At 67.8% G+C, this 115,343-nt stretch carries 100 protein-coding genes and 2 tRNA genes (2 of these 102 only partly in view); 38 read left to right on the top strand and 64 right to left on the bottom strand.

Annotated features, from left to right (window positions below; genetic code table 11):
* Window positions 1–1,632: the 5' portion of a pyruvate dehydrogenase (acetyl-transferring), homodimeric type gene (gene aceE, locus H5398_RS08330; RefSeq protein ID WP_182799685.1), read on the bottom strand. Its footprint begins 1,161 nt before the window's first position; the window shows 1,632 of its 2,793 coding nt (coding positions 1–1,632); it begins with the start codon at window positions 1,630–1,632; its stop codon lies off the left edge, out of view.
* A 190-nt stretch (window positions 1,633–1,822) separates the two neighbouring features.
* Between aceE and H5398_RS08325 the strand changes: the two genes are divergently transcribed.
* The gene (locus H5398_RS08325; RefSeq protein ID WP_255422247.1) at window positions 1,823–4,606 is read left to right on the top strand and encodes a LuxR family transcriptional regulator; all 2,784 of its coding nucleotides are present in this window, start codon (window positions 1,823–1,825) and stop codon (window positions 4,604–4,606) included.
* Window positions 4,607–4,789: 183 nt separating this feature from the next.
* Here H5398_RS08325 and H5398_RS08320 read toward each other — a convergent pair whose 3' ends face one another.
* From H5398_RS08320 to cobF, 3 genes are all read right to left on the bottom strand, one after another.
* Window positions 4,790–5,806: a PHP domain-containing protein gene (locus H5398_RS08320; RefSeq protein ID WP_370585738.1), complete on the bottom strand. Its 1,017-nt coding sequence runs from the start codon at window positions 5,804–5,806 to the stop codon at window positions 4,790–4,792.
* 5 nt (window positions 5,807–5,811) lie between these two features.
* A complete protein-coding gene (locus H5398_RS08315; RefSeq protein WP_182799684.1) occupies window positions 5,812–7,218 on the bottom strand; it encodes a sodium:alanine symporter family protein in 1,407 nt (468 codons plus the stop codon).
* Window positions 7,219–7,308: 90 nt separating this feature from the next.
* Window positions 7,309–8,046 (bottom strand): precorrin-6A synthase (deacetylating), encoded by a 738-nt coding sequence (gene cobF, locus H5398_RS08310; protein WP_182799683.1) that lies wholly within the window; start codon window positions 8,044–8,046, stop codon window positions 7,309–7,311.
* Between the two features lie 54 nt (window positions 8,047–8,100).
* Between cobF and H5398_RS08305 the strand changes: the two genes are divergently transcribed.
* The 5 genes from H5398_RS08305 (at window position 8,101) to H5398_RS08285 (ending at window position 12,936) form a co-directional block, all read left to right on the top strand.
* Window positions 8,101–9,285 (top strand): CdaR family transcriptional regulator, encoded by a 1,185-nt coding sequence (locus H5398_RS08305; RefSeq protein ID WP_182782901.1) that lies wholly within the window; start codon window positions 8,101–8,103, stop codon window positions 9,283–9,285.
* A gap of 100 nt (window positions 9,286–9,385) precedes the next feature.
* The gene (locus H5398_RS08300; protein WP_182799682.1) at window positions 9,386–10,321 is read left to right on the top strand and encodes an ACP S-malonyltransferase; all 936 of its coding nucleotides are present in this window, start codon (window positions 9,386–9,388) and stop codon (window positions 10,319–10,321) included.
* A gap of 7 nt (window positions 10,322–10,328) precedes the next feature.
* Window positions 10,329–11,318: a beta-ketoacyl-ACP synthase III gene (locus tag H5398_RS08295; RefSeq protein ID WP_182782903.1), complete on the top strand. Its 990-nt coding sequence runs from the start codon at window positions 10,329–10,331 to the stop codon at window positions 11,316–11,318.
* Window positions 11,319–11,362: 44 nt separating this feature from the next.
* Entirely contained in the window at window positions 11,363–11,608 is a 246-nt protein-coding gene (locus H5398_RS08290; protein WP_182782904.1) for an acyl carrier protein, read from the top strand.
* A 71-nt stretch (window positions 11,609–11,679) separates the two neighbouring features.
* Window positions 11,680–12,936, top strand: coding sequence for a beta-ketoacyl synthase (locus H5398_RS08285; RefSeq protein ID WP_182782905.1), 1,257 nt, complete (start codon window positions 11,680–11,682; stop codon window positions 12,934–12,936).
* Between the two features lie 13 nt (window positions 12,937–12,949).
* On the opposite strand, the gene H5398_RS08280 is transcribed toward H5398_RS08285, so the two are convergent.
* Window positions 12,950–13,474: a DUF3145 domain-containing protein gene (locus tag H5398_RS08280; RefSeq protein WP_182782906.1), complete on the bottom strand. Its 525-nt coding sequence runs from the start codon at window positions 13,472–13,474 to the stop codon at window positions 12,950–12,952.
* Window positions 13,475–13,608: 134 nt separating this feature from the next.
* Here H5398_RS08280 and H5398_RS08275 point away from each other — a divergent pair, with 134 nt between their 5' ends.
* The gene (locus H5398_RS08275; protein ID WP_182799681.1) at window positions 13,609–15,444 is read left to right on the top strand and encodes a S9 family peptidase; all 1,836 of its coding nucleotides are present in this window, start codon (window positions 13,609–13,611) and stop codon (window positions 15,442–15,444) included.
* Here H5398_RS08275 and H5398_RS08270 read toward each other — a convergent pair.
* From H5398_RS08270 to H5398_RS08250, 5 genes are read right to left on the bottom strand one after another with little or no spacing between them, the layout of a single operon-like run.
* Complete coding sequence (locus H5398_RS08270) at window positions 15,438–16,124, bottom strand: YggS family pyridoxal phosphate-dependent enzyme (RefSeq protein WP_182799680.1); 687 nt, start codon at window positions 16,122–16,124, stop codon at window positions 15,438–15,440. The two genes, H5398_RS08275 and H5398_RS08270, sit on opposite strands and share 7 nt — an antisense overlap.
* Entirely contained in the window at window positions 16,121–17,077 is a 957-nt protein-coding gene (locus H5398_RS08265) for a VWA domain-containing protein (protein ID WP_182799679.1), read from the bottom strand. The genes H5398_RS08270 and H5398_RS08265 overlap by 4 nt, the downstream gene beginning before the upstream one ends.
* Window positions 17,074–18,033 (bottom strand): VWA domain-containing protein, encoded by a 960-nt coding sequence (locus tag H5398_RS08260; protein ID WP_182782910.1) that lies wholly within the window; start codon window positions 18,031–18,033, stop codon window positions 17,074–17,076. The genes H5398_RS08265 and H5398_RS08260 overlap by 4 nt, the downstream gene beginning before the upstream one ends.
* Window positions 18,034–19,113, bottom strand: coding sequence for a DUF58 domain-containing protein (locus tag H5398_RS08255; RefSeq protein ID WP_182782911.1), 1,080 nt, complete (start codon window positions 19,111–19,113; stop codon window positions 18,034–18,036).
* A 9-nt stretch (window positions 19,114–19,122) separates the two neighbouring features.
* Window positions 19,123–20,187 carry a MoxR family ATPase gene (locus tag H5398_RS08250; RefSeq protein WP_182782912.1) on the bottom strand — a complete coding sequence of 355 codons (1,065 nt, stop codon included), beginning with the start codon at window positions 20,185–20,187 and terminating at the stop codon, window positions 19,123–19,125.
* 127 nt (window positions 20,188–20,314) lie between these two features.
* Between H5398_RS08250 and H5398_RS08245 the strand changes: the two genes are divergently transcribed.
* Window positions 20,315–21,193 (top strand): hypothetical protein, encoded by an 879-nt coding sequence (locus H5398_RS08245; protein ID WP_182799678.1) that lies wholly within the window; start codon window positions 20,315–20,317, stop codon window positions 21,191–21,193.
* Window positions 21,194–21,232: 39 nt separating this feature from the next.
* Window positions 21,233–21,306: transfer RNA gene (locus H5398_RS08240), tRNA-Ile, on the top strand.
* 22 nt (window positions 21,307–21,328) lie between these two features.
* On the opposite strand, the gene otsB is transcribed toward H5398_RS08240, so the two are convergent.
* The gene (gene otsB, locus H5398_RS08235) at window positions 21,329–22,156 is read right to left on the bottom strand and encodes a trehalose-phosphatase (RefSeq protein WP_182799677.1); all 828 of its coding nucleotides are present in this window, start codon (window positions 22,154–22,156) and stop codon (window positions 21,329–21,331) included.
* A 68-nt stretch (window positions 22,157–22,224) separates the two neighbouring features.
* Here otsB and H5398_RS08230 point away from each other — a divergent pair, with 68 nt between their 5' ends.
* The gene (locus tag H5398_RS08230) at window positions 22,225–23,619 is read left to right on the top strand and encodes a trehalose-6-phosphate synthase (RefSeq protein ID WP_182782915.1); all 1,395 of its coding nucleotides are present in this window, start codon (window positions 22,225–22,227) and stop codon (window positions 23,617–23,619) included.
* 99 nt (window positions 23,620–23,718) lie between these two features.
* Here the strand turns inward: H5398_RS08230 and H5398_RS08225 are convergent.
* A tRNA-Asn gene (locus H5398_RS08225) sits at window positions 23,719–23,794 on the bottom strand.
* 83 nt (window positions 23,795–23,877) lie between these two features.
* Window positions 23,878–24,369 (bottom strand): hypothetical protein, encoded by a 492-nt coding sequence (locus H5398_RS08220; RefSeq protein WP_182799676.1) that lies wholly within the window; start codon window positions 24,367–24,369, stop codon window positions 23,878–23,880.
* 105 nt (window positions 24,370–24,474) lie between these two features.
* On the opposite strand from H5398_RS08220, the gene H5398_RS08215 reads away from it, so the two are divergent.
* Window positions 24,475–25,374 (top strand): sigma-70 family RNA polymerase sigma factor, encoded by a 900-nt coding sequence (locus H5398_RS08215; protein WP_182799675.1) that lies wholly within the window; start codon window positions 24,475–24,477, stop codon window positions 25,372–25,374.
* Here H5398_RS08215 and H5398_RS08210 read toward each other — a convergent pair.
* The 13 genes from H5398_RS08210 to H5398_RS08150 form a co-directional block, all read right to left on the bottom strand.
* Window positions 25,280–26,905 carry a cation acetate symporter gene (locus H5398_RS08210; RefSeq protein WP_220489257.1) on the bottom strand — a complete coding sequence of 542 codons (1,626 nt, stop codon included), beginning with the start codon at window positions 26,903–26,905 and terminating at the stop codon, window positions 25,280–25,282. The two genes, H5398_RS08215 and H5398_RS08210, sit on opposite strands and share 95 nt — an antisense overlap.
* Window positions 26,902–27,264 (bottom strand): DUF485 domain-containing protein, encoded by a 363-nt coding sequence (locus tag H5398_RS08205; RefSeq protein WP_182782918.1) that lies wholly within the window; start codon window positions 27,262–27,264, stop codon window positions 26,902–26,904. Before H5398_RS08205 ends, H5398_RS08210 begins: the two co-directional genes overlap by 4 nt.
* A gap of 116 nt (window positions 27,265–27,380) precedes the next feature.
* Window positions 27,381–29,213, bottom strand: coding sequence for a DNA primase (dnaG, locus tag H5398_RS08200; protein ID WP_182782919.1), 1,833 nt, complete (start codon window positions 29,211–29,213; stop codon window positions 27,381–27,383).
* Between the two features lie 24 nt (window positions 29,214–29,237).
* On the bottom strand, window positions 29,238–30,302 hold the full coding sequence (locus tag H5398_RS08195; protein ID WP_182783111.1) for an HD domain-containing protein: 1,065 nt from the start codon (window positions 30,300–30,302) through the stop codon (window positions 29,238–29,240).
* A gap of 63 nt (window positions 30,303–30,365) precedes the next feature.
* Window positions 30,366–31,652 carry a citrate synthase gene (locus H5398_RS08190; protein WP_182782920.1) on the bottom strand — a complete coding sequence of 429 codons (1,287 nt, stop codon included), beginning with the start codon at window positions 31,650–31,652 and terminating at the stop codon, window positions 30,366–30,368.
* A gap of 85 nt (window positions 31,653–31,737) precedes the next feature.
* The gene (locus H5398_RS08185) at window positions 31,738–31,977 is read right to left on the bottom strand and encodes a hypothetical protein (RefSeq protein WP_182782921.1); all 240 of its coding nucleotides are present in this window, start codon (window positions 31,975–31,977) and stop codon (window positions 31,738–31,740) included.
* 2 nt (window positions 31,978–31,979) lie between these two features.
* Window positions 31,980–33,131: a tRNA dihydrouridine synthase DusB gene (gene dusB, locus H5398_RS08180; RefSeq protein WP_182799674.1), complete on the bottom strand. Its 1,152-nt coding sequence runs from the start codon at window positions 33,129–33,131 to the stop codon at window positions 31,980–31,982.
* A 37-nt stretch (window positions 33,132–33,168) separates the two neighbouring features.
* Complete coding sequence (locus tag H5398_RS08175; protein ID WP_182799673.1) at window positions 33,169–34,245, bottom strand: ROK family transcriptional regulator; 1,077 nt, start codon at window positions 34,243–34,245, stop codon at window positions 33,169–33,171.
* Window position 34,246: 1 nt separating this feature from the next.
* Complete coding sequence (locus tag H5398_RS08170; protein WP_182799672.1) at window positions 34,247–36,391, bottom strand: alpha-galactosidase; 2,145 nt, start codon at window positions 36,389–36,391, stop codon at window positions 34,247–34,249.
* Between the two features lie 37 nt (window positions 36,392–36,428).
* Window positions 36,429–36,731, bottom strand: coding sequence for an antibiotic biosynthesis monooxygenase family protein (locus H5398_RS08165; protein ID WP_182799671.1), 303 nt, complete (start codon window positions 36,729–36,731; stop codon window positions 36,429–36,431).
* Window positions 36,732–36,784: 53 nt separating this feature from the next.
* Complete coding sequence (locus tag H5398_RS08160) at window positions 36,785–37,690, bottom strand: carbohydrate ABC transporter permease (protein ID WP_182782926.1); 906 nt, start codon at window positions 37,688–37,690, stop codon at window positions 36,785–36,787.
* Entirely contained in the window at window positions 37,687–38,679 is a 993-nt protein-coding gene (locus H5398_RS08155) for a carbohydrate ABC transporter permease (RefSeq protein WP_182799670.1), read from the bottom strand. The genes H5398_RS08160 and H5398_RS08155 overlap by 4 nt, the downstream gene beginning before the upstream one ends.
* 75 nt (window positions 38,680–38,754) lie before the next feature.
* A complete protein-coding gene (locus H5398_RS08150; protein WP_182782928.1) occupies window positions 38,755–40,071 on the bottom strand; it encodes an ABC transporter substrate-binding protein in 1,317 nt (438 codons plus the stop codon).
* Between the two features lie 175 nt (window positions 40,072–40,246).
* Between H5398_RS08150 and H5398_RS08145 the strand changes: the two genes are divergently transcribed.
* Genes H5398_RS08145 through H5398_RS08130 form a run of 4 tightly spaced genes read left to right on the top strand, consistent with a single transcriptional unit; the run spans window position 40,247 to window position 43,301 of the window.
* A complete protein-coding gene (locus tag H5398_RS08145) occupies window positions 40,247–41,188 on the top strand; it encodes a metal ABC transporter substrate-binding protein (protein ID WP_255443620.1) in 942 nt (313 codons plus the stop codon).
* Window positions 41,175–41,927 (top strand): metal ABC transporter ATP-binding protein, encoded by a 753-nt coding sequence (locus H5398_RS08140; RefSeq protein WP_182782930.1) that lies wholly within the window; start codon window positions 41,175–41,177, stop codon window positions 41,925–41,927. The genes H5398_RS08145 and H5398_RS08140 overlap by 14 nt, the downstream gene beginning before the upstream one ends.
* Window positions 41,927–42,913: a metal ABC transporter permease gene (locus H5398_RS08135; protein WP_182799754.1), complete on the top strand. Its 987-nt coding sequence runs from the start codon at window positions 41,927–41,929 to the stop codon at window positions 42,911–42,913. Before H5398_RS08140 ends, H5398_RS08135 begins: the two co-directional genes overlap by 1 nt.
* Window positions 42,900–43,301 carry a transcriptional repressor gene (locus H5398_RS08130; RefSeq protein ID WP_182782931.1) on the top strand — a complete coding sequence of 134 codons (402 nt, stop codon included), beginning with the start codon at window positions 42,900–42,902 and terminating at the stop codon, window positions 43,299–43,301. The genes H5398_RS08135 and H5398_RS08130 overlap by 14 nt, the downstream gene beginning before the upstream one ends.
* On the opposite strand, the gene recO is transcribed toward H5398_RS08130, so the two are convergent.
* Window positions 43,298–44,020, bottom strand: coding sequence for a DNA repair protein RecO (gene recO / locus H5398_RS08125; protein WP_182782932.1), 723 nt, complete (start codon window positions 44,018–44,020; stop codon window positions 43,298–43,300). The two genes, H5398_RS08130 and recO, sit on opposite strands and share 4 nt — an antisense overlap.
* Before the next feature lie 37 nt (window positions 44,021–44,057).
* On the opposite strand from recO, the gene H5398_RS08120 reads away from it, so the two are divergent.
* The gene (locus H5398_RS08120) at window positions 44,058–44,816 is read left to right on the top strand and encodes an isoprenyl transferase (protein ID WP_182783113.1); all 759 of its coding nucleotides are present in this window, start codon (window positions 44,058–44,060) and stop codon (window positions 44,814–44,816) included.
* A gap of 5 nt (window positions 44,817–44,821) precedes the next feature.
* Here the strand turns inward: H5398_RS08120 and H5398_RS08115 are convergent, their stop codons facing one another.
* The 12 genes from H5398_RS08115 to H5398_RS08060 all read right to left on the bottom strand — a co-directional run bounded on the left by H5398_RS08115 (window position 44,822) and on the right by H5398_RS08060 (window position 59,280).
* A complete protein-coding gene (locus tag H5398_RS08115; protein ID WP_182782933.1) occupies window positions 44,822–45,781 on the bottom strand; it encodes an acyl-CoA thioesterase in 960 nt (319 codons plus the stop codon).
* A 70-nt stretch (window positions 45,782–45,851) separates the two neighbouring features.
* Window positions 45,852–48,401, bottom strand: coding sequence for an RNA helicase (locus H5398_RS08110; RefSeq protein ID WP_182782934.1), 2,550 nt, complete (start codon window positions 48,399–48,401; stop codon window positions 45,852–45,854).
* 11 nt (window positions 48,402–48,412) lie between these two features.
* Window positions 48,413–50,170 (bottom strand): 2-isopropylmalate synthase, encoded by a 1,758-nt coding sequence (gene leuA / locus H5398_RS08105; RefSeq protein WP_182782935.1) that lies wholly within the window; start codon window positions 50,168–50,170, stop codon window positions 48,413–48,415.
* Window positions 50,171–50,325: 155 nt separating this feature from the next.
* A complete protein-coding gene (locus H5398_RS08100; RefSeq protein WP_220489255.1) occupies window positions 50,326–51,192 on the bottom strand; it encodes a carbohydrate ABC transporter permease in 867 nt (288 codons plus the stop codon).
* 3 nt (window positions 51,193–51,195) lie between these two features.
* A complete protein-coding gene (locus H5398_RS08095) occupies window positions 51,196–52,152 on the bottom strand; it encodes a carbohydrate ABC transporter permease (RefSeq protein ID WP_220489254.1) in 957 nt (318 codons plus the stop codon).
* A 73-nt stretch (window positions 52,153–52,225) separates the two neighbouring features.
* Complete coding sequence (locus H5398_RS08090) at window positions 52,226–53,497, bottom strand: extracellular solute-binding protein (protein ID WP_182799668.1); 1,272 nt, start codon at window positions 53,495–53,497, stop codon at window positions 52,226–52,228.
* Between the two features lie 150 nt (window positions 53,498–53,647).
* Complete coding sequence (era, locus tag H5398_RS08085; RefSeq protein ID WP_182799667.1) at window positions 53,648–54,574, bottom strand: GTPase Era; 927 nt, start codon at window positions 54,572–54,574, stop codon at window positions 53,648–53,650.
* Complete coding sequence (locus H5398_RS08080; protein WP_182799666.1) at window positions 54,567–55,877, bottom strand: hemolysin family protein; 1,311 nt, start codon at window positions 55,875–55,877, stop codon at window positions 54,567–54,569. Before H5398_RS08080 ends, era begins: the two co-directional genes overlap by 8 nt.
* Window positions 55,878–55,924: 47 nt before the next feature.
* Entirely contained in the window at window positions 55,925–57,178 is a 1,254-nt protein-coding gene (locus tag H5398_RS08075; RefSeq protein ID WP_370586092.1) for an APC family permease, read from the bottom strand.
* Window positions 57,151–57,609: an rRNA maturation RNase YbeY gene (gene ybeY / locus H5398_RS08070; protein WP_182782939.1), complete on the bottom strand. Its 459-nt coding sequence runs from the start codon at window positions 57,607–57,609 to the stop codon at window positions 57,151–57,153. The genes H5398_RS08075 and ybeY overlap by 28 nt, the downstream gene beginning before the upstream one ends.
* The gene (locus H5398_RS08065; RefSeq protein WP_182782940.1) at window positions 57,606–58,625 is read right to left on the bottom strand and encodes a PhoH family protein; all 1,020 of its coding nucleotides are present in this window, start codon (window positions 58,623–58,625) and stop codon (window positions 57,606–57,608) included. The genes ybeY and H5398_RS08065 overlap by 4 nt, the downstream gene beginning before the upstream one ends.
* Window positions 58,626–58,845: 220 nt before the next feature.
* Window positions 58,846–59,280 (bottom strand): DUF5709 domain-containing protein, encoded by a 435-nt coding sequence (locus tag H5398_RS08060; protein ID WP_182799665.1) that lies wholly within the window; start codon window positions 59,278–59,280, stop codon window positions 58,846–58,848.
* Window positions 59,281–59,398: 118 nt separating this feature from the next.
* On the opposite strand from H5398_RS08060, the gene H5398_RS08055 reads away from it, so the two are divergent.
* Complete coding sequence (locus tag H5398_RS08055; RefSeq protein ID WP_370586091.1) at window positions 59,399–60,121, top strand: queuosine precursor transporter; 723 nt, start codon at window positions 59,399–59,401, stop codon at window positions 60,119–60,121.
* On the opposite strand, the gene tgt is transcribed toward H5398_RS08055, so the two are convergent.
* Genes tgt through hrcA form a run of 4 tightly spaced genes read right to left on the bottom strand, consistent with a single transcriptional unit; the run spans window position 60,103 to window position 64,250 of the window.
* Window positions 60,103–61,326 (bottom strand): tRNA guanosine(34) transglycosylase Tgt, encoded by a 1,224-nt coding sequence (tgt, locus tag H5398_RS08050; protein WP_182799664.1) that lies wholly within the window; start codon window positions 61,324–61,326, stop codon window positions 60,103–60,105. The genes H5398_RS08055 and tgt overlap by 19 nt on opposite strands.
* The gene (locus tag H5398_RS08045; protein ID WP_182782943.1) at window positions 61,323–62,057 is read right to left on the bottom strand and encodes a 16S rRNA (uracil(1498)-N(3))-methyltransferase; all 735 of its coding nucleotides are present in this window, start codon (window positions 62,055–62,057) and stop codon (window positions 61,323–61,325) included. The genes tgt and H5398_RS08045 overlap by 4 nt, the downstream gene beginning before the upstream one ends.
* Window positions 62,054–63,214 (bottom strand): molecular chaperone DnaJ, encoded by a 1,161-nt coding sequence (dnaJ, locus tag H5398_RS08040; protein ID WP_182782944.1) that lies wholly within the window; start codon window positions 63,212–63,214, stop codon window positions 62,054–62,056. Before dnaJ ends, H5398_RS08045 begins: the two co-directional genes overlap by 4 nt.
* 31 nt (window positions 63,215–63,245) lie before the next feature.
* Window positions 63,246–64,250, bottom strand: a complete 1,005-nt coding sequence (gene hrcA, locus H5398_RS08035) for a heat-inducible transcriptional repressor HrcA (protein ID WP_182799663.1) — start codon at window positions 64,248–64,250, stop codon at window positions 63,246–63,248.
* Between the two features lie 64 nt (window positions 64,251–64,314).
* Here hrcA and H5398_RS08030 point away from each other — a divergent pair, with 64 nt between their 5' ends.
* Entirely contained in the window at window positions 64,315–65,085 is a 771-nt protein-coding gene (locus tag H5398_RS08030; protein ID WP_182799662.1) for an MBL fold metallo-hydrolase, read from the top strand.
* A 13-nt stretch (window positions 65,086–65,098) separates the two neighbouring features.
* Here H5398_RS08030 and H5398_RS08025 read toward each other — a convergent pair whose 3' ends face one another.
* Genes H5398_RS08025 through H5398_RS08010 form a run of 4 tightly spaced genes read right to left on the bottom strand, consistent with a single transcriptional unit; the run spans window position 65,099 to window position 68,881 of the window.
* Complete coding sequence (locus tag H5398_RS08025) at window positions 65,099–65,878, bottom strand: inositol monophosphatase (protein ID WP_182799661.1); 780 nt, start codon at window positions 65,876–65,878, stop codon at window positions 65,099–65,101.
* A 28-nt stretch (window positions 65,879–65,906) separates the two neighbouring features.
* On the bottom strand, window positions 65,907–66,752 hold the full coding sequence (locus H5398_RS08020; protein ID WP_182799660.1) for a DUF3097 domain-containing protein: 846 nt from the start codon (window positions 66,750–66,752) through the stop codon (window positions 65,907–65,909).
* Window positions 66,753–66,808: 56 nt separating this feature from the next.
* Window positions 66,809–67,999: a radical SAM family heme chaperone HemW gene (gene hemW / locus H5398_RS08015; RefSeq protein WP_182799659.1), complete on the bottom strand. Its 1,191-nt coding sequence runs from the start codon at window positions 67,997–67,999 to the stop codon at window positions 66,809–66,811.
* A gap of 24 nt (window positions 68,000–68,023) precedes the next feature.
* Window positions 68,024–68,881, bottom strand: a complete 858-nt coding sequence (locus tag H5398_RS08010; protein WP_182799658.1) for an iron-containing alcohol dehydrogenase — start codon at window positions 68,879–68,881, stop codon at window positions 68,024–68,026.
* Between H5398_RS08010 and H5398_RS08005 the strand changes: the two genes are divergently transcribed.
* Genes H5398_RS08005 through H5398_RS07975 form a run of 7 tightly spaced genes read left to right on the top strand, consistent with a single transcriptional unit; the run spans window position 68,880 to window position 74,385 of the window.
* The gene (locus H5398_RS08005) at window positions 68,880–69,266 is read left to right on the top strand and encodes a PduL/EutD family phosphate acyltransferase (RefSeq protein ID WP_255443619.1); all 387 of its coding nucleotides are present in this window, start codon (window positions 68,880–68,882) and stop codon (window positions 69,264–69,266) included. The genes H5398_RS08010 and H5398_RS08005 overlap by 2 nt on opposite strands.
* 4 nt (window positions 69,267–69,270) lie before the next feature.
* Entirely contained in the window at window positions 69,271–70,092 is an 822-nt protein-coding gene (eutJ, locus tag H5398_RS08000) for an ethanolamine utilization protein EutJ (protein ID WP_182799657.1), read from the top strand.
* Window positions 70,089–70,826, top strand: a complete 738-nt coding sequence (locus H5398_RS07995; RefSeq protein ID WP_182799656.1) for a flavoprotein — start codon at window positions 70,089–70,091, stop codon at window positions 70,824–70,826. The genes eutJ and H5398_RS07995 overlap by 4 nt, the downstream gene beginning before the upstream one ends.
* 1 nt (window position 70,827) lies before the next feature.
* Window positions 70,828–71,100, top strand: a complete 273-nt coding sequence (locus tag H5398_RS07990) for a EutN/CcmL family microcompartment protein (RefSeq protein ID WP_182799655.1) — start codon at window positions 70,828–70,830, stop codon at window positions 71,098–71,100.
* Between the two features lie 2 nt (window positions 71,101–71,102).
* Window positions 71,103–72,017 (top strand): cob(I)yrinic acid a,c-diamide adenosyltransferase, encoded by a 915-nt coding sequence (locus H5398_RS07985; protein ID WP_182799654.1) that lies wholly within the window; start codon window positions 71,103–71,105, stop codon window positions 72,015–72,017.
* Window positions 72,014–73,405, top strand: coding sequence for an aldehyde dehydrogenase family protein (locus tag H5398_RS07980; protein ID WP_182799653.1), 1,392 nt, complete (start codon window positions 72,014–72,016; stop codon window positions 73,403–73,405). The genes H5398_RS07985 and H5398_RS07980 overlap by 4 nt, the downstream gene beginning before the upstream one ends.
* The gene (locus H5398_RS07975) at window positions 73,402–74,385 is read left to right on the top strand and encodes a malate dehydrogenase (protein WP_182799652.1); all 984 of its coding nucleotides are present in this window, start codon (window positions 73,402–73,404) and stop codon (window positions 74,383–74,385) included. Before H5398_RS07980 ends, H5398_RS07975 begins: the two co-directional genes overlap by 4 nt.
* A gap of 9 nt (window positions 74,386–74,394) precedes the next feature.
* Here the strand turns inward: H5398_RS07975 and lepA are convergent, their stop codons facing one another.
* Window positions 74,395–76,230 (bottom strand): translation elongation factor 4, encoded by a 1,836-nt coding sequence (gene lepA, locus H5398_RS07970; protein ID WP_182799651.1) that lies wholly within the window; start codon window positions 76,228–76,230, stop codon window positions 74,395–74,397.
* Window positions 76,231–76,404: 174 nt separating this feature from the next.
* Here lepA and rpsT point away from each other — a divergent pair, with 174 nt between their 5' ends.
* Window positions 76,405–76,665 (top strand): 30S ribosomal protein S20, encoded by a 261-nt coding sequence (rpsT, locus tag H5398_RS07965; RefSeq protein WP_182783118.1) that lies wholly within the window; start codon window positions 76,405–76,407, stop codon window positions 76,663–76,665.
* Between the two features lie 69 nt (window positions 76,666–76,734).
* Here rpsT and holA read toward each other — a convergent pair whose 3' ends face one another.
* From holA to H5398_RS07935, 6 genes are all read right to left on the bottom strand, one after another.
* The gene (gene holA, locus H5398_RS07960; RefSeq protein ID WP_182799650.1) at window positions 76,735–77,703 is read right to left on the bottom strand and encodes a DNA polymerase III subunit delta; all 969 of its coding nucleotides are present in this window, start codon (window positions 77,701–77,703) and stop codon (window positions 76,735–76,737) included.
* 55 nt (window positions 77,704–77,758) lie between these two features.
* Window positions 77,759–80,101, bottom strand: a complete 2,343-nt coding sequence (locus H5398_RS07955) for a ComEC/Rec2 family competence protein (RefSeq protein WP_182799649.1) — start codon at window positions 80,099–80,101, stop codon at window positions 77,759–77,761.
* A gap of 180 nt (window positions 80,102–80,281) precedes the next feature.
* On the bottom strand, window positions 80,282–81,058 hold the full coding sequence (locus tag H5398_RS07950) for a ComEA family DNA-binding protein (protein ID WP_182799648.1): 777 nt from the start codon (window positions 81,056–81,058) through the stop codon (window positions 80,282–80,284).
* Window positions 81,059–81,118: 60 nt separating this feature from the next.
* The gene (gene leuS, locus H5398_RS07945) at window positions 81,119–83,584 is read right to left on the bottom strand and encodes a leucine--tRNA ligase (RefSeq protein ID WP_370585741.1); all 2,466 of its coding nucleotides are present in this window, start codon (window positions 83,582–83,584) and stop codon (window positions 81,119–81,121) included.
* Window positions 83,585–83,689: 105 nt separating this feature from the next.
* The gene (locus H5398_RS07940; protein ID WP_182799647.1) at window positions 83,690–84,610 is read right to left on the bottom strand and encodes a carbohydrate kinase; all 921 of its coding nucleotides are present in this window, start codon (window positions 84,608–84,610) and stop codon (window positions 83,690–83,692) included.
* Window positions 84,611–84,655: 45 nt separating this feature from the next.
* Window positions 84,656–85,552 carry a DUF4192 family protein gene (locus H5398_RS07935; RefSeq protein ID WP_182782962.1) on the bottom strand — a complete coding sequence of 299 codons (897 nt, stop codon included), beginning with the start codon at window positions 85,550–85,552 and terminating at the stop codon, window positions 84,656–84,658.
* Window positions 85,553–85,636: 84 nt separating this feature from the next.
* Here H5398_RS07935 and H5398_RS07930 point away from each other — a divergent pair, with 84 nt between their 5' ends.
* Complete coding sequence (locus H5398_RS07930; RefSeq protein ID WP_182782963.1) at window positions 85,637–86,281, top strand: hypothetical protein; 645 nt, start codon at window positions 85,637–85,639, stop codon at window positions 86,279–86,281.
* Window positions 86,282–86,706: 425 nt separating this feature from the next.
* Here H5398_RS07930 and H5398_RS07925 read toward each other — a convergent pair whose 3' ends face one another.
* From H5398_RS07925 to H5398_RS07915, 3 genes are all read right to left on the bottom strand, one after another.
* A complete protein-coding gene (locus H5398_RS07925) occupies window positions 86,707–87,648 on the bottom strand; it encodes a hypothetical protein (RefSeq protein ID WP_182782964.1) in 942 nt (313 codons plus the stop codon).
* A gap of 101 nt (window positions 87,649–87,749) precedes the next feature.
* Window positions 87,750–88,895 carry a peptidoglycan-binding protein gene (locus H5398_RS07920; protein ID WP_370585742.1) on the bottom strand — a complete coding sequence of 382 codons (1,146 nt, stop codon included), beginning with the start codon at window positions 88,893–88,895 and terminating at the stop codon, window positions 87,750–87,752.
* Between the two features lie 169 nt (window positions 88,896–89,064).
* The gene (locus tag H5398_RS07915; protein ID WP_182782965.1) at window positions 89,065–89,760 is read right to left on the bottom strand and encodes a M48 family metallopeptidase; all 696 of its coding nucleotides are present in this window, start codon (window positions 89,758–89,760) and stop codon (window positions 89,065–89,067) included.
* 155 nt (window positions 89,761–89,915) lie between these two features.
* Here H5398_RS07915 and H5398_RS07910 point away from each other — a divergent pair, with 155 nt between their 5' ends.
* Window positions 89,916–91,160, top strand: a complete 1,245-nt coding sequence (locus tag H5398_RS07910; protein WP_182782966.1) for an inorganic phosphate transporter — start codon at window positions 89,916–89,918, stop codon at window positions 91,158–91,160.
* On the top strand, window positions 91,157–91,453 hold the full coding sequence (locus H5398_RS07905) for a hypothetical protein (protein ID WP_182782967.1): 297 nt from the start codon (window positions 91,157–91,159) through the stop codon (window positions 91,451–91,453). Before H5398_RS07910 ends, H5398_RS07905 begins: the two co-directional genes overlap by 4 nt.
* 11 nt (window positions 91,454–91,464) lie before the next feature.
* Here H5398_RS07905 and H5398_RS07900 read toward each other — a convergent pair whose 3' ends face one another.
* From H5398_RS07900 to H5398_RS07890, 3 genes are read right to left on the bottom strand one after another with little or no spacing between them, the layout of a single operon-like run.
* Window positions 91,465–92,469: a LacI family DNA-binding transcriptional regulator gene (locus tag H5398_RS07900; protein WP_220489250.1), complete on the bottom strand. Its 1,005-nt coding sequence runs from the start codon at window positions 92,467–92,469 to the stop codon at window positions 91,465–91,467.
* A gap of 11 nt (window positions 92,470–92,480) precedes the next feature.
* Window positions 92,481–93,233: an ATP-binding cassette domain-containing protein gene (locus tag H5398_RS07895; protein WP_220489249.1), complete on the bottom strand. Its 753-nt coding sequence runs from the start codon at window positions 93,231–93,233 to the stop codon at window positions 92,481–92,483.
* 5 nt (window positions 93,234–93,238) lie between these two features.
* Window positions 93,239–94,411 (bottom strand): ROK family transcriptional regulator, encoded by a 1,173-nt coding sequence (locus tag H5398_RS07890; protein WP_182799645.1) that lies wholly within the window; start codon window positions 94,409–94,411, stop codon window positions 93,239–93,241.
* Between the two features lie 258 nt (window positions 94,412–94,669).
* On the opposite strand from H5398_RS07890, the gene mmsA reads away from it, so the two are divergent.
* The 3 genes from mmsA (at window position 94,670) to H5398_RS07875 (ending at window position 98,802) form a co-directional block, all read left to right on the top strand.
* Window positions 94,670–96,226 (top strand): multiple monosaccharide ABC transporter ATP-binding protein, encoded by a 1,557-nt coding sequence (gene mmsA / locus H5398_RS07885; protein ID WP_182782970.1) that lies wholly within the window; start codon window positions 94,670–94,672, stop codon window positions 96,224–96,226.
* A 22-nt stretch (window positions 96,227–96,248) separates the two neighbouring features.
* Window positions 96,249–97,547 (top strand): sugar ABC transporter permease, encoded by a 1,299-nt coding sequence (locus tag H5398_RS07880; RefSeq protein ID WP_182782971.1) that lies wholly within the window; start codon window positions 96,249–96,251, stop codon window positions 97,545–97,547.
* 136 nt (window positions 97,548–97,683) lie between these two features.
* Window positions 97,684–98,802 (top strand): sugar-binding protein, encoded by a 1,119-nt coding sequence (locus tag H5398_RS07875; protein ID WP_182799644.1) that lies wholly within the window; start codon window positions 97,684–97,686, stop codon window positions 98,800–98,802.
* A 62-nt stretch (window positions 98,803–98,864) separates the two neighbouring features.
* On the opposite strand, the gene H5398_RS07870 is transcribed toward H5398_RS07875, so the two are convergent.
* Entirely contained in the window at window positions 98,865–99,278 is a 414-nt protein-coding gene (locus H5398_RS07870) for a thioesterase family protein (RefSeq protein WP_182799643.1), read from the bottom strand.
* 103 nt (window positions 99,279–99,381) lie between these two features.
* Between H5398_RS07870 and H5398_RS07865 the strand changes: the two genes are divergently transcribed.
* The 3 genes from H5398_RS07865 (at window position 99,382) to H5398_RS07855 (ending at window position 105,935) form a co-directional block, all read left to right on the top strand.
* A complete protein-coding gene (locus tag H5398_RS07865; protein WP_182799642.1) occupies window positions 99,382–100,065 on the top strand; it encodes a ferredoxin--NADP reductase in 684 nt (227 codons plus the stop codon).
* Window positions 100,066–100,260: 195 nt separating this feature from the next.
* Complete coding sequence (locus tag H5398_RS07860; RefSeq protein ID WP_182799641.1) at window positions 100,261–100,653, top strand: hypothetical protein; 393 nt, start codon at window positions 100,261–100,263, stop codon at window positions 100,651–100,653.
* Window positions 100,654–100,682: 29 nt separating this feature from the next.
* Entirely contained in the window at window positions 100,683–105,935 is a 5,253-nt protein-coding gene (locus H5398_RS07855) for a winged helix-turn-helix domain-containing protein (protein WP_182799640.1), read from the top strand.
* Window positions 105,936–105,992: 57 nt separating this feature from the next.
* Here H5398_RS07855 and H5398_RS07850 read toward each other — a convergent pair whose 3' ends face one another.
* Window positions 105,993–106,361, bottom strand: coding sequence for a sulfate permease (locus H5398_RS07850; RefSeq protein WP_182799639.1), 369 nt, complete (start codon window positions 106,359–106,361; stop codon window positions 105,993–105,995).
* Between the two features lie 483 nt (window positions 106,362–106,844).
* Here H5398_RS07850 and H5398_RS07845 point away from each other — a divergent pair, with 483 nt between their 5' ends.
* From H5398_RS07845 to H5398_RS07835, 3 genes are all read left to right on the top strand, one after another.
* Window positions 106,845–107,369: a hypothetical protein gene (locus tag H5398_RS07845; protein ID WP_182799638.1), complete on the top strand. Its 525-nt coding sequence runs from the start codon at window positions 106,845–106,847 to the stop codon at window positions 107,367–107,369.
* A 74-nt stretch (window positions 107,370–107,443) separates the two neighbouring features.
* Complete coding sequence (locus H5398_RS07840; protein WP_182799637.1) at window positions 107,444–108,667, top strand: hypothetical protein; 1,224 nt, start codon at window positions 107,444–107,446, stop codon at window positions 108,665–108,667.
* Entirely contained in the window at window positions 108,598–112,335 is a 3,738-nt protein-coding gene (locus tag H5398_RS07835) for a helicase-related protein (RefSeq protein WP_182799636.1), read from the top strand. Before H5398_RS07840 ends, H5398_RS07835 begins: the two co-directional genes overlap by 70 nt.
* Before the next feature lie 24 nt (window positions 112,336–112,359).
* Here H5398_RS07835 and H5398_RS16835 read toward each other — a convergent pair whose 3' ends face one another.
* Window positions 112,360–113,796, bottom strand: a complete 1,437-nt coding sequence (locus H5398_RS16835; RefSeq protein WP_220489248.1) for a TrwC relaxase — start codon at window positions 113,794–113,796, stop codon at window positions 112,360–112,362.
* Between the two features lie 42 nt (window positions 113,797–113,838).
* On the bottom strand, window positions 113,839–115,343 hold the 3' portion of the coding sequence (mobF, locus tag H5398_RS16830) for a MobF family relaxase (protein WP_220489247.1). The gene runs 574 nt beyond the window's last position; only the last 1,505 of its 2,079 coding nucleotides appear in the window; the start codon falls outside the window, past its right edge — the gene reads right to left on this strand; its stop codon occupies window positions 113,839–113,841.

Here is a 115,343-nt window from a genome sequence, read left to right as displayed (position 1 = left end):
AGCGAACTCCTTGTCCCGCATGAGGTCTTTGAGCAGTCTCACGAAGGCCATGGTGGTGGCCACCTGCTGGTTGCCGGAGCCCTTGCGCGACGAGACGTACGCCTTCTCCGCCGGCAGCGAGATGAACTTCTTGTCCCCACGGCGGTCCGGCAGATAGCCGCCGAGCTCACGGCGGCGGTCCTGCAGGTACTTGATCCGGGGATCCTCCTGCCCGGGATGGATGTAGGGCGGGCGGTAGGGGTCCGCCTCGAGCTGCTCGTCGGTGACCGGCACGTCCACACGGTCGCGGAAGGCCTTGAGGTCATCGAGGGCCAGCTTCTTCATCTGGTGCGTCGCGTTGCGACCCGCGAAGTGCTTGCCCAGGAAGTAGCCCTTGATGGTGTGCGCCAGGATCACGGTGGGTGCGCCGGTGAACTCAGCAGCCGACTTGTAGGCCGAGTACACCTTCGTGAAGTCGTGACCGCCGCGGGTGAGGCGCCAGATCTCCTCGTCCGACCAGTCCTTGACCATGGCCGCGGTGCGCGGATCCCGGCCGAAGAAGTGCTTGCGCACATATGCGCCGTCATTGGCCTTGAAGGTCTGGAAGTCGCCGTCGGTGGTGGCGTTCATCAGGTTGACGAGCGCGCCCTCCGAGTCGTTGGACAGCAGCGGGTCCCAGCCCCTGCCCCACACGACCTTGATCACGTTCCAGCCGGCCCCGCGGAAGAACGCCTCCAGCTCCTGCATGATCTTGCCGTTGCCACGCACCGGCCCGTCCAGGCGCTGCAGGTTGCAGTTGACGACGAAGGTGAGATTGTCCAGCTCGTCGTTGGCGGCCAACTGAAGAACACCGCGCGACTCGACCTCGTCCATCTCGCCGTCACCGAGGAACGCCCACACCCTCTGCTGGGAGGTGTCCTTGATGCCGCGGTTGTGGAGGTACCTGTTGAACTGGGCCTGATAGACGGCGTTGAGCGGGCCGAGCCCCATCGACACCGTGGGGAACTCCCAGAAGCTGTCAAACTGACGCGGGTGCGGATAACTGGGCAACGCCCTGAGCTCACCGTCGACGTAGTGTGAGCGTTCCTGGCGGAAGCCGTCCATGTCGTTCTCGTCCAGGCGGCCCTCGAGGAATGCGCGGGCATACATGCCGGGAGACGCGTGGCCCTGGAAGAAGATCTGGTCTCCGCCGCCCGGATGGTCCTTGCCTCGGAAGAAGTGGTTGAAGCCCACTTCGTAGAGTGTCGCGGACGAGGCGTAAGACGCGATGTGACCGCCAACGCCCACCCCGGGGCGTTGGGCCCTGTGCACCATCACGGCAGCGTTCCAACGCAGGAGCCGACGGATGCCTCGTTCCAGCGTCTCGTCCCCAGGAAAGGCCGGTTCGCTCACGGCCGGGATGGTGTTGACGTAATCGGTGCCCGTCAGTGACGGCACTCCAATGTGACGCTCACGCGCCCGCTCAAGCAACTTGAGCATCACGTAGCGGGCGCGGTTCCGGCCTCCGGCGTCGATCACCCCGTCCAGGGACTCGAGCCACTCCGCAGTCTCTGCGGGGTCGATGTCTGGCAGATTGGTGGGTAGACCGTTGAGGATCGGCCCGGCCTCGTTCTGGCTCACGAATGTTCCTCTCGATGAAAGAGTCGACGGCATGCGCTGATGGGCCCAATGCCGGATGCCCAACCCTAGCGCGACAATTGCACGCATTTCTCGGCTCCGGCCATCCCGGCTCGCAATCTGTTGATGCTGCCATTGCCGGGGTTTGTCCGCGCCGTAAGCCTCGCGTGCGGGAGAATCGTGGACAGTCACACGCAACGTAGAACGCGAGTCAGGGGGGTGAGTGATGGGGCCACTGGTGGGTCGCGTCGAGGAGCAGCGTCAGATCGCCGCCCTGGTGGCCGCTGTCCGCGAGGGCCGCACGCAGGTTCTCTTCCTCACGGGCCCGCCGGGGATCGGCAAGTCCCGCCTCGCGGGCACCATCGCCTCTGAAATGCCCACCTACACCCATCTCCTACTCGAGGCCGAACGCGATGTGCCTTTCGGTGCGATCGACCGGCTGATCGACGAGCAACTCCCTGAGACCGCCCCCGAGCTCATTGATCTGCGCAACCGCGCAGGGGTCCCCACCTTCGCCATCGGTGTGGTGAACCTCATCGAGCGGCTCGACGGTCCCTTCGCGATGATCATCGACGACCTGCATCACCTCGACGAGCCGTCCCAGGAGGCGTTCTGGCACGTGATCAGGAGGCTGGACACGGTGCCGGCGCTCTTCGTCGCCACCAGCAGGACCACGACGGGGTGGTTCGCGGAGCGCATGATCCAACACGTCACCGTCGGAAAGAGGGGGCGCCATCTCGAGCTTGGGCCGCTCAACGAGGACGGGGTGCAGGCCTTCTTCCGCAGCATCCTCTTCGCGCCCCTCAACCCGCGCCAGCTCCGCATCGTCATGGAGGCCACGGGGGGAAACCCCGGGCTGGTGGACGAACTGACGGCTCGCCTCCGCCGCGGAGGTGCCACCCTTGCCTCTGCCATCGCCGAGCTGGGAGACAGAGACAGCGCCGAGGTTGTGATGAGGATTTCCCGGTGGCTGCGAGAGGACCCGAGCCCGCACGACGTTGCCGCGGTGCTCGCCCTGGCCCTCGGCGGTCCGCTCCCCCCAGCCCAGCTGGACCGGGTCATGCGCGATCTTGGCCATGGACGCGCAGATCTCCAGGCCCTACGTGCTGCCCGCGTGCTGGCCGGCGATGATCAACGACCCAAGGTGCCCGCCGCCGTCGCGTCGTACGCGGCGCCAGCCACCATCCTGGCCACCCATCGGGCTCTCGCGGATGCGCTGCCCGGCGTCGAAGGACTCCGTCACCGCGTGTTGGCCCTCGGCGGTGCACGCGATGACGCCCTGCTCACCGAGTTGCTGGCCAGCGCCCGCGCAGCAGCCCAGGTCCGTGACCTCGAACTCGCTTCGCAGCTCATGATGTGGGCCTGCAGTCTCGATGACGCCCAGCTCCCGTTGGCGTGCCTCTACGCGCTGCGCGCACGCCGTGCGGGGGTCATCAACCAACTCGAACCCCGGATCAGGGCAATGCTCCCAGGAGTGGCGCGCTCGGTTCTCCAGTGCGCAGTAGACGCCACCGCTGTGGGCGTGCGGAGGCTACCCCTGGCCGATGGACTCCCCCTCGCAGACCTGGACGACACCCTGCTGCTGCTGCTCGCCCACTCGTTCGAGCTCCTGGGCCGCAGCCGCGCCTCCATCGGCGCGCGCGACATGCCCGCGGCAATGGCTTCCGTGCGTGACGAACTGGGGCGCCGGATCGAGGCGGGTCGTGGTCGGAGGGGGCTGTCGGACGCCGACCCATCGGAGGCGGCCGCCCTCCACGGGCTGCTGACGATGTGGCTGTCGTTCGCCGCGAAATGGGCCACACCCGTTGGGACGGAGCAGGTGCCGGGTCTGCAGGCTCCCTCGCTGACCGACCTGGCAGCGGACTCGGCAGCCCACACGGCTGCCCTGTCGGTGGCCGCCTCCCTGGATCTCAGCGCGATGCGCAACCTGGCTGCTCAGAACCAGCTTGATCGACTGCTCCGGATGGCGACGGCACCTCCCGGCTACGAACTGTGGCCCTCCTTGGTACGGCATCGGCTGGGCTTTCTCAGTGGCGAGTGGGATGCCGCTCAGTCCTCCATCGAGCCGGGACTGACGATTGCCCTCGAAGACCTCCGAGACGTGGGCGCTCTCCATGCGCAGGCGATTGCCGCGCTGATCCCTGTCTGTCGCGGCGAAGAGCAAGGATCACGGATGCTCGCTCATGTGGCCGAAGTGGCTGGCCCCCGCGGCTTCAACTCCGCCATGGGCGCGGTGATGGTCGTGCGTGCATTCGCCGCCACAGCCGAGGGCGACCCTTGGACCGTGGCCGAGACCCTCGGCCAGCTCTGGAGCAGTCCACTCACCGGTCAGTTCCCGGGGGCGGCCACCTCAGTCCTGCGGGTCCGTTCCCACGTTGCGATCGACGATCTCGCAGCGGCGAAGATGGCGAGGGACCAGGTGTCTGCGCTCGACGTCGCCCCGGGTGCATTGGCGTATCTCCATCACCACATGGACGCGTTGCTCGCCGTAGGGTCGCGAGACCATGCCTCTGCGTCGGCGTCGTTCGCTCTGGCCCATGCGGCGTTGCAGCGGCGACGGGAGGAAGATACGCCTCGCGGGCTCCAGTTGCTGGGTGCCGTCCTGGCTGAGGACTGGGCCCAGTTCCTCGTCGGCACCGGCGAGTGGGCTGACGACGCGGGCGTATGCCTGGGTGAGCTGGGCGCCGCCACCGCTCTTCTGGTGCAGGCGGGTGCGCGGTCGTGGGCTGAGCGACTGGAGGCGCTCCAGATGCGTCTCTCCTCACTGAGCCCCCCTCCCCGCGCCGCCCCGGTGACCGCATCCGAGACCTCTGCCCTCCTCGCCAGACTCACAGCGAGGGAGCGCGAGATCACCGGCCTGGTTCTGAGCGGCCGGACCAACAAGGAGATCGCACAGGAGCTGTTCGTCTCGGTCCGCACCGTCGAGTTCCACGTCCGCAACACGCTGGCCAAACTTGGGGCAGGGTCGCGTGTCGAGCTGCGTGCGCTCCTGCACTCTGCCCGGTCCTGACGCGACCAACGCACGTGGAACCCGTAGGAATGCCAGTACCGTCACCAGTCAGACCAGTACCGGACACTGGGGAATTCCGACCCTCAGCAGCCGCAGAATTGCTATCAGCAGATGGCCACGTCGTGATGGGTAGGTTGGGGGGACCAGTCACGACGGGGCCATAGCCTTGTCCCGGCCGCATCGTCAGCGGTGGCGCCGCGCATGTGCCAGCAGCCGGTCGACCGGCCACGTCGTGATAATCCGATCCGGATCGATCGCTACAGCGGCTGCCTTCGCCGCCCCGTAGGTGAGGAAGTCCAGTTGGCCCGGGGCGTGCGCATCCGAGTCGATGCTGAACAGGCACCCAGCTTCGACAGCCATCTCCAGGAGCTCCACGGGCGGGTCCTGGCGTTCCGGCCTCGAGTTGATCTCGACGGCCACTCCGAACATGGCGCAGGCCGCGAACACAAGTTCCGCGTCAAATCGTGACTGCTCGCGCCACGTCCCATCGGCGCGCAACTTCCGGCCGGTGCAGTGCCCCAGCACTGTGGTGTGCGGATTGGAGATCGCACCGATCATCCGCATCGTCATACTGGCCGGATCCGCCCGGAGGTCGGAATGAACAGAGGCCACGACGATGTCCAGCCCACCCAGCAGGTCGTCCGCCTGATCAAGCGAGCCGTCCTTGAGAACGTCGACTTCGATCCCACGCAGGAGTCGCATCGACAGCTGCCTCTGCACCCGCTCGATCTCGTCCCACTGGGCCAGCAGCCGTTCCCGGCTCAGTCCGTTGGCGACCCTCAGCCGCGGGGAATGGTCGGTGACAGCAAAGTAGGCGTGACCCAGTGACTCAGCAACCGCCGCCATCTCGGCGAGCGGGGAGCCACCGTCGGACCAGGAGGTGTGTGTGTGGAGGTCGCCCTGAAGTACTGCACGGAGAGTGTCACCTGCCGGATCCAGGGAGGCCCTCCCCTCCTCCCGGAGCCGCGCGAGGGCCTCCGGCAGATGACCGGACAGGGCGGCCGCCGCGACAGAGGCCGTCCTGGGACCGAATCCCGGCAACTCCCGCCAGCCTGCCTCCGTCACCGGGCGGTCGCGGGGGTCGATCGCCTCCGCGACGTCGGCGGCCTCACGGTAGGCGCGGATGCGGTACGTGTCCGCGAGTGCACGCTCCAGCCAGAACGCGCACTCGCGCAGCACCGCGACCGGGTCCACTGGCACCGAGATCAGCGGGGCTGATCCACCATGAACTTGTCGACTTCCTTGCGACCCGCCCGGAGCTTCGGATCGTTCTTGAGGTAATGGCTGGTCTCGCGCGCGATGAGGCCGGAGAGCAGGAGCAGGCCGATGAGGTTGGGCAGTGCCATGAGACCGTTCATCACGTCTGCGAACGCCCAGACCACGCCCAGCGGAACGGTGGCACCGATGTAGACCACGATGGTGAAGGCGATGCGGTAGGCCATCGTTGCCCGGGCACCGAACAGCCGCTCGACGCAGCGGTCACCGTAGTAGGACCACCCGATGATGGTGGAGAGGGCGAAGAGAATGACGCCGATGGACACGATGTAGCCGCCCCAGTCACCGGGCAGCCCGTGGCTGAAGGCCATCGAGGTGAGCACCGCGGGGCTGGCGTCGGCGTTCCACACACCCGTGGTGACCAGCACCAGTCCGGTGAACGACACGACCACGAGTGTGTCGATGAAGGTCTGGGTCATGGACACCAGGCCCTGACGCACGGGGTGGGTCGTCTGGGCGGCGGCGGCGGCGATGGCCGCCGAACCCATGCCGGACTCGTTGGAGAAGATGCCTCGCGCCACGCCCATCTGCACCGTGAGCAGGAGGCTGCCGAACATACCGCCGGCCACACCTTGGCCAGTGAACGCCTGCCCGAAGACAAGAGCCAACGCCCCCGGCAGATCGACGATGTTGACGATCAGGATGTAGAGGGCGCCCAGGATGTAGAAGACGATCATGAAGGGAACGAGGGCCGCCGTCACGTTGCCGATGGTCTTGATGCCCCCGATGATCACCACGCCCACGAAGACCGCCATCAGGATCGCGGTGATCTGCGGGTCCACTCCGAACGCATTCTGGGCGTTGGCCGCGACAGCATTGCCCTGCGTCATGTTGCCGATGCCAAAGCTTGCGAGGACGGCGAACACGGCGAAGATGATGCTGAGGGCCACCCCCCACGTTCCCGGCAGCGCTTTCTTCAGGTAGTACTGCGGGCCGCCGGAAGCCTCGCCCTTGGCGTCGACGGTGCGGAAGCGCACCGCCAGGAAGGCCTCCGAGTACTTCGACGCCATTCCCACCAGGCCAGTGACCCACATCCAGAACAGAGCTCCTGGGCCGCCGATCGAGATGGCGGTGGCCACGCCGACGATGTTTCCGACCCCGACAGTGGCCGCGAGGGCCGTGGTGAGGGCCTGGAACTGGGAGATGTCGCCACCCTCTGCGTCAGCGTCCTTGCGCTCCCACAGCGCCAACCGCAGGGCGGACCCAAGCGTGCGGAACTGGATGCCGCGCAGCTTGATGGTCAGCCACAGGCCGGTGAGCAGGAGCAGCGGAATGAGCAGGAACGGGCCCCACACGAATCCCGCGATTGTTTCGAGCACTGTGGTCAGTTCTTCCATGGCGATAGCCCTTCAATCTCGGCGAACGGCGTCAACCTAGCAACGATGGGGGTCGACGGTGAGACCCGGCCCGGCGTTTGTTACGCATTGTTAACGTGCGTCAGGAAAAGGCCGGAGGAGATACGTGTCGTGGATCCAGCCATGGTGGGCCTGGAGCCGCTGCCTCAGTTCGGCCAGGTCTCCGGCGATGGTGCGCAGGGGCCCGTTGGCCAGAACCTGATCTGGGGTGCCCAGGTAGGCGCCCCAGAACACTTCGGTGTCCGGGAATTCCCCGATCAGTCCTCGGCAGGCCAAGGCGGGGTCATTCATCACGACCACGTCGCCGAGCTCGGGCCGGTACTCCGCGAGCAACCGGGCCCCCGTGGTGATGTGCACGGAGGCGCCCGCGTTCAGGGCGATCTGATGCGCGGCGGCCAGCACCTGCAGGGCACTCACTCCCGGGATGACGGTGACTTCGAGCGCCAATCTGTCGCGGAGTGCGTCGACGACACGCAGGATCGAGTCGTAGAGCCCCGGATCGCCCCAGGCGAGAAACCCCACCGCGTCGTCGGTCGGCAGGCCGGAGAGGATGTGGCTGTAGGTGGCGAGCCGTCCCGTATCCACCGCCCCCGGGTGCTCCCGCTTGGGGTCCAGCACCGTGATCACGCGGTGCGGCCTGTTCACATGCCGGCGCAGCAGCTCGCTGCGGAGCCAGACGAGATCGGGCTGGTCCTCACTGTGATCCCCGACGAGAAAGACGTCCACCTGGTTCATGGCGTCGACGGCGTCCAGCGTCAGCTGCCCCAGCCCGCCGGGGCCGATGCCGATCACGAATACCTTGCGTCCCATGGCTGTCCAGCGTAGCCCCGGTGAAGCGACGGAGGACACCACTAGGCTGGCGGGATGGACTTTCGGCCAGGGACGGCGCCCGCGCTCATCTCGTCGGCCCGCGCTCGCGCCGGCCTCATCAAGCGGCTTCAGGCCTCCACCTCGGAGATGAACACCGCGACACTGGCCGCCCTCGTCGCCCGGCACGAGTGGTTCAGCCAGCTGGACGCCGAGTCACGCTCCTGGATCGGCATCCTGGCCCGCTCCGGCATCGACGGCTTCGTCACCTGGTTCGCGGGCGAGCCTTTCACCCCGGAGTCGATCTTCGACGCCGCCCCGCGGGCCATGGCGCGCCGGATCAGCCTCCAGCAGACCGTGGACCTCGTCCGCACCACCACCGAGGTGGTGGAGGAGCAGATCCAGCACCTTCTCCCCAGGGGTGACCGGCAGGCACTTCAACTGGGCATCGTGCACTACTCCCGCGAGATCGCGTTCGCCGCGGCCGCCATCTACGCCCGTGCCGCGGAGGCCCGCGGCGCCTGGGATTCGCGGATCGAGGCCACCATCGTCGACGCCGTGGTCCGCGCGGAGACAGACGAGTCCGTGCTGTCGCGGGCCTCGACTCTGGGCTGGAACACCGAGTCGAAGGTGGTGGTGGCCATCGGCGGAGCCCCGCAGGAGGCGTCCGTGCTCGACGGGCTGCGTCGCGCCGCGTCGAAGTTGTCGCTCGACGTGCTGGCGGCCCCGCAGGGCGATCGGCTCGTGGTTATCGCGGGCGGGGCAGGAGTCGGCGACCCCGTCGACACCTGCGAGCGGATCTCCAAGCTGCGGGACTTCTTCGCCGCTGGTCCCGTGGTCGTGGGGCCGACGGTGGACGGACTGGCGGGGGCTCCGAAGTCCGCGCGCGCTGCCGCGTCCGGTTTCAGGGCTGCGAAGGCCTGGCCGGAGGGGCCACAGACGCTGTTGTCGGTGGACCTCCTCCCCGAGCGCGCCCTCGCCGGCGACGGGCATGCGCGGCGCACCCTCGCGTCGGAGATCTTCCCGGCGCTGGCCGCCAACAAGGAGCTCCTGGAGACCTGCGTCGGGTTCCTGGACTGCGGCTCCTCGATGGAGGCCACCGCACGGGCCCTGTTCGTGCACCCCAACACGGTGCGCTATCGCCTGAAGCGGATCCAGGAGGCCACCGGCTACAACCCCACCGACGCCCGCGAGGCCTATGTGCTGCGGATGGCCATCACGTTGGGCAGGCTCAACGGCTGAGCGCGGATCGCCGGCTTGTGGGGTTCCCACAAAGGCCGGGTGGGCAAATTCGTGAGTCTCACGCCCGCAGCCGACTCTCCGCACGGGCACAGTGGTTGTCGTGCTCGTGATTGTTGCTCCTGGCCAAGGTGCCCAGACCCCCGGTTTTCTCCTTCCCTGGTTGGCGGAGCCCGCGTTCGCGGAGCGCCTTGCCCTCTACTCGACGGCGGTGGGTCTGGACCTGGCGCACTACGGCACCGAGGCGGATGCCGAGACCATCCGCGACACCGCCGTCGCGCAGCCGCTCCTGGTGGCCTCCGCCCTGGCTGTCGCGGCGGAGCTGCTCCCCTCTTTCGAGGGCGTCGGCATGGTTGCGGGGCACTCGGTGGGCGAGTTGGCCGCCGTTGCTCTCGCCGGTGTGATCTCCCCGACGGAGGCGCTCGCCCTCGTCCGCGAACGCGGCCTGGCCATGGCGGAGGCGTCCGCGGCCCGGCCCACGTCGATGACCGCCGTGATCGGCGGGGACCGCGACGAGGTCCTCGCGGCGATTGAGGCCGCGGGCCTGACCCCGGCCAACAACAACGGATCCGGGCAGATCGTCGCAGCCGGCACCGTCGAAGAGCTCGAGGTCCTGTCCGAGAACCCGCCGCGGCGGGCCCGCCTGATCCCGCTCAGCGTGGCCGGGGCGTTCCACACCGTCCACATGGCTCCCGCGGTGGACCGGCTGCGTGCCAAAGCAGAGGGAATGCGCGCCAGCGACCCCGTCACGCCGCTGCTCAGCAACGCCGACGGGGCGGCCGTCTCCAGCGGCAGTGAAGCGTTGGACCGGATCATCCTGCAGGTTGCCAACCCGGTGCGGTGGGACCTGTGCATGGACACGATGCGCGACATGGGCGTCACGGGCCTCCTCGAGCTGCCCCCGTCCGGTACTCTCACGGGCATTGCCAAGCGCAACCTCAAGGGGGTTGAGCTGTTCGCCCTCAACACCCCCGATCAGCTCGACGAGGCCCGCGAGTTCTGCCGCACCCACAGCCAGCCCACCCCCGAGTCCGAGTAGGTCAGACATGCCCCTCAAGTCCTCAACCGGCGCCGAGTATGCCCGCATCATGTCCGTCGGAGGTGCCCGCGGCAGTCGTGTCGTGACCAACGACGAGTTGTGCACCATGATCGACTCCACCGATGAGTGGATCACTCAGCGCACGGGAATCAAGGAGCGTCGCTGGGTCGCCGACGGCGAGGACGCTGAGACCCTCGGCCTGGAGGCGTCCCGAAAGGCGATCGAGCGCGCCGGGCTGCAGCCCGCGGACGTCGACGCCGTCATCGTGGCCACCATCTCGCACTTCATGCAGACCCCGGCGCTTGCCGCGATCCTCGCCAAGGACCTCGGTCTCCCGGCCCCGGCCGCCTTCGACATCTCGGCGGCTTGCGCCGGCTTCTGTTACGGCGTCAGCCTGGCCGAGTCCATGGTCCGCACCGGCTCCGCCAGACACGTACTGGTGCTGGGCGTGGAGGTGCTCTCCAGCTACACCGATACCACCGACCGCTCCACCGCCTTCCTCTTCTCCGACGGCGCTGGGGCCGTCATCGTCGGCCCCAGCGACGTGCCCGCGATCGGCCCCACCGTCTGGGGGTCCAAGCCCGAGGCTCACGAGGTGATCGAGGTCGACGACTGGCGCGGGGTCGAGCCCGGCGCCGGAGGTCCCTACATCCACATGGAGGGTCGCGAGGTGTTCAAGTGGGCCACCACGGCCATCGTCGAGAAGGCCGTCGAGACGCTTGAGGCTTCCGGCCTCACCGCCGATGAGCTGGACTGCTTCATCCCCCACCAGGCCAACAACCGGATCACGGATTCGATGTTGCGCCACCTCAAGCTGCCCGAGGATGTCGTGGTCGCCCGCGACATCATCCAGATGGGCAATTCGTCGGCGGCATCGGTTCCGCTGGCGATGGAGGCGCTGCTCGAATCCGGGCAGGCCAAAAGTGGTGACAGTGCACTGATCATCGGCTTCGGAGCGGGCCTCGTGTTCGCCGGCCAGACCGTGATCCTGCCCTGACCCCACGAGTGTCCAAAGAGAAGAACCTAGGAAGGAGCCACACCATGGCTAGCACTGAAGAAATCCGCTCAGATCTCTCCGAGATCGTCAACGACATCGCCGGCGTCGCAGTCGAGGATGTCCAGCTGGACAAGTCCTTCGTCGACGACCTGGGCGTCGACTCGCTGTCGATGGTCGAGATCATCTACGCCTGCGAGGACAAGTTCGGCGTTTCGATCCCCGACGAGGACGCCAAGAACCTCAAGACCGTCGGCGACGCTGTCGCCTACATCGAGCGCGCGTCCAACTGACGCATGCGAGGGGCGGCCCGCACACCCGGCCGCCCCCCATCGACCCCCCATGCAGTGACGAGGAGATCCCCATGTCCACCACAGTCGTGATCACCGGTCTCGGTGCGACCACACCACTCGGCGGAGACGTCGCCAGCACCTGGACTGCGATGCTCGCCGGACGTTCCGGCGTGGTGGCGCTGACCGAGGAGTGGGCTCAGCAGCTTCCCACTCGCATCGCTGCCAAGGCGGCCGTGGACCCGAGCGAGGTTCTGGACCGCGTCGAGGCGCGCAAACTCGACCGCTCCACCCAACTCATGCAGATCGCCGGCCTGGCCGCCTGGGCGGACGCCGGCTTCGGCCTCGGCGAGGATAATCCCGTCGACCCCGACAGGCTGGGCGTCGTGTCCGCCACCGGCATCGGTGGGCTGCACTCCCTGCTCTCCCAGTGGGACGTGATGAAGGACAAGGGCGTCCGCCGCGTCTCGCCGTTCACCATCCCGATGCTGATGGCCAATGCCCCCGCGGCCAACCTCGGCCTCAAAATCCACGCCCGTGCGGGCGTGCACACCCCTGTCTCGGCCTGCGCTTCCTCCAATGAGGCGATCTCGCTGGGTCTCGACATGATCCGCCTCGGCCGCGCCGATGTGGTCCTGGTCGGGGGCGGAGAGGCCGTCGTGCACCCGCTCCCCATCGGAGCCTTCGGTCAGATGCAGGCGCTGTCTCGGCGCAACGACGAGCCGGAGCGCGCCTCGCGCCCGTGGGACGTGGACCGCGACGGATTCGTGCTCGCCGAGGGCGCCGCCCTCATGGTGATCGAGACTCTGGAGCACGCCAAGGCCCGTGGCGCCCGGATCTACGGCACCCTCGCCGGCGCCGGCATCACGGCCGACAGCCACGACCTCGTCCAGCCGGACCCGGACGGCTACGGTCAGTCCCAGGCGATGATCAAGGCGCTTCGGGAAGCGGGTCTCACCGCCCGTGACATCGTGCACGTCAACGCGCACGGAACCTCGACGCCCCAAGGTGACGTCACCGAGGCCGGCTCCATCCGAACCGCGCTGGGTGCTGAGGCGGACCACGTGGTGGTGACCTCCACCAAGTCCATGACCGGGCATCTGCTCGGTGGCGCGGGAGCACTCGAGACGGTGGCCTCCGTGTTGGCGCTACGGGACCGGATGGTTCCGGGCACGATCAATGTGGAGAACATCGAACCAGACCTGGGCATCGACGTGGCCACCTCGAACCGAGCGCTGCCCTCCGGCCCGCTTGCGGCTATCAACAACAGCTTCGGCTTCGGAGGCCACAACGTGGCCGTGCTCGTCACCAACGAGAACGTCACCGACTGATCCTGGGCGGTGGCTATACCACCTGGTGGAGCCACCGCACGGGAGCGTCCTCGCCGGCGTGCCGGAACACGTCGAGTTCCTCGTCCCACGGGACGCCCAGCAGTGATTCGAGTGCCTTGAGCAAGGGCTCGCCCCCGAGTGCCTCCGTGGCCACGGCGTGTCGGAGACGATCCTCCGGCACCAGGATGTCCCCGTGTACGCCCACCACGGCACTGAAGGCGCCCAGGGTGGGCGTGAAGCAGTATCGCTGACCGTCGCTGCCGGGCGTGGGTTCCTCCGTCACCTCGAACCTGATCCGGGTGAGCCGGCTCAATGCGCTGGCGAGAGCCGCTCCGGTGCCGACTGGACCTGTCCAGGACAGCTCCGCACGGCGGCTTCCCGGCTCGGCTGGCTGCTCCGACCATTCGAGGTCCATGCGAGTGCCCAGGACGGCACCTCCGGCCCACTCGACATGCGGGCACAGCGCAGCCAACGCGGAGTGGATGAACACCATCCCCCGCGCGACGGGCTGACTGATCGTGTCGAAACGAGCAGACATGGTCGGTACCTCCTGGTTGGGCCGGATTGCCTTCCCCTGCGATCAGGCCCGCCCAGGTGTGGGCCTATTGTGCCCACGAATGGAGGCTGCGCGCAACGCCCGGTTGCTGCGGGGGGCATGGTAGACAAGGCCCCATGCGTGATCCCATGCCGCTTGAGGCCGTGCTGAATGTCCCCGACGCCATCTCGCAGGTGCAGGCCACCGCCGCAGGCATCTACTGGCTGGCGACCATCGCCGCCGAGGACGGCCGGGTGACGGTGCGTCGCTGGGCGGCGGGCGTCGTCACGGACCTCACACCTGACTCCGTGGTCCGTTCACGGGTGATGGAGTACGGCGGAGGAGCGTACGCGGCCGACGGCGCCGCACTGGTGTACTGCGACGACCGCACCGGGCAGATCTGGTTCGACGACGGGGACGGCCGCCGCCCGCTGACGGAGCAGGACACCGCATTCGTCTACGGGGGCCTCCACCTGAGCCTCGCGAACGGCGTCGCCGTAGCGGTGCGTGAGGACCACTCGGCCTCACCCGAGCCCCGCACCGAGATCGTCGCACTCCCCCTCTCCTCACTCGACCCCGACGGTGGCAGGGTGCTCGCGACGGGGGCAGACTTCTACGCCGGGCCGGTTCTTCGCTCGGGGCTGCTGGCGTGGTATCAGTGGAACCATCCCGACATGAGCTGGGACACCTCTGAGGTGTGGTCGGCTCCTCTGACGCAGACCGCAGCCGCTGCCCCGGTCGCCGGCCGCGCGGGGGTCTCGACGCAGCACCCCCTGTGGCTGGACGACGGGGTGCTGGCCGTCAGTGAGGACACGTCCGGGTTCTGGAACTGGCGGGTGGTGGGCGGACCCGCATGGCGCGTGGCCCACGACTGCGATGGTCCCACCTGGGTGCTCACTCCCCCGCCGGCAGCCGTCGTGGAGGATCGGGTCGTCGCCTCGGTAGTGTTCCGCGAGGGCCGCGGCGAGCTGGCCCTGTGGGACAGCGTCACCGGAGAAGTCAGCCACCCGCTTCCGGGTACGGCCGCCATCGAGTCAGTGGCCTCCCAGGACGGGACGCTCTACGTGGTGGCCCAGTGGACGGATCGCCCTGCGACCCTCGTCTCCATCCTGCGCGACGGAACGATCAGCCACGTGGCGGGGGCGGCGAGTCCCGAGCCTGCTGCCGTGTCCCCCATCGCGTTCTGGGCCGACGGCCCCGCGGGGCCGGTGCACTCCTGGCTGTACCTGCCGGAGGCCGAGAGGGCACCGCTGATCGTGTACACCCATGGCGGCCCCACGTCGATGGCCACCTGCGCCTACGACGCGGGCATCGCGTTCTGGGTCTCGCGCGGCTTTGCCGTCGTTGACGTCAACTATTCGGGCTCGACGGGTTTCGGGAGGGTCTACCGCGACAGGCTCCGTGGACGATGGGGAGAGCTCGACGTGGCCGATGCGGAGGCGGTGGTGCTTGCCCTCGTGGAGGCGGGACACGTCGATCCGGATCGCGTGGCCATCACCGGCGGCAGCGCGGGCGGCTTCACCACCTTGAAGTCTCTTGTCTCTACGGACATCTACGCCGCCGGGATCAGCCGCTACGGCATCGGGTACCTCCCAACGCTGGCCACCGACACGCACAAGGCCGAGTCGCGGTACCTCGACGGGCTGGTGGCCCCCTGGCCTGAGGGACGGTCCGTCTACGAGGACCGTTCCCCCATCAACCACCTTGAGAACCTGCGCACCCCCATGCTGATCCTCCAGGGCTCGGAGGACAAGGTGGTGCCACCGACGCAGGCGAGGAAGATGGCGGAGGCCGTGCGCTCCGCCGGGCAACCGGTGGCGCTGCTTGTCTTCGACGGTGAGGGCCACGGATTCCGCACCTTGGCTGCGAGGCGCCGGTCCCTGGAGGCCCAGGTCTCGTTCCTCGAACAGGTCTTCGGCATGCCCGCGAGCCCGGATGTTCCGCGCCTGGAGATCGAGAACCTGCCTCAGTAGCCGCGCGGACCGAAAACTGCGGTTCCGAGACGCACAGTGGTGGCTCCGTGGGCGATGGCGATGCGGAAGTCGCTGGACATGCCCATGCTCAGCTCGTCCCAGCCTCCCCCCACGGCGTCACGGATGCGGGACTGCGCCTCCACCAGGCTGGAGAAGCAGGCGGCCACGGCCGAGACGTCCGGGCTGTTGACCGCCATCGTCATCAGTCCCCGCGCCTCAAGAGCGTCGAATGCGGCCAGCTCACGCGCGAAGTTCACGGCGTCCTCGGACGCGATGCCGAACTTCGCCTCCTCCTGGGAGGTGTTGACCTGAATCAACACCGGGAGGCGGTGGCCCAGCTGCTCGAGGCGCCGCTGCAGGGCCTCCGCGAGCCGCAGTGAGTCGAGCGAATGCAGTTCGGCGGCGAGTTCGGCCACGGCCTTGGCCTTGTTGGTCTGGACGTGTCCGATCACCGCGAACCCGATTCCCTCACCCGCCAGCTCCGCGTGTTTGGCCGCCAACTCCTGCACCTTGTTCTCCCCGAACAGGCTGTAGCCCACGGCGTGGGCCTCGCGGATCTGATCCGGGCCGTGGTACTTCGACACGGGAAGCAGCCGCACGGCGGCTGGATCTCGGCCGGCGGCGCGGCACGCGTCGTCGATCTCCGCGCGTACCAAGGCAAGCCGCTCCGCGATGCTCATGGCCAGCGCGCCCCCAACGAGATGACGCCCAGGGCCGCGAGGACGGCGAAGATGATCGCCAATCCGGCGTAGCGGTCGGTAACATCCGCGGGGACCTTCTCGGTGCCCACGGACTGGCGGATGGCCTCGTACACCTCGCGCAGCTGGCTGCTGCTCTCAGCCGCGTACTTCTTTCCGCCTGAGAGCCTCGCGATCTCGGAGAGCTCGTAGTGGTCCACCGCCACCCGTTGGCGTTGGCCATCCTGCTCGACGAAGCCGTTGTCAGTGCCGTACGCGATGGTGTGGACGGGCACCCCGGCCTCGCTTGCCGCCGCCGCGGCGCCCGAGGAGGAGCGGCCGATGTTGGTGGCACCATCTGAGAGGAGCACGATCGCAGCGGGCGCAACCGCCTCTGGATCATCGGGGTCCGGGGGCACCAGCTTCAGCGCATCGAGGCTCGCGTACACCCCCTCACCGACGGCGGTGGAGGGGGCCAGCTCCACAGCGTCGATGGCTCGGTCGATCACGCCGCGGTCGATCGTGGGCGGCACCGCGACATTCGGGGTGCCGGCGAAGGTCACAAGTGCCACATTGAACCGCTCTGGCAGGGAGCCGATGAACGCCTTGGCCCCAGCCTGAGCGGCGGCGAGTCTGTTGGGATCAACGTCCTCGGCTTCCATGGACCACGACACGTCGAGGGCGACCACCACGGTGGCGCGGTCCCGCGGCTTGTCCACATAATCCTTCGGGACCGCCCAGGCGATGATGAGCGATCCCAGGCTGAGGAGGGCGAGAAGCACGGCCCCGTGGCGCTTCCAGGCGGCATCCTTGGGCACGACCAGACGCAGCCGGCTGCTCATGGGGCGGTGGGTGGTCCGCCCCGACAGCACGACATAGAGCACCGCGATCAGGGGGATCACCAGGAGCGCCCACAGGCGCTGCGGCAGCATGAACTCGAGCGCCAGGGGAATCATCGTGGCCACCGTGCCGCCATCATGACCGCGCCGAGTGCAGCCACGACGGCGAACCCCAGCGCGAAGAACGCATACTGGGCCGTGATCGGCTTCTTCACGTCCTCAAACCCCACCACCGAGCCGATGTCACGGTAGGCCTCCACCAGCGACGCGGCGTCGTCTGCGTCCACGGCCCGCCCTCCCGTCGCGTCAGCGATCGCCTTCAGGGCAGCCGTGTCGGGTGCCACGTTCTCTCGCTGCCCGTCCAGGTCCACAAACCCATTCTGCGTGCCGTAGGCAATGGTGAAGATGGGGACTCCCCGTTCCTGCGCCTCGGCGGTGGGTCCTTCGGCCGGGGGCCCTTCGGTGTTGGTGCCATCCGAGAGCAGCACGATCATGGCGGGAGCGGGCTCGTCCTCGGCGTCGCCCGGGGGCGCCTGATCGACGGCGCGGAGCGCGGAGGTGATCGACTCCCCGATCGCGGTTCCATCCGCGAGCTCCAACGAGTTGATCGCACGCTCGGTGACGCCCCGGTCCGTGGTGGGCGGCACGACGATGGAGGGGTTGGCGTCCATCGCGACGACGGCCACGTTGTAGGCGTCCGGGATCTCCTGGATGAAGCTGACGGCCGCCTCCTTCGCGGCGGTGAGCCTGTCCGGCGGCACGTCCTCAGCAGACATCGATAAGGACGTGTCGATGACCATCACCACGGTGGCGCGCTCGCGGGGCTGGCGCTCGGTGCCCAACGGGTTGGCGTAGGCAAGCCCGAGGGCCACCAGCGAGGCCAGCGACATTGCGACTGCCAGGTGCCGTGTCCACCGGCGCTGATGCCCGACGACCCTGGCAAGGACACCGGTGTTGGTGAACCGCAGGGCGATCCGGCCCTTGAGGCGGAGCAGGATCAGGTACACGACGATGAGCACCGGCAGCAGGGCCAGCGTCCACAACCGCTCGGGGTTCTGGAAGTCCGGGATCACCTACTTGCTCACCCCCTGGGGTGGCTGATGCAGCATGCCTGCCACCCGGCGGTAGTTGAGCACGAAGCGGGCGATGTCGGCCACCCAGTCGCGATCGGTCCGCAGCTGGATGTGGCCGGCTCCGGCGCGGCGCAGCGACACCTTGATGCGCTCACGCTGCGCCTTTGTCGCGGCGTCCATTCGCCGCCTGGCCGCGTCGTCGGAGGTATTGACGTAGCGGGAGAACGAGGTCTCGGGGTCGTGGATGAGCATCTCGCCCACGTCCGGGAACTCCATCTCGTGCCTGTCGATCACCTCGACGCACAGCACCTGGTTGCGCACCGCGAGACGCCGCACGGCCCGCTCCCACGGCGGCGGCACGGCCGGGTCTAGCTCGGCGTCTCCGGGGGTGAGGAAGTCGGAGACGATCACCCTCATACCGCGGCGGCGCTGCGACCGGGTCATCTGCTCGATGCCGTCGGCCAGCTCAAGCTGTCCGGGTGCATGGTCCGGCACAATCGGCTCGGTCAACATCTTGCGCAGGAGCCCGTAGAGCGCGGTGCGGCCGGAGCGGGCGGGCAGCCGCTTGACCCGGTCCGGGAGCATCATCATGCCGCCGAACCGGTCCCCCATCCGCTGGCTGAGGAAGCCGATGGTGGCGATGGCCGCGATCCCGAGGTCCCGTTTGGTGACCCCCTCGGTGCCCCAGTTCATCGACGGCGTCACGTCGAGGAGCGCCCACACCTCGAGCTCACGGTCCGCCATCGTGTCGCGGACGTGCGGGACGGTGGTGCGTGCGGTCACGGCCCAGTCCATCTTGCGGACGTCGTCCTGACCCGGCTGGTAGACACGCGCATCGTTGGTGTCCGACCCGGCGCCCGGCAGGAGCCCAAGGTGGTCGCCGTGCAGGAACCCCTCCAACCGGCGCACGATCGTCAGCTCGAGTCTGCGCAGCGCAGCCTCCGGGGCGAGCTTGCTCAACGGGATGGTCGGGCCTGCCGGTGGCCTGAGGACGGACCACTCGGCGCCGGTCTTGTCCGGAGGCGGCAGCGGAGGACCCTGCGGGGGTGGGCCGGTGAACGAGAAGCCGGGTTGGGCCATGGGCCCTCCCTAGCTGCGTCCGGGCTGGTGCGCGTGCTGCTCGTGCGCCACCTGCCGTTGCTGCTCGCTCCACACGGGCGTGGGTGCGGGAACCATCGCCAGGATCCGGTCGACCACATCCGCTGTGCTGATGTTGTCGGCGACCGCGTCGAAGCCGAGGACGATGCGGTGGGCCATCACGTCCTTGGCGACGGCCTGGACATCGGTGGGAAGCACATAGTCGCGGCCGTTGATGAGCGCCAGGGCGCGGGCGGCCGCGACCAGGCCCAGCGTGGCACGCGGCGAGCAGCCGATCTGGATGACGCCGGTGAGGTCCGGCATGCCGAACTCGGCCGGGGTGCGGGAGGCGAGGACGAGACGGACGATGTACTCGGCCACCAGATTGTGGACGAAGACGTTGGACGCCATGTCCTGGAGATGGCGGACGAGGCTCGGATCCAACACACGCGACGCCTCAGGCGGGCTGACGCTCATCCGTCGGAGGATCTCCAGTTCCTCGTTGCCGCGCGGGTAGGGCACGTCCACCTTCAGGAGGAAGCGGTCCCGCTGCGCCTCGGGCAGGGGGTAGACGCCTTCGGACTCGATGGGGTTCTGGGTGGCGATCACGATGAAGGGCTTGGGCGCCGGATACGTCTTTCCGCCGATCGAGACCTGCTTCTCGGCCATCAGCTCGAGCATGGCCGACTGGACCTTCGCGGGTGCGCGGTTGATCTCATCGGCGAGCACGAAATTGACGAACACGGGACCGAGCTCGATCTCGAAATTCTCGGACTTGGCGGAGTAGATCCGGGTGCCGACGATGTCCGAGGGCACCAGGTCCGGGGTGAACTGAACTCGGGCGAAGTCTCCGCCCACGACCGTGGCGAACGACCGCACCGCCAGTGTCTTCGCCACACCGGGCACACCCTCGAGCAGGCAGTGCCCCTTGGCAAGAAGGGCCACCATCAGCTGCTGGACCATGTGTTCCTGGCCGACGATGACGCGCTGCACCTGGCTGACCGCCTGACCCAGCAGGCGCGCGGCGTCCGCGACATCGCGGGGCAGCTGCGTGTGTTGCGTCGGCGTAGTGCTCACGCGGTGACTCCTTCTGGCTCGGGTGACCCGCGCTCAACGATAGCGCCCCCGTCACAGCACCCACATGGCTTCACGGAGGCGCATCGGGTGGCGCAGCGTTCTTGCGCACCGTGGTTTGATGGTACCGATGAGCACGCACGACGATCCCGCCGCGCCGGCCCCGAAGGCCGGCCATCATCCGTTGCGGGACGACGATCCCGCCCGGGTCGGCGATTTCTGGCTCGATTCGCGCCTCACTGCGACGCCGGCAGGCACGGCCTTCGCCGCTCACGAGGACGGCGGCGACTCGGTGCTGCTGATTCTGCTGTCTGCGGGCGCCGCTACGGATGCTGCCGCTCGCGCACGCTTCTCCGGCGAGGTCAACGCCATGCACATCGACACCGTGGTGGCGCGAGGCGGAGAGGGGCAGCATGAGGGGCGCATGTCCGTCCGGTTCCGGGAAGAGGGCGGCGACCCTCAGCTTTCGCAGCACCCCCCGCTGGCCCCGTGGGTCGCGCTCGCCTTCGACGGCTCGTTGGCGGCGGTCCACGAGGCAGACCGCGTGCTTCGCGCCGTCGATCTGTCCCGCATCCCGCCGCTCAGCGAGCCGGCGGGGCCGGACTACCGGCTTCATTGGATCAGCCGGACCGAGCGGGGCGCCACCCGCATGTGGCCACTCCCCTGGCCCGGCCGTACCGATCGCGCGGGGTGGATCACGGTGCTGGTGTCATTCCTGCTCATGGCGCTCCTGACGGCGCTAGCGCTGCTGCTGGCCATCCTGCTGTTCCAGAATCAGCCGCCGGTCAACGCGCCGCAGCCCATCCCGTCGATGGGTGAGGGCAGCGGAGGTTCAGGATCGGGCTCAGGCAGCCCTCAGTCCGCCTCGCCGTCCCAGGGCGATGGCAGTGGGAGCCCGTCGGGCAGCCCGGGGAACGACCCGGGGCCCTACACGCAGAGCCCGTCGATGAATCAGCCCAGCGGCGACGAGTCAGGGCCGGGCGACCCGTCGCCGAACCCTCGTCTCTGAACCTCGCCTCGGGCACGCGATATGCTGGCGGGCGACCCAGGGGCGATAGCACAGCCGGTTAGTGCAGCGGACTCATAATCCGCGGGTCGCGGGTTCGAGCCCCGCTCGCCCCACGTTCGGATCAGGCCAAGCTGATCAGGGTAGGTGCCGCGACAACGCGGCCAGCCAGGCCGCGACTCCCGCGGGACCGTCGGCCACCACGTCGGCATGGTCGATCAACGCGGGGAGTTCGTGGGATCCGCTCACGACGATGCAGGTGGTCACACCGTCATCGCGCAACTCCCGCAGCAGATCGAAGGCAGGGAGGTCACCAAGGTCGTCGCCACACATCGCCACGACGGTGGCTCCGGTCTCCTCGATGAGTGCGCGTAGCGCATCGCCCTTGGTCATCGAGGACGAGCGCAACTCAAGGACGTGCTTGCCCGGCTCGAGGGTCAGTCCGTTGGCCTCTGCGATCTCCGCGGCGACGGGCTTCAGCGTCGCGAAGGCGGCCGTGGGGTCCGGGCAACGACGCACGTGGATCCCGATCGCCTGCCCCTTGTCCTCGAGGTGCACGCCTGGCAGTCCGAGATCCGCCAGCGCCCGTTCGATCTGCACCGTGGCCACGGCGACGCTCTGGGGCGTTTCGGGCGGGGTCTCGACGCCTGTACGCGCATCCCACCGTTCTGCCCCGTACTGCCCCATCACGATGACCCCGCCCAGGCCGGCGCGTCGCTCAAGCTGTCCGAGTTGGCGGACCTTCGCCACGGGACGCCCGGTGATGATGGCCACCTGCCCGACCTTCGGCCCCAGGCCGGCCAGCGCATCCGCGGCCTCGGGATGCATCGCCGAGGTTTCAGGGTCGTCGACGATGGGCGCAAGAGTGCCGTCGAAGTCCAGGGCCACAAGGACCGAGTCGGGGGCTGCTGTTGCGGCGGCCAGGAAGTCGTGGGCGGCTGGGGTTCGTGCATGCCAGGTCGTCATGGACCCACTCTGCCACGCAGCGATGCCCTGTCGGGCTCGGTAGGGTGGGGGCGAGTTGAGGAGGAACCATGATGGAACGTGCCAGCTTTGTCGTCGTCGCGAACAGGCTTCCGGTGGACCGGGTGACAGGAGACGACGGGTCAGTCGACTGGCGCAGCTCGCCAGGCGGTCTGGTCACCGCCCTCGAACCGGTGATGCGCCAACAGGGTGGCGCGTGGGTGGGGTGGCATGGCGCGGCGGACGAAACCGTTCAACCCTTCGCCCACGACGGCTACGACATCGTGCCGGTGCCGCTGAGCGCCGAGGAGCACGAGGAGTACTACGAGGGATTCTCCAACGCCACGCTGTGGCCGCTCTACCACGACACGGTGGCCTTTCCCGAGTTTCACCGGGAGTGGTGGGACGCCTACGTGACGGTCAACAAGCGCTTCGCGGAGGCGGCTGCAGAGGCTGCGGCCGAAGGAGCGACGGTGTGGGTCCAGGACTACCAGCTCCAACTTGTCCCGCAACTGCTCCGTGCGTTGAGGCCAGACCTGAGGATTGGCTTTTTCCTGCATATCCCCTTCCCGCCCGGGGAGATCTTCTCCCAGCTGCCGTGGCGCAAGGAGATTCTTGAGGGGCTGCTCGGGGCGGATCTGATCGGTTTCCAGGTGCCCGGGGGCGCCGCCAACTTCCTTCGGCTGGTGCGCCGGCTCACCACACACAAGGTTGAGCGTGACACGGTCCGCGTGACGTCGGGCCATCGCTGTGCAGCCCGCGCCTATCCGATCTCGATCGACGCCCAGGGCTTCGCAGACCTGGCCGCTTCCCCGGAAGTGATCGCGGAGGCCGAGTCGCTGCTCGACGAGTTGGGGCATCCCAAGCTGGTCTTCCTGGGCGTGGACCGGTTGGACTACACCAAGGGGCTCCGGCAGAGGGTCCGCGCGATGGGTGAGCTGTTCGCGGAAGGCAAGCTGGATCCGTCGGATGTCGTCTTCGTCCAGGTGGCCACACCGTCGCGTGAACGCGTCGAGGAGTACAAGCGCCTGCGAGACGACATCGACCAACTGGTGGGCCGGATCAACTCGGAGGTGGGAGGGGTCGGGCGCCCCGCAATCGTGTACAGGCACGCCGGCTACCCTCGGGCGACCATGGCGGCCATGTACAGGATCGCTGACGTGATGGTGGTCACGCCGCTTCGGGACGGGATGAACCTGGTGGCGAAGGAGTACGTGGCCTGCCACCCCAACACCAGCGGCGCGCTGGTGCTGAGCGAGTTCGCGGGCGCAGCACTGGAACTGAAGCAGGCCTATCTCGTCAACCCCTACGACCTCAACGGGATGAAGTCCGCGCTGATGCAGGCGGCCACGGACACGGTGCGTGCCCGCCAGCGACGTATGCGCGCCTTGAAGAAGCAGGTGGAGACTCACACGATCGACGATTGGGCCCAAGCATTCCTCGGGGACCTGGCTGAGCTCAGCTGAGCACCCTTCCTGGCCCACGGACGTTGCCCGGATGTCGCACTCCTATCGACGAAGAAGCCGCCCTGACTAGTGTTTAACCTAGTCAGAGCGGCTTTCGCATGGCTCCCCGGACTGGACTCGAACCAGTAACCCTTCGATTAACAGTCGAATGCTCTGCCAATTGAGCTACCAGGGAACGGTGGTTTCCCACGCGCCTGAAGTACGTTAGCAGATCGATCCAGGTGGTGCGAATCGGCCTCGCGCCGCTCGCCGCTCGCCTCAGAAGTACTCGGTGGCAAGGCGGTCTGTCTCCGCGACCACGGCCGCCCGCGTGGCGGGATCCTCCAGGTCCGCACCACCGGCGGGCACGGCGTACCAGTGGAGCTTGGGATTCTCTCCCAGGCTCCTGCGCCCCACGATCTGCACCTGGCCCCTGGTCCCGTCCACCACGCTCTGCACGACGGTGGAGGCCTGCACGCGCTCCTGGAACAGCTCAGGCAGCCTGCCCGGATCGGTGAGCTGCGCTTCGAACCTCTCACCTTCGACGGTGCGCCAGCGGAACTTGTCGGCCTCCCCGATCCAGGAGCCGCTGCCGACCTCCTCCCAGCCCCACACCCGCCACGTGTCACCGACGCGTCGGGCAAGGTGGGCCCGTGTGCCAACCAGCACCACCCCCTCCCCCATCCCATGGGCCAGCACGTCGGCACGGTGCCCGAGGGCCTCGTTGAGCCCCTCGAGGATGACAGGGTCGAGACGGTTGAACAGTTCCATGACCCCATTGTGCTCCGTGTGGATAAGAAGTGTTGTCCGTATGAAGTTGTCCACAACGCAGATCAGGGGCCGCAGTCGGGAGCCCCAGGGAGCGAGGCTGTGGCCATGGATTTCAACGCACTGCAACTCCCCGATGCATGGTTCGGCCCCGGGCAGGACCTGGCCTGCGCACGCGCGGTGGAGGCGGGGCTCTATGCCGCGCACCTTCTTGAGCTGCACGGACCAGACGCCGAACTCTGCCAGATCGTCGGCCTGGGGAGGGAGGCCATGCAGCAGTTCTGGGCCGTCGGCCTGAAGATCTCCATGCAGCAGGCCAGGCGCATCGCCGCGACCCACGACCTTCCGCCCGAGGATCTGTTCCAGGACGGGTGCGTCGCCGTTGCCGAGGCGATTCAGCGCTACGACTACACGCGCACCGTGCGCTTCACCACCTACGTCTTCGAGTTCGTGGTGAGGGCACTGTCCGAAGGGGCCCGGCACCGGATCGGGCGCCCCGCCGCCAGCCGCGCGGACCGCCGGGCCGCTCGGCTCGCGGGAGTGGAGCGGGACACCCAGGCATCCATCGGCAACAGCATCGGCATGACGGCGGCCGCCGAGGCTGCAGGCGTCTCGCTCACGGCCGCGCATCGCGCGATGGTGAAAATGGTGAGCCTCGACGACGTCATGGCGGCGGACCCCGCCACCGAGGCCAGCTTCGCCAGGGTTGAGTCGGTGGGTTTGGACTTCCTCGGACTTCTCGGTCCGCGACATCGTCGGGTGCTGGAGCTCCGGTTCGGCGTTGTCGGTGAGGCGCTCACCCTGGCGGACACGGCCCGCAGGCTGGGCGCCTCACAATCAACAGTCCACCGCTGGGAGCATGAGGCCATCGAGCAGGCGCGCGCCCTCCTCGACGGGGATCGCACCACCGGCCTCAGTGAGAGATCGCCTCACCAGCCCCGGCGCCGGTCATCGAGCGCACCTCCATCTCGATCGCGAACTCCTCGTCGCCTCGCTGCTTCGACGTGACCGTCCCGAGCCACCCTGCAAGGAAGGCCAGCGGGACGCTGACCAGCGCCGGGTTGTCCAGCGGGAACCAGGAGAAGTCCACGCTCTCGCCGAACATCGAGGTGGGTGAGCCGGAGATGGCGGGCGAGAAGACGATCAGCAGCACGGCCGAGATCAGGCCGGTGTAGATCGACCACACGGACCCGCGGGTGTTGAACCTCTTCCAGTACAGCGTGTAGAGGATCGACGGGAGGTTGGCCGAGGCAGCCACCGCGAACGCCAGCGAGATGAGGAACGCGATGTTCTGCCCGTTGGCGACGATGCCTCCGAGGATGGCCAGCACCCCCACCACAACGGAGGTGTAGCGCGCCACCCGGACCTCCTGCGCCGGGTCGGCCTTGCCGTCCTTGAGGATCGAGTTGTAGACGTCGTGGGCGAACGATGCCGAGGCTGTGATCGTGAGCCCGGCCACCACCGCGAGGATGGTGGCGAAGGCGATGCCGGAGATGACGCCCATGAAGATCTCTCCGCCCAGGGTCAGCGCCAGTAGCGGCGCCGCGGAGTTGGCGCCACCTGGGGCCGCAACGATGGCTTGCTGTCCCACGAGCTTGGCCGCGCCTAGGCCGAGAACGAGTGTGAACAGGAAGAACACGCCCACGAGGATGATGGCCCACACGGCGGACTTGCGGGCCTCCTTCGCGGTGGGGACCGTGTAGAAGCGCATCAGCACGTGTGGGAGCCCCGACGGCCCGGCGATGAGGGCGATCGACAGCGACAGGAAGGAGAGCTTCGTCCATTCAGTGGCGCCGTAGCGCGCCATGGGTTGCAGAAGGTCGATCCCATTGCCCGTGGTGGCGTCCAGCGCCGCCTGTTGAGCGCCGAGCGCCAGGGCATCAAGGTTGAAGCCCTCTCCCATCAGCACCAGGAACGTCATCACCGCGGCGCCGCTGACCAGCAGCACGGCCTTGATCATCTGGACCCAGGTGGTGCCCTTCATGCCGCCGATGAGGACGTAGACGATCATGAGCAGGCCCACGAGCGCGATCACGACGCCCTGCATGTTCTTGTCAGACACACCCAGCAGCAGCGCGACGAGGCCACCGGCGCCAGCCATCTGCGCGAGCAGGTAGACGAACGAGATCACAAGGGTGGACGTCGCGGCCGCGGTGCGCACCGGCTTCTGGTTCATCCGGAAGCTGAGCACATCTGCCATCGTGTACTTGCCGGTGTTGCGCATCGGCTCCGCGACCAGATACAGCGCGAGCAGCAGAGCGACGAAGAAGCCCACCGAGTACAGGAGTCCGTCGTAGCCATAGATGGCGATCGCGCCTGTGACGCCCAGGAATGCGGCGGCAGACAGGTAGTCACCAGTGATGGCCAGCCCGTTCTGGCGCCCGGAGAACTGAGCCCCGCCGGTGTAGAAGTCCGACGCCTTGGTCTTCTGGCGGCTTACGACGATGACCACCGCGAGTGTTGCGGCGACGAAGATGGCGAAGACGGCGATGTTGATCAGCGGATTGCCGTACTGCGCGGTCTCAAGCAGGCTCATCATGCCGCACCCTCATTCACAATGCGCTCCTTGATGCGGGCTGACAGCGGATCCAACCTGCGATTGGCGTAGTTGACGTAGATGGCGGTCCAGACCCACACCACGACGAACTGGAAGAGCCCCAGCATGATGCCGGTGTTGAGACCCCGCATCCCGAGGAACGGCGAGGACATGAAATCGACGGCGTAGATGGACGCGACGACGTAGACGAAGTAGGACGCCACACCTGCGATGGTCATGGGGAATGCGAACCGACGGAAACTGGAACGTAGCTCCAGGTAGTCGGGGCTCGTGGACACCTCGACGTACACGGCTCTGGAATCGACTGGATCCAGCGGATCCACGGTGCGGCCTTGGGACATGATTCTCCTGAAGGTCGATGAGACAACAGTGTCTCGACATGAAGAGACTTTAGGCACACGCGACATGACAATGCAATCCGGGCTTTGTCAGGTACCCCCTGGGGTGTGGCGCCGCTTCAGCCCAAACCAACCGCTTGGAGCGCCTTGCGCCGCATCTCCAACTCCGTCAGGTGGGCGAACTGGGCGCGGTGGCCAGTGGGATCCTTCACCGGGTCGGTGCGCTGGAGTCTTGACTTCAGATCGGCGATCTGGCGGTTCACCCGCGCCAGCCGGAGCCGCGCCGTGTGGGCGAGGGAATACGTCTCGTCGGCCTCCCTGAGGAGCGGCTCGACGATGAGCGCGACGATCAGTTGCCGGACCAGATCAGTGGGCGCCTGGGATCGGAGCCTGTCGATCCAGGCATCGCCGTAGTCCACCGAGGCGAGCAGCCGGAACACAGCCGCATAGCCGGGGTGGGTGAAGTCCTCAGCTTCTACCGCGTTCCACGCCGCATCGAACGTGGTGGGGTGCTGCAGCATCAGCTTCAGCGTGTCGCGCTCGAGGCGCAGCGCCGGGTCGTCCGGGCTCGGCCATTCCGGATCCGGAGCGCGCCTCTCGGGGGACTCTGCCGCGACCTGCTCGGCCGGGGCACCCCGATGGCGGACCCTGGACGCCTCCCTGCGCACCTCATCGAGATCCATGCCGAGCACGCCGGCGAGCTCCCGCAGGTACTGGTTGACGAGGGACTGGTCCCGGATCGCACCGATCAGCTCGGCACCTTCTCGTGCGGCCCCGAGGCGCCCGTCGGCGCGGTCCAGATCGTAGCTCTTGGCGATGTTGGACATCACGAAGCGGTAGAGCGGTATCCGGCGCGCCACCAACTCGCGCACCGCGGCATCGCCCTGCTGCAGCCTCAGGTCGCAGGGGTCCAGACCCGTCGGCTCGACGGCCACGTAGGTCTGGGTGATGAAATTCTGGTCGCCCTTGAACACCTTCAGCGCTGCGGCCTGACCGGCCTTGTCACCGTCGAAGGTGAAGATCACCTCGCCGTGCAACCCGTCCTGCGTGCCCATCAGACGCTGGAGAAGACGCGCATGATCGTCGCCGAAGGCGGTGCCGCACGACGCGACGGCCGTCTCCACGCCAGCCATGTGGGCCGCCATGACGTCGGTGTAGCCCTCGACAATGACTGCCTGGGCCTTTCGTCCGATCTCGCGCCGCGCCAGGTCCAGCCCGTAGAGCACGTGCGACTTCTTGTAGACCGGCGACTCCGGGGTGTTGATGTACTTGGCCGGCAGTCGGTCGTCGTCATAGATCCGTCGAGCCCCGAAGCCCAGGACGGCCTGGGCGGAGTCCCGGATCGGCCACAGCACCCTGCCGACGAAGAAGTCCCTCCCCCCCTGCCTGGTCAACCCCGCAGCGTGGAGGACGTCATCCGCGAACCCCTGGGAGTGCAGCGTCTGCCGCAGCGCCCCGCCGTGCCGGGGCGCGTAGCCGATGCGGAACCGCTGCGCCACGGCGCGGTCGAACCCTCTGCCGTGGAGGAAGTGCCGTGCCTCGATCGCCTCGGCGGACTCGAGTTGGGCAGCGTAGAACTCCTGCGCGGCCTCGTTGGCCTCAAGGATCCGCTTCCTCAGCCCTGGAACCTGCCCCGGGCCGCCGTCGTCCTCGATCCGCAGCACGATCCCCGCCCGGTCCGCGAGCACCTGGATGGCCTCCGTGAAGGAGAGGTTCTGCTGCTTCTGCAGAAACGTGATCACGTCCCCACCCTCACCGCAGCCGAAGCAGTAGTAGAAGCCGCGTGACGGGGTCACTGTGAAGGAGGGCGTCTTCTCGTCATGGAAGGGACACAGCCCCTTCAGCGATCCCCCGCCTGCGTTACGGAGGGCCACGTAGCCGCCCACCACGTCGTCGATCCGGCTGCGCTCACGGACGGCCGCGATGTCCTCGTCATTGATCCGGCCCGCCACGGGGCCACTGTACCCGCTGCCTGCTCAGGCCCCGCGGCCGATACCGCGAGGCAGTTGCGCGGGGTCCCAGCCGAGGAGGAGGCGCGCCTGCTCGAAGGCGAACCGGTCGGTCATACCGCCCACATAGGTGACCACGCCACGGAGCAGATCGTCGCCACGGAACTCCTCGGGCAACGTCGACGGCGCTGCGAGGTAGTACTCCACCAGGTCCGTCAGGACCCGCACCACGGTGTGCGACTGCGCCACGGACTCAGGGCGGGTATAGATGCGCTCGTAGTTGAAACGCCGCAGCTGACCGAGTGCCTCGGCGCTGGCCGGATCCATGCCGACCACCCCGGTTCGGGCCGTGGTGTCGATGACGGCGTTGATGAAGGTGGCCAACTGCCGGGTCCGGGTGACACCCGCCACCTCGCGAACCACCTCCGGAACCTCGCTGAGCGTGACAATCCCCGCCGACACTGCGTCCTCCAGGTCGTGCGCACAGTAGGCGATCCGGTCCGCCCAGGAGACGATCTCGCCTTCAAGGGTGGCCGGTGCGGGACGCGACCACGAGTGGTTGCGGATGCCGTCCAACGTTTCCACCGTGAGGTTGAGGTGGCGCAGCACCACGTCCGCGCCCCAAGGGCCGTGATCGTAGCCGCCTGGCACGAACTGGTCGAAGGCGTCCTCGGACGCGTGGCCACCAGGGCCGTGCCCGCAGTCATGCCCCAGAGCGATGGCATCGGCAAGTGTCGCGTTGGCCCCGATGCCGCGGGCCATCGCCACGGCGGCCTGCGCCACCTCAAGGGCGTGGGTCAGCCGGGTGCGCTGATGATCCGTGGGGTAGACCACCACCTGGGTCTTGCCCGCCAACCTCCGGAAGGCCGCCGAGTGGACGATGCGGTCCCGGTCGCGTTCGAAGCACGTGCGGAGCTCATCCGGCTCCTCCGGACGGGCCCGGTTGCCGGCTCCACCGGCGAAGCTCGCCTCGGGTACCAGCGTGAGCCGCTCCAACTCCTCGCGCCGCTCACGACGGCGGGGGTCACGGACGGACGTGCGTGCCGATGACGTGGCATGCGCCGTGATCACCCCTTCCCCGTGACCCTGCATCGTTGAGGCCCAGAGCCTGGTGCGCGGTAGCGGTGTGTCCATGGTCTCCCAACCGTACCTACCTCAGCGCTCGGACCGCGGCACCCACTCGGAGACCTGGTTGCCCACGTAGACCTGACGCGGCCGGTAGATCCGCTGCGCCGGGTTCTCGGAGACTTCCTTCCAGTGCGCGATCCACCCGGGGGTGCGGCCGATGGCGAACATGACCGTGAACATGTCCAGCGGGATCCCGATGGCGCGCAGGATGATGCCCGAGTAGAAGTCGACGTTGGGGTACAGCCGACGCGAGGCGAAGTAGTCGTCGGCCAGCGCTGCCTGCTCAACCTCGCGTGCGATGTCGAGCAGCGGATCGGTGATGTGCATCTTGTCGAGCAGTTCGTCTGCGGCAGCCTTGAGGATGATGGCCCGGGGGTCGAAGTTGCGGTAGACGCGATGCCCGAAGCCCATCAGCTTGACCCCGGACGAGCGATCCTTGACCCGGTTGATGTAGTCCTGGGGCTTCATCCCGGTGTCTCGCAGGTGCTCGAGCATCTCGATGACGCCCATGTTCGCCCCGCCGTGCAGGTGGCCCCACAAGGCGTTGACCCCGGCGGAGACCGAGGAGAACATGCTCGCTCCCGCCGACGCGACCATGCGCACCGTCGACGTGGAACAGTTCTGCTCGTGATCGGCATGGAGGACGAGGAACATGTTGAGCGCGTGCGCCACCTCGGGCGTGGCCTCGTAGTCCCGATAGGGCACCGAGAACATCATGTGGAGGAAGTTCTCCGCATAGTTCATGTCGTAGCGGGGATAGGCGATGGGTTGGCCGATGTGGGACTTGTACGAGGCCGCCGCGATGGTGCGGGTCTTGGCGATGAGCCCTGCCGCCGCCAACTTGAAGCGCTGAGCGTCCGTGAACTGCGCCTCATGCACTTCATGGGTCTGCAGCGCATTGATCATCGCCGACAGAATGGCCATCGGGTGGGCCGTGGCGGGAAACCCGTCGAAGTGCTTGCGCATGTCGCGGTGCAGCGCGGCGTTCTCGGTGAGCAGATGACGGAACTCCGCCCGCTCATCCTCGTCCGGCAGACGGCCGAAGATCAACAGCTCGGCGGTCTCGATGAAGCTAGAGCGCTGCGCCAGGTCTTCGATCGGGATGCCGCGGTAGCGCAGGATCCCCGCCTCCCCGTCGATGAAGGTGATGGCCGACTTGCAGGAGCCGGTGTTGCCGTAGCCGTCGTCGAGCGTGATGAGCCCGGTGGAAGCGCGCAGCGACGAGATGTCGATCGCCCGCTCGCCCTCTGTCCCGGTGACGACGGGGAGTTCGTGTCTCACCCCGTCGATGATGATCGTTGCCGTTTCGCCCATGGGGACCTCCTGGGACCGGGCCGGCCCGGGGGGGCCAGCGATTGCCTCAGAATAACGACACGGTCACGGCCGTCCCCGCTGGGGTCTACTTTCGCGATTGGGCGCGGCCGAGGAACAGCATCGCGACCCCCATCACCGCGATGCCGAAGGCGCTGCTGCCGATCCGCTCCCATTCCCCGGCCTCGACACCGGTGGTGGTCGAGACGAAATAGGCGCTGACGAACAGAACCAGGACGCCGAGAAGCGCAACGACGCGCCCGATCTGCGCCCAGATCGGCAGCTTCTTGCGCGGCTCGTTGGTCGTCTCGTCCTGCGGCTCCGCCACGGTCATCCTCCGCTCACGCCGATCTCGGCGTCAGATAGATCCAGCTCACACCCGGAGGTGTCGTCGTACCAACCGTACGGCACCACCACCCGAGCCCGTGGCGACCCTTGCCGCCCACGGGCAGTACCCAGCTCCGTCTCGGGGAACCCCGCGTCGTGGTCGAGCTGAGATACGAGGTCGCGAAGCTCGTCGAGCGTCGAGACCATCGCGAACCGGCGGCGCAGCTCCCCCACGGGGTAGCCCTTGAAGTACCAGGCCATGTGCTTGCGCAGGTCCGTCAATGCGTGCCGCTCGCCGACGTATCCTGTGAGCAGCTCGGCGTGGCGCGTCAGCGTCCTTCCCACCTCACCCAGCGTGGGCCGGTGCCGCAAATCCTCGCCGCCGAAGGCCGCGGCCAGGTCGCCGAACAGCCATGGCCGACCCAGGCAGCCGCGGCCCACCACCACCCCTGCGCAGCCCGTCTCGTCCATCATCCGCAGCGCGTCCTCCGCCTCCCAGATGTCCCCGTTTCCGAGGACCGGGATGTCGACGGCCGCCACCAGCTCGGCGATCCGGGACCAGTCCGCCTCACCGGAGTAGGCCTGCGCCACGGTTCGCCCGTGCAGGGCGATGGCGGCAGCCCCCTCTTCCTGGGCGATCCGCCCGGCGTCGAGGAAGGTCTCATGCTCGCCGTCGATGCCGATCCGGGTCTTGATGGTGACGGGGACGCCGAACTCGTCGGCGGCGCGGACCGTCTGGCGCACGATGGCGCGCAGCCTGTCCCTCTTGTACGGGAGCACGCCCCCGCCACCCTTGCGGGTGACCTTCGGTACCGGGCAGCCGAAGTTGAGGTCGATGTGGGCCACTGCGTAGTCCCGCGCCAGGATCCGGGCCGCCTCAGCCATCACCCCCGGGTCGACACCGTAGAGCTGCACGGACCGGGTGGCTTCGCCCGGGTCGAACTGCAGCATGGCGCGGGTCTTAGGGTCGCCCACCACCAGGCCTCGTGAGGTGATCATCTCGCACACGTACAGGCCCGCGCCCTGCTCCCGGCACAGCTGCCGGTAGGCCGCGTTGGTGACCCCGGCCATCGGCGCGAGGACCACTGGCAGCTGGACGACGACGGCGTCGGGACGGCTGGGCGCGTGCAGACGAAGTGGCGAGATCGCGGGCATGTGACTCCTGGGTACGTCGGCGGCCACCCAGCCTACGTCAGGCCGGCGCTGTGAACCGCAGCCTGATGGCGGCCACCGCCGCACCGCGCGCGAAATCGCGGAAGTCCAGCGTCTGCAGCACCAACTCCGGCACGTCGAGGTCCTCGCGCCAGTCCGACTCGAGCACCCCGGTGACGACGTCCAAGGATCCCCCGAGCAGGTCGATGCCCTCCCCCGTCACGAGGATCCGCTCCGGGGCGAACGCGATGGCAGCGGCCCGCACCAGCCACCCGATCGCCCGCGAGGCATCCTCGACAGCTGGCCGGGCATCCGCGTCCACCAGCACCTCCTCGAAGGTCAGCCGTCGTCCCGTGAGGGCTGCGGCTGCTTCTTCGACGGCGGCCATCGACAAGACATCACCGAAGACCCGACCATCGGGGAGCCAGAGACGCCCCAGGATGCTCGCGGCGCCTTGGCGCCCCAGCAGCAGTCCATCGTCCACCACGGCGCCGCAGCCGACCCCCAACCCGAAAGTGACCACGGCGAACTGGGTCAGGCCACGCCCCATGCCGAACCAGTGCTGGAACAGGGTCAATCCGTCGATGTCGTTGATGGTGGCGCAGTCCACTCCGGTGAGCTGGATCAGCCGTGCGGCCAGGTTCCCGCCGCCGGGCCAGCCGAGCATCCGCGTGGCGTGGAGAACCCCGTGTGGCTCGACGGAGGCGGGCAGACACACGCCCACAGCCGAGACACCCGGGAACCGCCGCACCACGCCGGCCAACACCTGGGCCGTCGACTCCAAAGTGGCCGTGTCCAGGTCAACCTCCTCGGAGTGGTGCATCTCCCCCGCCAGGCCCGTGCCCACCACCCACGCATGACCGGGGACGATCTTGATGCCCAGGAATCTGGCCGACTCATCGACGATCCTGAGCGGCAGGGGCGGCCGGCCGATCTCGAACGCCGACGGAGCGCCCTGCTCAAGGACACCGGTCTCGATCAGCGGCTTCGTGATTCTGGTCAGGGACCCCGATGACAGACCCAGTAGCCTCGCCACCTCGGCCCGGGAGATCGGCCCGTGCCGCAGGACGGCCAGCGCGACGCTGCGGGTGGTGGGGTCGAGGGGCCACGGCGCCATGTCAGAGCCGGTCGAGCTCGAATATCACCGCGGTGTCCGGCTGCATCTGTGGGGCCCGGATGCCGGCGTGGATCAGTGCATGCCCGGGAAGCACCAGCGGCGCCTCGGCGGCCTCCCAGGGCACGATGTGGATCGCCGGCACGAGCTGACGGTCGATGACGGTGACGCGATAGGTGGCCTCGGGGTCGAGGCCGGGGAACTGTAGAACACCGAGGCTGACCACCGGGCTGGCCGCAAGCACCGACAACGAGAAGATGGACTTGCGGGGTGTCACCACACCCTTGAAATAGCACTCGGGCTCCCGCATGTCCACCCGCACCTGGCGGCCCCCCAGCAGCACCCCACGGTTGGCCTTGTACCAGTCGATCCACCACCGCAGCTGCCCGAGCTCCTCCTCGGTCGCCTGTGCCAGGTCCCATTCGATGCCGAGGTGGCCGAAAACGGCGGTCGCGGCGCGGAAGTCGATATCGTGCCAGCGCGCCGTGCTGTGGGAACGGCCGGACGCTATGTGACTGCCCTGAAACTCCGGAGGAAGCAGTTGGCTCGTCCATGTCAGGAGCCGCTGGCGCTCGTGGGGGTCGATCACGTCGGAGACCCAGACCCGCTCAACCCGGCGCATCACTTCCAGGTCCACCCGCGCGCCTCCGGAGCTGCACGACTCGAACTCCACATCGGGGTGCTGGTGCCGGAGAGTGTCGAGCAGCCGGTAGTAGGCGACGGTGTGGGCGTGGACGGCCGGCTCCCCGTGCGGCGCCGTCCCCGCGTCGATGAGATCGCGGTTGTGGTCCCACTTGACGTAATCGATCCGGTACTCCGTCAGGATGGCGCTCATCTGGGAGAAGACGTGTCGCCACGCGCCGTCGATCGACAGGTTGAGGACGTGCTGCTGGCGGGCCTCGACGGGCAGCCGTCCGGCGGGCTGCATGATCCAGTCGGGATGCGCCCGCGCCAGATCCGAGTCCAAGTTGATCATCTCGGGCTCGAACCACAGCCCGAACTCCATCCCGAGGTTCTTGACCCGGTCGACGAGCGGGTGGAGGCCATCCGGCCACACGTCGGGCGAGACCACCCAGTCTCCCAGGCCAGCATGGTCGTCGCGACGGGCCCCGAACCAGCCGTCGTCGAGCACGTAGCGCTCCACGCCAAGGGCGGCCGCGCGTTCGGCGAGATCGATGAGGCGGGTGGCGTGGTGATCGAAGTAGACGGCCTCCCAGACGTTCAGCGTCACGGGCCTCTCAGCGGACGGGGCGTGGGGCAGTGCCCGAAGCCAGGCGTGGAAGCGATCGGCCTGGGCGTCTAGCCCGTCTGCGTAGTTGAAGAACAGCCATGGCGTCCGGTAGTTCTCACCGGCACCGAGAACCACCTCGCCGGGCAGGAGGAGTTCCCCGCCGGAGAGGACCTGATGACCGATGAAGTCCCGCTCCGCGACGTGGAGGTGGTTCCCGCTCCAGGCCGTGTGGACGGACCACACCTCGCCGGCGCGGAAGCCGAGTCCGGGTGTCGCGGCGTGCAGGACGTAGGCGGCATCGGCCCCGGTCCGCCCGTGCCGGCCCTCCCGCCGATGCTGGCCGACGGTGAACTCTCGCCGCTGAGGGAACCGCTCCACGCCCCAGCGTCCAGCGAAGTCGAACAGCTCCGATGCCCTGCTGGGCACGGGCATCGCGAGGGTGAGCTCCTCGACGGCGAACGGAGCCTCATCGAGGTTGGTCAACTCCCCGCGCAACCGGACCAGACCCTCAGGTGTGAGTTCGAGCGTGATCGTCAGGTTGAGCAGCGACGTGGCCGAGTGCGCATGGAACTCGACGGTGGCAGGCCCCAGGTGTTCCAGCGGCTCTGCAGGGCGTCCATCAACCAGGATGTCGGTGACAGCCCAGTCGGGGGTCCAGTCCCGGCCTTCCCGGGACCCGACCAGACCGGGCCGGCCCGCCCACCCGTAGCGCCCCTCGAGCAGGATGCCGAAGCGGGGCGGGAGATCCGGGTTGTTCGGCCCCACCTGGACCACGTTGGCGAGGGCGAGAGAGTCGAACTGGTCCGTGGTGAGGGGTTGAAGCTCGTGGCCCCAGTGCACGACCTCGGGCATTCGCGACTCGGCCACCATCACCGCAATCGAGACACCCTGGGCGGTGAGAAGAAGTCGGGTGTTCATCATGGACTCCCTGGGTTCAGTTGGTGCCGCGCGGCGTTCAGTAAGTGCCGCGCGGACGGTTGTCGCCCACCTCGTCGACGGGTAGATAGGCGCTCGGCTCGTCGACCGCGCGGGACAAGAGGGGGGTGAGGATCATCTTTGCCTCGTAGCCGTTGAACGAGCGTCGGTACTCGCCCACGCTGGCCCATCGACTCACGAGGGCGAAGAGATCTGGATCGTCGAGATTTCGCACGAGGTCCATGGCTAGGCAGCCGGGCCGCGCGGCCCACCAGTCGATGACGGACCGGGCTTCGGCGACGAAGTGGGGGCCTGGGGCGGAGAATCGGGTGACGACGAGCACGGTAGTGAAGGCTACCGCGGGCCGGTGACGATGCCACCGGCCCGCGGTAGGGGTCAGCCCTTGACGGCGCCCGAGGTGAGACCCCGGACGAAGTAGCGCTGGAGCGCGAAGAACACGACGAGCGGAAGGATCATCGAGATGAAGGCGCCAGCGGTGAGCAGGTGCCAGTTCTCGCCTCGTGTGCCGAGGACTCCGGCCAAGGCAATGGTGAGCACCGCGTTCTCGCCCTGCCCGAGGAAGATCAGCGCCACTAGCAGGTCGTTCCAGACCCAGAGGAACTGGAAGATCGCGAACGAGGCCAGTGCCGGCATCGACATCGGGATGATCAGCCGCCAGAACGTCTGCCAGTGCGACGCGCCGTCGATCTCGGCGGACTCCACCACCGACTTCGGCAACGACGCCATGTAGTTGCGCAGGATGTAGACAGCCAGCGGCATGCCGAAGCCTGTGTGCGCTAGCCACACTGTGGCGAACTGACCGTTGATGCCGAGCTGCTGGAAGATGATGGACAGGGGCACGAACGACACCGCGTTGGGCACCACGAGGAGGCCGACGATGACGATGAACAACACGTCACGACCCTTGAACTCCATGAACGTGAACACGTATGCGGCGAACGCGGCGATGAGGATGGGGATGATCGTCGCCGGGATGGCCACCGTCATCGAGTTGATGAACGCGTCGCCGAAGGGGATGGCGCCCGTGGTCATCACTTCGCGGTAGTTGTCGATCGTGATCTGAGCGGGGTTGGCGAACACGTTCCACCACCCGTTGGCGTTGGCCTCGGAGCGCGGGCGCAGCGAGGTCAGTAGGAGGCCGATGGTGGGGATGAGCCACAGCAGGCACATGATCACGACCAGTGACTCGATCACCCACAGGAACTTCCCCGAGCCCACCGACCGGCCCGATTCCTCACCACGCTTGGTCTTGACCTTCTTCGGGGCCACTACGGTGGTCATGAGTTCGCCTCCTGGAGCCGGAACTGGCGGACCTGGTATACCAGGACCGGGATGATGGCGATGATGAGGATCACTACGATGGCTGAGGCCGTGCCGGGATCACCATTCCGGAACAGGGACGCATAGAACCCGTTGACCAGCACGTTGGTGTTGTAGTTGCCGTTGGTCATCGAGTAAACGATGTCGAAGATCTTCATGACGCCGATGAGCACGGTGATGAACACCGTGATCACCGTGGGCCACGCCTGCGGGAGGATGATCCGCCAGAAGATGGCGGTCTCCGAGGCGCCGTCGATCCGGCCGGCCTCGATGGTGTCCTCCGGAACGCCCTTGAGCGCGGCCGAGAGCAGCACCATGGCGAAGCCCACCTGGGTCCAGATGTAGACCACCATGAGCAGGAAGGTGTTGAACCTGACGGCGTCAATCTGCAACCAGGTCTGGGGGGACCCGCCCAACCCCACGAGGATCGCGTTGAGCAGACCCACCTGGGACGATCCCTCGGGACGCCAGGCGTAGACCAGGTTCCAGATGGTTGCGGCGCCCACCATCGAGATCGCCATGGGCAGGAAGATGATGGACTTGGCAGTCTTCTCCGCCATGGGCTTCAGCTTGTCCACCAGCACGGCGACCAGCAGACCCGCGGCAACAATGGCTGCCGGGGCCACAATGATCCACAGCACGTTGTTGATCAGGGTGTTGATGAACCTGGGATCAGTGAAGAGGGCAGTGTAGTTGGCGAGGCCGACGAACTCCATCAGCCGGCCGTTGCGGCCGCGCCGGAAGCTGGCGATGACTGTCTCCGCGGCGGGATAGAGGAGGAAGATGCCGATCGCGGCGTAGGCCGGCAACAGCAGCGCATAGGGCTTGAGGCGGAGCTCCCACTTCTTCGGGAGAAGCTCACACGCCTTGTTCAACAGCCAGAACAGCGCAACTGCGCCCAGCACACCCACCGCGACCGCGCCGAGCGCGAGGCCGAGTTTCTCAAACATAGAGGTGCTCCTGAGGGGTGGAGTCGGCGGTGACCCGAGAGCGAGCCACCGCCGACGCGGGTTGGGAAGGGGCGACTAGCTCGCCGGCCAGCTGGCGTCGATGGCCTGCAGTGTGGCGTCGAGATCGGTGCGGCCGCTGGTGAAGTCCACCATGCCGGTCCAGAAGCTGCCGGAGCCGACGGCGCCGGGCATCTGGTCCGAACCGTCGAAGCGGAACACCGACGAATCGGCCACCTCAGCCGCGACGTCCTTGAGTACCTGGTTGGGGTACTTCTCGACATCGAAGGTCTTCAGCGGGGACAGCCATGCGCCGGTACCGACCTGGGCGTCGCCGAACTCGGGATCGGTGGTCATGAAGGCCATGGCCTTCTTGACGTTGGCGTCGTTCTTGGTGAACGCGGCCGCAAGGTCGCCTCCACCCAGAACAGGGCTCTCACCTGAGACGCTCGGGGTCACGAACATCCCCACCACGGTGTCCAGCTGGGCGAAGATCTCGTCAGGGAAGAAGCCCTGCTGAGTGATGAAGTTGCCCTGCTTGCCCAGGTAGCACTTGGGCTCGGGGTCGAACATCGGGTTGAGCGCATTGGCGAAGGAGTTGGACGAGGAGTTCTGGATCCCGCCGTAGACGTTGCCCTCGGTCATGAGGACCTCCTCGTAGACGGCGAACGCCTCGCGGATCTCGGGGCTGTCGAACTTGATCTCGCCGCTGACCCACTGGTCATACACCTCGATGCCACCGGTCTGCAGGACGTAGTCCTCGATCCAGTCGGTGGCCGGCCAGCCGGTGGCCGAGCCGGACTCCATGCCGTAACACAGGGGGGCGACGCCGTCGGCCTTGATCTGATCGAGCAGGGCCAGCAGGTCATCGTGGGTCTCGGGCACGGTGTACCCGGCTTCCTCGAACGCCGGCTTGTTGTACCAGTAGAAGGACTTGCCGTTCATGGCCATGGGAGCCCCGTAGACCACGTCGTCGACGGTGGCCGCGTCCAGGAATCCAGGGATGATGTCCGACTCGAGCTGGCCCAGATCCACCTGGGTGCTCAGTTCGGCCAGCTCCCCCTCCTCGGCCAACGCCTTGAGGATGCCCGGCTGGGGGAAGATCGCGATGTCGGGGGCGTTGCCCGACTGGACCTTCGAGTTGATCTGGACTTCGAATTCGTTGGACTGGATCCAGTCGAAGGTGATGCCGTTGGCTTCGCCCCAGGTGTCCATGTCCGACTGGAAGGCCGTCGACTGATCGCCCGAGAAGGCGTACATGACCTGGATGGTCTCCTTGGCGGTCTCTTCACCCTCGGCCTCCGAGGCCTCAGGGGTGGATCCGCCGCCGAGGCATCCGGTGGCCAGCAGACTCAGGGCCGCGAGGCCGGAAATCAAGGAAATCTTTTTCCGCATGACAGATCGCTCCTTTGCGTGGGAGTTGACTCATCGCCTGACGATCGTTGTCAAGCGCGCTCCAGTCGAGATATTGCCACCGTCGACACCCGCAGCGCATTACTTTCGTCAGGGAGTTATCAAATCGTGACGATCGGGTTTGACGCCCACGCTTGTCTAATTGATAATGGTTCTCATGTCTCACATGTCTCGACTCGTCGGCGTCAGCGCCGCTGCGGTTCTGCTCCTCGCGGCCTGCGGATCCTCCCCCGCGTCCGACCAGCCCGCGCCTCACGTCGTAGCGGCCTTCTACCCACTCGAGTGGGCGGCCTCCTCCGTCCTGGGCGAACACGGATCAGTGACGACACTCACCACCCCGGGAGCGGAGGCGCACGATCTCGAGCTCACGCCGCAGCAGATCGCCTCCCTGGCCGATGCGGATCTCGTGGTGTATCTCTCCGGGTTCCAGCCCGCGGTCGACGATGCGATCGAGCAGTCGGGTGCCGAGCGGGTCCTCGATGCGGCGACGGTGGTCGATCTGCTTCCCGTGGCCGAGGAGCATGTCCACGGCGCCGAGGAGGAGGAGCACACCGCCGATGACGGACACGACCATGGCGAGTTCGATCCCCATTTCTGGCAGGATCCCACCCGCATGGCCGCGCTCGTGGAGGAGCTGGGCGCGCAGCTGGCCGAGATCGATCCCGAACACGCTGGTGACTATTCTGCCGGTACCGCCGAGAGCGTGTCTGCGCTCGGCGTCCTGGACACCGAGCTCGCCGCCGGACTCGATGAGTGCGCCCGACGCGAGTTCATCACCACGCACGCCGCATTCCACTATCTGGCCAACCGCTACGAGCTGACCGAGATCGGCATCTCCGGGGTGAGCCCCGACGATGAACCCTCGCCGGCGCGGATCAAGGAGATCCAGGACGAGGCCAGCGCCCACGGCGTCACGACGATCTTCTTCGAAACGCTCACCTCCGACGCGGTGGCGACCTCAATTGCCGAGGACCTCGGGCTCGAAACAGCCGTGCTCGATCCGCTGGAGGGGATCACCGACCAGTCCCCCGGCACGGACTACCCTTCGATCATGCGCGCCAACCTCTCCGCACTCTCCACCGCCAATGACTGCAGCTGATCCGCTCCACGCCGAGGGACTCTTCGTCTCACTGGGCGGCATGCCGGTCCTCCGGGACGTGTCGATCTCGGTTGCGGAGGGCGAGGCCGTTGCCCTGTTGGGTGGCAACGGCTCAGGCAAGTCGACGCTGATCCGCGCATTGCTTGGCCTGGTCCCCCACCAGGAGGGCACGGTGGACTTGTTCGGGCAGTCCCTGGAGACGTTCCGTGACTGGTCCCGGATCGGGTACGTGCCTCAACATTCCTCCGTGGCGGTCGCAAACGCGACTGTGTGGGAAGTGGCGGCCTCCGGGAGGCTGGCCCACCGTCGCCCGTTCCAATGGCTGGGCAGGCAGGACCGCGACGCGCTGCACCGAGCGTTGGACCTGGTCGGATTGAGCGCTCGCGCCCGCTGGCCCTTCAGCGCCCTGTCCGGTGGGCAGAAGCAACGGGTGCTGATCGCCCGCGCCCTCGCCACCCACCCGGACCTTCTTGTGATGGACGAGCCGCTTGCCGGAGTCGACCTGCACAGCCAGCAGGGAATCGCAGAACTGCTGTCACGCCTGGGCGACGAGGGGTTGGCCCTGCTGGTGGTGCTCCACGAACTCGGGCCGATGGGCACGGTCCTGCACCGCTCGATTACACTCTGCGACGGTCTGGTCGTCGAAGCCGAGCCCACCGGGGCCCATGAGTGCGACCCGGACCTGACCATGCCGTCCGTCGTGGGTCTGTCCGACCCGATTGCAGGAGCTTTCACGTGATCGAGATCCTCAGCCTGCCGTTCATGCAACGCGCCCTCCTCGCCGCGCTGCTCAGCGGCCTGATCGCCCCCGCCATCGGGACCTTCATCGTCCAGCGGCGGATGAGCCTGCTCGGTGATGGCCTGGGGCACGTGGCGATCATGGGTGTCGGCCTGGCGCTCATGACGGGGTGGGCGCCACTACCCGTCGCAGTGGTCACCGCCGTGGCGGGAGCTGTCACCGTCGAGTTGTTGCGCCAGCACGGGAGGGCCTCGGGAGACCTGGGCCTGGCCATCCTGTTCTACGGCGGCCTCGCCTCGGGTGTGTTGATGGCCGGTGTCGCGGGCCAGGGCGCTGGAGGACTGTCTGCGTTCCTCTTCGGCTCACTGACCTCGGTGAGCGAGGGTGACATCGCCCTCATCGTCGCCCTTGCCGTGATCATCCTGGCCCTGACCATCGGGCTCGCGCCGAGACTGTTCGCCGTCTCCGTCGACGAGGACTATTCGAGGGTCCTGGGCATCAGGGTCAAGGCCCTCAACCTCCTCGTGGTGGTCCTGGCTGCCATCACGGTGACCGTCTCCATGCGCACGGTGGGACTGCTGCTGATCAGTGCGCTCATGGTGATCCCGGTGGCCACATCGCAGCAGATCTTCATCGGCTTCACCACCTCATTCTTCGGCGCCATGGGTGTGGGAGTTGTGGCCGCGGTCGGCGGCACCATCGGCTCCTTCTACCTGGACACCGCAACCGGCGCCACCATCGTCGTCACCGCCATTCTGCTGCTGGGGTTGTCCTGGGTGTTCGGCCGGTGGACCCGTCGCTCCGCCAGGTTCATCCCCTACGTCGAGGATCACGGCCACTCCCACACCTATCGCCAGGCCGAGGCGCACGACGACTCGTTCGCGCACACGCCTGGGGTGAAGGTGATCCAGCACGGCGACCACCTGGACTACGTCCACGACGGCCACCGTCACGCCCTCCATGGGGATCACTATGACGAGCACTAAACCCACCACGCGCCACACCTGGCAGCGCGCCGCCGTCCGGGACCTCCTGGAGGGCGGTGAGGAGTTCCGCACCGCCCAACAACTCCACGACCAACTTCGGGAGGTGGGCGCCAAGGTGGGGCTGGCCACCGTGTACCGGGCACTGCAGGCCATGGCCGAGGCCGGCGAGGTGGATGTGCTGCGGACCCCGGATGGCGAGGCGACCTACCGACGGTGTTCGTCTGGTCACCACCACCACCTCGTGTGCCGGTCCTGCGGTTATTCGATCGAGATCGCCGCCCGCGAGGTGGAGGAGTGGGCAGCGCGCGTCGCGCAGGCCAATGGCTTCACCGAGGTGGTGCACGACGTGGAGGTCTTCGGTCTCTGCCGCACCTGTTCCGCGGGCTAGCGTTCGAAGTAGGGAAGCGATCGGAGCGCCTGGTCCAGGTGCCACGTGGCGTAGGCGACCACCATGCCGTCGACCCGCTTGGCAGTGGCGAGATCAGTGGCCTGGGCCACCGCCCAGTCCCCGCTGAGCAGGGAGCCGAGGTGCGTGGCGGCCGCCTGGTCCAGTTGGCCGGCCCCCGAGGCGCGGCATCCGGTGCAGACCGCCCCGCCGCCCACGGGTGAAAACCAGCGCACGTCCACGCTCCCGCAGCCGGCACAGCTCCTCGTCGACACGGCGTACCCGGCCACCGCCAGCGCCCGCAGCAGGTAGGAGTCCACCACCAGCGGCGCGGGGCGCTCACCCGCCTCGAGCGCGAGCAGCGCGCCGAGCAGGAGGCGGAACTGTTGAAGGGCGGGGCTGTGCTCCTCCGCGACGAGGCGGTCCGCCGTCTCGACCAGCACCTCCGCGGCGGTAAAGCGCGAGTAGTCGGCGGCGAGCCTGCTCGAGTGGAGTGCCTCCACCTGGGTGACCACCTCCAGCGAGCCTCGCCCCTCCGCGAACTGGATGTCGACGTGATGGAACGGCTCCAACCGGCCGCCGAACTTGCTGGAGGTCTTGCGCACCCCCTTGGCCACGGCGCGGACTTTGCCGTGGGTGCGGGTCAGCAGCGTGATGATGCGGTCCGCCTCGCCCAGCTGATGCGTCCGCAGCACCACCGCTTGGTCGCGATAGGTCGGCACAGCATCGAGTGTAGGCGGGTAGTGTCGGAGCGTGCCCATGCCCCGCCGCCGCCCCACCCCGCACCCCAGCGGAGCGAGAGCTCCGGAGATCCCCCGGGCGGCCCTCCCCAGACACGTCGCGATCGTGATGGACGGCAACGGAAGGTGGGCCAAGCAGCGGGGGCTCAAGCGCACGGAGGGGCACGCCCGCGGCGAGGCCTCGCTGCTGGATGTCATCCACGGCGCGGTCGAACTGGGCATCCCCTACCTGTCGGCGTACGCGTTCTCCACGGAGAACTGGAAGCGCTCCCCCGACGAGGTGCGATGGCTGATGGGCTTCAACCGCGACGTCATCCACCGCCGCCGGGACGAACTCAACGACCTCGGGGTGCGTATCCGCTGGGCCGGCCGCCGTCCGAGGCTGTGGGGATCGGTGATCAAGGAACTCGAAGTGGCCGAGGAGATGAGCCGACACAACGACACCCTGACCCTGCAGTTCTGCGTCAACTACGGCGGCCGGGCCGAGATCGTCGACGCGGCCCGCGAGATCGCTCGTCTGGCCCGGGCAGGCAAGTTGGACCCCGACCGACTCACCGAGGAGCGGTTCGCACGGTTCCTCGACGAGCCCGAGATCCCCGACGTCGACCTCTTCGTGCGCTCCTCCGGCGAGCAGCGCACCTCGAACTTCCTGCTGTGGCAGTCCGCGTACGCGGAGTTCATCTTCCTGGACAGGCTGTGGCCGGATTTCGACCGCCGCGACCTGTGGGCCGCCGTCGAGCAGTACTCATCCCGGGAGCGGCGCTTCGGCTCAGCCTGAGCCTCTCAGAGGTCCGGCGGCAGTTCCTTCGGCACAGGCCGGAGCAGCTTCCGGCGGATGTCGATCATGGCGCGTGCATGGGTCTCCAGGGCCACGTCGCCGGGCAGCACCGGCTGCCACGGAGGCACGGGTCGCTTCCGGCCCTTCTCATCGACTCCGCAGTAGACGATGGTGCAGTGCGTGGTCTCCCTGAGGTCCCTCGTCCGGGGATCTCCCGAGCTGACGTGCACGGAGATGTGCATGCTGGTGGTGCCGGTGTGGAGCAGCCGCGCGGTGACTTCGACGAGATCCCCGATGAACATGGGGCGGTAGAACCGCACGCCACCGGCGAAGACGGAGGCCACCGGTCCGGCGTGCCAGCGTTCGGCCACCACCTGGGCCGCCTGGTCGATCCAGTTCATGACGTAGCCGCCGTGCACCTTGCCGCCCCAGTTGACATCGGTCGGCGCTGCCAGGAAGCGCAGGGTCTCGCGGCAGGACCCGGTCTCGACGTCGTACTCCTGGCCCCCCATCTCCTCTTCGATGGCCCGGCGCGCCACGTTGATCTCCAGCGCCCGATCGTGCTGGCCCCGCTCCCACTCGTCTCGCGGCTCGAAGGGGGGAACAGGGACCGGTTTGCCGTCCTCCATGGCGACGAACTGCAGGACGCACTGGGTATTGAGCACCCGCGCCGACGAACGCGGGTCGCCGCTGGAGACGGTGCAGACCACCTGGAGCGACGTCCTGCCCGTGAGTACGACGCGGGCCTGGACCACCACGAGGTCGCCAACGTGGATGGGGCGCGTGAAGTGGATGTTGCCGACGTAGCCGGTCACCGCATAGGTGCCGGCCCACCCGACGGCTGCGGCGTAGCCGGCCTTGTCGATCCACTCGAGCACCTTGCCTGCGCTCATCAGCCCACGGACGTTGGCGTCCATGGGTTCGGCGAGGAATCGCAGTGTGACGCCGCGCTGAGTGCCGGGCATGCAGACACGCCTTCCGTGATGGGCGAGGTGATGCGCGCAGCGTAGCTGAGGGGAAGGATTGGGGCGGCGATCAGTCCAGGCGCTGGAACGCAACCGCGAGGACCACTGCGGACCCAGCAGCATCGCTGGCCACCAGATCCGCCTCGGCGCGGATCATCCAGTCATGGTTGCCCTGAGGATCGTGAATCACCTGGAGCACCGTCCAGCGCTCGCGCCCCTTCTCGATCCGGAAGAGCCCCGGGCCGCGGGCGTCGCCGTCGGTGAGCAGGTCCTCATGCTCGTCCCAGTACTCCCCCAGGGCCTCGTCCCAGGCGTCGGCGTCCATCAGGATCCCGAGCGGCGGATCGACCATGACAGAGGCTTCGGCGTCCATGGCAGCCAGGGCGGCGATGTCGTCGCGGGCCGCGAGTTCGACGCGACGGAACATCGCGGTGCGGATCATGGCGGTGAAGGCGCGCTCGTTGCCGGTCACCGGCCTCGGTGGCGGCGGGGGTGCCCCCAGCGCCGCGGCTGCGACGGCCGCAGCCACCTTGTCCGGATCCGTCAGGGCCTCCCACTCGTCGAGCAGGGACGAGTCGGTCTGGCGGACCGTCTCCCCCAGCCACTCGACCAGGTCGTCGAACTGCTCGGTGCGATGCTCGTCCGGGACGGTGTGGCGCAGCGCCCGGTACGCGTCCGACAGGTAGCGCAGCAGTCCGCCCTCGCTGCGCTGGAGCTTGTAGAAGGACACGGCCTGGTTGAAGCTCATCGCCCGCTCCCACATGTCGCGCACGACGGTCTTGGGTGACAGCTTGGAGGCCTCCACCCAGGGGTGCGACTGGGCGTAGATGCCCATGGCGTGCTGGAGGAGCTCGTCGAGGGGCTTGGGCCAGGTGATCTCCTCGAGGCGCTCCATCCGCTCGTCGTACTCCACCCCGTCTGCCTTCATCTGCGCCACCGCCTCGCCGCGGGCCACGAACCGCTGAGCCAGCAGCACCTGGAACGGGTCCTCCAGCACCGCCTCGATGATGGAGACGACGTCGAGGTGGTGGGTGGGTGAGTCCGGGTCCAGCAGCGCCAGCGACGCCACCGCGAACGGGGCGAGGGGCTGGTTGAGAGCGAAATCGTCCCCGACGCCCTCGGACATGGCGCACCACCGGCCATCCGGATCCGCGGCGCTGAGCTTCACCAGCACGCCCGAGCGCAGAAGCGCCCGGGTCAGGGCCAGGGCTCGCCGCGTGAGCTCGCGCTTCCGGCCGGACGGCTCGTGCGACGCCTCGATCAGCGCACGCATGGACTGTGCACCGCTGCCTGGTCGCTGCGCGATGTTGAGCACCGTGGAATGGGTGACCTGCATCCGCGACACCAGCTGCTCCGGCTCGGCGACCACGATCTTGTCGAAGGTGTCCTCGCTCCAGGCGACGAATCCCTCGGGCGGCTTGCGGCGCACCACCTTGCGCCTGGCCTTGGGATCGTCGCCGGCCTTGGCCAACGCGCGCTCGTTCTCGATCACGTGCTCCGGGGCCTGCACCACCACGAAACCCACCGTGTCAAAGCCGGCGCGGCCCGCGCGGCCCGCGATCTGGTGGAACTCGCGCGAGCGCAGGCGCCGCACCCGCGTGCCGTCGTACTTGGCGAGCCCGGTGAACAGCACGGTGCGGATGGGGACGTTGATGCCCACGCCGAGTGTGTCGGTACCGCAGATGACCTTGAGCAGCCCGGTCTGAGCCAGCTGTTCGACGAGGCGCCGGTACTTCGGCAGCATGCCCGCGTGGTGCACGCCGATCCCGCGGCGCACCAGTCCGGACAGGATCTTGCCGAAGCCGGGCCCGAACCTGAACGCCCCGATCTCCTCGGCGATCCGGGCGCCGTCGTGCTTGGTAATCAGGTTGAGCGAGAGCAGCGACTGGGCGCGCTCCAGCGCGTCGGCCTGCGTGAAGTGAACGACGTAGACCGGCGCCTTCTGCTCCTGGATGAGGTCCACAACCCGCTCCTGGAGCGGGGTCATGGACCATTCGAACAGCAGCGGCACCGGCCGCTCCGCGTCGCTGATCAGGCTCGTGGCGCGGCCCGTGCGGCGCGTGAGGTCCTCCGCGAGCGCGGTGAGGTCGCCCAGGGTGGCGCTCATCAGGAGGAACTGCGCCTGGGGGAGCTCCAGCAACGGCACCTGCCACGCCCAGCCCCGGTCCGGCTCGGAGTAGAAGTGGAACTCGTCGGCAATGACGAGGCCGACGTCGGCGGCCCGCCCCTCGCGGAGCGCGATGTTGGCCAGCACCTCGGCCGTGCAGCAGATAATGGGGGCGTCCGCGTTGACTGAGGCGTCACCGGTGACCATGCCGACGTTGTCCGCGCCGAAGACCTGACACAGTGCGAAGAACTTCTCACTCACCAGGGCCTTGATGGGTGCGGTGTAGAAGCTCACCCGATCCGTCGCCAACGCCGCGAAGTGCCCCGCCAGCGCCACCATCGACTTCCCCGAACCCGTCGGCGTGGACAGGATCAGATTGTTACCGGTGAACAGCTCGATGGCGGACTCGTCCTGATGGGGGTAGAGCGAGAGGCCCTGCCCTTCGGCCCACGACGTGAACCGCTCGTAGAGGGAATCGGGATCGGTGGCGACGGGATCGGTGAGCTTCAGCAAACCCTCGCCGATCAGGCGGGGGCCATGACCCACGCCGCCGCGCGGTTCAGGGCGCTCAGGATGGCCTTCATGGAGGCGCTGGTGATGCTGGGGTCCACGCCCACGCCCCACAGGACCGTGGCGTCGTCGCCCTCACCCACCTCGCACTCGACGTAGGCTGCGGCCTTGGCGTCGCCGCCGGCATCAAGCGCATGCTCGGTGTAATCCAGCACCCGCACGTGGGCGCCGGCCTGGACCAGCGCGTCGACGAACGCGGAGACGGGACCGTTGCCCTCGCCGTCGACCTCGACGTTCTTGCGCGTAGGGCCGTCGATGACGGCCCGGACGTGGAACTGCCCGTTGCTGGAGGTGGAGCCGGCCGAGTCCAGGCGCCACGGACCGTCGCTCAGGTACTCGCGCTCAAAGATGGCGAACATCTGGGCCGGGGTGACCTCACCGCCGGAGGTGTCTGTGTGGGCCTGCACCACGCGCGAGAACTCGATCTGCAGCCGGCGCGGCAGGTCCATCTTGTACTCGTTCTTCATCAGGTAGGCCATGCCCCCCTTGCCGGACTGCGAGTTGACCCGGATGACTGCCTCGTAGGTGCGGCCCACGTCGTGGGGGTCGATCGGCAGGTACGGGGCCTCCCAGTCGATCTCGTCGACCAGCTTGCCCTGGCGGGCGGCCTCGGCCTCCAGGTGCTCCAGGCCCTTCTTGATGGCGTCCTGGTGCGATCCGGAGAACGCCGTGTAGACCAGATCACCGGCGTAGGGGTGGCGGGGGTGCACCGGCAGGCCGGTGCAGTACTCCACCGTGCGGCGGATGTGATCGATGTCCGAGATGTCCACCTGCGGGTCCACGCCCTGGGTGTACAGGTTGAGGGCCAGCGTCACCAGGTCCACGTTGCCGGTGCGCTCGCCGTGCCCGAACAGGCATCCCTCGACCCGGTCCGCCCCGGCCATCTGCCCCAGCTCGGAGGCCGCGACAGCGGTGCCGCGGTCGTTGTGCGGGTGCAGGGAGACAGCCACGTGCTGACGGTCGCGGATGTTGCGGATGAAGTACTCGATCTGGTCTGCGTACGTGTTCGGCGTGGAGCGCTCGACGGTGGCGGGCAGGTTGAAGATGATCTCGCGCCCCTCCCCCGGCTGCCACACATCGCTGACCGCGTTGCACACCTCGATGGCGAAGTCCGTGGGCGTCTGGGTGAAGATCTCCGGCGAGTACTGGTAGCCGAACTCCACATCGCGCAGATGCTTGTCCGCGTACTTCATCACCAGCTCGGTGCCGCGGGTGGCCAGCTGGACGCACTCCTGCTCGGAAATGCGGAACACCACCTTGCGGAACAGCTCGGCGGTGGCGTTGTACATGTGGATCGTGCCGCGCTGGGCGCCGACCAGCGACTCTGCCGTGCGGCTGATCAGGTCCTCGCGGGCCTGGGTCAGGACCGAGATCGTGACGTCGTCGGGGATCTTGTTTCCCTCGATCAGCTGCCTCACGAAGTCGAAGTCCGTCTGGGAGGCGGACGGGAACCCCACCTCGATCTCCTTGTAACCGATGTCGACCAGCAGCTCGAACATGCGCATCTTCCGCGACGGGGTCATCGGGTCGATCAGGGCCTGGTTACCGTCACGCAGATCAGTGGACAGCCAGCGAGGTGCCTTCTCGATGCGCTTCGAGGGCCACGTGCGATCCGGCACGTCTACGGGGATGAAGGGCGTGTAGCGGTGCACCGGCATCGGGGTGGGCTGCTGCACGGGTGTGGGCTGCGGGCGGGTGGTGAAAGCGTTCATCTGAGTATCTCCTGGGCTGTATCGGTGCGCCAGACGCGTACAAGCACCGCAGCGAGGGGATCTGGCTCAGAGATTCTGGGCCCCGCTGCGGCAGCCAAGGAGGAGGGTATGCCGTGCCACGTCGGCCACTGTAGCACCGTCGGCGAAGCTTGCCACTACTTGACGGAACCTGCCGTGAGTCCACCGATGAGCCGCCTCTCGATGAAGCTGAAGAGAATCACCACCGGGACGATCGCGATCATGGCCACCGTGAACAGGTACTGCCAGTCCTTGATGTAGAGCCCCAGGAACCGCGGCATCGACACCGTCAGCGGCTGCAGGTTCGTCTGCTGGACGAGGATGAAAGCGGCCGAGAACTCGTTCCAGGTATTGACGAACACGAACACGATCGCCGTGACGATGCCCGGCCAGACGAGCGGAAGCGAGATGCGGAACATCGTCTGCAGGCGGCCAAGCCCGTCGATCAGAGCGGCCTCGTCGATCTCCTTCGGGACCGAGGCGAAGAACGCCTGCATGATCCAGATCGCGAAGGACAGGTTGAAGGCGGCGTTGATGAGGATCAGCGCGGCCCACACCGCGTAGCTCTGCCACCCCTTGAACTGCTGGAACAGGCCCACCGCCAGCACCGTCGGCTGCAGCATCTGGGTGCAGAGCACCAGGAGGAGGAAGACCATGCGACCCGGGAACCGGAACCGGGCCACGTAGTACGCGGCCGGGGTGGCCACCAGAAGCACCAGCAGGGTGGCGCCCAGCGAGATCACCGCGGTGGCCAGCAGCGATGAGGCCGGGTCCACCTCTGAGGCCCATACGGTGAGGTAGTTGTCCCAGCGTGGCGTGGCCGGAAAGTAGTCAGGGGGGATGTTGGTGATCTCGAGGCGGGTCTTCAGGGAGCTGATGAACATCAGCGCGTAGGGGAAGCCGAAGAAGGCCACGATGACCAGTGACCCGGCGGCGATGAACCAGGGGCTTGGCGGCTTGTTGATGCCGCCCCGGACGGCGCGTTGCTCTCTCACGTTGGCCATGGCTCAGGCCACCTCCTTCGTGGGCTGCACGACGATCAGGTAGATGGCGATGATGACGAGGCAGAACACGAAGTTCAGCACCGACAGCGCCGACGACACCCCTGGACCGAGCGCGCGCTGGTACTCGAACATGAGCGTCGTGGTGATGTGCCCGGTATGGAAGCCGGGGGTTTCCTGCAGCAGGCGAAGGATGGGCAGCGAGTTGAACACGTTGATGATGTTGATCAGCGCCGCCACCGCGATGGCGGGCCTCAGCAGGGGCAGCACGATGAACCCGTAGCGCTGCAGCTTGTTGGTCCCGTCCATGTGCGCGGCCTCGAGCACGTCGTCGGGGATGGCCTGGAGGCCGGCCAGGATCGTGTAGGTCGTGAAAGGGAGGGACACGTAGATGGCCACGAACACCGCGACCCAGAAGGCGCTGGTGGGGTCCTTCGTCCAGGCCCGGGCCGTCTCGATGATGCCGGTGTCCACCATGAGCCGGTTGAACAGGCCCACGTTCTCCTGAAGTCCGTAACGGAAGACTGTCGCGGTCATGACCACGGAACAGGCCCACGGGAGGATGATGAACAGCCGCAGCGCCTTGCGGCCACGAAACTCGATGTTGAGGAACTGGGCAAGGAGCAGGGAGAGCACGACGGTGACTGCGACGACCACGACGACCCACACGACGGTGTTGAGGAGAATCCGCTCCACCGGCACGCCCGGGAACGTCAATGCCCCAGCGGGACCGATGTAGTTGTCGAGGCCGATCGGATCAGGGCTGCGCTTGATGCCGCGGTTGTTGAACTTGAAGAACGACGTGTAGATCATGAGCGCCGCGGGGAAGAGGACCACGCCCGCGATCAGGACGACGGTGGGGAGCAGCCAGGGAAGGGACGTGAGGGTCGCCCTGAGACCGGAGTTCTTCGACCGACGACGCGTGCTCGTGGGCACGCTCGTGGGCGTGGCGGTCAATGACACTTCAGTTCCTCCTGGGTGGGGCCATGGGAACGGGGCGGCACCGGATCACGATGCCACCCCGTCCTGCGTGTGGTCAGGCCTGGGCGTCGACCTGTGCCTGGATCTCGCCGAGAACCTCAGCCGGATCGCCGGTGCCCACCTTGTAGGCCGAGCCCTGGAGCGCGGTCTGGAGAGCATCCCACGTGGGGTTGCCGACAGGCAGGAACTGAACGATGGACAGGGCCTCGAGGAACGCGGCGCCGATCTCGTCGGACTCCGCCTGCCCCTTCTCGATCATCGAGGTGGTCACAGGCAGCAGGCCTGTGCCCTTGTACCACCCCTCGTAGAGCTCGTCGGAGTACAACACGTCGAGGAAGGCCGCGGTGGCCGCCTTGCGGTCCTCGTCGCCGTTGTCGAAAGCGACGATGAAGTCGGTCACGCCGAGCGCCACGCCGTCGCCACCGTCCTTCGCCGGGATCGGGGCGAGGGCGACGTTGATGCCCTTGGCCTGCGCGTCGGAGACGATCGCCGAATGCGCCATCATCATGCCGAGCTTGCCGGCCTGGAACAGGTCGGCGACGTCGATCCGGTTGTCCTCGAGGTTGGCCTGGGTGTAGCCGGCCTCGAACATCTTCTTCATCTGGCCGAAGGCCTCGACGGCCTCAGGGGTGTCCGCCTTCAACGCGTCGCCGTCGGCCCAGTCGCCACCGGCGCCCCAGAGCCATAGCGAGGACTCCACCTGCGCCTCCTCGCGGCCCAGCGGCATTCCGTAGCCGCGGACGTCGCCGCCCAGCGCGACCAGCTTCGCCGACGCCTCTTCGAGCTCCGCCCATGTGGTGGGCGGCTCGGCGATGCCGGCAGCCTCGAACATGTCCACGTTGTAGGCCATCATGCGCGACGTCGCGATGTCCGGCGCAGCCCACTGGGTGCCGTCCGTGCCCATGCCGTTGGCGAGCAGGGAGGGCTCGATGGAGGCGAGGGTCTCAGCGGACATGACCTCGTCGATGGGATAGAGGATCCCGGCCTCGGCCGACGCCGCGAACGCGTTGTCGTTGAGGATGTCGGGGTAGTCGTTGGCCTGGATGCGGGCGGACACCTTGTCGGAGAACCCGTCCCAGCCCTCGATCTGGAGCTCGACGGTGACATCCGGGTAGGTCTCGTTGAACGCGGCGATGACTGCATCCCAGTCGGCCTTCGAGGTGTCCGAGTAGGACGGGGCCATGACCTTGATGGTGGTCTCCAACGAGCCGGCATCCACCGAGGTGGCGTCGCCTGTCGAGGAGGGGGTGGTGTCGCCGCCGCATGCCGCGAGGGTGAGGGCGCTGACGATGGCCACCGCGCTGAACTTGAGGACACGCTTCTTCACGTGCGGTTCCTTCCTGTCTTTCGATCAACCAGGAATGGTTGTTGCCCGTGATACTAGGAGCCGCCCACGAGGGTGCGCGCGAATCGCCCGCGCCGTAATCAAATAGTTACCGTTAACAGGCCAAACGCGCAGAATGGCTGATCGCTGTGCTCAGAATCCGAGCCGGTTGAGGTGCTTCGAGTCGCGCTGCCACTCCTTGAGTACCTTGACGTGCAGATTCAGATGGACGCGCGTGCCGAGCAGAGCGTTGATCTGTTCGCGCGCCTGAGTTCCGATCTCGCGCAGGCGGGCACCTTTGTGGCCGATGATGATGCCCTTCTGCGAGTCCCGCTCCACCACGATGGAGGCGAAGATGTCGGTCAGCGGCTTGTCCTCCGGCCTGTCGGGTCGGGGGAGAATCTCGTCGATGATCACCGCGATCGAGTGGGGCAGCTCATCGCGCACCCCTTCCAGCGCGGCCTCGCGGATGAACTCCGCGATGAGCGTCTCCTCGGGCTCGTCGGTGATCTCGCCGTCCGGGTAGTAGACCGGACCTTCGGGGAGCAGCGCCACGAGCGAGTCTCGGACGAGATCGATCTGATCGCCTTCGGTAGCCGAGCACGGGATCACCTCGGACCATTCGATCCCCAGCTCGGTGGCCACCTCACCGATGTCCACCAGGTGTGAGAGTTGCCGTTGCTTACTCACCAGGTCCGTCTTCGTGGCCAGAGCCACCAGGATGGGCCTGCGCGGGAGCTTGGCGATCTCACCGATGATGAACTTGTCGCCTGGCCCGATGCGCTGGTCGCACGGCAGGCAGACGCCCACCACGTCGACAGATCCCCACGTCTGGAAGACCAGGTCGTTGAGGCGCTGCCCCAACAGGGTGCGGGGGCGGTGCAGGCCAGGTGTGTCGATGACGATGAGCTGGCCGTCGTCCCGGGTCACGATCCCGCGCACTGCATGCCTGGTGGTCTGCGGCTTGCTCGAAGCGATGGCGATCTTCTGGCCGACGAGGGCGTTGGTCAGCGTCGACTTGCCGGCGTTGGGCCGGCCGACGAAGCAGGCGAATCCGGATCGGTAAACAGGCTCAGTCATCGTCGCCTTCCGGGGACTCAGTAGGGGTGAGGTCCGCCTCGGTGAGGCGTCGGGCAAGGACGGTGCCGATCTGGTGGCGCCGGCCGACGGCGCGGTCCGCGATCAGCTCGATGTCGCCGACCACCGTGCGGGCGCCGGGGATGGGCACCACATTGAGCTGCTTGGCCATGAGGCCGCCGACGGTCTCCACGTCATCGTCGTCGAGATCGACGCCGAAGAGGGCGCCCAGCTCGTCGACGGGAAGCCGCGACGAGATCCGGTAGCGTCCCTCCCCCAGGTCCGCGATGACCGGGGCGTCCAGGTCGTATTCGTCGACGATCTCGCCGACGATCTCCTCGAGGATGTCCTCGATCGTGGCCAGCCCCGCGGTGCCGCCGAACTCATCGACGACCACAACCAGGTGAGAGTGACTGAGCTGCATGTCGCGCAACAGATTGCTGACTGGTTTTGAGTCAGGGCAGAAGGTGGCGGGCCGCATCAGCTCCGCGACCGTCTCCCGGCGCTCGGAGTCCGGGAAGTCGTAGACGCGCTTGGACACGTCCTTGAGATAGATGATGCCGAGGATGTCATCGAGGTCCGTGCCGACCACCGGGATCCGGGAGAACCCGGAGCGCAGCGCCAACGACAGCAGCTGGCGCAAGGTGGTGTCCTGCTTGACGAACACCACGTCCGTGCGCGGAACCATGACCTCCTTGACCAGCGTGTCGCCGAGCTCGAAGACGGAATGGATCATCTTCGACTCCCCCGCCTCGATGAGCTCCTGCTTCTCGGCGATGTCGACGAGGTCTCGCAGCTCGGCCTCCGTGGCGAACGGGCCGTCGGCGTAGCCGCGCCCGGGAGTGAGCGCGTTGCCGAGGAGAATCATCAACTGGGCGATCGGCCCGAAGAGCGTGGTGAGGCCCGAGACGAGGGGTCCGAACATCCGCATGGTTCGCTCGGGGTTCTGCCTGCCCAGGGTTCGTGGGGCCACGCCCCACAGGATGAACGACACAGCCAGCATCACGCCGATGGTGACCAGCGCGCGCTGCCAATCCATCTGGAACTGGGTGAACACCACGAGGCCTGCCAGGACGATCGAGGTGATCTCCAGCGTCATCCGGGTGAACATCACGGCGTTGATCGACGGCGCCGGATCCTGCGCGATCAGCTTGATCCGCTCGGCCCCACGCTCATCATGATCCGCCATCCGCTCGGCGCGGGCCTTGGTGGTGACACTCACCGCCGTCTCGACCGCGGCGAGGATGGAGGCGGCCAGAGCGCACGCGAGCGCGATGCCCAGTTCTATCCACTCGGACTGTGTCACGTGGGGTGTTCAACTCGCTCGGGTCGGGGATGCTGTGCGCCGCGAGTCTATCGCAGCCTGGACACGGTCACGAGGCGCCAGGCGGCCCCTGCGCCGAGCACCAGGAGTCCGCCGACGATCGACTGCCACGGCAGCGCCACCACCAGAATCAGGCACAGCACCGCGCCGAGGACCTGCCAGACCCGGGCATAGCGCCGCTCGGCCGGCGCCTGCGTGAAAGCGGCGGCGTTGGCGACGAAGTAGTAGAGCAGGACACCGAAGGATGAGAAGCCGATGGCTCCGCGCAGGTCTGCGACCAGCAGGATCGCGGTCAGCGCCGCGCCGATCGTCAGCTCGATCCTGTGCGGCACCAGGGTGCGGGGATGGGTGTGGTCGAAGAACCGGGGCAGATCCCCCTCCCGCGACATCGCCAGCCACGTCCGCCCGATCCCCGACAACAGGCCCAGCAGCGCGCCGCCCACCGCCGCGACTGCGCCGACCTGCAGCGCAGCCAGCGCGACGGGGTGGCCGCCCACCAGCAGCGCCAGCGGTGCCGTGGACGCGGCGAGGGCCTCATCGCCCACGAGCAGCAGCAGGCTCACCCCGACGAGGGCGTAGAGCACGAGCACGATCAGCAGCGCCGTGACGATGGCCCGACCGATGGTGCGGCGTGGGTCGCGGACCTCTTCGCCCATGGTCGCCACCCGGGCGTAGCCGGCGAAGGCGAAGAACAGCAGGCCCGCGGATTGGAGGACGCCGTACCAGCCGGAGGCCCCACTTGGCAGGGTGACCAGGGCCCCGGTGGGGCCGGAGGATTCAGCCCACCCCAGGGCCAACGTCACGCTGAGCGAGAGGAGGGCGAGCCCGGCCAACACCAGTGCAGCCTTCGCCGTCCGGGTGACGCCGAGCAGGTTGACGCCCACCATCAGCCACACAGCTCCGATCGCCACCGGCACCCGCCACACGTCAGGGGCCAGGTAGGCGGCCATGGTCATCGCCATCGCCGCTACCGACGCCGTCTTGCCGACCACGAAGCTCCACCCGGCCAGGAAGCCGGGCCACTCCCCCAGCCGCTCACGCCCGTACAGGTAGGTGCCGCCGGCTGACGGGTACTGCGCAGCCAACTGAGCCGAGGACGTCGCGTTGAGCCACGCCACCACGGCCGCGAGCACAAGCCCGAGGAGCAGGGCGCCGCCTGCGGCGCGCGCCGCTGGAGCCCACACCGCGAAGACCCCCGCCCCCACCATGGATGCCACACCGATCGCGATGGCGTCGGTCAGGCCGAGGCTGCGCCTCAGCTGCGACCGCGGGCCTGATCCCACGCTGCGATGATCCTGTCGTTGAGTCCGAACATGAGGGCCTTCTCCTCCGGCTCGGCGTGGTCGTGGCCGAGCAGATGCAGCAGGCCGTGGATCAGCAGGTACTCGGCCTCACCGTCGACGCTGCGCCCGTTGTCCGGCGCCTGACGGGCCGTCACCTGGGGGCAGAGCACGATGTCGCCGAGCAGGCCCATCGGCGGCTCCTCGTCGTCCTCGGGTGCCCGCAGCTCGTCCATGGGGAAGCTCATCACATCGGTGGGGCCGGGCAGGTCCATGAACCGCTCGTGGTAGTCCGCCATGGTGGTCTCGTCGACGAGGAGGATCGACAACTCGGCCTGGGGGTGGATCCGCAGCTTGTCCAGCGCGAAGCGTGCCAGCTCGATGAGCCCCAGCTCATCGGCCTCGACGCCGGACTCGTTGTTGAGATCGATCACTTGGCACCCCGGTTCTCCGCGGACAGACTCTCGAACTGATCGTAGGCGGCCACGATCTTGCCCACCAGCTTGTGGCGCACGACGTCGCGGCTGGTCAGTGTGCAGAACTCGATGTCGTCGACGCCGTCGAGCACCTGCATCACCCCGCGCAGACCGCTCTTCACGCCCCCCGAGAGGTCGATCTGGGTGATGTCGCCCGTCACCACCACCTTGGACCCGAAGCCGAGCCTGGTGAGGAACATCTTCATCTGTTCCATGGACGTGTTCTGCGCCTCGTCAAGAATGATGAAGGCGTCGTTGAGGGTGCGGCCGCGCATGTAGGCGAGCGGCGCCACCTCGACGGTGCCCGAGGTGAGCAGCTTCGGCACCGAGTCGGCGTCGACCATGTCGTGAAGCGCGTCGTAGAGCGGCCGCAGATAGGGGTCGATCTTGTCGTTGAGGGTGCCGGGCAGGAATCCGAGGCGCTCCCCCGCCTCGATCGCCGGCCGGGTCAGGATGATCCGGCTCACTTCCTTGGCCTGCAGCGCCTGGACGGCCTTAGCCATGGCCAGGTACGTCTTCCCCGTGCCCGCGGGCCCGATACCGAAGACGACGGTGTGTCGGTCGATCGCGTCGACGTAGCGCTTCTGGTTGAGCGTCTTCGGCCGGACCGTCTTGCCTCGCGAGGACACGATGTTCTGGGTGAGGATCTCCGCGGCCAGCGCGTGGGGGTCGTCGGCCATCTGGATGACCCGCTCCACGGTCTCAGCGGTGAGTCCCTGCCCCGTGCGGAGAATGGTGACCAGTTCGGTGATCACCTCGGCGGCCTTGGCGACTTCGTTGGACGGGCCGGACAGGGTGATCTGAGTTCCGCGGACGTGCAGGTCCGCGTCGAGCTCGTCCTCGAGGATGCGGAGGAAGTCGTCGCGGGGGCCCAGTAGATTGACCAGGTCAATCGAGGGGGGAACCGACACGGTGCGGATGGCGTGCTGCTGGTCCAACGAGTGCGTGTTCAGGGCGTGATCCTTGTCTGACATGCGATCGGCGTGTCCCGCCGAACAGCCTTCAGTCTAGGGAACCACTGATCAATGCTGTTCTCGGTGAGGACGTGCCGGGCGGGATGAGATGGTGCCACTACAGCTGGTGCGTGTACTTGACGTCCATATCCAGATGGAGGGGTGCCAGATCGCCCGATCCGGTACACCGCAGCCAGGACATGATTGCTCAGTGGTTTCCCTGGGCGCGCCGTCGGATACTTCAGCGCTCCAGGAGCGAGAGGTCGTCCTCGTCCTCCGAGATGATGTGCATCGCCGCCTCCTCCGCGCTGGCGGCGCCGCCCCCGAATCCGACGTCCACGCCCAGCGTGTGCTCAGTACCGCCTCCGGCCTGTACCGCCATCAGGCGACCTGCCCGGGCTGCGCCAACCTCGCGGGGCTCGCGGGTGGGGTTCCAGTCGTCTTCGGCTGGGGCAGGCTCTGGCTCCTCCTGCTTCATCCGCATCTCGAGGGTCTCACCGCGGTGCATCTCCTCAGGTGTGTTCCCGAAGCCCTGCGCTGGAGACCACTTCTCCGGGGTGACGTAGCCCTCGTCCAGGACGTCCTCTACCCCGCGGTCAATCAACGAATCGGCGGGCTGCAACTGGTCGAGCTGCTCGGACTCGTCGGGCATGTACTCCATTGCAATGTCGTCCATAAATGAATCTTGCCACCCTGCGGGTCCCCCCGCGGCGTAACGCGCAGGCTCCCGGGGAACTCGCCTGGACCTCGCTGAAGGCTCCAGAGCAACGGCACCAGCGGCGTATAATGCGGCGGTGCATCAGACCCAGGACGCCCCACCATCCGGAGCCGACGTGAGGTTCGCCGAGCGTCCTCGCGGGGTGTTTGACGTTGTCGTGGCCCTGTTTGTGGCGCTGCTGCTGATCAGCAACGTCTCGGCGGTCAAGCTGATCCAGTTCGGACCGGAGTGGACCCCGTTCGGGATCCCGGTGCTGCCCCTCATCACGGACGGCGGCGCGTTCCTCTTCCCCCTCACCTACGTCCTGGGCGACGTCCTCGCCGAGGTCTACGGCCTGAAGGGCGCCCGGCGGGCCATCGTCCTCGGTTTCGCGGTGTCGATACTGGCGTCGGTCACGTTCCTCGCGGTGGGCGCCGCACCCGCGGCCGCCGAGTGGCCCAACCAGGAGGCCTTCACCGCGGTGCTGGGGTTCGTGCCGCGCATCGTCGCGGCGAGCCTGCTGGGGTACCTGGCCGGCCAGTTCCTCAACGCCTGGGTCCTGGTGGCCATGAAGCGCCGCTCCCACGACGGATCGTTGTGGGCCCGGCTGCTGGGCTCCACAGTGGTGGGAGAGGCGGCCGACACGGTCATCTTCTGCGTGGTCGCGTTCGCCGGGGTGGTGAGCGGCGCCACCCTGCTCAACTACATCGCGGTGGGCTACCTCTACAAGGTGCTGGTGGAGGCGCTCTTCCTGCCGGTGACCTACCGGGTGATAGCGATGGTGAAGAGGCGCGAGCCGAGCTACGGCCGATTGGCGTAGAACCGGCCCAGGCTCTCGTCCCGGAAGGCGTGAAAGTCCCCTGACTGCAGCGCCTCGCGCATCCGGTCCACCAGACGCACCGTGAATCTCTCGTTGTGGATCGTGGCCAGCGTGGCCGACAGCATCTCCTTGCCCTTGAACAGGTGATGCAGGTAGGCGCGGGTGTAGTGGGTGCAGGTGTAGCAGTCGCACCCGTCCTCCAGCGGTTCGAAGGATCGGCGATGCCGGGCGGTGTTGACGTTGTAGCGGCCATCGGCGGTGTAGATGGCGGCGTTGCGCGCGACACGTGAGGGGTTCACGCAGTCGAACGTGTCTGCGCCCCGCTCTACTGCGGCGAACAGGTCGTCGGGCTCGGAGATGCCCAGGAGGTGTCGAGGCTTGTCCTCCGGCAGCTCCTCCACCATCCATCCGATCGTGGTGCCCAGGTTCTCCTTCTCCAAGGCACCGCCCAGGCCGAAGCCGTCGAACGACTGCCCGTCCACGTCCAGCCCGGCGAGGTCGCGCGCGGCCCGGCGACGTAGATCCTCGTACTGCGCCCCCTGGATCACCCCGAAGAGGGCCTGGTACGGCCTGCCTTCGCGCTCGAGCGTGAGCCGCCGATGCTCCGCGAGGCAGCGCACTGCCCAGCTGTGCGTCCGCTCAACCGAGGACTCCTGGTAGGCGCGCGTGTTCATCAGCGTGGTCAGCTCGTCGAAGGCGAACATGACGTCCGCGCCGAGCTGGTGCTGAATGCGCATCGATGACTCCGGCGTGAACCGGTGCCGGGTGCCGTCGAGGTGGGACTTGAAGGTGACGCCGTCGTCGTCGACATGCGCCATCCGCGTCTTCCCCTCTGCGATGACGTCGTCGTCGGCCAGGCCGGTGGTGTCCATCGCCAGCACCTTCTTGAAGCCCGCCCCGAGGCTCATCACCTGGAACCCGCCAGAATCCGTGAAGGTGGGCCCGGGCCAGTTCATGAAGCGGCCCAGCCCGCCGGCCTCGTCGATGAGGTCCGAGCCCGGCTGCAGGTAGAGGTGGTAGGCGTTGGCCAGTACCGCCTGCGCGCCCAGGCCGGCCACCGCCTCCGGCAGCACGGACTTCACGGTGGCCTTGGTGCCCACCACTACGAAGGCCGGGGTCTGGATCTGCCCGTGTGGGGTGTGGATGACGCCCGTGCGACCCCCCGCATCCTCGAGCCGCTCGCCGACCTCGAATGAGAAGCTCACGGGCGCCTGGCCAGCACATCCAGCTGGCCGAGCGCCACGGCGGCCGCCGTCGAGGTCCTCAGGACGCCGTCGCTGATGGTGACCAGCTGCGCGCCGGCCGCCACGAACCGGTCGAGTTCCTCGGGCGCGATGCCGCCCTCGGGCCCGACGATCACCAGGCCGGTGCCCTCCTCGGGGAGTTCGACGTCTGCGATGTGCTGGGACGCGTCCTCCTGCAGGACCAGCGCCACGTCAACGCCGGCGATGGCGCCCACGACGTCCGCAGTGGACACCGCCAACACCTCGGGCACGAACATCCGCCGTGATTGCTTGGCCGCCTCGCGGGCCGTGGCTCGCCACTTGTCCAGCGACTTGTCCGCCCGATCGCCCTGCCAGCGCACGATGGAGCGGGCGGACTGCCACGCCAGGATCTCGCGGGCGCCCAGCTCCGTGGCCATCTGCACCGCGAGGTCGCTGCGGTCCCCCTTGGCCAGTGCCTGCACCACGCCCCAGACGAGCGACGGCGAGGGGGCCGCGATGACCTCGAGGATCCTGGCCACCAGTTGGCGCCGGTCCGCCTCGATCACCTCGGCCCGAACCCCGATCCCGCGGCCGTCGGACAGCAGGACGTTCTCCCCCACCGCGACGCGCTTGACCGCGACGGCGTGGTGAGCCTCATCCCCCGTCACGACGACCAGCTCACCTGGTGACAGGTCGCCCGTGAACTCGGCGAGGAAGAGGGGGTCGGTCACGAGAACCACTCGGAGAGCTTGCCGAACACTCCCTTGTGCCCCTTCGCCGCGATGGCCTCCGGGACCGATTCGTCGCGCTCCTCAGCGAGGAGGCGCAGCAGCTCGCGCTGCCGGTCATCGAGCTTGGTGGGGGTCTGGACCAGCAGTGTGACGCCCAGGTCCCCGCGGCCGCCGCCGCGCAGTCTCGGAACCCCGCGCCCCTTGATCCCGATCCGGGTGCCCGCCTGCGTCCCGGCCGGGACCTCGACGGACACGGTGCGGTCCTCTACCGCGGACTGGTCCCAGTCGGCCTCGAGAGTCGCGACGTCCACCGTGGTCCCCAGCGCGGCCGCGGTCATCGGGAGCCTGACCACCACCTCCAGGTTGTCGCCCTCGCGGCGGAACGTCTCGTGGGGCAGCACGGACAGCTCCACGTAGAGGTCTCCGGCAGGTCCGCCGCCCGGGCCCACCTCACCCTGCCCCTCCAGGTGGATGCGGATGCCCGTGGACACGCCGGCGGGAATCCGGACCTGCAGCGTCCGCGTGGTGCGCACCCGTCCCTCGCCGGAGCACTCACCGCACGGACGCGGGATGACCGTGCCGTATCCGCGGCAGGTGGGGCAGGCCTGGGCGGTGCGGATGTCGCCGAGGAAGCTGCGCTGGATCTGGCTGACCTCGCCCGCGCCGTCGCACGTGGTGCAGGTCACCGGCTCCGAGCCGGGCTCGCCGCCCGCGCCGCTGCACTTGGGGCACACCACGGCGGTGTCCACCTTGAGAGGCTTCGTCACACCGAAGACCGCCTCGTGCAGTTGGAGGGAAACCCTCACCAGCGCGTCCTGGCCTTGACGGACGCGGGATCGGGGGCCACGCCCCCCTGCCGCGCCGAACATGGCGTCGACCAGATTGGAGAAGTCGAACCCCCCGGCGAACCCGCCGCCGAAGCCGGAGAAGCCGGCGCCCTGGCTCATCGGGTCGCCGCCCCGATCGAACACGGCGCGCTTGTTGGGGTCGCTCAGGACCTCGTAGGCCTCGTTGAGTTCTTTGAACTTCTCGGCCGCGCCCTCTTCCTGGGCGACGTCGGGGTGCACCTTCATGGCGCGGCGGCGGTAGGCCTTCTTGATGGCCTCGGGGGTTGCGTCCCGCTCGACGCCAAGGATGTCGTAGTAGTCCTTGCTCATATCTTCTTGCTTCAGCCTTCGGGTGGGGGATCTAGCCTTCGTTGAGGAATCTGCTCACGTACCGCGACACTGCTCGCACCGCGGAGATGTGGGACGCGTAGTCCATGCGGGTGGGTCCGACGACGCCGAGGCTGGCAGTACGCTCCACACCGTAGCCGGACGCGATGAGGCTGCTGCCCCGGAATCCCTCGGCGGTGTTCTCCTCGCCGATGCGCACCGTCACGTCGTCGCCCGCAGCCTCGCCCAGGAGTCGCATGAGCACCACCTGCTCCTCCAGCGCCTCCAGCAGTGGGCGCAGGTTGGTCTCGAACGCCTGGCTTGAGGCGAGGTTGGGCAGCCCGGCCACCACAACGTGCGCGGCCGGCTCGGCGGCGATGGCCTCCAGGACCGCGGCGACCACCGGGCCCGCGAACGGCCTGTCATCGGGTGCGACTCCCTCCAGCATGGCGGCCAGAGCCCCGGCCGCATCCGCCGGCGTCCGTCCGACAATGGCCTCGGCGATCCGGTTCCGCAACGCCTGCAGCCGGCCCTCGTCCGTGAGCGGAGTCTCCAACATGGTCTGATCCACGCGGCCCGAGGACTGGACCACGATGACCATCAGGCGCTCGGGCGTCAGGAGCAGCAGCTCGACGTGGCGCACCTGGGTGCGCTGCGCCACCGGATACTGCACGATGGCCACCTGGCGGGTCAGCTGGGCCAGCAGCCGGACGGTGCGCATGACCAGATCGTCGACGTCGGCGGTGCCGTTGAGATAGGTGGTGATGGCGCTGCGCTCAGCGGGCGACAGCGGCTTGATGTGGGCGAGCCTGTCCACGAAGAGCCGATAGCCCTTGTCGGTGGGGATGCGGCCGGCGCTGGTATGGGGCTGCATGATGTAGCCCTCCTCCTCCAGCACGGCCATGTCGTTGCGGACCGTGGCGGCGGAGACGTCCAGCTTGTGGCGTTCAACCAGCGCCTTGGAGCCGACCGGCTCGCGGCTGGCCACATAGTCGGTCACGATGGCCTTCAACACGTCCAGTTTGCGGTCGTCGAGCATGTCACCTCCCAGCTGGCACTCATAGACGGCGAGTGCCAGTGTAGCTGCATCTATGCTGGCTGCCATGACGCTGATCTGGACCCCCGTGACTCCCCGCGTGTACGTGACCACGCTCGATCAGCACCGGGTCAACGTGGGACTCATCGTCGGTGATGACGCGGCACTCCTCATCGATGCCGGTAACACAGCCGCCGAGGGCGCCGAGCTGCTGGCCACGGCCACCGCGCTGGCGGGTGTCCCGGTGACGCATGTGGCGCTGACGCACGGCCACCACGATCACGTCGGCGGCCTCCCAGGCATGTCGGGTGTCCAGGTGGTCGCGCACGAGGACCTGGACGACCCCGGGGTGACACGGAGGTTCTCGATGGCCCTGGCGCTGCACCTCGGCGGACAACGGGTGGAGCTGCTGCACTTCGGCGAGGCGCACACCCGCGCGGACATCGTGGCGTTCGTCCCGGAGGCGAACGTGGTGTTCGTCGGGGATCTCCTGGAGGAGGGCGCGGACCCGCAGATCGACGAGTCCACCTCGCTTGCCAACTGGCCCACCGTCCTCGACGGCGTACTCGGCGCCAGCAGCTCCCTCACCAGGTTCGTTCCCGGCCACGGGGCGGTGGTGGACCGTGAGTTCGCGTTCGTGCAGAGGGCGGAGATCGCGATGCTCTACAGCTCGTGCGAGATGCTCATCCAGCAGGGTGTGCGGGCGGAGGAGGCGGCCACCGCCGTCGAGTGGCCCTTCGGCCCGGAGACTCTTGCCCTCGCCCTGCCCAAGGCCTACGCCGAGTTGGCGGCCAAGGGTGTGGAGCCGAAACGGCAGCTGCCCATCCTCAACCTGTGATCTGATCCTGTGGTCAGCTCTGGTGAGCGGGCCACGTCTCCAGAGCGGTCTGCCAGGTGTCGGCATCCCGCGCCACGATCAGCCCCCCGCTCCGTGTCTGGAGGCCGTAGTCCACGCCGTCGACCGTTCTGCTCACGCCCCCGGACTCGGTGACCATGAGCGACCCCGCGAGATGGTCCCACGGGTGCAGGGTGGAGTACACGAGGAAGTCCACGTCACCATGCAGCACCATCGGGTAGTCGAATGCGCAACACCAGGCGCTCCGGGTGACGGGGCTGAGGCGTCCAGCTGCCGTGAACCCGTGCAGAGCACGTTTGGCCGTCGCCCCTAGTGGGAGGCGCCCGTTGGGGGTCCGCGCGATGGGGGCGCCGTTGAGCGCGGCGCCTGCGCCGTGCTCGGCCACGTAGGCGCGGCCCGTCTGCGGCTGATAGATCCAGCCACGGGTGGTGACCCCGTTGCGCACCTCCGCCAGCATCACGCCGTACTCGTCGCGTCCTGAGACGAAGTTGCGCGTGCCGTCGATGGGATCGATGAGGAACGCGTGCTCTGCCCCGTGGACACCGTCGAGCAGGCTCGGGTCGGCGAACACGCCCTCCTCTCCGACGATGACTGCCGATGGGTAGACGCCACGGAGGAGCCCACTCAGATACACCTCAGCTTCGCGGTCCGCCACGGTGACGAAGTCTCCGGGATTTTTCTCCTCGACGTCACCGGCGGCCAGCTGCCGGAAGCGCGGAACCACCACCTCTGAGGCCGTTTCCTTCAGCAGGTCCAGGATGCCTTGGGTGTCCATGCGACTCACCCTATCGGCGTGTGGGCGATCACTCGTCTTCGAGATGGTCCTGGGTGACGAAGTCGATGAGAGTCTCCACCTTGGTGAGCAGCTGGGGCTCCAGGTCGCGCCAGGAGGCCACGCGCGCGAGGATGGCCTGCCAGCCGCGCGACACGTCGGCCTGATCCTCGTGTGGCAGCCCCATCGCCTTCAGGGTGCCCTTCTTGAAGTCCACATCCCTGGGCACCTGGGGCCAGGACTTCAACCCGACGCGCTGGGGCCGGACCGCCTGCCAGATGTCGATGAACTCGTGCCCCTCGACCAGCACCGTGTCGCGGTAGCCGGCCGTGTAGACCTGCTTCGCGATCCGGGATTCCTTGCTGCCCGGCACGAGATGGTCGACGAGGATGCCGAGCCGCCGCCCCGGCTCGGGAGCGAATTCAGCAACAATCCCGGGGAGATCGTCGATGCCCCCCAGGAACTCGACGACGACGCCGACGTGACGCAGATCCTCGCCCCAGACCTTCTCGATCAGCTCGGCGTCATGCCGGCCCTCGACGTAGATCCGGCTGGGCAGCGCAACCCGGGCCTTCGTCGGCCCTGTGGAGGATCGGGATCCTGAGGCCGTGTACTTGGGGCCGGCCGGGGCGCCCCGCAGAGGGGGGCGCAGCGCCACCGGCTGCCCCTCGAGGAGGAAGCCCGGGCCGAAGGGCGCGGCGCGGCGCTTGCCCCGCCGGTCCTCGAGCAGCACCACGGCGTTCTCCCAGCCGACGACGGCGCCGCAGAAGTCGTCGAACTCCACCACAAGGTCCAACTCGACGGGCACGTCACGCGTCTGCTTGAGATGCGCCTTCTGCCATCCGGGGGTGAGCACGTCTCGTGAGTAGCGATCCACGGGGTGCGACGCTATCAGCGCCGCATGCCCTTCTGCTTCAACGACACCCGCTCGCGTCAGTCCAGCAGGTCTCGGACCACGCCGTCGGCCAGGAGCCGGCCCTCACGGGTGAGCTTCAGGCGGTCGTCGTGCACCACAGCCAGCCCACGGGAGGCGATGTCGGGGATCCGCCCCCGCTCCGAGGGGGTCAGGACGTCCAGGGGGACGCCGTCGGCCAGGCGCAGCTCGAGCAGCACCCGCTCAACGTGGCGTTCCTTGTCCCCCAGGATCTCGCGGGCCAGCGCCGGTGACTCGCCGGCGGCCAGGGCCGCGGCGTAGCTGCGGGGGTGCTTGCGGTTCCAGAATCGGACTCCGCCGATGTGCGAATGGGCCCCGGGGCCCACCCCCCACCAGTCGGCTCCCCTCCAGTAGGCGAGGTTGTGCCGGCACTCTCCGCCCGGACGGGCCCAGTTGCTCACCTCGTAGTTGGCGAGCCCGAGCGCGCCCAGGGTCTCGTCGGCGAGGAGGTACTTGTCTGCGAGGTCGTCCTCGTCGGGCATCGGCAGCTCTCCGCGGCGCACCTGCGCGGCGAGCCTGGTGCCCTCCTCGACGATCAGCGAGTAGGCACTCACATGGTCCACGGGGGCGGAGGTCACCGCGTCGAGGCTGGCGCGCCAGTCGTCGAGGGACTCCCCCGGCGTGCCGTAGATGAGGTCCAGGCTCACGTGCTCGAACCCGGCCTCCCTCGCCCACCGCGCCGCCTCCAGGCCGCGGCGGGGGGTGTGCTGACGCTCAAGGACGCGCAGCACATGCGGCACCACCGACTGCAGGCCGAGCGAGAGGCGGGTGAATCCTTCCGCGCGGAGCGTGTCCAGATAGTCCGGGGTGAGTGTCTCGGGGTTCGCCTCGGTGGTCACCTCCGCGTCGGGCTCCAGTTCGAAGCGCTCCCCGACGGCGCGCAGCAGCCCGGCGAGGCCCTCGGCTGGCAGCATGGTGGGGGTCCCGCCCCCGAAGAACACCGTCTGCACGCGGCGGCTCCCCAGGATGCGGGCCGCGAGGTCCAGCTCAGCCACCGCCGCGCCCACATAGGTGTCGGGCGACAGGTCGCCGAGCTCGCTGGGTGTGTAGGTGTTGAAGTCGCAGTAACCGCAGCGCACCCTGCAGAAGGGCACGTGGACATAGAGCGACAGCGGGCGGCCGGGATCCAGGGCGGACGCGGGGAGGGAGCCGTCGCGGGGGGCCGGGTCGCCGTCGGGGAGTTGTGCCACCCCGCCAGCCTACGGCGCGACGGCTCAGCCGAGCTTCCGCAGCAGAAGCACCAGATCCTCGCGGGTGGGTTGCGCCGGGTTGGACGGGGTGCAGCCGTCCTCCAACGCCGAGGACGCCATCTGGTCGATCGCGGCCCGGAACTCGTCCTGCGCCACCCCTGCCTCGACGATCAGCTCAGGGATGCCCAGCTGCTGGTTGAGGCGGCGGACGCCCGCCACCAGGGAGGTCACCGCCGCCGAGCCGGTGGCCGACGGGGTCACGAGCCGGCCAAGACGGGCATAGCGGGCTGCGGCGAGCGTGCTGCGCTCCGCGTTGAACGCGATGACGTGCGGCAGGAGCATCGCGTTGAGCCGGCCATGGGCCACCGGGAAGTGACCGCCGAGGGCGTGCGCGAGGCTGTGGGTGATCCCCAGCCCCACATTGTCGAAGGCCATCGCCGCCAGACAGGACGCGTTGTGCATGTGACCGCGGGCGTCGCGGTCCTCACCGTGGGTGTAGCAGCGCACGAGGTGAGCGAAGACCAGTTCCACCGCCTTTTCCGCCAGGGCGTCGGAGAAGTCGCAGGCACCCGTCGACACGTACGCCTCGACGGCGTGGGTGAGGACGTCCATGCCGGAGTCGGCGGTGATCCGAGGAGGCACACCGATGACCGCCTCCGGGTCCAGGATGGCGAGCTTCGCCACCATCTCCGGGGAGACGAGCGGGATCTTGGTGTGGGTCCGTTCGTCGGTCAGCACGGCGAAGGACGTGACCTCGGACCCCGAACCGCTCGTTGTGGGGATGGCGATCAGACCCTCGGTGGCGCCGAAGCCGGAGTCCAGCGCCGCCTTGTGCATGGCCTTGGCCGCGTCCATCACCGAGCCACCGCCGGTGCGCGTCATGGGGCCCAACCGCCCCGCGACACAGGTCGAACTCAGCCGCACGGACGCCTACGCGCTGGGCGTCGCGGCACCCATGGCCCAATCGGGTCACCTGGAGGACGCCGCGCCGATCGAGATCTCGGGACCAGCTGGGCGGGTGGCGTGCACCAATGCGGCCATCGTCGCAGGACGCCACATCCATATGAGTCCCGCCGACGCGGCCGCACTGGGGCTCTCCGACCAGGACCGCGTCAGCGTGCTCTTCGAGGGCGAGCGCGGCGGCCGGCTGGACCACTTCCTCATCCGCGTGAAGGACTCCTATCTCGCCGAACTGCATCTGGACACCGACGAAGGCAACGCCGTCGGTGCCCGGACCGGCGACTACGTGCGCATCGTGAAGGACTGATCCCATGCTCGCCTCCCCCAGCCGCCACCTGCAGACGTTCGCACACCTCGTGCGCACCGAGCAGGTCACCCCCGGCACCGGCGCACTGCGCCTCGGCGTCGACCTCGGCACGGCCAACATCGTGCTCGGGGTGGTCGACGACGCCGGCGCGCCCGTCGCCGGGGCGTGGCGTCGCGCCACCGTGGTCCGCGACGGGGTGGTGGTGGACTGGCTCGGCGCCGTCCGCGTGGTCGGCGCGCTGAAGGCAACGCTGGAGGAGCGGGTTGGCACCCGCTTCGAGCGTGCCACGGTCGCGGCGCCGCCCGGCATCGACGCCGGCACCGCGAAGGTGTTCGGCAACGTGCTGGAGTCCTGCGGGATGCACACCACAGAGATCGTCAACGAGCCCGTCGCGGCCGCGACCGCGCTCGGGGTGCGCGACGGCACTGTCATCGATGTCGGTCACGGCACCACCGGCGTCTCCCTGCTGCGCGGCGGGCAGGTGGAGTTCTCCATCGATGAGGCCACCGGCGGTCACCACATGACCCTCGTGATCTCGGGCGCCCTCGGCATGGGCTACGACGAGGCCGAGGACTTCAAGCGCGACCCGGACAACGCCGAGCTGGTATTCGGCCTGATCCGCCCCACGCTGGAGAAGATGGCCACCATCGCCCGCGACGCCCTCCGCGGCGCCGGTGATCCCGGGACCATCCACCTCGTCGGCGGATCGAGCTCGTTCCCCCGGGCCGCCGAGGTCTTCGTCGATGTGCTCGGCCACGACGTCGTGCGCTCCGTCGAGCCGCTGTTCCCCACCCCACTCGGCACCGCGATGCGGAGGACCCCTTGAACGAATCGCAGCTGCGAGACCTCATCCGTGAGGTGATCGCCGGCCTCATGCCCCAGCGGGTCGCTCCCCGTCCTTCGTCGACGACCGGGCTCGTCCTGTTCACCGGCGCACTCCTCGGGTTCGAGGAGGCCTGCGCCTCGCTCACCCGCCTGAACCCCCAGATGTCGCTGGACTGGATCCAGACGGACTCGGCCCGCAGGGTCCTGGACCAGGACACGATCGCGGGCATCGGCATGACGCCGGCGGACAAGTCGCTGGTGGCCAGCCACGACCTCCTCATCGTGCCTACGTTCACCGTCAACATGGTGGCGAAGGTGGTCCACGGCGTCGGTGACTGTCTGGCCTCCAACGTCATCGCCGAGTTCATCATGAGCGGCAAGCCCGTCGTGGTGGTCACCAACGCCGCCTGCCCCGACAGCGAGGGCAAGCGTTCCTGGTTCCCCCACATGCCCTCGGGCTACCAGGCGATGCTCCGGAAGAACCTCGCCACGCTGCGGTCCTTCGGGGTGCAGCTGTCCGACGCGTCGCGGCTCGACAGGGCGGTCCTCCGCCAGGCTGGAGATGCGGGCGGCGTCCCACAGCCGGAGGCCCCGGCCGAGCGCGTAGTCACGGAGGCCACCGTCGCCGCCAGGGCCGACGGCGCCATCATCCGACTCCACCCCCGCGCCATTGTCACCGACCTCGCCCGCGAGGCCGCCGCGAAGCGCCACATCACTCTGCAGGAAGGGTCCTGACGTGTACCTCGCCAAGGTGATCGGCACCGTCGTGTCGACGAGCAAGGACGAACGCCTCATCGGCTTCAAGCTGATGCTGACCCGCCGGGTCGACGAGAACGGCGAGGCCACGGGTTCGCCCGAGGTGTGTGTGGACACGGTGGGCGCGGGCACCGGGGAGACCGTCATCGTCACCAAGGGCTCCTCCGCCCGGTTGGCCGCCGATCGCCCCCAGGCTCCCCTCGACGCCACCATTGTGGGGATCGTCGACGCCGTCGAGATCGAGAACGCCTAGCCATGCCCGCCGTCTACACCCGCACCGGAGACCGGGGCGACACCGGGCTCTTCGGGGGATCGCGCGTGGCGAAGCAGAGCCTGCGCGTCGAGGCCTACGGCACCGTCGACGAGGCCAACGCCGCGGTTGGGGCGGCCAAGGCCGCCCTCGACGACGGCCCCTGGCGCGCCCGGCTCCATCAGGTCCAGCAGCGACTCTTCGTCCTGGCCGCAGAACTCGCCAGCGACGCCAAGGGCGCGGCCACGCTCGGCGACACCGTCGGCGACGTGGACATCACCGATCTCGAGCGGCTCATCGACGACTGCCTGGCCATCACCGGGCCACAGCGCGCCTTCGTGGTGCCCGGGCGCGATCAGCGCTCGTCGGCGTTCCACCAGGCGCGGACGGTGGTGCGCCGCGCCGAGCGCCGCACCCTTACCCTCTCCGAGTCCGAGCCGGTGCGCCCGGAGCTCATCAAGTACCTCAACCGGCTCTCCGACGCCGTCTACGCCATGGCCCGCCTGACCGAGACGTGGGCCGACCGCGACCGCATCGAGCGCATGGTCCGCGCCGCGGTAGCGGCCGCCCTCGACGGCCCCGCAGACGGCGCGGGCCTGTCCGCCGATGCCTGCCTGGGCCGCGCGAAGAAGTTGGCCGATGCTGCCGAACGCCGGGCCGCGGAGCTGAACGTGCCCGTCGTGGTGGCGGTCGTCGACGCCGCCGGCAACCCGGTGCTGCTGCACCGGATGACAGGGTCGCTGCTGGCCTCCCTCGACTCGGACGGCAACACGGGCCGCGTCGTGCTGTTCGGCGGCGGCGCGCCGCTCTTCGACGGGCCGACCCTCGTGGGGGGCTTCGGCGTCTCCGGCGGCACCGTCGAGCAGGACTGCGACATCGTGCGTCACGCACTCAACGAAGTCATGGGAGAACAATCATGAAACTGGATCCTGCCCTCATCGAAGCGACGATCCGCCGGGTGCTGGCCAAGCTACCGGCCGACGGGGACACCACAGGCGACGGCGTCTTCGCCGACATGGAGTCGGCCATCGCGGCCGCTGCCAAGGCGTCCCGGGAGTACCTCACCCGGTCGATGTCGGACCGGCGCCGCTACGTCGCGGCCGTCCGCGAGGTCATGCTGCGCCCCGAGAACCTGGACTACATGGCCGTTGAGGCGGTTCAGCAGACGGGGATGGGCGACGTCGCGCACAAGTACCTCAAGAACAAGCTGGCGGCGGAGCTGACCCCGGGCGTCGAGGATCTGGTCACCGACGCGTACTCCGGCGATGACGGCCTGACCACCGTCGAGTACTCCGCCTTCGGGGTGATCGGCGCCATCACCCCCACCACCAATCCCACGGAGACCATCACGTGCAACAGCATCGGGATGCTGGCCGCAGGCAACGCCGTGGTGTTCAGTCCTCATCCGAGGGCCCGGGACCTCTCCGTCTGGCAGGTCAAGCAGATCAACAGGGCGCTCACCGCCGTCGGCGCCCCGGAGAACCTGGTGGTGACGGTCGCCGAACCCTCCATCGAGAACACCACGGCGATGATCGCGCACGAGGACGTGCGCATGATCGTGGCCACAGGTGGTCCAGGCATCGTCAAGACGGTGCTCAGCTCGGGGAAGAAGGCCATCGGCGCAGGCGCGGGCAACCCGCCCGTGGTGGTCGACGACACCGCCGACATCGACCGTGCCGCCAAGTGCATCGTCGACGGAGCCAGCTTCGACAACAACCTCCCCTGCACGTCGGAGAAGGAGATCGTCGCCGTCGACGCGATCGCGGACCTGCTGAAGTTCTCCATGGTCAAGCACGGCGCCTACGAGCTCAACGCCGACGAGCGGGCCCGCGTCGAGGCGGTCATTCTTACCGCCCGCGGCACCCCGGCCGTCGAATGGATGGGCAAGCCGGCCTCAGCGATCCTGCAGGCCATCGGAGTGGAGCCCCCGGCGGGGGTACGGCTGCTCCTCTGCGAGGCGGACCGGGACCACCCGTTCGTGGTGCATGAGCTGATGATGCCGGTGATCGGGATGGTCCGCGCGCCGGATGTGGATGCGGCCATCGACCTCGCCTGCGAGTTGGAGCACGGCAACCGGCACACCGCGATCATGCATTCGCGCGACGTGTCTCACCTGACCAGGATGGCCAAGCGCATCCAGACCACGATCTTCGTCAAGAACGGATCCTCCTTCAACGGCATCGGGATCGGCGGCGAGGGCTACTGCACCTTCACCATCGCGGGCCCAACGGGTGAAGGTCTGACCCGGGCCCGGAACTTCGCACGCCTGCGTCGCTGCGTCCTCGTCGGCGACCTGAACGTCCGGTGACCATGGCGCCGATCAGGATCGCGGTCACCGGCGCGGCCGGCCAGATCGGCTATTCGCTGGTCTACCGGATCGCCGCGGGCGACGTGTTCGGGAACCGGCAGGTCGAGCTCCGGCTGCTGGACCTGCCTGCGGCCATGCCCGCGCTGGCGGGCGTGGCCATGGAGCTGGACGACTGCGCCTCCCCCGTCCTGGCAGGCGTGGAGGTCGGGGATGACCCCCGCCGCCTCTTCGACGGGGTCAACGTGGCGATGCTGGTGGGCGCGTCGCCGCGCAAGGCCGGGATGGAACGCTCAGACCTGCTGCAGGCCAACGGGGCGATCTTCGCGGAGCAGGGCAAGGCGCTGGCGGCCGCTGCGGCCGGAGATCTGAGGGTCGTGGTGACCGGCAATCCCGCCAACACCAACGCGCTGATCGCCCAGCGTAACGCCGACGGGGTTCCGCCCGAGCGCTTCAGTGCCCTGACCCGGCTGGACCACAACCGTGCGGTCTCGCGCCTGGCCCGGCGGACCCGACGTCGTCCTGACGAGGTCACCAGGATGACCATCTGGGGCAACCACTCCACCACCCAGTACGCGGACGTCTACCACGCCCGGATCTGCGGCCGTCCCGCGGCAGACTGGGTCGACGACGGATGGGTGGCCTTCGACTATCTCCCCGAGGTGGCCCGTCGGGGGGCGGCCGTCATTGCCGCCCGGGGGAAGTCCAGTGCGGCCTCGGCGGCCAACGCGACCATCGAGCACGTGCGCGACTGGTTCGCTGGGACCGCGGCCGATGACTGGACCTCGATGGCGGTGGTGAGCGACGGCTCCTACCGGGTGCCGGAGGGGCTCGTGAGTTCCTTCCCCGTCACCACCCACGACGGCTCCTGGAGCATCGTGCAGGGCCTCAGCCACAGCGCCTTCTCCCGCGCGAAGATCGACGCCTCGGTGGCGGAGCTCCGGTCCGAGGAGGCCGCGGTTGCCCGGCTGGGACTGATCTGAGCCCGGCGCTCAGGCCTTCTTCGCAGTGGACTCGTTGGTCGACAATGCGGCGACGAATGCCTCCTGCGGCACCTCGACACGGCCGACCATCTTCATCCGCTTCTTGCCCTCCTTCTGCTTCTCCAGCAGCTTGCGCTTGCGGGAGATGTCGCCGCCGTAACACTTGGCGAGCACGTCCTTGCGGATGGCGCGGATGGTCTCCCGCGCGATCACCCGGGAACCGATCGCGGCCTGGATGGGCACCTCGAACTGCTGGCGCGGGATGAGCTCCTTCAGCTTCGAGGCCATCAGCAGCCCGTAGGAGTACGCCTTGTCCTTGTGCACGATCGCGGAGAAGGCATCGACCGGGTCGCCGTGCAGGAGGATGTCGACCTTGACGAGATCCGAGGTCTCCTCGCCGTCGGGCTCGTAGTCCAGCGACGCGTAGCCCTTCGTGCGCGACTTCAGCGCGTCGAAGAAGTCGAAGATGATCTCGCCCAGTGGCAGCGTGTAGCGGATCTCGACCCGGTCTTCGCTGAGGTAGTCCAGACCACGCTGGATACCGCGGCGGGTCTGGCACAGCTCGAGGATGGTGCCGATGTACTCCGCGGGCGCCAGGATGGTGCTGCGCACCACCGGCTCGTACACCTCCGCGATCTTCCCTTCCGGATACTCGGACGGGTTGGTCACGGTGTGCTCGGAGCCGTCCTCCATCACCACCCGGTAGACCACGTTGGGGGCCGTCGAGATCAGGTCGAGGTTGAACTCGCGCTCTAGGCGTTCGCGGACGATCTCCATGTGGAGGAGGCCGAGGAACCCGATGCGGAACCCGAATCCGAGGGCGCTGGAGCTTTCGGGCTCGTAGGTGAGCGCGGCGTCGTTGAGCTGGAGCTTCTCCAGTGCCTCGCGCAGGACGTTGAAGTCGTCGCCGTCGATCGGATACAGCCCTGCGTACACCATGGGGTTGGGGTGGCGGTAGCCCGCGAGAGCCGAGGAGGCGGGACGGGTGTCGAGGGTGACGGTGTCACCAACGCGGGATTGGCGCACATCCTTGACGCCTGTGATGAGGTAGCCGACCTCCCCCACGCCGATGGCATCGGTTTTGACCGGGTCGGGGGCGATGACACCCACCTCCAGGAGGTCGTGGGTGGCCTGGGTGGACATCATCCGGATGCGTTCGCGGTGGCTCAGTTCGCCGTCGATCACGCGGACGTAGGTGACCACGCCACGGTAGGTGTCGTAGACCGAATCGAAGATGAGGGCACGTGCCGGGGCGTCCGGATCACCCTGCGGGGCGGGAACCTGTTCGACGACGGCGTCCAGGAGCAGCGACACGCCCTCGCCCGTCTTCCCTGATACCCGGAGGACCTCGTCGGGATCGCAGCCGATGATCCCGGCGAGTTCGGCGGCGTACTTCTCCGGATTGGCGCCCGGCAGATCGATCTTGTTGAGAACGGGAATGACGTGCAGGTTCGCCTCGAGCGCCAGGTAGAGGTTGGCCAGGGTCTGGGCTTCGATGCCCTGCGCGGCGTCCACCAGCAGGATGGCGCCCTCACAGGCCTGGAGGGACCGGGAGACCTCGTAGGTGAAGTCGACGTGTCCCGGCGTGTCGATCATGTTGAGGACGTGGGTGACGCCGTCCCTGACCCACGGCATCCGCACGGCCTGGGACTTGATGGTGATGCCGCGTTCGCGTTCGATGTCCATCCGGTCCAGGTACTGCGCACGCATCTGCCTGCCTTCGACGACGCCCGTCAACTGCAGCATGCGATCCGCCAGGGTGGACTTGCCATGGTCGATGTGCGCGATGATGGAGAAGTTGCGGATAATCGCCGGGTCGGTCTTGCCGGGGCGCGGAGCGGGCATGCATCTCCTCGTCGATGAACATGGGGACAGGCCATAATCTCACGGATCCGGCGATGGGGCTAAACCCACCTGGCTGGCGGCGATTTTGCTAGCCGCCAGCGCCTCAGGTAACCTTGACCGTCGCGTGTCCCACGCATGACCGAAACCATTATCACCCGTAAAGAGGCTTGCCCAGTGGCGAACATCAAGTCCCAGAAGAAGCGCAACAAGACCAACGAGATCGCGCGTCAGCGCAACAAGGCCGTCAAGTCGGCCCTGCGCACGCACGTCCGCGCCTTCCGCACGGCCGCCACCGAAGGCGACGCCGAGAAGGCCGCTGAGCTCGCCAAGGTCGCGAACCGCGCTCTTGATCGCGCAGTCAGCAAGGGCGTCATCCATTCGAACCAGGCCGCGAACCGCAAGTCGGCCATCTCGTTGGCCGTCGCCTCCCTCTGACGCACCCCGCGTCACCCGCTTCAGCGTCTTGACCGTCGGTCGTCAAGGCGCTGTTTTGCGTCCCCTGTGTCAGTGACGCCGGAGTCGCAGCACTCCCAGCACCATGCGCTCGAGGGCGAAGTCCGCGTTGGTGGCGGCTCCTTTGACCTCACCATCGGCGCGGGCCACGAGGCGGATGGCATCGGCCACGCCACCGGCCTGCCAGAGGCGTGAGTGCTTCGCGTAGTCCTTGAGCTTCCACGGGGGAATGCCCAGCTGACGGGCCAGGTCTCCCTCTGACATGCGCAGACCCTGGGCCTCCAGGTACTTGCCCATTCCGCGCAGTGCGCCCGCGAGCGCGCTGGTGATCAGCACCGGTGCCGCACCTGTGCTCAACGCCCACCTCAGGCGCTCCAGAGCGAGGCTCGGGTTGCCGGCAAGAACGGCGTCCGCCACGGCGAAGCTTGTGACCTCCGCCCGTCCCGCGAAGTAACGCTTCACCAACGCGGCGTCGATCTCGCCGCTGTCCCCGTCCGAGGCGAGCTGCTCCACGGCTGCGGCGAGGCTGCGCAGGTCGTGGCCGACGGCGGCCACCAGCTCCCCCGCCGCGTCCGGTCCGATCCTCACCCCGCGTCGACGTGCCTCGTCGCCGACGAACCTCGGGAGCTCAAATGGTTTGACGGCAGCGACGGTCTCCGTGCGGACCTTGGCCTTCTTGAGCTTGTCGATGAGCCCCTTGCCCTTCATGCCCCCTGGGTGAACCAGGATGAGACACAAATCCTCGGGCGGATTGCTCGCCACCGCCACCAGCTGATGCACGACCGAGGGCGGACAGCCGCCGACGTCCTCAATGACGGCGACGATGTGGGAGGAGAACAGCGAGCCGCCGACCACCTCGGACAGCATCGAGTCCTCCAGCTCTTCGGCCGAGATCTCGTTGACGTCCGCCTCTGGATGCGCGGCAAGCGCGCGGGCCTTGGTCTCCGCGACGAGCCTGTGCGCGAGAAGCGCCTCGGGGCCCGTGATGAGCAGGGCCGTACCCCACGCCGTAGAAGTCACAGCCCTAGCATGCCAGTGGTCCACGACGATGCGCCTCCGGTGTCGACCCCACGGGTCACGTCGTGGCGCCACGCCACCGCCTCACCACAAGAGTGGCGCCCTGCAGTCCCACGGCGACGGAGCCGTCCTGGTCCGTCCGGGCCACCTCCATCCCATGCTCGGCGGCTAGGCGCAGGGTGCTCTGCGCAGGGTGGCCGTAGTCGTTGTCGAGACCCGACGACGCGACGGCCAGTGCGGCACCGGTCGCGGCGAAGAACCGCGGCTCCTGACGGGATGAGCCATGGTGGGGAAGCTTCAGCACGTGGACCTCGAGCCCGACGCCGTGGGCGGCGGCGCTGCGCAAGGCCACGGACTGGCCAGCGGGTTCAACGTCCCCTGCCACCAGTACCCGGAGCCCACGCACCTCGACCGTCCCCACCACGGAGGCGTCGTTCTCGGGTGATCCCTCCCCCTCCGCCTCGGGCTCCAATCCCCCTGCCTGCTCCCAGGCTGAGGCGGTGCGCCACACCACGTCCCCCACAGACAGCTGCTCCCCTGCCCGCGCGGAGCGGACCTCGGCACCCGCCTCCCGGGCGGCTGACAGCAGCCATGCCGGCTGCCGCCCTGCACGGGTGAGTATCAGTCCTGGCCGGTATCGGCGGATCACCTCCTCCGCTCCACCCGTGTGGTCCGCATGCCAGTGCGTGAGGACCAGCAACGGCACTGCCCCTACCCCGAGAGCGGACAGGCAGCCCACGGTGGGGCCAGCGTCCGGACCAGCGTCGACGAGGACGACGGCGCCGGTCTGAGCCGCGAAGACCGTCGCGTCACCCTGCCCCACGTCGCAGAAGACGACCCCCCAGTCACCGGGCCACCCCGGCGGAGTGGGCCGCACCAGGCAGGAGACGAGCAGCACCATCACGACCGACGCCGCCCCCAGAGGCGTCCGGAGCAGGCTCGGCAGAAGCATCGCCAGCGCAGCCACGGCCACCATCACCACCAGCATCCCAGCGGCGGACGCCTCCCAGTCCCAGGCGGCGGAAGGAAGCGCGGCACCGCCCTCTGCGAGCCACAGGATGGGTTGCGCACACCACCCGGCCAGCCAACCAGGACCGGCTGCCAGTGCGGGAGCCCAGCACAAGAGGGCCGCCGCCAGCCCAAGCACGGTGGTGGGGCCGACGAACGGCCCGGCCAGGGCATTGGTGATCACTCCCACCATGGAGACCTGATCGCTGATTCCGGTGACAATGGGCTGCGTGGCGAGCTGGGCCGCCATCGGCACTGCGATGGCCTCTGCTGCCCACCGCGGCGCCCACCTCGTCAGTGCCCGGACCAGGCTCGGCCCCAGCAACACAATGCCCGCGCAGGCAGTCACCGACAGCGCGAAACCTGCTGATCTGGCCAGCCACGGGTCAAGCCAGGTCAGCGCCAGGATTGCCACGCTCAGGGCGCGCATGCTGCGCCCCCCGGTCCCGACGCCGACGGCGGCCAATGCCACCAGGCCCATCGCTGTGGCGCGGAGCACCGATGGCTCCTGCCCGCACACGAGCACGAACGCCGCCACCCCTCCCACCGCGGCCGCGCGCACCCACCAGCCACGAAGCCCGACCGCTCTGACGGCGGCGAGCACGACCCCCAGCATCAGGGTGAGGTTGGCTCCGGACACCGCCATCAGATGGGTCAGGCCCGTGACCTGGAACTGGTCTCGCATCTCGTCGTCCACGCCCGAGGTGTCGCCAACCACGAGCGAGGGCACCAGTGCGGCCTGCCGCGGCGGCGACTGGGCGACAGCCTCTCGGAGTCCGTGGCGCATGGCCGTGGCCCCCGCATCGAACAGGTGGGGAGCCCGCACCATGTCCAGGAGCTCGCGGAGGCTCAGCACCGCGACGGCAGAATCATCCGGGCGAGGCTCGCCCATCCGCACCTGGGCGAGATACTCCGCCCCCGGCACCGACTCCACCAACGCGGTGCCGTTGCGTCCAGAGGCAAGGACGACGACGGGCACGGCGGCCTCGACGCGGCGGCCACGGGCCTCCACCCAGACCAGCCGGGCCCTGGCCACGACGGCCTCTGCGGTCTGCTGGGGTTCGGCGAGGATCCGGATTCTCACCGTGCCCACGGCACCGGCTTCGGCGAAGGCCGCGACGGGAGAGCTGTGTCGCTGCCAAGCCTGCACCCCGGAGGTCAGTCCGGTGACGGTGAAGACCACGACCACCACGCAGGTCCACATCCGGCCCAGTCGTGCCGCCACAAGGGCAATCAGTCCGAGCCCCACAACCATGGCCAGCAGCGGCCCAGGATCCGGACGCCAGCCGGTGGTGGCGATCCAGGAGGCACTCCAGGCCGCCGCCGCCAGCGGAACCAACCGCCAGTCATGGCCAGCGGCCCGTGGCTGCCCACCCTCATTCCCGACCTGCATGACCCACTCTCGGTAGGACCTGACGCCATTTCCCTCCGCGCCGACCGGTTGTGGATAACGGCGGTGCTGGGGCGCCCCGACCTGAGACGGGTCGGACGCTTCTGGACGTGTCGTCTATGGATGCCAACCATCGGGAGAGGAGGGCGCGGGAGCTGTCGCTTGGCGCGCACCACGTTCGCGCTAGACCCGGACCAGCAGTTTCAGCTTCTCGAAGGTCTTAGGCCCGATCCCGCTGACCTCCTGCAACTCCTCGACGGCCGTGAATCGGCCGTTCTCCTCCCTCCACGCCACGATGGCGCCCGCCATCACTGGACCCACCCCGGGGAGGGTCTCCAGTTCGGCCACCGTCGCGCTGTTGAGGTCGACAGCCCCTGGGGATCCTCCGCCCGCGATGGCGCCGGAGGCCCCGTTGAGCTCGCCCTGGGGATCCCCGGAGGTTCCGATGATCACCTGCATCCCCTCGCTCACCGGCGCAGCCAGATTCAGCTGCGCCGGATCCGCATCTGGTAAGAGCCCGCCGGCCGCCTCGATCGCATCCTGGACGATCGAGCCCTCAGGAAGCGTGATGACCCCCGGGTGAAGCACCGCCCCGGCCACGTGGACGCGCACCATGGGCGTGGGGCTGGGGCTCGGTACCGGCGCCGCTGGGGAAGAGACCACCGACACGGAAGGGAGAGGCACCTCGGTGGCCGATGACCGAGCCAAGGCCGCGACGGCGACTCCCACTCCGCACAACAGCAGGATGGCCACCACCCACAGATGCTTGAGGGTGATGGTGCGTCGGGGCGGCAGCCCGGTCGACCGGGGCGCAGGCGTCGGAGGCGGTGGGGCGGGCGGGCCGACGGGCTCTGGAACGGGCTCTGCTGCCGCGCGCCGCGGCCCGCACAGCGCGGGCCGACCCGCACTGACGTAGGCCAGCCGGGCCCTGGCCAACTCTTCGGCGTCTCGGGGCTCCATATCCCCTTGTTCGCACGTGGAGCCGCCGGTTTCTCGGCCGGGTGCACGCCTGTGGAGAACTCAGCGCGGGACGAGGCTGAGCATCTTCGGGAGCCTGGGGATCACCTTGGCGATCTCCCGGCCGTCCAGGGACCTCTGGACGCCCGGGTCCGCCAGCGCCGCCGCGAGCGCGTCCTGCTCGGTGATATCTGCGGGCACCTCGAGCTTGGCGCGGATCTTGCCCTGGATCTGCACCACCATGGTGACCGTGTCGTCGACGGTGAGGCTCGGGTCCGCCGTCGGCCAGGTGCTGGTGGCCACGGAGGGCGCGTGGCCCAGCAGCTCCCACATTTCCTCCGCCACGTAGGGCGCGACGACGCTGAGCGATTGAGCCACGAACTCCGCGGCCTCGCGCACGGCGGGGTCTGCGGGTCCAGGGGCTCCGTCGATCGCTTTACGGGTGGCGTTGACCACTTCCATGGTGCGCGCCACGGCCACGTTGAACCGGCCGGACTCCAGGAGCATCGACACCTCGGTGATGGCCTTGTGGACCGCCTTGCGCAGCGCGGGGTCGCCGAGCGCGAAATCGACGCGACGATCCGAGGCGACGTCTGCGGCGATGCGGTGCGCACGCTGCAGGAACTTCAGGCTCGAGGCCGGAGACAGGTCAGCCCAGTCGATGTCGTCCTCGGGGGGCCCCGCGAACACCATGGTGAGGCGCACAGCGTCCACACCGAACTCGTCGATCTGCTTGCCGAGATCTACGCCGTTGCCCAGCGACTTGCTCATCGCCTTGCCCTGGTTGATGACCTGGCCCTGATTGAGCAGGCGAAGCATCGGCTCGTCGAAGTCCACCAACCCCATGTCGCGCAGCACCTTGGTGAAGAAGCGCATGTAGAGCAGGTGCAGGATCGCGTGTTCGACGCCGCCGACGTACTGCGCGACCGGCATCCAGCGGCGAACGTCGTCGGGGTTGAAGGGGCCCTTGTCGTAGCCCGGGGAGCAATAGCGGAAGAAGTACCACGATGAGTCGACGAAGGTGTCCATCGTGTCTGTGTCGCGCTGTCCCGGTCCGCCGCAGCGGGGGCACTCCGTGGACACCCATTCGGTGGCCGAGGCCAGCGGGGAGGTGCCCTTGGGCGCCAATGCGGCGCCCCGCAGGTCCGGCAGGCGGACCGGCAGCTGGTCGTCGGGGACGGGCACTTCCCCGCACGACGGACAGTGCACCACGGGGATGGGGCAGCCCCAGAACCGTTGGCGGGACAGGAGCCAGTCACGGAGCCGGAACTGCACCGTGCCCGTGCCGAGACCGTCGGCCTCCAGTTGCGCGATGATCCGCGCCACGCCGGAGGCCTTGTCCGTCAGACCGTCCAACGTGCCCGAGTTGATGTAGGCGCCGTCGCCGCTGGTGGAGACCCCGGTGAGGGCCGGATCGGTGCCGTCGACGTCGATGACGGTGCGCACCGGGAGCCCGTACTGCCGGGCGAAGTCCAGGTCCCGCTGGTCGTGCGCCGGCACGGCCATGATGGCGCCTGTGCCGTAGTCGGCCAGGACATAGTCGGCGGCCCAGATCGGAATCTGCTCGCCGTTGACGGGGTTGACGGCGTGGCACCCCAGCCAGACACCCGTCTTGGCTCGCTCGGTGGACTGCCGCTCGATCTCGGTCTCCCGCTTGACCTTCTCCAGGTAGGCCTCAAAGGTCTCCCGTTGGGTGTCGGTGACCAGATCGGCCGCGAGGGGCGCATCGGGCGCCACCACCATGAAGGTGGCACCGAACAGGGTGTCGGGGCGCGTGGTGAAAACCGTGATGGGCTCCGCGCGCCCCTCGACGATGAACCGGACGTGCGCGCCCTCGGATCGTCCGATCCAGTTGCGCTGCATAGCCAGGACGTGATCCGGCCAGCCCCCCTCAAGCTGCGCCATATCGTCGAGCAACTGCTGCGCGTAGGCCGTGGTCTTGAAATACCACTGGTTCAGCTTGCGCTTGGTGACTTCCGTCTTGCAGCGCTCGCACCTGCCGTCGACAACCTGCTCGTTGGCCAGCACAGTCTGGTCCGTCGGGCACCAGTTGACGAACGAGTCCTTCCGGTAGGCCAGTCCCCGCTCGTAGAAGCGGGCGAACAGCCACTGTGTCCACTTGTAGTAGTCCTCGTCCGAGGTGTGCAGCCGGCGGGACCAGTCGAAACTGAGCCCGTAGCGTTTGAAGGAGCGGGCCTGGGTCTCGATGTTGTTGTAGGTCCAGGTGGCCGGATGGGCATCAGCTTTGATCGCGGCGTTCTCGGCGGGCAGGCCGAAGGAGTCCCAGCCGATCGGGTGCATGACGTCAAAGCCCTTGAGGCGCCAGTAGCGGGCCAGCACGTCTGCCATCGCGTACGCCTCGGCGTGTCCCATGTGCAGGTCACCGGATGGATAAGGAAACATGTCCAGCACGTAGCGGCGCTCTCGGCTGCCGTCGTCGAGGGGGGTGAAGGTTCCGTTCTCCTCCCAGAAGGCCTGCCACTTCTCCTGGGCTTGGACCCTGTCGTACTGACCCACCTCTTGGCTCACGACCATCTCCTGCAATCGGCATCTACTGCGCCTGGCGGCACGGTGGCTCAATATACCCGTCCGCCCTGAGCCGGACCCACCGTGCACCCAGGCATCGTGGCTGCCTCAGGCGAGAAGGGCGTCCACTTCGGCGGCGGTGGGCGGCTGGGCACCCTTCCGGGTGCACACGATCGCGGCCGCGGCAACGCCGCGCGCCAGCGCCGCCTCCACATCTCCCGGGTCATCGGCGTAGGCCGACAGGAAGCCGGCCATGAACGTGTCACCGGCGCCCAACGTGTCCACCACGTCGATGCGACGCCCAGGTGTGCGGATGCGGCGACCGTCCGGCTTGACGGCCACCACGCCGTCAGCGCCGAGCGTGACGATGAACATTGACAGCCCGTACTCCCCTACCCATCCCTCCGCGTAGCCCAAGGGATCCGTATCGTCGTCGACGAGCCACGCGATGTCCTCGTCCGAGGCCTTGGCGATGCCACCGTTCTTGCCGACGGCCGACAGAAGGTCTGAGACGAGACCGAAGTACTCTGCCCTGTCCGGCAGGGTGGACGGCCGAACGTTGATATCGAAGCTCACCGCGGCGTCGGTGCTGCGAACGAAGTCCAGGATGTGCTTCGCGCCGCTGCCGATGACGGCGCCGATGGAGCCGAAGTGCAGCCAGTCCGAGTGCTCCAACTCCGGCAGCTCGCCTGCCCTCCAGCTGAATGCGGACGTGCCCGCGAAGTGGAAGTGGTAGCTGGCCCGGCCCTGCTCGTCGAGGGACACGACCGCGAGCGAGGTGGGGTCCTCCGTGGGGACGGCCAACCCGAGGTCCACGCCCGCGTGCTCGAGGTGGCTGCGCAACTGGCGCCCCAACGCATCAGTGCTCAGCCGACCAAGGAATCTGGTGTCCTTGCCGAGGCGCGCGAGGGCGGCAGCTGTATTGAACGGACCTCCACCCGATCTGGCGATCCAACGGCTCTCCGCCGGCGAGATCATCTCCTCCGGCATCAGATCGATCAGGGCTTCTCCACACACGACGAAACGCATGGCAGAACCCTACGGCACGCCCGGGGGGCCGGCGCCCCCGAGGGGTCATTCGTCCCAGCGACGCGGCGGGATCCCGCACTGGTGGAGACGCCTGAGTAGGCTCGCCACCGCATGCCGGGGATCTGACCTCGCCAGCTGCTCAAGGCATGAGGTCTGGGCAGCGCCCCGGCCGCTCAGCCAGGACGCCATCCCCAGGAGCGAGATCACGTTCGCCTGCACGTCCTCGGGCGCGACACGACGGGCCGCCACCAGATTGGGCCACACGGCATCCGCGTTCGTGATGCTGAGGCGGGTGAGCAAGGCGCCGAGCCGGTCTTCGTCTCCCAACAGGACAGCCAGGGTGCAGGCCTCGGTGGGGGTGAGCCGTTCCTCGGACTCCGCCAGGTCCGCAAGGAGGTCCATCGCATCCTCCGGGGACAAGGCGCGGACCAGGGTCTGCGCCGCCGCCACCTCCGCATCCGGCAGCGGGACGTGCTGCTCGACGGGTGCCACAGCTTCCTCCCGGTCCGCGCAGATCCTGACTCCTTCATAGACGGCCTGCGCCTCGAGCGCGCTGGTGTGGCACTCGATCTCGTGCACCTGCAGGTCCGCGTCCAGCACCCACGTGGTCTGCCCGTTGGTCACCATGGCGTCGATAACCCGCGACTCCCCCACCACTGATGCCAGCTCAGTGACGGCGAGACCCGCCTCGTCCGGCTCACCGAAGCCGATCAGCACGAACCGGCAGTCCTCCACCTGGGAGGAGGCGTTGATGATCTGATCCGCCACGTCGTCGAAGTGGTAGACGAACCAGTCGAGATCCAGGCGGGCGCAGAAGGCGACGGACTTGCCGCTCAACGCCAGGATGACGCAGGAGTCAGTGGGGTGGAAGCCCAGCAGGACGGCGGGCATGGCGAGAAGATCGGCACGCGTGGTGCCGCGGAGAACTGGTGTGCTGCTCATTGTCCATTACTCGGGAAGACGCTGGGTTGTTTCCCACCTGTCAGCGGAACTGTGGACAACCGCTCTGGGTACGCTGGCAGCACTATGAGCAACCAGCAGTGGCCGCCGCCGGGCGAGGGACGGGACAACTCGCCGTGGTCCCACCAGGATCCTGGCTACCGCCCCACACAGTTCCACGACGTGCAGGGCCGCGATCCGCGCCAGCCGTTCGGTCAGCCACCGGCGCCGCCCCCAGACCCCGACACTGTCCGTCCGCCCCGCACGCCCGGTCCCACACTGTGGATCGTCGTGGGCGTGATCGTCCTCATCGGGGCTCTCATCCTGGGCATGCAGTTCCTCGGCGGAGATCCGGCTGCGGCCCCGGAGGCCTCCCCCACCCCCTCCGTCGCGGCTGAGCCGTCGCCCACCCGATCCGGCAACTTCATTCCCTTCGAGGGCAACGGCGACGGGATCTTCGAGATCGTGAGCCACGAGTGGACCGACGATGGGTTGGCGTTGAAGATCCGCGTCGAGGTGGAGGAGGGCGAGTACCAGTTCGGCCTCTTCTCCTTCACCAACGAGTCACGCGAGGCGTTCGACCCGGTGGATCCCTTCCCGTTCACCGTCCGCGCCGGCGTGCCGTACGAGGCCGACGTGTTCTTCGTCATGCCGAATGCGGATTCCACCATCGTGCTGGCCACGCCGTCGGGCCGCGTGGCGCTCAACGCCCTGCCGATAGCGGCCGGGTAGGGGATCCCGCGTCGCGACGCGACTGCAGGACGTTCGAGGGGTCGAAAACCCGCACCCGACAGCAAGGGTGGGGGACGGCAGGGCGGCACTGCGCAGCGGTGCCCAACCCGACGACCACCCAACCGGCATCCCGCCCAAGCAGACCCACCCCCAACGCCGCCCCGCCGGCCCGCACCGGGACCTGACAACGCCACAAGCCGACGAGCGTGGGGAGACGGGAGACGATGCCCGGGCGGCCTCAACCACCCGACCACCGACCCGGCTGGCCGAAACATCGAGACCATGGACAACGGCCGCCCTGGCATCGACTCACGGCTCACCGCACCTGATGACCGAACTGCGTGAGGGTGGTAAGTCACGACCCTTCGAGACAGGCCACGCCGCTGCGCGGGCGGCCCTCCTCAGGGAGCGATCCGGTAGTCGGACTAGCTCATGGGTGGGTCCGAGGCGGGCGCGTTCTCGCTGGCCTCGGCCAACACGCGCCGCTCCTCGATGGCGTCCGGGTGATCCTTGGACAGCAGCAGCACGCCGTAGACCGCGATGGCTCCCGTGACGGCCATTCCCACGGCTGGGCCTACGCCCATGCCGATGCCCTCTCCCAGCACGATGAGCCCGAAGAGGACGGCGACGAACGGGTCCACCGTCGTCATGGTGCCCACGGTGATCTCCGCGGGCCCGGATGCATATCCCTGCTGGATCATCCACACCCCGAGTCCGTAGCAGGCCAGCATCATCGCCACCGTCGCGACGACTTCGAAACCAGCGAAGGACTGGCCGTGCTTGAGGACCAGATCCATCGCCGCCTTCATGAACCCGGAGGCGAGGCCGTAGAAGGTGGCGCCAACCGAGGACCACATCATGGCCTTCGCCCACGGGGCCGCTTTTGTCGCGAAGTAGGACAGCACACCGCAGATGGCGCACACCACGAGGAAGGCGATGAACATGGGGGCGAACTCAACCTGCTTGACGCCGGTGGCGAAGAGCGACGAGAAGACCGTGAAGCCGACGACGCCGGCCACAGTGATGCCCACAGCGATCCACATCTTGTGGCTCAGCTTGTGCTTGTGGATACGGGCTGCGAGCAGCACGGACCACGGCACGGCCAGGATCCCCACCGGCTGCACTACAGCCACGGGTGCGAATGACAGCGCCACCAGGTGGATGGCCGCCCCGGAGAAGACGAACAGGAGCCCGAGCAGCCACTTCCGGATCTTGAACAACCGCAGCAGCCCAGCGAACGTGAGCGTGTTCGACGACGCGGTTCCCGACGGATCGAAGGTGGACTTGACCCCAAGGCTCTGCAGGACGGCACCGCTGGCGAACAAGAAGGAGGACACAACCTGCATCCCGATGGCTAGCCAGATCACGTGCGCGGCCTCTCAGTCGATCGTGGCTGGAAGACTACAGGCCCATAGGAAGGCCGGGGTGCGACCACGGTCCTGCTCCGCAACGACCGCGGTCGCTACCCTCATGCGTAGACAACCACCTTGTCACCGACGCGGGCGGCGTCGAACAGCGCCGCCACGGCTGACTTGTCCCGGACGTTGACACAACCGTGCGAGGCTCCGTTGTAGCCGTTGCGCGCGAAGTCCGCCGAGTAGTGGACCGCCTGGCCGCCGCTGAAGAACAGGGCGTAGGGCATGGGTGTGTCGTAGAGGCTGGAGACGTGGTTCTTCGACTTCCAGTAGACCGAGAAGACGCCGTTGCGGGTGGGAGTCAGCTCTGAGCCGAAGCGCACGGACATGGTGTCGACGATGGTTCCGTCGATCACCCACGCCAGGCGGCGCTGCGCCTTGGAGATGCAGATGACGCGCCCGGTCAGGCAGCGATCGTCCAGCGTCATCGTCGAAGGCGTTGCAGCGCGGACCACGTTGTTGAGTTCGTCCGCGGTGGGCTTGCGGGTCATGCCGTACAACCGGTCCTTGGTGCGCTGATCCACTTCCCCAGTGACGGGGATCTGGCGCTTGGCCTGGAAGCCCTTCACCGCCTCCAGGGTCTGCGCGCCGAAGATGCCGTCGATCTTGGGCGAGTACCAGCCGATCTGCTTCAGCCTGGCCTGCAGGTCCTTGACGCCGTCACCCTTGCTGCCTTGGGCGTAGATCGCGGGGCCGGGGGTCAGCACGTTGTACATCTCGTCCCGGGTGGGTTCGCGCGTCATGGAATGAAGTCTGTCCAGCGTCACCTGATCCACCGCACCGGTCACGGGGATGCCGCGCTTGGCCTGGAAACCCTCGATGGCGAGCCTGGTGTCCTCGGCGTAGACCCCCGTGATCTTGCCGGAGAACCAGTCAAGCTGCAGAAGGCGGTGCTGCAGGTCACGCACATCGTCGCCCTCGTCGCTGAGCTCAAGCAGTGCCGGGGGCGGCGGGGGTGCCGGGGGGGCCGTCTCCTGCGTGGGCGGTTCAGTGATGGAGGGCACCGGATCCGGCGAGAATGACGGGCTGGGTGCCGGCGCCGACGGGGTTGCCGGGACGGGCTCGGCCACGGGGCTGCTCGGCGCCGGGAGTGGTGTGGCGTCCGGAGAGACCGCCCCGGGTGCGCAACCGGCCAACAGCAGGGCCACGGCGGCGATCATGCCGACGGCGACCCGCCGGGCGCCAGATGGGCTGAACACGGTGCACCTCGCAGGGGGAAGATCGAACACGTCACGGGTAGCATAGTCTCCCCCCAGGTCACGCCTGGACATGACACCCTCAGGGGCGCAGCGGGTCATGGTGGTCCTTTCCTCGATCCATACCCTCCCTACGCATGGGACCGGTGCTCCGGTTGCACTCCCTGTCCGGTCAAGCGCGGCCGTGGAGCGACCGCCGCCGGACTCTCCAGTCGGGGATGAGACGGTCCATCCAGGCGACGAACCCGGGCCCATGTCCGCGCTCGTGGAGGTGGACGAGTTCGTGTACCAGCACATACTCGAGCGCTGACGGCGGATGCTCCGCGAGGGCGACGTTGAGGGTGATCGCGGCGCTGCGCGTGTTGCAGGTGCCCCATCTGGTGGTCATCCTCCGCAGACGGATGAGCGAGGGGGACCTGCCCACCCTTGGTTCCCACTCGGCTCGGAGCCCTGGAAGCGCCGCCTCGAGCTCGCGCCGGTACAGCCCTTCGAGGCCGCGCCGTCGGGCCTCCTCGTCCGACCCTCCGAGCAGAACACTTCCCGCCTCAAGCGTGGCCCCGGCTGTGACCCCGGGCACGGTCCGCAGCTCATGCCACCTCCCCCAGACCCGGGCCCGTCCGCCATCGACAAGCGGCTCGGCCACCGGCGCGGCCATCCTGACCCGTGCCTGCGCGTCGACGATCCACGCGCTGTGCCGCCGCACGAAGTCCTCAACGGCCTCCTCCGACACCCCCACGGGCGCCGAGACGGCCACCCGGGCGTCCGGGGGAAGGACCCGCACCCGGATTGTCTTGATGGGCTTGTACGTCACCGTGGTTTCGATGCCGGCCACACGGAGCCGGGAAGAGGGTTGGGCGCGTCTGGGCATGGGCGTCATGCTACGACGGGCCACCGACGAAGAGATTCAGCCATGCGGCCCCGGGAATTCACCTGAGGTTCATCTGGAGGCGTCAAAAATGAACCTCAGGCTCGCTCACATGCCCCGATTGCGCGGGAGGAGCCGCGGCGTAGCAGACTGGGCACGTGCCACCCGAGTTAATCGTGTTAACGCTCGTCGTCGTGACCGCTCTGGTCTTCGACTTCACCAATGGTTTCCATGACACGGGAAACGCCATGGCCACCTCGATCGCAACCGGTGCCCTCAAGCCGAAAACGGCCGTCGCCCTGTCGGCCGTCCTGAACCTGGTGGGCGCATTCCTCTCGGTCGAGGTCGCACTGACGGTCACCAACGCTGTGGTCAACATCCAGGACAAGACCGGCGCACCCAGGCCGGAGCTCATCGCCGACGGGGGCCTAGCCCTCCTTCTGATCATCCTCTCAGGCCTCGTCGGCGCCATCGTGTGGAACCTCCTCACCTGGCTATTCAGCCTTCCCTCGAGTTCCTCACACGCCCTGTTCGGTGGCCTCGTCGGTGCCACCATGGCCGGACTAGGCGTCCAGGGGGTCAAGTGGACCGGGGACGGGACCAAGCTCGACGGGGTGATCGGCAAGGTGGTGTTGCCGGCCCTGATGTCGCCGGTGGTCGCGGTGATCGTGGCCACTGTCGGCACCTGGTTGGTGTTCAGGATCACGCGCGGCGTGGCTGCGAAGTACCGCGAGTCCGGCTTCCGCTGGGGCCAGATCGGCTCCGCGTCCCTGGTCTCTCTCGCCCACGGCACCAACGACGCCCAGAAGACGATGGGCGTCATCACCCTGGCACTCATCGCCACCGGGACCTGGACGGATCTGGAGGCAGTGCCCTTCTGGGTGAAGCTGAGCTGTGCGCTCGCCATCGCGCTGGGCACCTATCTGGGCGGCTGGCGGATCATCCGCACCCTGGGAAAGGGCCTGGTGGAGATCGAGTCACCCCAGGGCATGGCGGCGGAGTCCTCGTCGGCGGCGGTCATCCTCGTCTCCAGTCATCTCGGCTTCGCCCTGTCCACCACGCACGTCGCCACCGGATCCATACTCGGTACCGGCATCGGCAAGAAGGGCGCCACCGTCAACTGGCGGATCGCCGGCCGGATGGGGATCGCCTGGCTGATCACGCTGCCCTCGGCGGGGCTGGTGGGGGCGCTGATGTGGCTGATCGGTCACACCATCGGAGGCCTCGCCGGGGCCATCGTCGTCTTCCTTGTCCTGCTCGCTTCATCGGCCTGGATGTACCACCGGTCGCGCCGCTCGATGGTGGACCACAGCAACGTCAATGACGAGTGGGTGGAGCAGGTGACGGACCGGGTACTGCCCAGCCACACCAAGGATCCGGACCGGGAGGGAACGAACGCATGAACACCCTGTGGCTGGCGCTGGGCGGCGCCTGGAACGTGCTGTGGGTGGGTCTGCTCCTGGGGGCCGGCCTGCCTGCCATCTTCGCCCTCGGTATCCGTGCGCTCTCCTATGGGGTGGGCGGTGACGCGGACGCCACTGATCACGTCCCGCACCCGGCAGCCAGGGTGGTGGCCTATCTCTGCTTCGCCGTCGTGCTGGTGGCCGTCACCGCTGGAATCGGCGTCATCGTGGCGCACGGTCTCGGGATGAGGCTGGTCATGGACGGACTCCTCCCCTCGTTCGTGGCCAAGTGACCCAGTAGACGCTAGAGCGCCACCTCTCCGGAGCCACGCTGCACGAGTGTGGTGGGAACCACGATCTCCCGGGGCTCCGAGGTGTCCCCGTCGAGCCTCCCGAACACCAGCTCGGCGGCCGTGCGTCCGATCAGGCTGGGATCCTGAGCCACCACCGTCACAGGCACCGCCAGGTAGGCCGCCATGGGGATGTCGTCGAATCCCACCAGCCCCACCGCCGCAAGCTTCTGCGCGGCGCTCAGCGCCTCGACGGCGCCGATGGTGATGAGGTTCTGGGCGGTGAACAACGCCGTGGGCGGATCCGCCGACGCCAACAGGCCGGCCACCGCTCTGGCGGCGGCCACTTCGTCGCCCAGGCCGCCCACCACCAGGCCGGGTCCCACCCGCAACCCTCTGTCGCGGCATTCGTCGAGGTACCCTCGGCGCCGTTCACGGGCCGTGAAGATCTCTTCGCTGTCGCCCAGAAATGCGATGCGTGTATGGCCATGGTCGGCGAGGTGTGCCACCGCCACCCTCGCGCCGGCGTAGTTGTCCGACAGCACGGTGTCGGCCACCACACCCGAGGGCCTGCGGTCCACGAACACGACAGGGGTCCCTCGGTCCATCTCGCGGGCGAGGTAGGAGTGGTCCCGGCCGATGGTGGTGAGGATGAGACCGTCGACCCTGCGCCGCAGGAACGCCTCGACGGCCTCGCGCTCACGGGTGGAATCGTCGTCGAGGCTCGAGGCGAAGACAGCCACGTGGTGAGGGCGTGCCACGTCCTCGACGGCGCGATGCAGGGAGGCAGAGAAGGGGTTGGCGACGTTGCCCACCAGGAGCCCGAGTGTGTTGGTACGGCCGCGACGGCGCAGGTTTCCGGCGTGAAGGTCCGGCTGGTAGTGGAGTTCGGAGATGGCGGCCAACACCCGTGCCCGAGTCTCCTCGGCCACCTTCGGATCCCGGTTGATCACCCGCGAGACGGTGGTGACGGCCACGCCGGCAATGGCCGCGACGTCCTTCATGGTGGGGCGTGCCACCCTGCCATCCCTCACCGCGACACCCGCCGCCTCGTCGCGCCCGTGATCGCGGAGAGGACTTCCTCGTAGCTGGCGGTCCCGGCGTCGAACGAGCCGTTGTTGCGCCCATGCCGGAGGACCTCGATCCGGTCTGCGACGGCCCGCACGTCATAGAGGTTGTGGCTGATCAGGATGACCCCCAGCCCCATGTCGCGCAGCCGTTCGACGTAGCTGAGCACCTCCGCCGTCTGGGCCACCGACAGCGAGGCCGTCGGCTCGTCGAGCACCACCAACCGCGGCTGCCGCACCAGAGTGCGGGCGATGGCGACGCTCTGCCGCTGGCCGGCCGAGAGCTGCACGAGCGGAGTGCGCAGATCTGGGATGCGGGCGTTGAGCTGGGCGAGGTAGGACCGCGCGAGGTCGTCCATCCGGTCGACATCCAGCAGCCCACCGGAGCTGAGCTCTCGCCCCAGGAAGATGTTCGAGGTGACGTCCAGATTCTCGGCGAGCGCGAACTCCTGGAACACCGCCGCGACACCCATGGCGAATGCCGCCTGGGCCGAGGCGATGGTCACCTCGATGCCCCCGAGGAGGATCTGCCCCGCGTCGGGTTGGTGGACCCCGGAGATCATCCGTGCCAGGGTGGACTTTCCAGCGGCGTTGTCTCCGACGAGCGCAACCACTTCGCCGGCCCGCACCGTCAGGTCCACGTCCACCAGTGCCAGCACCCCGCCGAAGTGCTTGCTGACCGAGCGCAGCTCGAGGAGCGGGGGGCGGGCGTCCATGCCTGTCATCCTTCCACCGATCCGGCCGGCGCGGCGTTGATCAGATCGTGAATGGCCACCAGCGCACCCCGGGCGCACCCGTCGACGGGGAACGCAGGCTCCGCCAGGAGCTCCTCGACGGGCGGCAGCAACGGGCGGCTCCGCATCGCGTCGCGCAGCGGTCCGACGAAGGCCTCCCCCACCGTCGCCAACTCGCCGCCCCAGGTGATCCGTTCCGGCGCGACGACGGTGGCGAGGTCCGCGAGCGCCGTTCCGATGACGCTTCCGGCGTCCGCGACCACCTGGCGACAGCCCGGGTCACCGTCGCGCGCCGCCTTGACGATGGAGCGCAGATCCATGGGTCCATGGCTGAGCCGCACCAGCTCTGCCAGCGCCTCCCCGGACACGACGGTGTTGAGGCAGCCCCGCGCTCCGCAGCGGCAGATCTGGCCGGCCGCATCCACCCGTACATGCCCGAGTGCGCCGGCGCCAGCTCTGAATCCACCATGCACCACTCCGCGCAGGACCAAGCTTGACTCGGTGGTGTGCGAGGCGTGCACATAGAGAGCGCCCTCGACGCCGCGCAGGGCGCCGAGCCGCGATTCCGCCAACGCCCCGGCGTCGGCCTCCTTGACCACCAGCACCCTGCGCTGGATCCTGGCGGACAGCTCGTCGACGTCGAGCTCCTCCCAGCCGGGCAGCTGGAACGCGCCGGTGCGGCCACCGCGACCCACGCTGGAGGGCAGCGCCAGGCCCACTCCCCCGATCTGCTCCATGTCCGCCCCCACCTGGTCCGCGAGGTCGGCCACCAGCAGCGCCGCCCTGTCCAGGGTGGTGTCTGACCGGTGATCTGCCGGCAGGGGCATCCTCGTCGAGGCGACCACCTCCAGTGTGGCGTCCGCGAGGACGAGATCCAGGGACCTCCGGCCGATGTGCATGCCCACGGCCAGGGCGGACGAGGGCCTGAGCGAGACCAGCTGGGCCCGGCGACCGGAGCGTGTGGTGGCGCTGGTCTCCACCACGCCCTGCTCGAGCAGCTGCTTGACGATGTTGGACACGGTGGCAGCGGACAACCCGGTGGCGCTGGCCAGTTCCACCTGCGTGATGCGCCCGTACGCCTTCACTGCTTCAACGATGCGCGCGCTGTTGGCCTCGCGCAGCGAAGGCTGTGAGCCCGGCGCGCCGACAACCCTGTTCACGCTTGAAGGCTACCGCAGTACCCCGAATGGTGTCGCCCTTACGTTTTGTTCCCAAACCCAAGCTGCCCAGCGCCACGGAGACGCCCGGTTCCACGAAAGGGCCTAGTCACACCCGGTGGTATCGATTGCAAGATAACATTTTGATAACGCTTGACTTTAAGAGTTGACGCCAAGGGTCCTGCGGTCGTACGTTCTATCCATCGGGGCACGGTGGCAGCGAATGGTCACAGGCCGGAGTCGAAGGAGACACGGATACGCATGGTTGACGGTCACGTGATACTTGCGATGCGCAGCATCACCAAGGAGTTCCCAGGGGTCAAGGCCCTCGACGGCGTCACCATGAATGTGCGCCGCGGCGACATTCACGCCATCTGCGGGGAGAACGGGGCGGGCAAGTCCACCCTCATGAAGGTGCTCTCGGGCGTCTACCCCCACGGCACCTACGACGGCGACATCGAGTTTGAGGGCGAGGTGGTGCGTTTCGGCGGCATCAAGGCCTCCGAGGAGCGCGGCATCGTCATCATCCACCAGGAACTGGCTCTCATCCCAGAGCTGTCGGTGACGGAGAACCTCTTCCTCGGCTCCGAAGTGGTCTCCGGGATGCTGATCGACTGGCAGGCCGCCCGGCTCAAGGCGCTTGACCTGCTGGCCCGCGTCGGCCTGGAAATCGACCCCGACACCCCGATCAAGACACTCGGCGTGGGCCAGCAGCAGCTGATCGAGATCGCCAAGGCCCTGGCCAAGAACGTCAAGCTGCTCATCCTCGACGAGCCCACCTCCGCCCTCAACGAGGACGACTCCCGCAACCTGCTGGACCTGATGCGTGGCCTGAAGGCCAAGGGCATCACCCAGATCATGATCTCCCACAAGCTCAACGAGATCGCCGCGGTCTCCGACGCGGTGACCGTCATCCGCGACGGCCGCACGGTTGAAACCTACGACGTCGTGGCCGGGGAGGTCGACGAGGACCGCATCATCCGCGCCATGGTGGGCCGATCCATCGAAAACCGCTATCCCGCGCGCACCCCGCACGTCGGGGATGTGCTGTTCGAGGTCTCCGGCTGGAACGTCGAACACCCGTCCATCCCCGGGCGCCTGGTCAGCAAGGATGCGGCGTTCACCGTCCGCGCCGGCGAGGTGGTGGGATTCGCGGGGCTGATGGGCGCTGGACGCACCGAGCTCGCCCGCTCCATCTTCGGGCGCTCCTACGGCCGGTGGCTCTCCGGCGAGATGCACCTGGCCGGGCAGCGGATCGAGACCCACACCGTCGCGCGGGCCATCGAGCAGGGCATCGCCTACGTGACCGAGGACCGCAAGACGTTGGGCTTGAACCTCATCGACGACATCAAGTCCACGATCGTGTCGGCCAACCTCAAGGACATCGTGACGCGGTTCCTGCTCAACCCGCGCAAGGAGTCCGCCGTCGCCGAGAAGTACCGGAAGGACCTGCGCATCAAGGCGCCCAGCGTGGACGTCGGCGTGGCCACCCTTTCCGGCGGCAACCAGCAGAAGGTCGTGCTCGCCAAGTGGATGTACCCCGATCCGAAGCTGCTGATCCTCGACGAGCCCACGCGCGGCATCGACGTCGGCGCCAAGTACGAGATCTACAAGCTCATCCATGCACTCGCCGATTCGGGCAAGGGCGTTGTGGTGATCTCCTCTGAGCTGCCGGAACTGCTCGGCATCTGTGACCGCATCTACACCATCTGCGAGGGCCGGATCACCGGCGACCTGGCGGCATCGGACGCCGACCAGGAAACGCTGATGCGACGAATGACCACCACCAGCACCTCGGCCGCGGCGTTGCCGGCCTGACCTGAACGGGGAACACACAATCATGAAGGCTCTCAAGCAAGTCCTCGGAGGAAACCTCCAGCAGTACACGATGGCACTGGCGCTGGTGCTCCTGGCCGTCGTCTTCGACGTGGTCTCCGGTGGCCGGATGCTCACCTCGTCCAACTTCCAGAACCTCATCTCAGGCAACGCCTACGTGCTGATCCTGGCCATCGGCATGGTGATGGTCATCGTCATCGGCCAGATCGACCTCTCGGTGGGCTCAGTGGCCGGATTCGTCGGCATGACGACCGCCCTGACCACAGCCACGTACGGCTTCCCCTGGTGGGCCGGTATCCTCGCCGGGCTGCTGGCCGGAATCCTGATCGGTGCCTGGCACGGCTTCTGGCTGGCGAAGGTGGGCATCCCGGGCTTCATCACCACCCTGGCGGGCATGATGATCTTCCGCGGCCTGGTGATCTGGATGTCGCAGTCCATCTCGGTTCCCGTGCCCGAGGAGTACCGGTTCTTCGGCGCCGGTTACCTGCCCGAGTGGGGTCCGTCCTTCACAGGGCTCAACAACTCGACGCTGCTGCTCGGCATCCTCGCGGCAGCGTGGTTCATCTGGAGCGAGTTCAAGCGCAGGGCCCACGCCCTCGAGCGCGGGGTTGAGGCTCCCATGTGGGCCACCGTCGTGCGGATCGCCCTGATCGTCACCGTCATCGGCTACGTCACCTGGCTGTTCGGCAGCGGCCGCCCCGGCACCTCGTTCCCGATCCCCGGCGTGATCCTGGTGATCCTGGTGATCATCTACCACGTGCTCACCCAGCGCACCCGCTTCGGCCGCCACATCTACGCCGTCGGCGGCAACAAGGCCGCAGCCGCGCTCTCGGGCGTCAACACCGCCAAGACCTACTTCCTCGTCATGCTCAACATGAGCTTCCTCGCGGCCATCGCCGGCATCCTGTTCGTGGGCCGCGCCACCGCCGCCGGCCCCTCCGACGGCACCATGTGGGAGCTCGACGCCATCGCAGCCGTCTTCATCGGTGGGGCCGCGGTCTCCGGCGGCATCGGCACCGTCGTCGGTTCGATGATCGGTGGCCTGGTGATGGCGGTCCTCAACAGCGGCCTCATGCTGATGGGCGTGGGCGCAGACCAGACGCAGGTGATCAAGGGCCTCGTGCTCCTGGCCGCCGTCGCCTTCGATGTCTACAACAAGCAGCAGGGACGCCCGTCCCTGATCGGCACCCTGATGCGGAACTTCCGCAGCGAGCCGGCGTCCACCTCCGAGCCGGCCGTGCCGGTGGAGACCGGCACCGCCGTGGATGCCGCCGACACCATGCCGACGACCCAGACCAAGTAATCCACCCCCAGACCCCGCGAGCGGCGCTCCAGCGGCGCCTCTCCTCCCCAGTGCGCCCAATCGCGTACGTGACCGGGCATCGATGCCCACCCCCGAACCGGATCGGCCGGTCGGGATCTTCCGAAAGGAAACACCCATGAAGTTGAAGGCAGCAGGCATCCTCACCAGCCTCCTCGTCACCTCCCTGGCGTTGACCGCCTGCGGCGGCGGACGCGAGGGCACCACCGACCCCACCACCTCCGGACAGGCCTCCACCTCGGCCAGCGCCGGCGGCGAGGGCTTCGCCGCCGATGCCACCATCGGCATCGCGCTGCCGTGGCTCGGTACCCAGAACTGGAAGGAGGCCGAGGTCATGTTCGCCGAGCAGCTTGAGGCCGCCGGGTTCACCGCCCTGATCCAGGCCGCTGACAACAAGGTGCCCCAGCAGCAGCAGCAGATCGAGGCCATGATCGAGCAGGGCGCCGAGGTCATCGTCGTCGGCCCCGTCGACGGTACCCAGCTCGGCTCCGTGCTCGAGAAGGCGGCCGACGCCGGCATCGAGGTGATCGGCTACGACCGCCTCATCGAGAACACAACCGCCATCGACGGCGTCGTCCAGTTCGGTTCCATCCGGACCGGCGAGCTGCAGGGCGAGTCCCTCCTCGAGGGTCTCGAGGCGACGGGCCCCGGCCCCTACAACATCGAGCTGTTCGGCGGCGGCCCGGCTGACCCCAACGCCCCGAACTTCTTCACCGGCGCCATGAGCGTCCTGCAGCCGAAGATCGATGACGGCACCCTCGTGGTCGTCTCCGGCCAGCAGGAGTTCACCCAGGTGGCCACCCCCGACTGGGACAACGCCAAGGCGCAGGCCCGCATGGACTCGCTGCTCTCGGGCAACTACTCCGACAAGACGGTCGACGGCGTGCTCTCCCCCAACGACGGCATCGCCCGCGCCATCCTCACCTCGGTGAAGCAGGCCGGCATGGACCTGCCGATCGTCACCGGCCTTGACGCCGAGAACGAGTCGATCATCTCGATCGCCGCCGGTGAGCAGTACTCCACTGTCGCCAAGCCCACGGATGCGCTCGTCGCCAAGACCGTCGAGCTGATCCAGCTGCTCCAGGCGGGCGAGGGCCTCCCCGCCACCGAGGACACCGCCAACAACGGCAAGGTGGACGTCAACATCTACCAGCTCGACCCCGTCGTGGTGACCAAGGCCAACGCCGCCGAGGTCTTCGCCAACGATCCCGATCGTCTGGCTCTCCTCGAGGGCTGATCCTGATCTGACGAATGAAGGGGGTGGGTCCGAAAGGACCCACCCCCTTCGGCGTTGCCGGGTCAGGGACGCGGGTGCGGGAGCCGCGACACGAACCGCTCGCGGTTCACCACCACACGGCCGTGGGTCCCCGCGCTGATCACGGCGTGCTCATCGTGAGCCCGCACGTCGAAGGCGACCTGGCGGCCATCCACCCGGGTCACGGTGACGTCGATCACCACCGTCGAACCGGGCACGGTGGGGGCCTGGTGGGACAGGTCGACATGCGTGCCGAGCGTGATCTCGCCGTCATCGAGATGGCTGTGGAGGGCCTCCATGCAGGCCCATTCGATGATGCCAACCATGTAGCCGGTGGCCAGCACCTCCGGCATGGCGGCGAAGTCCGCGGACTCGGGCAGCAGGTGCGGAACCGTCCGGTTCTCGGGGACCAGATAGCGCATCGTGTGTGACACGCCTGGGCGCAGGGACGCTTTCACGTGGCTCTCCTCAGCTCGCGGCAGGTAGCCACATGCTAACCGGCGCGCGCCGGGCGGGCGCGGGGTAGCGTCGGGCGGGACGAACTCTTCGAAGGAGAAGCTCATGTCCCTGACGCTCATCGAGAAGGCCCACGAGACCGCAGACATCTGGACCTTCCGCTTCCGGAGTGACGAGCCCTTGGTCTGGGAGGCCGGGCAGTACGTCCAGGTGGAGATCCCCCACGACGACCCGGACGATGAGGGCATTGAGCGTTGGTTCACCAACGCGGCCGCGCCCTACGAGGGCGTCATGCAGATCACCACGCGCGTCACGGGCACCACCTTCAAGCAGGCGTTGTCGCGGTTGGAGCCCGGAGACCGGATCGCACTCAAGCAGGATCCGGAGGGCGACTTCACCTGGGAGGAGACCGACGTGCCTGTGGTCTTCGTGGCCGGAGGCATCGGCGTGACGCCCTTCCACAGCATCCTCAAGCAACGCATCCATGAGGGGGAAGCCCTCGAGGTCACGCTCATCTACGGGAGCGGATCCGACGACGTGGCGTTCGGGGACGAGCTGAGCGGCTGGGAGGAGGCGGACCACTCGTTGACGCTGCACCGGGTGGTGGGCGAGCCGCTCACCGTCGAGGTGTTGACCCGTCTGGTCCCCGACCTGATGGGGTGCCTGGTGTATGTATCCGGACCTGAGCCGATGGTGGAGACGCTCGGCGAGGCGCTCCGCAAGGCCGGGCTTCCAGACCCCCAGCTGAAGGAGGACTTCTTCCCTGGCTACACCGCCGACGACATCTGAGGGCAGAGACGAAGAGAACCCCGCCTGAGGCGGGGTTCTCTGTTCTCGGTGGACCTGAGTAGAGAGTTCTCAAACTTCTCCCCGCAAGCGAAAACCCTGGCCAGGCGGCTGTCTCGTGGGGTCTACCGACACTGCCGCCGCCCGGCCGAACCCCGGATTCGGGACTCGCGGGGGCCTGTGGTCCGCTCGATTGGGATGGCTCAAACTTTTCTCGACGCCTCCCAGGTCGATGAGTTGGTGACGATGTACCTCCACGGGAAGACCATGCGGGAGGTCGCCGAGCACTTCCGTGTGCACCGCACCACGGTGGCGATTCACCTCCGTCGCCGGTCGATCCCGGTGCGTCGGGGCAAGCTGAGCGCGGCGCAGATCGCCGAGATCGGTGCGCTCTATGACCAGGGGTTCACGCTGGCCGAGATCGGGGCGCTCTTCGACGTGGGTCAGGACACCGCGCGCCGGGCGGTTCTCGACGCCGGCGGGACGATCCGCCGTCCAGGGCGCCGGACCGAGATGGTTATGGCTTCGAGACGCCAAGAACCGGGCAGCAAGCGCGGCGAGGGCGACCCGCAGGGAGGCAATGTCCAGTAATTCTGGACATAGACTGCTACGATGAGACCATGGCAACTGCGGCCGAGACCCTTCGAGCGACACTCAGCGAGACTGAGTACGGCGCTCTGAACGTGCTCGCCGAGAGCACCACCCCGCTCTCCGGTCGCAAGGTCGCGACCGCCCTCGGCGTGTCTCCCACCACAGCGAACGATGCCCTGGCCACCTTGTCGGAAGCCGGATTTGCCACCTCAGAGAGGTCGGGAAGAGCAACCCTGTGGCAGTTGACGGTCTCGAACCCTTCGATCAGCGCATGGTTGGAAGAGATCACGCCAGCCTCAACAGAACCTTCGACCGGCTCCAGCTCGTACTCGACGGGCGGCGGCGGTGTCCGCCTGGAGCATTCCTATGCAGCCTGTCTGGTTGCTGGGTTCCTCGCAGGCGAAGCCTTGTCGGAGCTTGGCGACGCCTTGTCGGTGGACTCGATTCGTCTTCAGGCGAGCGACGTGAGCGAAGCCGATGACATCCTGATCGAGGGTCGCGACTCTCACGGAGAGATACATCGTTCATCGATTGCTGTCCGCAGGAGCCCTGCTCTCATTCCGAGCGACGCCACGTCGGTTCCCCTGATTCGAGACTTCCTGGTGGTCGTCACCGACCACTGGCCCCAGGTCTCGTCGGGGCGTTGGCGACTCGTCCTCGCAGTCTCTACAAACGCCAACGCGATAGCCCAGCTTGCCGAACTCGCTGAGCTTGCTCGCACGCTTCCGAGCGGAGACGAACTGGCGAATCGCGTGGCGCAGCCAGGAAGAATCAACAAAAGGGTGCGTGACAGGTACGGCCACATCAAGGAGCTTGTGAAGCAGGCATCGGATGGGCTTACTTCAGCCAGTGGGCTGAGCACGGACGAGCTGACTTGGCGGCTCCTCTCCAGTCTCAGCACTCGAAGCTTGCGTCTGGAGAGGACCGACCGGGCAGATCGAACTGCCGCGGTCAACACCCTGCAACGCCTGCTCCAAGACGGCACGCCCGCAGCGGCAGATGCGCTCTTCTCGCGTATCGAGGAGCTTGTGGGTGCATGGGCGCCGCAGGGCGCAGTGCTGACTCAGTCTGTTGTCCGACGGGCTCTGAGTAACTACCCGCTGTCGAGGTCCGCCAGGTTCAGCACTGCGTGGGAGGTGCTCGATCGACTCGGGGTACGACTACGTGATTCGATTCGCCCGGCCTTGCGATCGGGCTCTCAATCGCTGGAGTTGGAGCGCGCCGAGGAAAGATCCAAGCTCGTTGCGGCTATGCGGTCGGTGGGTACATCCGGTGGTGCTCTTGTGATCACCGGCGATCCTGATGTCGGGAAGTCCGCCCTGTCTCTGCGCGTCGTCGAGGCGCTACAAGGGGACGGGGCGGCCGTCGCCAGCCTCAGTTTGCGCGATCTCCCTCACGACGTGACGGTGCTTGAGAACCAGTTGGGCGGGCTCGCTATCGATGATGTCATTGCAGCTGGAGAAGTGCGACCTGTCCGACTCCTGCTAGTCGATGGCGCGGAGTCGGTTCTCGAAGGCAAGGGTCAGGTATTCCGAACGGTCACTGCTGCTGCACTCAGGGCTGGCTTCGGCGTCGTTGCCGTGACACGGACCGACGGCTCACGCCAAGTCCGAGACGAGCTGGCGCGCTCTTGTGAAATCACTGGACCTGGCGTCGCTCCAACCGAGCACGTCGTGGAGCCATTGACCCTTAGCGAGCGCGAAGCCCTCCCGGCCACGTTCACAACTCTCGCTCGCCTGGGCGGTGACCAGCGGGCAAGTTGGCTGCTTGGTCGACCCGGCCTGGTTGATGCACTGTTGCGCACCGGCGAAGCCGTCGATCCAGCCAACTTCCTGTGCGAAGCAGACGTGTTCACTGCGGTGTGGCGGAGCCTGATTCGTGGCGACGAGATCCGTGCTCCCGGCGCTGCCTCCCCGGATGACCGTGAACAGGCTGTCCTGAGTGTGGCCAAGCGGACCCTTGGCATCGCCATCGACGCACCTCACGGAACGGCGGTCGCTGAACTGCGGAACGACGGCGTCCTTCGACTACCGAACAACCCTGCCTTGACTCCCGGCGATGAGTTCGCAACGGACCTGTTCCGCGACCTCGCGATCTGTCGCCTCTTCATCACGCATGGGTGGGAGCCTCTCACTTCGGCCGGGGCTCCGCGCTGGTCGATCCGAGCAGCGCGGCTCGGCTGTCAAACCGCGCTTCTCGACGAGGACCGCTCGAGTTCCTGGGTGAACCTTTCGACGCAATTCCGCGAGATCGCCAGTACATACGGCGATAGGTGGCTAGAGGTTCCCTACGAGGCCCTCCTGACGCTCGGAGACGCCGAGTCAACGATCCGCGAACTGTGGGGGATACTGATCGCGGACAACGGTGCGCCCCTCGCGACCATGCTTCGTCTTGCCGATGCGCGATACGTCAACGGCACAATCGGGGACGCCTTCGCGCTGGCGCCACTCGTGAAGGTCATCTTCTGTGAGCAACCCGGCATAGAGAATGGTCCACGGTTCGGCCGTCGAACCCTTCATGAAGTCATCCAAGAAATCGTTCTGGCGTGGCTGCGCGGAATGGCGACGGCCCGCCTACAACCAGATCGTCTCCGCCAAGAAGTCCGTGACGTCATCCTCAACGCTGACCCGCCGCTCTACGACGACTTCGCGGTCGAGGCGCTTGCCACCTTGGGGCCAGATATTGACGATCGAGCGGAGGCGTGGCTACGTGAGGTCGCCGCGAAGCGACCAGGGAATCTCAATTCCGCCGTCGAGTCGTTCGTGGTTGCCGTAAGCATGTCGCAGGCTCGCCAGAGGCTGCTGCTTGATCTCGCGGAGGCGTACTACATCGAACTGCCCGACCCCGACGATCGCTGGGGCCGCGGCCACCATGCTCTCGATGATGGAATTCGAGACTTCCAACATGGGCTCGGCCCCGGGTATGGAATTCCACAGGCTGCCTGGTACTACGGCCCGTTCTTCCGCCTGCTCAACACGATCCCGGCCGAAGCAATCGGCTTCATCAACCGGATGCTTGACCACGCGGCGGGATTCCGTGTCAGGAAGCTATCAACGTACAGAGACCACGACGGCGAGCCCCAAGACCTTGAAGGCGTCCACCTCGATCTGCCCGGGATCGGTCCACGCCTCTACGTCGGCGATGGCCACGTTTGGGCGTGGTATCGCGGAACGAGCGTCGGCCCGTACGCCTGCATGAGCGCGCTCCTCGCACTTGAGCGCTTCATCGACCACCTCTTCGAGAACCTGCACATCCCAGCGCTGGCAATCGTCGACCTCCTTCTTCGCGACTGCCACAACCTGGCAGTACCCGGACTCCTGGTCGGCTTCTTAACCCGACACCCCGATGCCACGGGCGATCTCCTCGACCCCTTCCTCGCCACGCCAGCCATCTGGCATCTAGAAACTGCCCGCGCCACCAGTGACTATGGATTCCGCGCGCGGGACGCCGGTGCCGACAAGTTGACCGGGGCCGACCGGCGGAGGCAGACGTTCCACGAAACGGTGGGCGCAATGGTCGTCAATGCTCGACTGGCCGGTGACGAGGAGCGTCTCGCGAAACTCGATGCCGTCGGCGCCGAACTCGTCGAGGCTGCACACGCCGAGCTGCCGAACTCAGAACCTGACAGGGACTATCTGGCGATGATCGAGAGCTGGGCAGCGGAGTTTCGGATCGAGAACTACCGGGCCACCCGCAGTGACGACCAAGTAGTCATCCAGTTTGAGCGACCCGAGCATATCGAGCAGGTACTCGCGCCTCGCAATGCTGAACTCCAGACAACGAACACGCTGTACGGCCTCCAGAACCGCTACGGACACCACAACGATGACCCGGAGAAGTGGCCGGTACAGAACCTCGATGAAGACCTTGCGACCGCTCGCCGCATCCAGGAGGGCAACAGCGCCCTAGGAGGCATGTTCGGGCCAGAGACCGCCATCGTGGCAGTCGCTGCCGCGGCGGTGCGAGCACACGCCATGGAACTCGCCACCGTCGATGAGTCCCACCTGACCTGGGCCGTCGAAACTCTCCTGCTCGTAGCAGAGAATCCCCAGCTCGACGAGATGAGTTACCACGGCTCCATGTTCCCGATGGGTGCCGACCGGGCCGCGGCGGCGTCCGTACCGCTGCTCCTTCTCCGGCCATTCGACAACCCGAACCTCGACCGGGCACGGGTCGAGGACTGCCTCCGCTCTCTCGCGACGAGTCTCTTTGACGAGGTGCGCGCGAACTACGCCAAGGGCTGCGAGCCGGTGTGGGTAGCAGCATGCGACTTCGACGAGGGCACCGGCCATTGTCTTCGACACCGACCTGCGTGGATCGCTGCCGTATCCGGCCTCACCGACTGCCGGCTGGGCCCCTGGAGTCAAGAGACACAGCAGCGAGAGCACGATCCACTGCCCTGGCCGTTTCATGGGTCGCTTCCTGCTGCCGCCGACGACGAGCTACTGGTCAATCGACTACATATGCCGTTGGCGTGCATGGTTGATGCCCGACGAGTCGCGTGTCTTCAGAGCGCCGTCAGCGACCTCTGGGCACCGCTGTGGAACGCCCATCGGAGAGGCCTCGCCCATTGGTGGAAGGAAGGGTACGACCACCATGCACATCTCACCCACGAGCCGATCGCCCGGCGGATGGTCGAGATCACCCTGGATGGCGACCGCGATCCCGTCAAGGCGCACATCGAGGCGTTTTCTACGAACTCAAACGCCCTGCACCTCCTCTTCGATGGATTCGCGACCGTCTTCACCTATGACGAAGAGCTTCGACGCTCCCTGGTCGATTTCTGGCCATGGGCGCTGGAAGTCGCCCTCGACGCCATCGGTGACGGCACGGAACTGCGCTCAGAACGCCACTGGTTCGACTACCTAGCGGCGGCTCTGCTTCCCACTCCCAGCCCAAGGTCGTGGGATTCCGATATCGACGGAACGCTCGCCCGCTGCCGTGAGAGTTGGATCCAACCCGAGGCCATCAGCGAACTGGCGGAGCGCTGGCTCAACCTAGCGGGACGGGAACCGAAGGCGGTTGACGCGGTCATCAAGTTCGCGAAGAGCACCCCTATCCAATGGCAGACAACAGTCGCCCTAACCTGGATCGAAACGATCATCGGCGATCGATTCGATCTGATCGCGAACCATCTGTGGCTTCTTGAGGAATGGATGATTGATCTTCGAAGCTCCGGCACCATCACCGGAGAAGCCCAGAGTCAGTACCACCGAATCGTTGACGGGCTCGCTTCCGCAGGCGATCGAGCGGCTGTCAGATTGCAGCAGTTGGATGAGTAGCGCTGCGACAGCGCAGGGCGCTGTAGGTGTAAATCGCGGCAGTGCTCGCGGTCAGTCTCAGAGTTGACCGGCTGGCAGGGTACTGATCGTTTCGTACTCATCGTGCGCTCGCCTGATGATCCGCTTCTCGTAGCGGCGCACGCGGATGAGGGTGATGAGGCTGACGGGTCCCATCCAGGCGAACTTGAGGCCGTTCCAGATGAACAGCATCACCAGCACGGTGAGCCAGGCCGGACCGCCGCGGTCGATGAGCGTGGTGCAGATGGCAGCGGCGTAGAAGTAGCCGACGCCGATCAGCATGGCGGGGATGCCCCACTTGAGCCCGTCGCGCTGGCGAATGCGGTCGAGCAGGATGTTGGTGGGCATGTAGCGGCGCAGGTAGCCGCGGGTGCTGACACTGGCGTTCCAGAGCAGTCGGGTGAGCATGGGCAAACTCCTCTCATGTGGCTTCAGCAGGCCGAGCGTTGAGAGGACCCGTGCGGGTCGTGTCGCCGATCGAGTCGGCGACAGCGTTAGTGACTGCTGCCTTTCAGTGTAGCGATCTGCACGGACAGCGAAAAGGGGTCGGAGCCGACGGCTGGTGGTGGGTGGTGCACCTGTGGGGTGAGGTTCGCCCGGGCGGACCTGACCAGGAAGGAGGCCACACCGATGCCGGGTCAGTTCGATATGTCAATGAAGCCGAAGGCGTCGTGGTGTGGCTGGTGGCGTGGTGAGCGCTGATGGCGGCTCGGGATCGCGGCCGCGACGGCGGTGACGGACTGTGGGAGCTGGACCTGTGGGGCCACGATCCGGCCAGCGATCCGCAACCGTCGCTCCCGGCTCCGTCTGCTTCGCCATCGAGACCGTCGAGGGTGGAGGCGGATGTCGGCGGGCAGATGGCCTTGGACTTGTGGGGCGAGGAGGTTGACGATGAACCGCTACGGGGTGCTGGCGATGCGGCATTGGGAGCAGCACGCGCCGAGCCGAGTCCGGGTGATGACGGATCGCGTGGGCTTCTTCACGGACTTGGGGGTCCAGGTGCAGGCGACAGTCGTAGACTTGGCGCAGAGCCTGGCCACACCGGCCCCTCCGCAGGAGACATATCTGGAGGCGTTGGGGCGGCTTCGGATGGCTCGAATGCAAGCGGAGGAGATCGTGTTGCGAGAGCTGGTCTGGATCAACAGCCCCGAGCTGCCGCTGGATCAGGCGCGCGAGGAGTGGGAGCAGACCCGCACCAGCGACGAGTGGCTGGCGGGTTGGGCGGCGAGGATTCAGGACGCCCCGGAGACGGAACCGGCGACGGTGGAGTTGGAACAGCTCGCCAAGGATTGGGCGGTGCCGGTGGAGTTCCTGGAGGAACTGCTGGCGGCGGACAGCCCGTACCAGTTCCTGCGGGACAACCAGACGGTGACGGCGGAAGCGGCCAACGTGCGGTTCCTGCGCGAGCTGCGGTAGCGCCACCCCGCTTCGTCCCACCATCGGACGAACCGCTCGCCCCGTCGGGTGCGAAAGCACGGTTCGCCGCGAACGTGGCCGCGATACGACTTGCCCGTCGCCTCGCTGATGAACAACGGCTCGCGGACCCCGACGAGCAGCGGGTGTTGGCCGGCTGGTCGAGCTGGGGCGCCATCCCAGATGTGTTCGACGAAGCCAAGGACACCTGGGCGACCGAGCGGGACGAGCTGCGCGCCCTGATGACGCCGGAGCAGTGGCGACAGGCCGAACGCACGACGATCAACGCCCACTACACCGACCCGCTGATCGTCAGCCACATGTGGCGGCTCGTGGAGCAGTTGGGGTTCGCGGGTGGCCGGGTGCTGGAGCCGGGCGCGGGGTCGGGCACGTTCATCGGACTGGCACCGCCGTCGGCGGAGATGGTGGGTGTGGAGCTGGACGAGGTGACGGCCTCGATCGCGGCGGCGTTGTATCCGCACGCCACGGTTCGGGTGGAGTCGTTCGCCGACACGAGGCTGCCGGGTGGCTTCTTCGACGCAGCGATCGGCAACGTGCCATTCGCCAACGTGCGGCTGCATGATCCGACCCACAACGCCGGGCGGCACTCGATGCACAACCACTTCATCCTCAAGTCGCTGGCCTTGACCCGCCCCGGTGGCCTGGTGACGGTGCTGACCTCGCACTTCACGTTGGACGCACAGAACCCCGCGGCGCGCCGCGAGATCGCGCAGATGGCTGACCTGTTGGGCGCGGTGCGACTGCCATCGGGAGCGCATCGGCGAACAGCGGGAACCGAAGCTGTGACCGATCTGCTGGTGCTGCGCCGCCGCGACGACGACCAGCCACCCGCACCGCAGAGCTGGGAGACGGTCACGCCGGTCGAACTCGACGGCACCACGATCAAGGTGAACGCCTACTTCACCGAACGGCCCGATCATGTGCTGGGTGAGCTTGCAGTCGGCCGCGGGATGCACGGCCGAGACACCCTGCTGGTCAACGCCGACCTCGACCGCTTCGAGCAGAACCTGGAGCGCGCGCTGGCCGACATCACCTCATCGGCACGGGCCCGCGGCCTGAGCATGACCGCCCGGCCCTCTCGTCTTGATGATTCGATCACCACCCCACGACGGCGACACCCGCTCCAGTGGAGCTGTGGGACGGGAGCATCGTCGCTGGCGACGATGGCACGTTCCGAGTGGTGGCCGCTGGCGGGTTGGAGCCGCTGTCGGTGCCGAAAACGACGCGAGCGGAGTTGCGGGCGCTGCTGGGGTTGCGGGACGCGGCGACGACGCTTCTGAGGTTGGAAGCCGCGACGGTCGAGGACACCGACGAGGTTGAGGCGGCGCGACAGCGGCTGCGGCAACGCTACGAGTCCTACATCGGCCGGTACGGCCCGCTCGGTCGGTACACGCTGCGCCGCACCGGTCGGCAGAACGACGCCGGTGATGACACCTACGCACGGATCGTGCCGACCCCGATCCGCATCCTGCGGGGCGATCCGTTCGGGCCGGTCGTACTGGCGCTGGAGCACTTCGACGACCAGGACCAAACGGCGACCCCGGCGGCGATCCTGACCCGGCGAGTCGTGGCCCCGAAACCGGAGGTGATGGGAGCCGAGACACCGGCCGACGCGGTGGCGGTCAGCTTGGATCAGACCGGCGGGATCGACGTCGAGTTGATCGCCCGGTTGCTGGGAATGCCGACCGAGGAGGCGACGGCGGCACTCGGCGGGCTGGTGTTCACCGACCCCGACACCGGAGCGTTGGTCCACGCACCCGAGTACCTGTCGGGTGACGTGCGCGCCAAGCTCGAAGCAGCGACGATCAAGGCCCAAGCCGACCCGTCGTTCGACCGCAACGTCGACGCGCTCCGCGAGGTGTTGCCCGCCGATCTCGGGGTCGAGGAGATCACCGCCCAGCTCGGCGCGGTGTGGATCAGCGCCGAGATTCACCAGCAGTTCCTGACGGAGTTGTTGGAGGTCTCCGACGTGCGGGTGGAGAACCCGCTGCCGGGCATGTGGGAGGTCCGTGGCGGTCGCTACGGCATCCGCTCAACCAGCGAATGGGGCACCACTCGACGCCCGGCACCCGACATCGCTCAGGCGGTGATGGAGCAGAAAACCTTGCTGGTCTACGACGAGTACGAGGACGCCGAGGGCCGCAAGCGGCGGGTGCTCAACCCGGTGGAAACGACCGCCGCCCAAGAGAAGGCCGACGCTTTGCAGGAGCGGTTCGCCGAGTGGGTGTGGGAGGACCCCGACCGGGCCGCCGGGCTGGTCGCCGAATACAACCGGCGGTTCAACTCGATCGTGCTGCGCGACTACACCGGCGCTGGGGACTACCTGTCGTTGCCGGGCATGGCCGCTTCGTTCGAGCCGCGTCCCCATCAGCGCGCCGCGGTGGCCCGCATGATCGCCGAGCCCGCGGCGGGGCTGTTCCACGAGGTGGGCGCGGGCAAGACGGCCGAGATGATTATGGGTGCGATGGAGATGCGCCGGATCGGGCTCATCACCAAGCCCGTCGTGGTCGTCCCGAACCACATGTTGGACCAGTTCACGAGGGACTGGTTGCAGGTCTACCCGCGGGCGCGGCTGCTGGCGGCCAGCTCCCAGGACCTGACCTCCGATCGGCGGCGCATGTTCGTCGCTCGGGTCGCGGCGAACGAGTGGGATGCGGTGCTGCTCACGCAGGGGGCGTTCGCCAAGATTCCGGTCGACCCGGCCACAGAGGTCGCCTACATTGAGCGGCAGGTCGATCAGGTGCGCCACGCGCTCCACGGCGCCGACGGCGAGGACCGGATGAGCGTCAAGCGCATCCAGAAGCGGTTGCTGGAGCTGGAGAACAAGTTGAAGGACCGCACCGACATGGCCAGGGATGCCGGGGTGACGTTCGAGGCGACGGGGATCGACTACCTGATCGTCGACGAGATGCACACCTACAAGAACCTGGCGACGGACTCCAACATCAGAGACGCCGCGATCGAAGGTTCGGGGCGGGCGACCGATCTGCACATGAAGCTGGAGTACCTGCGCTCCACCGGCCGGGACCGCATCGCGACGGGGGCTACCGCGACCCCGATCTCCAACTCGGTGACCGAGGCGTACGTGATGCAGCGCTACTTGCGGCCCGACCTGCTGGAAGCGGCCGGTATCGGCGCGTTCGATGCGTGGGCGGCGACGTTCGGCAAGACCGTCACGCAGATGGAGATGGCCCCGACCGGGACGGGCTTTCGGATGAAGACCCGGTTCGCGCAGTTCCGCAACGTCCCCGAGATGCTGCGCATGTGGTCGATCTTCGCCGACGTGAAGACCAGCGAGGACCTCCAGCTCCCCCGGCCCGACCTGGCCCAACGAGACGACGGCCAGCGCGCGCCGCAGACCGTGGTGGTGCAGCCCACCGTCGAGCTGGAGGATTTCATCGACGGCCTCGGGGAGCGTGCCGACAAGGTGGCCGCCAAGCAGGTCTCCCCCGAGGAGGACAACATGCTGGCGATCAGCACCGACGGCCGAAAGGCCGCGCTCGACATCCGCATGGTGATCCCCGATCAGCCGTCGGGGCCGACCAAGGTGGACGTTGCCGCCGACGCGATCTACCGGGTGTGGGAAGCCAGCCGCGACAACACGTACCTCGATCCGCTCACTGGGGAGCCGTCACCGATCCCAGGCGCGTTGCAGCTCGTGTTCAGCGACATCGGTACTCCCAACCCCGATCGGTGGAACGCCTACGACGAGCTGCACCTGCAACTGGTCGAGCGCGGGATGCCCGCCGAGTCGATCCGCTACGTCCACCAGGCACGCACCGATGCCGACAAGGCCCGCCTGTTCGCCGCGGCGCGCGCCGGGCACGTCGCCGTGCTGATCGGCTCGACCGAGAAGATGGGAGTGGGGACCAACGTCCAAGCACGGGCGATCGCGCTGTACCACCTCGACTGTCCGTGGCGGCCCTCCGACATCGCCCAGCGCGAGGGTCGCATCTTGCGGCAGGGCAACCAGCACGACGAGGTAGCTATCGTCCGGCTGGTCACCGAGCGGTCCTTCGACAGCTACATGTGGCAGGGCGTCGAGCGCAAGGCCCGGTTCATCTCGCAGTTGATGCGCGGGCGGCTCGACACTCGCGAGATCGACGAGATCGACGCCACGGCTCTGTCGGCGGCGGAGGCCAAGGCGATCTCGTCAGGCAACCCGCTGCTGTTGGAGCACTCCACGGCGCAAGCCGAAGCCAGCCGTCTGCAACGCCTCGAGCGCGCGCACTCGCGCAACCAAGCCATGCTCACTGCGACCCGCCGCCGCGCTGTTGAGGACGCCGACGCTGCCCGCAACGACATGGCCGCTCTCGAACAGGCGCTGCCCCGGCTGGTGGACACCAGCGGCGAACGGTTTCGCATCCGCCTGTTCGACGCCACCTACACCAACCGGGCCGACGCAGCGCAGGCGCTGACCGCCTGGGCGCTGCGCACCACGATGCCGGGCCAGTACCGGAGCCCCGAACCCGAAGTCATCGGACAAGTCAGCGGCTTCGACATCGAACTCACCTCGCATCACGGCTACAGCCGGAGCGAGGTCAGCATCCGGCTCGCCGGAGTACCGGGCAGCCGGTTCACCATCGACCGTGACACCCTCACCAGCGGAGGGATCGGCCTCGTCCAACGGATCGAGAACCGTGCCTCGGGCATACCGACCTACCTTGATCGGGCCAAGAGCCGCCTGGCCGATGCCGAACGGACCATCCGCGACGCCGACGAGCGGATCGGAGGACCCTTTCGGCACGCCGAAGCGCTGCGCGCCGCCGAGACGCGACTGGTGAATGTCAGCCAACAGCTTGCCGAGCTCCAAGACGACCAACCCGGTGAGCCTGAGCCATCGAGTGGCCTCAACGGCAGCACACAGCCGCGCCCCCAACCGGCGCCGCTTACGGCGTTCGGTCAGCGCACCGCTACCGCTGCCAGCCCACCGACCGTTACCAGGTAGCCGGGCCGTCACCGCCTGCGCCGGTCAGATCGAGGGGCCATCTCGGCGAACCGTTGATGCACGGGCAGTGCGGTCGAGCTGGTCGGCTTCTCCGAACCGTTGCGCGTCAGCCAGGGCCGCGCGGGCGCGGGCTGCATCGACACGCTGGACCGTGTGTTCCGGTGGCGGGCCGAGCGGGGTGTCGGCGGTGATGTGGTAGCGGTCGCGATAGGCGGCCACCGTCGCAACATGGCGCATCCAGACTGCTTGTCGTCGTTCGTCGCGGGGCGGCTCGCCGAGGTCGCGGGTCCACGCCTCGTCACCGGCGATTGCCATTTCGGCCAAGGCTCGGGCGCGCCGCTCGATGAGGCGTTGACGCTCGTCGAGTGCTCGGCGCATGTCCTGGCTCATGGGGCCGCTGGCGAGCGGGATCAGCCCGGCAATCAGCCGCGGGGCCTGTCGGCGGCGGGCGGTGCCGGTGCGGCGCTGGCCGGTGGCGTTGACGACCCGGTAGTGCAGCACCGCCGCGATGTCGTCGGCATCGGCGAAGCCTCGGGCGGCGACCAACCGCGGCAGCAGCGTGTCGGGGACGTGGCCGTTGACCTCGGCGCGACGCAGCTCGGCCGTCAGTGCTCCGAACGCTTCGGAGCCGACCGCCATGTCCACCTGCTCGATGGTGAGGCCGGACTCTTCGAGCAGCGTGAGCCAGCGGTCGTGCTGGGCTTCGGTGGCGATGGTCTCGTACTCGGCGGCGAGCTGGGCGATCCCGGCCCAGCGGTCGTGCTCGGCCTCGATGGTCTCGTGGGCCGACAGTTCGGCACCGACGTGGTGGAGTACCCCGTACAGCACCGACCGGCCCGTCGTCTCCTCCTCACCGGGCGGCTGGTGATGGTCTTCGCTGTCGGATTGGTCGAGGGTGACGTAGGCGGTGTTGGCGTGGCGTCCGCGGGTCATGGCGACGTAGAAGGTCTCGCGGGTCATCGACGGCGCCACGATGGCGTGGGCGGTGTCCACGGTGGAGCCTTGGGCGCGGTGTGCGGTGACGGCGTAGGCCAGCTCGACGTGCTCGGTGACATACCGGGCCGGGAGCCGCACCGAGGCCCGGCCACGTTGCCCGGCACGGCGCACGTCAACTGAGCCGTCGTCGTGGGTGGCTGTGACGTGCCAGCGGTCACCGTTCTTGACCCACCCACGCCCGGCGAGCAGGCGGCGATCGTTGCGACGGGTGATGACCAGATCGCCGGTCGAAGCCTCGGTGCCGTCGTGCAGCCGTACCCCGTCGCTCGGCGCGACGTGCCCGGCGATGATGCGGTCCAGGCGGGCGCGGGTGTTGAGCGCGGTCACGGTCTCGGTGGTCTCGGCGATCATCACACTGGAACGACCAGCGGCTAGGTCATCGAGCCAGGCTTGGTAGGCGGCATCGAGCATGGCGTCGGTGTCGCCGTCGTGGATGCGCCCGCGGGCCTCGTAGGTGTCGATCACCGTGGTGTCGCCGATGCGCAGACCGAGCGAGGCGTGGCGTTCTCACTCGTGGTGGAACCGTCGCACGTCGACCAGCTCGGGGGCGTCGTCGCGGTCGCGGATCAACAGACCGAACGCCCCACCGGCATCGACCGCGGTGAGCTGTGCCCAGTCGCCCACAAGCAGCACCTTGGCGCCGACCTGGTTGGCGTGGCTGGTGATGCGGTCCAGGGTGAGCGTGCCAGCCAGGGAGGCTTCGTCGACGATCACCAACTGCCCCACCCGGAAGCTCAACCCCTGGGTGGTGTGATCGTGGAGCCACTTGGCAGTGTTCTCCGTCGCGATGCCGAGGTCATCAGCGAGGACCTGCGCCGCGGCAGCCGAGGGTGCCAACCCGATCACCGAGTTGTCGCCGTGCTCGGTCTCCCACGCCCGGCGCAGCGCGTTCATGGCGGTGGTCTTGCCCGCCCCGGCTGGGCCGACCAGCACATCCACCGTGCGACCCGACACCGCCACGGCAGTCAACGCCGCGACCTGATCGTCAGCCAAGACCCGGCCGGCATCATCGGCACGCCGGGCAACCCGCTCGATCACCCTGAGCGCCACGGTCGGCCCAGCGTTCGTCCGTGCGAGGTCGAGCAGGCGGTCCTCGGCTGCCAACAGGTCGGTCGAGGAGAACACCGTCGAGTGTTTGGGACGGAACACGCTCGACCCGTCCGGCCGTTGGAACACCACCGGTGAAGTGGTCAGCTCCGGTGGGGTGAGCCGCAACGACGCGCCCTCGGCGGCATCGACGATCAACCCCAGCACCGCCTCCCGGTCGATCGTGCTGGCGAAGCGCAGGCCCATGATCTGGCGGGACGCTTCGGCGTGCAGGTTCCACCGCCGCCAGGTCGAACGCTTCTCCCCGACCACCTCCACCACCGTCCGGCCGACCTCGGCGAGAGTGTCCAGCGGGAGGTCATCGGCCCGCAGCACCGGCGGGCGTTCGACGTTGGTGAGCAGATGGGTCGCCCACGTCGCCGCGTCCTGACCGAGCACGACACTGGCGCGCTCCCGCCAGTCGGCGGTGAGGTCGGCCAGCGATCGGATCGTCTTATCCGGCCGGGTCGCCAACGTGGCCTGAGCGCGCAGCTTGATCGCCGTGATCGCCGAGGGCTCCCGGCCATGCTTGGCGACGTAGGCGGCGATGAGTCGGTCCTTCTCCACCTCGATCGCACGGGATCGCGACGAGAACGCCTCGACCAACGGATCGGGAACGCCAGTGATCTCCCATGCCGGGTTGCGGTCCCGTCCTCGATTACGCCGGTCCCAGCCAACCCCGAGACTGCGGGTGAGGTGGTCGGCCAGCACGGCGTTGTAGTGCTCCGATAGGGCCACCACGGCGGCGTGCATCGGGCGGCCATCCAACGTGCGCCACTTGCCATCGTGAACGCCCTGCACCTTGTTGGAGATCACGACATGCGTGTGGAGTTGCGGGTCACCCGCACGCGAGTCGTAGTGGTCATAGGCGGTTGCGATCACCCCGGCAACCTCGACCTGTGCAACCGCACCATCAGGCCCACGCG

Origin of the sequence: Tessaracoccus sp. MC1679, from assembly GCF_014164775.1 — a bacterium.
GTDB lineage: Bacteria > Actinomycetota > Actinomycetes > Propionibacteriales > Propionibacteriaceae > Arachnia.
The sequence above is the reverse complement of the archived record's forward strand: the minus strand, read 5'-3'. Positions and strand labels throughout refer to the sequence as shown.

Excerpts from the sequence above, each read along its gene's own strand:
- H5398_RS08325 (WP_255422247.1), top strand. The coding sequence starts at position 1,823 with ATGGGGCCACTGGTGGGTCGCGTCGAGGAGCAGCGTCAGATCGCCGCC.
- H5398_RS08315 (WP_182799684.1), bottom strand. The coding sequence starts at position 7,218 with ATGGAAGAACTGACCACAGTGCTCGAAACAATCGCGGGATTCGTGTGG.
- cobF (WP_182799683.1), bottom strand. The coding sequence starts at position 8,046 with ATGGGACGCAAGGTATTCGTGATCGGCATCGGCCCCGGCGGGCTGGGG.
- H5398_RS08305 (WP_182782901.1), top strand. The coding sequence starts at position 8,101 with ATGGACTTTCGGCCAGGGACGGCGCCCGCGCTCATCTCGTCGGCCCGC.
- H5398_RS08295 (WP_182782903.1), top strand. The coding sequence starts at position 10,329 with ATGCCCCTCAAGTCCTCAACCGGCGCCGAGTATGCCCGCATCATGTCC.
- H5398_RS08290 (WP_182782904.1), top strand. The coding sequence starts at position 11,363 with ATGGCTAGCACTGAAGAAATCCGCTCAGATCTCTCCGAGATCGTCAAC.
- H5398_RS08285 (WP_182782905.1), top strand. The coding sequence starts at position 11,680 with ATGTCCACCACAGTCGTGATCACCGGTCTCGGTGCGACCACACCACTC.
- H5398_RS08280 (WP_182782906.1), bottom strand. The coding sequence starts at position 13,474 with ATGTCTGCTCGTTTCGACACGATCAGTCAGCCCGTCGCGCGGGGGATG.
- H5398_RS08275 (WP_182799681.1), top strand. The coding sequence starts at position 13,609 with ATGCGTGATCCCATGCCGCTTGAGGCCGTGCTGAATGTCCCCGACGCC.
- H5398_RS08270 (WP_182799680.1), bottom strand. The coding sequence starts at position 16,124 with ATGAGCATCGCGGAGCGGCTTGCCTTGGTACGCGCGGAGATCGACGAC.
- H5398_RS08265 (WP_182799679.1), bottom strand. The coding sequence starts at position 17,077 with ATGATTCCCCTGGCGCTCGAGTTCATGCTGCCGCAGCGCCTGTGGGCG.
- H5398_RS08255 (WP_182782911.1), bottom strand. The coding sequence starts at position 19,113 with ATGGCCCAACCCGGCTTCTCGTTCACCGGCCCACCCCCGCAGGGTCCT.
- H5398_RS08245 (WP_182799678.1), top strand. The coding sequence starts at position 20,315 with ATGAGCACGCACGACGATCCCGCCGCGCCGGCCCCGAAGGCCGGCCAT.
- otsB (WP_182799677.1), bottom strand. The coding sequence starts at position 22,156 with ATGACGACCTGGCATGCACGAACCCCAGCCGCCCACGACTTCCTGGCC.
- H5398_RS08230 (WP_182782915.1), top strand. The coding sequence starts at position 22,225 with ATGATGGAACGTGCCAGCTTTGTCGTCGTCGCGAACAGGCTTCCGGTG.
- H5398_RS08220 (WP_182799676.1), bottom strand. The coding sequence starts at position 24,369 with ATGGAACTGTTCAACCGTCTCGACCCTGTCATCCTCGAGGGGCTCAAC.
- H5398_RS08215 (WP_182799675.1), top strand. The coding sequence starts at position 24,475 with ATGGATTTCAACGCACTGCAACTCCCCGATGCATGGTTCGGCCCCGGG.
- H5398_RS08210 (WP_220489257.1), bottom strand. The coding sequence starts at position 26,905 with ATGATGAGCCTGCTTGAGACCGCGCAGTACGGCAATCCGCTGATCAAC.
- H5398_RS08205 (WP_182782918.1), bottom strand. The coding sequence starts at position 27,264 with ATGTCCCAAGGCCGCACCGTGGATCCGCTGGATCCAGTCGATTCCAGA.
- H5398_RS08195 (WP_182783111.1), bottom strand. The coding sequence starts at position 30,302 with ATGCAGGGTCACGGGGAAGGGGTGATCACGGCGCATGCCACGTCATCG.
- H5398_RS08190 (WP_182782920.1), bottom strand. The coding sequence starts at position 31,652 with ATGGGCGAAACGGCAACGATCATCATCGACGGGGTGAGACACGAACTC.
- dusB (WP_182799674.1), bottom strand. The coding sequence starts at position 33,131 with ATGCCCGCGATCTCGCCACTTCGTCTGCACGCGCCCAGCCGTCCCGAC.
- H5398_RS08175 (WP_182799673.1), bottom strand. The coding sequence starts at position 34,245 with ATGGCGCCGTGGCCCCTCGACCCCACCACCCGCAGCGTCGCGCTGGCC.
- H5398_RS08170 (WP_182799672.1), bottom strand. The coding sequence starts at position 36,391 with ATGAACACCCGACTTCTTCTCACCGCCCAGGGTGTCTCGATTGCGGTG.
- H5398_RS08160 (WP_182782926.1), bottom strand. The coding sequence starts at position 37,690 with ATGACCACCGTAGTGGCCCCGAAGAAGGTCAAGACCAAGCGTGGTGAG.
- H5398_RS08155 (WP_182799670.1), bottom strand. The coding sequence starts at position 38,679 with ATGTTTGAGAAACTCGGCCTCGCGCTCGGCGCGGTCGCGGTGGGTGTG.
- H5398_RS08150 (WP_182782928.1), bottom strand. The coding sequence starts at position 40,071 with ATGCGGAAAAAGATTTCCTTGATTTCCGGCCTCGCGGCCCTGAGTCTG.
- H5398_RS08145 (WP_255443620.1), top strand. The coding sequence starts at position 40,247 with ATGTCTCACATGTCTCGACTCGTCGGCGTCAGCGCCGCTGCGGTTCTG.
- H5398_RS08140 (WP_182782930.1), top strand. The coding sequence starts at position 41,175 with ATGACTGCAGCTGATCCGCTCCACGCCGAGGGACTCTTCGTCTCACTG.
- H5398_RS08130 (WP_182782931.1), top strand. The coding sequence starts at position 42,900 with ATGACGAGCACTAAACCCACCACGCGCCACACCTGGCAGCGCGCCGCC.
- H5398_RS08120 (WP_182783113.1), top strand. The coding sequence starts at position 44,058 with ATGCCCCGCCGCCGCCCCACCCCGCACCCCAGCGGAGCGAGAGCTCCG.
- H5398_RS08115 (WP_182782933.1), bottom strand. The coding sequence starts at position 45,781 with ATGCCCGGCACTCAGCGCGGCGTCACACTGCGATTCCTCGCCGAACCC.
- leuA (WP_182782935.1), bottom strand. The coding sequence starts at position 50,170 with ATGAACGCTTTCACCACCCGCCCGCAGCCCACACCCGTGCAGCAGCCC.
- H5398_RS08100 (WP_220489255.1), bottom strand. The coding sequence starts at position 51,192 with ATGGCCAACGTGAGAGAGCAACGCGCCGTCCGGGGCGGCATCAACAAG.
- era (WP_182799667.1), bottom strand. The coding sequence starts at position 54,574 with ATGACTGAGCCTGTTTACCGATCCGGATTCGCCTGCTTCGTCGGCCGG.
- H5398_RS08065 (WP_182782940.1), bottom strand. The coding sequence starts at position 58,625 with ATGTCAGACAAGGATCACGCCCTGAACACGCACTCGTTGGACCAGCAG.
- H5398_RS08060 (WP_182799665.1), bottom strand. The coding sequence starts at position 59,280 with ATGGACGACATTGCAATGGAGTACATGCCCGACGAGTCCGAGCAGCTC.
- dnaJ (WP_182782944.1), bottom strand. The coding sequence starts at position 63,214 with ATGAGCAAGGACTACTACGACATCCTTGGCGTCGAGCGGGACGCAACC.
- hrcA (WP_182799663.1), bottom strand. The coding sequence starts at position 64,250 with ATGCTCGACGACCGCAAACTGGACGTGTTGAAGGCCATCGTGACCGAC.
- H5398_RS08030 (WP_182799662.1), top strand. The coding sequence starts at position 64,315 with ATGACGCTGATCTGGACCCCCGTGACTCCCCGCGTGTACGTGACCACG.
- H5398_RS08025 (WP_182799661.1), bottom strand. The coding sequence starts at position 65,878 with ATGGACACCCAAGGCATCCTGGACCTGCTGAAGGAAACGGCCTCAGAG.
- H5398_RS08005 (WP_255443619.1), top strand. The coding sequence starts at position 68,880 with ATGGGGCCCAACCGCCCCGCGACACAGGTCGAACTCAGCCGCACGGAC.
- H5398_RS08010 (WP_182799658.1), bottom strand. The coding sequence starts at position 68,881 with ATGACGCGCACCGGCGGTGGCTCGGTGATGGACGCGGCCAAGGCCATG.
- eutJ (WP_182799657.1), top strand. The coding sequence starts at position 69,271 with ATGCTCGCCTCCCCCAGCCGCCACCTGCAGACGTTCGCACACCTCGTG.
- H5398_RS07985 (WP_182799654.1), top strand. The coding sequence starts at position 71,103 with ATGCCCGCCGTCTACACCCGCACCGGAGACCGGGGCGACACCGGGCTC.
- H5398_RS07980 (WP_182799653.1), top strand. The coding sequence starts at position 72,014 with ATGAAACTGGATCCTGCCCTCATCGAAGCGACGATCCGCCGGGTGCTG.
- lepA (WP_182799651.1), bottom strand. The coding sequence starts at position 76,230 with ATGCCCGCTCCGCGCCCCGGCAAGACCGACCCGGCGATTATCCGCAAC.
- H5398_RS07955 (WP_182799649.1), bottom strand. The coding sequence starts at position 80,101 with ATGCAGGTCGGGAATGAGGGTGGGCAGCCACGGGCCGCTGGCCATGAC.
- H5398_RS07950 (WP_182799648.1), bottom strand. The coding sequence starts at position 81,058 with ATGGAGCCCCGAGACGCCGAAGAGTTGGCCAGGGCCCGGCTGGCCTAC.
- H5398_RS07940 (WP_182799647.1), bottom strand. The coding sequence starts at position 84,610 with ATGCGTTTCGTCGTGTGTGGAGAAGCCCTGATCGATCTGATGCCGGAG.
- H5398_RS07935 (WP_182782962.1), bottom strand. The coding sequence starts at position 85,552 with ATGAGCAGCACACCAGTTCTCCGCGGCACCACGCGTGCCGATCTTCTC.
- H5398_RS07930 (WP_182782963.1), top strand. The coding sequence starts at position 85,637 with ATGAGCAACCAGCAGTGGCCGCCGCCGGGCGAGGGACGGGACAACTCG.
- H5398_RS07915 (WP_182782965.1), bottom strand. The coding sequence starts at position 89,760 with ATGCCCAGACGCGCCCAACCCTCTTCCCGGCTCCGTGTGGCCGGCATC.
- H5398_RS07905 (WP_182782967.1), top strand. The coding sequence starts at position 91,157 with ATGAACACCCTGTGGCTGGCGCTGGGCGGCGCCTGGAACGTGCTGTGG.
- H5398_RS07895 (WP_220489249.1), bottom strand. The coding sequence starts at position 93,233 with ATGGACGCCCGCCCCCCGCTCCTCGAGCTGCGCTCGGTCAGCAAGCAC.
- mmsA (WP_182782970.1), top strand. The coding sequence starts at position 94,670 with ATGGTTGACGGTCACGTGATACTTGCGATGCGCAGCATCACCAAGGAG.
- H5398_RS07880 (WP_182782971.1), top strand. The coding sequence starts at position 96,249 with ATGAAGGCTCTCAAGCAAGTCCTCGGAGGAAACCTCCAGCAGTACACG.
- H5398_RS07875 (WP_182799644.1), top strand. The coding sequence starts at position 97,684 with ATGAAGTTGAAGGCAGCAGGCATCCTCACCAGCCTCCTCGTCACCTCC.
- H5398_RS07865 (WP_182799642.1), top strand. The coding sequence starts at position 99,382 with ATGTCCCTGACGCTCATCGAGAAGGCCCACGAGACCGCAGACATCTGG.
- H5398_RS07860 (WP_182799641.1), top strand. The coding sequence starts at position 100,261 with ATGGCTCAAACTTTTCTCGACGCCTCCCAGGTCGATGAGTTGGTGACG.
- H5398_RS07855 (WP_182799640.1), top strand. The coding sequence starts at position 100,683 with ATGGCAACTGCGGCCGAGACCCTTCGAGCGACACTCAGCGAGACTGAG.
- H5398_RS07850 (WP_182799639.1), bottom strand. The coding sequence starts at position 106,361 with ATGCTCACCCGACTGCTCTGGAACGCCAGTGTCAGCACCCGCGGCTAC.
- H5398_RS07845 (WP_182799638.1), top strand. The coding sequence starts at position 106,845 with ATGAACCGCTACGGGGTGCTGGCGATGCGGCATTGGGAGCAGCACGCG.